Here is a 115,343-nt window from a genome sequence, read left to right as displayed (position 1 = left end):
TGCGTCGCGGCCAGTTTTTCAACTCGCCCGGTCGCGGTCACCTTGAGTCCCTGTGCAATATACAGTGCATCACTGGTTCGAAGCGGTGAAACATTGACACCGACCGCAGGGATCGAGTTTTCGGAATCTCCACCCACAAGTCCTGCACGGGTTCGTCCGTATCCAATCGCCACGCTGACGGTTCCCGTCGCCTGACCTGGCAGGATGTAAACGGGAAGCTCGATCTGACGGCCCTGGATTTCCAGCGTGACAACGTCGTGATCTTTGACATTAAGGGTACTGGCCGTCTGAGGACTCATGACGGCAGCGTTACCCCAGGTCAACTTCGTCAACGGATGAGGCAGTTCCTGCAACCAGGCGTTATTAGCGAATCGTCCGTCGAAGATACTGGAAGAACTCGAGAAGTTGAGTTCAAGCTCCCCATTCTTGACTTCCGCGATTGCTTTCCACGAGTCGCCTGCCGCAGGTGCGTCAAACGACTTCAGTTCTGGGGTGATCCGAGCAAAAGCCGTTTCGGCGACATAGCCGTCATGGACTGCGCGGTTCCACTCTTTATCAACTTTCAGGCGAGATGCGGTTCCAACGGCCGTCTGACGTACGACTGCCAGGCTGTCCTTGTTCCCACCCAGTACGCGGCTGAGGAACTCGACTTCGCTGCAGCTTTCAAACAGAGGAGCGATCTGTGGCTGACCAATTCCGTATGTTCCGTCTGTCAGTCGGCAATCCGACCAGCTTTCCAACTGGTGCGAACGAGGCAGGACCCAATTGCAATGAGCTGAGGTCTCATTCGGCGACAGCGTTAAATGGAAGCGGTCAGCAATTCCAGACAAACTCTTGGCGACGTCAAGGTCGGCAGGAGCTGCGTAGACCGGGTTTCCACCGAGAATGAGCAGTGCCTTTGTCTTTCCTGCAGCTGTGTGAGCCACAAAGTCTGCCAGCGATCCTGCTTTTTCAGGAGCAGCGATGCGAGTGAACGAAACCGTCTTACCGACGTTCTTCAACTGTTCGTTGATGCGGTGTGCCAGCGCGTGGACTGCTGGGGGTTGTGACGGTCCCACTGCGATCAGCGATTCGCCTTCGTGATGACGGAGATCATCAATCAGAGCGGCCACGAAACTTTCGGCGTAGCCAGTCGTCTCGCCTGGCGCTGAGGCCGCTTCACCTTTGAGGCCTGCTTCCACCGAGGCGAGGATTTCACCGATCAGACTCGATTTGATTGCCAGACGATGATCGGCAGCGGTTCCGGTCTGGGTGAATTCGGATTCGATGGCGTAGAGTCGCACCATCTTGCCGTCTTGAGGAGACCGTCCGTTGGCGTACTCTCGCGTCAACCGCAACGCGTCGGCATGGGCGCCGAGAAGGTCACAGTCGAGTGCGACGATCACCCGGGCCGACGTGAGGTTGTAATGGGGACGCAAGGCTTCGGCGTATGCAAGCTTGGCGCCTTCGAGGACGTTGGCGTCTGATACGGCCCCATACTCGAACCACCTGGCCTCAGGGAATCGAGCGAGCAGGTCAGTGCGGAGTCGCTCGACAGTTGGACTACTGGTTGGTTCAGCCAGGATGGTCAGTTCAGCACCGCGGGAGGTCTCCCAGCCCTTGGCCAGATCAGCCAGATAAGTGTCGACTTCAAGCCAGGTGCGCGCTTTGGAATCGCGATCCTGCTTTTGTACTGGTGTTCTCGCGCGGTCGGGATCGTAGAGCTCCAGGGCCGTCGCTTGAGCGAATGACGTGCTGGCTCCGCCGGACGACACGTGGTCAGGATTACCATCCAGCTTGATGGGGCGACCGTCGAAGCTGGTGACCCGCAAGGCCTGCGGTACACCAGCGATTTCGAATGTCGTATTGAAATACTTCGGCTTTCCGGGAATACGGTTCGCGGGCCGGGTTGCGAACGGAGCCAGTGTCTCCTGTTCGAAACGGCAACCAACGGAACCGCCGAAAACCAGTGACGCACCCATCAGTTGCAACCAGCGGCGGCGAGAGAATCCGGTGGGGAATTCACTGGCCGCCTTGGGGAACTCACGATGCATCAACTCGAGGAATTCCGGAGTACTCTCCAGTTCAGCGAGACTACGATACCAAGTCTTAGTAGGCATTTGTCGGGGTTACATTCCAGCGGCCATCTTGAGGGCAAAGGCGCTCAATGACGGTCTAGCGGTGGCAAGTCGAACAGCTTGTTCGCGGGTTAATTCCAAGATCGGATTTGACCTGGTGGCCAACCTCTTTAGCAGAGGTCTCTGGTACCCAGGCAAGGTCCGTCACCTTGTCCACAGGACGAAGGTGCTCTTCGGGATTCCGATGACATTCGAGACAGAAGGTCATCGAAAGCGTCTTCTCTTGCGTCACGACATCCATCTGATCGACGCGACCGTGACAGGAGACACAGCTGACACCACGATTCACATGGGCACTGTGATCGAAGTAAACGTAGTCAGGAAGATCGTGAACCCGTTTCCAGGGAATCGATTCCTGAGTCGCAACACTTTGCCGCAGCAGTGCAAGTGCAGGGCTTTCGCTACGAACGGAACTGAATTTGACGGATCCGTTCTCGCTGGCCCCGGAGTGGCAATTGGCACAAGTTGCCGAAGGAGGAATTGCCGCATGAGCTGCCTTGTCTACTGTGTTGTGACAGTAGCGACAGTCCATCTTCAATTGTCCAGCGTGAATGCGATGGCTGAAAGGGATCGGCTGCTTCGGCGCATGTCCTACGCTCAGTGTCTCTGGCGCTGTCGCGGCATAGACAACTGCACACAAATACAAGGCGGATGCACCCAACCCTGCAATCGCGAGGAAAGCGAAGCGGTTGGTCCAGCGAGGAAATGAGAAATACATATGTTCTTTATCAGCGTCGTGCGGTCACCGCCTCAATGAGGCGTAACGAAGTTCGAGACAGACACCATGACAGGCTGGGGGCGTCGAGCGCACCAATCTGGTCGTTATTGTCGACGAAGTATAGGCTCGAAGACGATCCCAATCACTGCGACAAATCGTCGCGGAATTTGCATCAGAAGTGGTCGATGCAAGAGGCTTTACGGATCAACAACCGTTGAAGGATCGTCGTTATAACTGATTTTTTTTCAGTTTCCGCTGCAGGGTTCTGCGAGGAATTTCGAGTAGCTTCGCGGCCTGAGAAATGTTCCCGCTGCACTCGGAAAGAACCCGTTGAATATGATTCCATTCGGCTTCGGCAAGTGAAGGGGCACGAAGCTCAGTTTCTTCGTGAACAATTCCCATTTCGTTGGCGGGCTCGAAGGCAGCGAGAATCTCTGTTGCATCGGCCGGCTTTGTTACGTAGTTCACAGCTCCGGCACGGATTGCGGTGATCGCGTTGGCAATACTGCCCCAACCGGTCAAAATCACGACTCGCGTTTTTGCACATTTTTCGCGCATTCGAGTCAGCAATTCGAGCCCATTCATTCCCGGCATCTTGATGTCGATCACGGCGATGTCAGGGCAGGATGCGACGACATGTGCGAGGGCCTCTTCGGCATTTCCCGCAGAAAGAACGTCATAACCGCGTGAACTGATTGCGGTGGCCAATCGCGTTCGCAGGATATCGTCATCATCAGCGATCAGGCAGGACTTGGCTTTCATCGTCGTCATCAGTCAATTATCCATTGCCGCGTTGACAACTCGCTGGAGAGGAACGTGATCTCCATCAGCTCATGTGCACCTGGATGCAAGTTCTGTGCGAGGTGTGCGGTGAAAATCAAAAATCGTCAATTCAAGCCACATGGATGAATTAAAATAAGCCTGTTGCGTTTCCAAGAGGGTCGATCGAAAAACTTCGGTCTTGCGAAACTTCGCGCGGAATTGAGATGGATACAACGGTTCCGCGGCCCGGTTTAGATGAATATTCAAGCGTTCCACCGAGTCGTTCGACCACGTTGCGTGCGAGGTAAACTCCCAGACCCATCCCCTTCCCAGGTTCTTTCGTCGTAAAAAATGGCTCACCAATCCGGCGAAGTGTCTCGGGAGCGATCCCCGCTCCCTGATCCTCAATCTTCATTGTAACATTGAAACCGGCCGTCGCTGCGTAAAGTGTGACCTTTTGCGGGTGTCCCGCAGCATCGATGGCATTCTTGACGAGTGCCCGAACGGCCTGAGCCAACCCTTCGATCGGAGCACGAAGGATCAATGATTCAATCGCAGGGTCGTACGCAAGTTTGACGGCAGCGCGTGTATCAACCCCCTCAGTACACTCACGAATCAGCTCGCCCAATGTGATTGTAGAGATCGACTCCCCGATCACCAACCCCGCATCGCTGGACATCCGATCGAGAATGTCTCGACATCGATCCAGTTCTGTACGAATCAATGCGATGTCGGCCACAGTCTGATCCGACACGGTGCGGTTCATCAACTCGAGTTCGACTTCTTTCATAATCACAGCGATGGTGGAAAGGGGCGTCGCCAGCTCGTGTGCGGCGCCGGCGGCCAGAGTTCCCAGGGAATCGAGTCGCTCGTTCCGCGCATTTTCCTGGGCCAGTTCCCGAATATGATCTTCCAACCGCTGGATCTGACCACGAATTCGCGTGATGAAGAGCACGATGATGCTGCTGCACGCGGCGTACGCGACAAACGAACCAAGGCGGGAAATCGTCATTCCCAGAGGCAACGCTCCGCGCATTGCTTGCGCCGGATCGAGTTCAGCCAGCGGTCGATACCACGAGTTCAGAAGTGCGACGCAGCCGATTCCGAGCAGCGTCAGGAACCAGACCCATCCCTGTGGCAGCAGAATGGCTGCCAGGACGATGTTCACAAAGAAAAAAGACGTGAAGGGGTTAGAGATTCCCCCCGTCAGATAGAGAAGTGCTGTCAGGGCCGCCAGGTCGAACGCCATCGTCAACCCCAACACCTGCTGCCAGTAAGTGCTGGAGAATCCGGGAAACCGTGCCGGAATGATCCGATGAGCAATCATCAGGCCTACGTTCAGTACGGAGGTCAGCCCCAGAACCATCAACAGGGGACGGAGAGGAAGACTCACCCCCAGCAGTCCCTGCACCGCAAGAATCGTCAGCAGCTGTCCCGACACGGCGACCCACCGCAGCGCAATCACTCCGCGGACATTGATCTCTGTCCGGGCGTCAATATCATAGGACAGGTTGAGCTTCCGCGGTTCCTCTGATGAAGAGGCGAGGCTTTGCACTTGATCTATCGGCATAATTTTATCTGCCCGATCGCGTTCAAAAGGTGACGACAACGTTGATCGCCCAGACGAGTCAATCGAGCATTATGGGAAGGCGTTCAATGTCCACACCCGCAGACCTCACTGTCGACTCAATGCAGGATTCTCGGCGTCCGGGCCTGAAACTGAATAGCCGAAGTTTAACCCTGTTGTTCGGCGGAGTGCTATTCTGCCCGATCGCGATTATCGCGTTTCTGTACCTCATCCTGCCCGCCGCGCATGATCGACCGCTACCCGTTCAGGTGACGATGATCGACGAGGCGGGCAAATCGCGATCGATGCGCCTCGTCAACGCCGGTGATGTTGCGCTGCAGAGCGTGCGCATCGAAGTGAACGGAGCATTCGCCTACTTCCCTCAGGCCCCCTTGCAGCCCAAGGATGGGGTGGAAGTGTCGCTCGATTGGTTCATGAAGAAAACGGGTCAACATCTGGACCCGGACCGCACGGAAATTCGTACGGTCCATGTGTCGGCACGCCTTCCCGGTAACCAGCGCGCAGTCACGATGATCGAATTTTAAGGTCGTGGGACGGCGATGCGATGGGAAACGTGTCTTCCATTGATCGTGCGGAAGCGGAAGAGATCGTGCATCGCTTTACTCGGACTTGTAAGCGAGCCGATTGTTAACCGAGCTGGGTGATGGTATCGCTTGTAGAAAGAACCGCGTTCGCGAGAAATCCGTAGTTGATGAGGGCCGCCTTGTAGCCGTCGCCGATGGTGGGATGGCGGGGAGCGGCCGTCGCGTCTTTGACGACCGCAACCTCGAAGCCTTGTTCCAGCAACTCGCGCAGATGACTTTCAACACACAAGTTGGCGAGCATCCCGGCCAGGATGACCCTATTGATTCTGCGCTTGCGCAACTGCAGAACCAGATCATTCGTCTGGGGCCCCCACATCTTGTGCGGGCTGACAACGACCGTACTTTCATCCTCAATGTAGGGTCTGAAACGGTCCAGCCAGTCAGCTCCTGATCCCAACAGCCCCTCGCGACCCAGCGGGTCTGGACGGAAAAACTCTCTGCTCTTCAACATCAATTCTTCGACAATTCCACCGTACTTCCACCCCTGATCGTGAGGATAAAGGTAGTGGGGTGAAATAAAGGTCTGATAGTTCTGCTTCTTTGATTCCGCGAACAACGCAGCCAGATTTTCGACGGTGTTGTTTTCCTGGATGCTGTCACCCACGAGAGCCCATGAGAGTCCCTTTTCACTCAGCACATCGTTCTGCGGATCAATGACAACAAGCGCTGTATCAGCGGGGTTGAACTGCATGATCGGATTCCTGTTTTGAGTAGCGGTCCAGCGGCGGTGAATTGCATTTCCTACTTTGATTCTTGATGACCGGTGCGGGCATTCGCGTGAGCGACGGTCAATGATCGGTGACAATGATTCCAAGGGTGTCTGAGTGGTTCGGTGGGAACTGCCAGGCGAACTCCCGTTCGCCTGTATCGAGTAGAAGTGAGATCGCCTGCTCGACAGTGCCATGAAAAGTCTGTACGAGCGGGTGATTCTGATGTTGCGCTCAGTAAACCCACTTCGTGCCGAACAACGTAAGCTGTTCGGGTGAACTTCGTCATTTACCGGTCAACTGCGCGGGAAACTCATGCAGCTTAACGGTTATCGAATTCAACGGACGTCGGGAATGCCGGGGTGATCGGCCGGTCGTGCCCCGGGGGCAGGCCAGTCAAACTTTCGATCGGACTGTTCAATCATCACGTCGTTGATGCTTGCTTCACGACGGCGCATCAGTCCTGAATCATCGAAGTGCCAGAGTTCATTGCCGTAGCTTCGATACCACTGGCCTGCCGCATCGTGCCATTCATACTGGAACCGAACGGCAATACGATCTTCGGTGAAGGCCCATAATTCTTTGACCAGTCGATAGTCCAGCTCTTTCTGCCATTTGGAAGTGAGAAACTGGCGAATCTCGGTTCTGCCGACGATGAACTGGTCTCGATTCCGCCACACCGAGTCTTCGCTGTAGGCCAGCGCGACCCGCTTCGGATCGCGAGAGTTCCAACCATCCTCTGCCGCGCGGACTTTCTTTAGCGCGGTGACAAGAGTGAATGGTGGGACAATCACACCAGACGCTTCAGAGTTGGCCTTCGAATTCATTTCTGACTTCCATTCGCATCAGGGGCCTGAACAACGCAGCAGCACTCGCCATTCGCGAATCAGGTGGCCGCGTTCGATCGCAGGTCAGGTGAGGAGACAGTTTTCATACGTCGGAGAGTCGCCTTTGCTGAGTCAGCCATGGTGACGAGGGCCGCTCCACACATGATGGCGTCTTTGATGACCAGCCGACCTGCGCCCGACAGCAGTGGAAAACCATGTTCGGACGTTCCCAGCGAAGGGACCCAGCATTCGGGCGTTGTAATCAGGAATGACAATGTGACGAACGACATGCCGAAGACCAGGAAGCTTCCGATTGTGGCGGCTTGCGGCAGCCAGGGGTGAAGGGCAATTAGAACACCGAAGGCGACAATGACGGCTCCCAGCCCCAGGGCAAACTCATAGGTGCCGTTTCGCACGTGCCATTCCCGGTTGGCGGGTACCAGTTCCCCTTCCCGGTTTTTATGCTGTCGATATTCGCCGGCAGGCTGGTGGTAGAAAAAACTCATGAATGGGCTATTTGCCACGAAGGGAACAATTCCGTCCGCTTCGTATTTGTAGATCTTCAGCCCGCCGATCCAGACGAGTACCACGATCAGCCCGATGCGCGTCACGGCGATGCCTGCCTGATCGCACTTCGCAGCAAACTCAAACATTGACTTGTACCAGCTCATCAGATTCCTCCTGAATTCAGTTCATTACGGCGATAAAGCCATCAATAAACGTCGATAAATCAAACGGCGTGCCGTAGCGATGAAACTCGATAAGTTATGTTTGGGTAATAGGTTATGATTCTTGTCGGTGGCGTGCCCTGTTACGTAATCTCGTAGAATTACGAAAAATCGTGAACCAAGTTCGAAAACTCGTAATACTGATTTCATGAGCGATCCCAGCGAACCACTGTTGATTGACCCCAAGGGGCTGTTACTTGACCTCGCCCTGCAGCGATCAGTTCCCGAACTGCTGGAACTGATCGTGACCCGGCTGAGTGAGACTCCCCGCATTGGACTTGTAAGGATCTGGCTGACTCAGCCCACCGATGCCTGCACAGGTTGCCGTAGTGCTGACGTTTGCGCCACGCAGTCTCAGTGTCTTCTGCTGGTGGCGAGTGCGGGGCGCTCGATCGCGTCTGCAGGCCTGGAGTGGCGAAACGTCGAGGGCGAATTTCGACATCTTCCGCTGGGGGTGAGAAAGGTCGGACAGATTGCTCTTAAGGGCGAAGCGATTGAAGAGCCGGAATTCTTCGAGCCTTTCCCCGACTGGGTGGCCCGACCCGACTGGATGAGGGCTGAAGGCATTTGTGGTTTTGCTGGCCAGCCATTGATCCACCAAGGGCAAATCCTGGGGGTCCTGGCTCTGTTTTCACGACGACTCATTTGCGAAGAGAATATGGGCTGGCTGCGGATGATCGCGGATCATGCCGCCGCCGCGATCGCGATCGCGCGCGCTTTTACCGAGATTGAGACGCTGAGAAAGCGACTGGAGCTCGAGAATGAATACCTGCGGGAGGAAGCCACCGAATCAGCGGCGTTCGGCGAGTTGATCGGGCATAGCGCCGCTCTCGAAGCAGTCACGCGTCAGATCGACCTGGTCGCTCCGACGGATTCAGCCGTTCTGATCTATGGTGAGAGTGGCACAGGAAAGGAACTCGTTGCACGCGAAATTCATCGACGCAGCAAACGCTCAGACAGACCGTTGATTAAGGTCAATTGCGCCGCTGTACCCCGCGAGCTTTATGAGAGCGAATTCTTCGGACATGTGAAAGGAGCGTTCACGGGGGCGCTGCGCGATCGGGTGGGCCGGTTCGAACTGGCCGAAGGAGGAACACTGTTTCTGGACGAAGTCGGTGAAATACCGCTTGAACTTCAATCCAAGTTGCTCCGAGTGCTTCAGGAGGGGGAACTGGAGCGGGTTGGCGAAGAACGAACTCGTCGTGTGAATGTCCGAATCATTGCGGCCAGCAATCGGGAGCTGCGCAGTGAAGCCGATGCGGGCCGATTTCGGCAAGACCTGTACTACCGACTGAGTGTCTTCCCGATCGAAATTCCACCTCTCAGGAAAAGGTTGGAGGACATTCCGGTCCTTGCAGAGCATTTTCTTGAGCTTTCCTCACGCAGGCTGGGACGACCCAAGCCCCCCCTGACGCTGGCCGCCGTTCAGATGCTCCAGCAATATGACTGGCCGGGCAATATTCGCGAACTGCAGCACGTCATCGAACGCGCCACCATCACCTCCACAAAAGGTCGCCTGAATATCGAGCTGCCTCACCGGGCCAGCAATCATTCACTTCCCGTTTCGGTACCTGAATCCCAAAGCATCCTGACAGCGCCGCAAATCCGCCAATTGGAAGAAGACAATATCCGAGCCGCGCTCAAGCTGACGAATGGCAAAGTCTTCGGGGCCAGTGGTGCGGCCCAACTACTGGAAATGAAACCAACGACATTAGCCTCACGTATCAAGGCACTCGGAATTTCTTGAGTCGTCACGTCTAGCGAGTCAGTGTCCACGGCGACAGGGCAGATGGGGGACCCACGCGTGAGTCGCGGGGAATCGATGGCATTAAAAGCGAACGGGTGCAACCCCGTTTTGCGTTCGGTGAAACTCTTGATTACAGGGTGTTTTGTGGACTCGCGGTTTGGGGTTCAACTTTGCAGGACATCAGTTGGGGTGTCCATTGCCAGGTGGCGAGGTGATGTTTCTTGGTCCAAGCTCGCATTCGTTTGACCTGTTCATCCCAACGGCGACTGATCACCAAGGCGCGCAGTTGCAACATTTCTTCCGCGTGATGTTCTCGCCAGAAGACGCCGTTTCCTTTCAGCCGCAGGTTGATGACTCGGCGGATACTGCTTTCAATGGCACCGCTTCCCAGGGGGAGACCGCAGCGACGAAATTCGGCATAGTTCAATCGTCCCGCATCCCCGTGTCGCTGGAGGTAGTTCAATTCGGTTTGAAGTTCCGCGTTGGTGGGTTCGTCTTCAGCAAACACTCGTAGTTCCTGGACGACGTATTCCCATTCTCCGTTACGTAGTCGCGTGCGAAGATCCCGATACAGGGGCATCCGCTGTTCCGTGGTCACGCCGAGCGTGGCTAACGCTCGTGAGATATGATGCACGGCATGGCAGGTATCCAGAACCTGATGAATCACGACCTCCTTCGGAATCCGCGCTTGAGCCACGATTTGATCGACGCGGTCCCAGATCCAGACCGCTCCATCACTGACAAAGGTCAGGCTCAGTGCCTTGGCTGCTCCCAGGCGATGCAAGTGCATGGCAACCAGTTCCGCCATAGCGTCAGGTCCCGCAAACGTCCCATCCATTGTCATGCGTGACTTCTTCTCCAGGCGCCCCTGCTCATCATGAATGAAGATCGTCATCAACTTGGGTTCGCGCCATTCGCCATCGAACGTCCGTTTTGCGAGGCGCTTAGAGCGTCCCGGCGCATCACTGATAATCAAACCGTCTTCGTTGAGTTGTTCTGCATGAGGCGTTGCCGCTCGCAGTTTTCCACGGAGTTTCGTCCGGCCGCCGTCGATCTGGATCGACACACGCTTCCCCGACAGTTCGTTTGTCGATGCCAAAGTTCCAGCACGCCAGGAGGCCAATTCTGCCGTTCGTAGCTTCAGCAGTTTCTCACCGCACTGCTGAGAAATCCGCCGCACCGTTTTGAGATTGAGCGACAGTCCCTGACGCTCCAGTTCCTCACAAGCCAGTTCAAACGAGGGACACAGAGCCGACTGCCGAGAGACCGTACTCTCCAGCCCGGGAGAGACTTTCTTTCCCAGCCCGAATTGCACCTGTTCAATCTGTAGGCCCGAGACTGATTCTTCCTTCTGCAGACCATTCCCGCGACGACGACTCGCTTCACAGTAAAGCGACGTGATCCACATGACCACGCCCCCCAGAAGCCGAACCGACATCTTTCGATCACGCCCCTTGGATAGCGGAATCGAATAGTCTTGTCGCGTCTGCTCGGCGGCAGCGGCAAATTCCGGTGTCTGCATCACGACTGATGCCAAGCCCGCCACGACCATCCCCGCACCCCGCGCGAACTCCCGCTGGACTTCCAACTCAAGGGCTTCCAGACTCAGCGGGTCTCCTTTCAGACGACGTTCCCACTCCCCCAGCTTCGGAAACACCTCGCCACTGAATCGGAAGAGCATCTCCGAAACGGATTTAATAAACTCACCATCCCGACCGTCCAAGGAAATCCCTCCCATTCGACCGCCCTCCATTGCGATCTCGGTGCCGAATCCATCCAATCCTCGATTGGACAACAGCAGGGAAGAATAACACAGACTCAGAGATCACTCAGCAAATAATCACTTCTCCGTACTCGACCGCAAAACGGGATTGCACCCAAGCGAACGGTGTGGAGAGGACTCTATATGCGGTCCTCACCACACCGTCATTTTATCGCGTTACTGACTTGAGCGGATTATTTATTCAGGTCACGCTTCCAGTAGCGGAGCTTTCGGCAGTGTGAGACGAAGTTGCTGGAGTCTTCGGGTGATTTCAGCGCGATGATTCCATCATCAGGTTTCTCAGGACCCCCGGCCTTCTTTAATAGCTGGCTGCCCCCTTCTGTCACGCCGATGAACTTATGATGGGCGAGTGCATCCGCAATAAAGTCCCGTGCTGGTGGTTTGCGGCTGAGCTTATCGACGGCATCCTCAGGGACGGCCAGGACGACCGCATCGAACAGGACTGAGGGGGCTCCATCCAGCTTCTGATCGACGGTGAGTGCTTCACCTTTTTTCGTTTTGACCTTTCCAACATGCGGAGCGATCAATGTCATCCCCGCCCCTTCTTTCTTGAGTGCCGCTTTCAGCCCTTCGAGTAATCCATCGTCGACGCCATCGGCGACCAGGACACCCACGTTCCTCCCGGCGAATGACTTGGGGCCGTTCTTCAAGATGCTCAGGGCGTTCGAGGCATTCAGTTGCTTCGTCGGTTTGGCAGCCTTGATCGGTTCGGGTAACTGAGTAATCCCCAGCTCCGTCGCGACAGTCGTGGCGAGTGTTGCGTCGATATTGCGGAGATGAGCCACCATTCGTTCGCGGATCTTTGGGGTTTCGACTTTGCTCAGTTCAAAGACGAGGGCGTCTGCAATGTGCTGCTGTTCGGTCTCAGTCTGGCTGAGATAGAACTGGCGCGCCTGGCTGTAGTGGTCAGCGAATGTCTCGGATCGAGCGCGGACCTTCTTCCCCTGAATTTCTTCGGGATACGATCGGAAGCCTTTCTTGGGGGACTCGCGGGGGCCTCGTTCATCATCACCCCATGAGTTCGGCTCATAGTTTACTCGGCCTTTGGGGTTAACGAAGTTCATGTGACCGTCCTGCTGGAAGTTGCGGACCAGGGCCTTGGCCGCATTGATCGGCAATTGAGTGAAATTCACACTTCCCAGACGTTTCAGTTGCGTATCCAGGTACGAAAAGTTCCTTCCCTGCAGCAGCGGGTCATTCGTGAAGTCCAGCCCGGGAACAATGTTCTGGGTACAGAATGCAACCTGTTCGGTTTCGTGGAAGAAGTTGTCAACGCAACGATCAAGAACCAGTCGGCCGACAATCCGGACAGGGACTTCCTCTTCAGGGATGATCTTGGTGGGGTCCAGGATATCGAAGCCGAACTGGTCCGCGAATTTTTCGTCGAATAATTGCAGTCCGAGTTCCCATTCAGGGAAGTCTCCATTCTGAATCGCGTTCCAGAGGTCTCGACGATGGAAGTCAGGGTCGGCTCCGTTAATCTTTACTGCTTCATTCCAGACGACCGATTGCAGACCCAGCTTCGGTTTCCAGTGGAACTTAACGAAGGTCGATTTTCCCTCGGCATTCACCAGACGGAACGTGTGTACGCCGAAACCTTCCATGAATCGGTAGGACCGTGGAATCGCCCGGTCTGACATGACCCACATCACCATGTGCATACTTTCGGGGGTGAGGGAAATGAAGTCCCAAGCGTTATCGTGAGCGGTCTGAGCTTGCGGGAAACCTCGGTCAGGCTCGGGACGAAAAGCGTGAACCATATCCGGGAACTTGATCGGGTCCTGAATAAAGAAGACCGGGATGTTGTTTCCGACAAGGTCCCAGTTCCCCTCTTTCGTATAGAACTTGACCGCAAAACCCCTTGCGTCACGAGCCAGATCGGGCGACCCTCGGCTGCCCACAACCGTCGAAAATCGGACGAAGACCGGGGTTTTCTCGTTGGCTCGCTGGAAAAGGTCTGCCTGAGTGACATCCGTCAGCGGCTTATAGTTTTCAAAGTAACCGTGAACACCGAATCCCCGCGCGTGCACAACTCGCTCTGGAATGCGTTCGTGGTCGAAATGAAAGATCTTCTCACGGAAATGGAAGTCCTCCAGCAGGGCAGGACCTCGCGGTCCTGCTCGGAGAGTATTTTGATCGTCTGAGACAGGGACTCCTTGACCCGTTGTCAAAATATCCTTGTCGGACTTCGCGGTCTGGTGAGTTTCTCCGGCTGACTTATCCGAAGAGTCTTTTCCTTCTTCACCGCTGCTCGCTGCGGCGGTGATTCCGACCACCAGACCGAATACGAGCGCTCGCACAGCGCACTTCCAGGGTGAAAGTCTTTGCATACTTCGATCCTTTACAAAATGAGGTTTCAAGGAACGATCGCAAACGATGTACCGACCTTTCCTGATTGAGGGGCATCTCGCTCATCCCGCGGAATTCCTCGCGAGTGGAAGGGCGGCGGGAGAGCAGCCATCGAAGAGGGGGCGAAGTTCCGAAATCGCTCGGGGTTGAACTCATCGGTGGAAGTCGGAAGCAAATAGGTCCATGTCTTCGGTATGAGTTGAAACGCCGAAAACTCACCCGCGGCGATCGGGCAGATCTTGATGGGGCATGAGAAATCGCTCTGCCTGGCTTTTCCAGTGACATGGCCCAGCCGAACAGTCGCTCCAGGTATTTTCAGGTGGTGATGCTCTTTATGGCAAATATCTGATGTTGCATCGACCAGACTGTCGTTCAATCGTCCGATCATGTCTCTCGCGTCTTTCTAAGCTTCTCGACGCGTTATCAGACAGTGACTCGCCGGGGTGTAAAAAAAACAGGGCAAAACTCGTGGCGAGTTTTGCCCTGGAGCGACGTCAGGTTGCGACTGATATCAGGTTACCTCTCAAACCCTATTTGGGATTGGGAGTATTAGGCTTAGGTTCATTAGGAACAGGAGCCGGCTTCTTTGGTTCCGCCGGTGCATTGCCCCGGGGAGCGGGTGGCTTAGGAGTATTCGTTCGGGGTGCATCTGCTCCAGGTCGATCTGTATTCTTGGCATCTGGTGCGGGTTTTGAGCGTTCCGGGGTGGGACGGTCAGCGTCATTTGAAGTTGGTTTATCGGTTCGCCGGTCCGGGTTATTCTTGGAGGCCTCGTTGCGATTTCGGTCTGAATCGGAATTGTTCGGACGAGCATCATCCGATCGCCGTCGTTCAGACTGGGGATCACGATCATCATCGTTGTCGTCTCGCAGGGCCGGCTTGTTCACCCGGACATTCGTCCCGCGATTCAATCCGCGAACTCCGATCTGGGATTGCTGCGAGTAATACTCGTTCACGCGCGGACCCCACTGGGTGTAGGGGGCCTGGCGCCAGCGATTCCATTGAAAGTAAGGGGCTTTAACCCAGACAGTCTGAGGGATCGTCAACGTGGTAAACTGAATGACGTTTGCATCGCCGAATGAGGGTTGAAAGACAGTCCACGGCATCACGTAAACCGTGTCTTTTTCTTCCGCTTCATTCATTGCCACGACAGCGTAGAGTACTTCCGATGAGCCTCCATTGATCACCAGGTCCTTGATCTTTCCGACTTCCTGGCCGCCATCATCTTTGACGGGCAAGCCAATCACTTCAGAAGCCCGGTAAATCTCGCTTTCGCCAACCGCCCCGTCGCCACGCGTCGGCACAGCTGCTTTACCTTCAACCTGATCATCGGCCAGAACAGGAATGATCCCCTGTCCGCTGACGAACAACGCAATCGCACTGACTTTTACCAGCAGATTCTTCATGGAACTCTCCGATAGCTAATGAAAGATGAAAACCGATCGCCTCACGTTGAGTTGCGATCCGTCAAAGTTCCCGATCCATGTCAAATCGAGTTCTCAGACAGGCGGAACAACTTGATGCCATTCCGCGAACTCGAACGTGACGCTCATCCAAGGTGGGTGAGACGGTTTCCCGATGGAGCCTGAGCAGGAAGCGGTACTTCGCTCTGGCAGGGAATGTTCGGGACCATCCGCAAATCACATTCCCCAAGTGGAATTGAAAGGCGTAAGAGCACGAGCGGTAGTGCGGTTGGGAAAGCCTGCTAAAACAGGAAGACGCCGGTTGAATGGACGCTGCGTTTGATAAGATATTGTGTCGATCGAGGGGGCTCTGCAGGAGGTGCAGATCTGAGAGAAAGGTGAATGAACGCGCCTTGGGCGATGCACCGAGATCTCAAACCGAGCAGACTGGTCGATGGGCGGAAATTTGTCGTGGCGGAAACCTGTTCCCCCAGGCCGCGCGGACCTCTTGAGACATCCCTATCAGATGCACTGGTTGAACGCGTGTTATGGAGAGGGGGATAACATGACTCGGGTTGCGATGACGGTGAGTTCAGCGCCTGACCAGCACGTAGTGCACGGCTTTGGGGGATGGCGTTACTTTCTCGCATTGATAGCCAAGTGCGTTTAGATCAATGCCCTCAAAAAGATGTTCGCCCCTACCCAGCAGAATGGGCGAAACCGCCAGATGCAGTTCATTGATCAATTTGCATCGAAGGTATTGCCGGATCGTTGAGGCTCCCCCCAGCAGTCGGATGTCCTGTGCTCCCGCCGCCCCCTGCGCCTGTTCCAGAGCGGCGTGGATGCCGTCGGTCACAAAGTGGAAGAGGGTCCCCCCTTCCATTTCGAGGGATGGTCGCTTGTAGTGCGTGAGCACGTAAACGGGGGAGTGATAGGGGGGATTTTCGCCCCACCAGCCGCGCCAGGTTTCGTCAGGCCACGGGCCCCGGATCGGACTAAACATATTTCGTCCCAGAATCCACGCCCCTACCCCGGCCATGCTTTGTGCAGCGAGTTGATCATCAATCCCCGTCTCGCCCCCTTCCTTTCCCACCATGCTGTGGAAGGTTCGGGTCCCGACCAGCCATTGGTGCAAGGACTCGCCTCCGATCCCGAGCGGATTGTCCAGTGACTGGTCAGGACCGGCGCCGTAACCGTCCAGCGAAATCGTAAATCCTCGAACGAGCAGACGTGCCATGGACTGGTTCCCAATTCGTGGGGCTGAATTCTCAGAAACGTACAGACTGGTCGCTCATCCATTCCAGTTGAACGCTGGCCCGGTCAAGAGTCTGAAATCGAGGGGCGTCAAGAGCGACGAGATGAAGTGCGACGGCCGATCGGGTTGCGAGACTCACTTTCCGCCGTCGATCGCCGCCTTGATGGTGGCAACGTCGATTTTCCTCATGGGCATCATTGCATTGAACGCTCGCTGGGCGATGGCCGGATCGGGATGGGTAACCGCCTGCATCAGGATCTGCGGTGTAATTTGCCAGGACAATCCCCACTGATCCTTGCACCAGCCACACTGACTCTCTTCGCCACCGTTATTGATGATGGCATTCCAGTAGCGATCCGTCTCTGCCTGGTCCTCGGTCATTACCTGGAATGAGAATGCCATCGAGTGTGAAATACCCGGCCCACCGTTCAGACCCAGGCAGGGAATGCCGAGAACCGTGAATTCCACCGTCAGGACATCGCCGGCCTTTCCTGACGGATAGTCGGCCGGAGCACGCGTGACCTTGCCGACAGTCGATTCAGGGAATGTTTTTGCGTAAAAGCGAGCTGCCTCTTCTGCTGTACCGTTGAACCACAGGCAAACCCGATTCTTCACTGCTGCTGCTGTCACGTTGTTTCTCCATGGATTTGGACGACTGCCCCACCGAAAGACATACCTCAGAGACAGAAATTCGATCGTGGCACGGGCTGTCTGCTCGTCGACAAGTGCGGGCTCAAGATCCATTTCCGTCACGATTATTGGAGAGTCGATTTGAACCCGATCGGCTCTCCGGAATCTTGTCGAACGAAACGGACCGATTCGACAGTGGCTCCAGGAATTTGAGGGAATTTTTTAAGGTGAGACTTCGCGGTGGAATTTACCGGATCAGGAACGTTTGATCTGGTGTGCGGGGCGATTCGGAACCTTGGTATGAAGGGGACCGGCCCCCTTCAGTGAGGTCGGCCCTGGGAATGCTGGGGCTGTCCCCCTTGCTCGGGATTCGGTGGGAGTTCGCTCTGCAACTGACGCGTCCCCGTTACTGCTGCGTCCTCGTTGCTGCGAAATCGCAACAGGGCGAACGGTATTGTGAGGTAGGAGATCTCATTCGGGGATGGAGGCTATTCCCACATCTTGCCAATTCGCTTCCGGACATCCGCCGTGGTCACCCCAGTCGCCGTCTCGTATCCGCTTGACGCGGGGGGGCGCGTATTGAGTTGGACGCGATCGAAGTATTCCATGACTTCATCCGGCAGGAACCGCGTTCGCTGTGAGTACGAATGGCGATCACTTTTGAAGTGCGAATGAAAATAGTAGCGCTGCGGATGCAGTACGTAGAGGTTTGACCTCGCACGCGTCAGAGCGACATAAAACAGTCTACGTTCTTCTTCAATTTCCTCGGTGGATTTTGTCGCCATGTCCGATGGTATATTGCCATCGGCCGCATGCAGCACGAAGACCGATTCCCACTCGAGCCCCTTGGCGGAATGGATGGTACTGAGTGTGAGGTAGTCTTCGTCGAGTAGCGGATCGACCGCAAAATCCTGCGTGGAACTGGGAGGATCCAGCGTCAGATCGTTCAGAAACTGGGAACGGGACTCAAACCGTGCAGCCATCTGCTCGATCTGTTCAATGTCCCGCGCCCGCACGAAGGCGTCGTCGTACTTCTGTTCCAGCAGCGGCGCGTAGAACGTCCGGATGTGATGAATCTGCGAAGCAAGTTCCAGGGGTTTTGTTGTCCGCCCTGACAGGATCCTGAGTAAGGCGATGAACAGTGGCCAATGTGTCGATGTGGCCGCCGGTGGCTTAAAGTCGCTCCACGCTTCAAAACGTCCCTGCTGGGCAACCAGTTGCTCAATCAGTTGCGACGCTTTCTTCGAACCGATTCCGGGAAGCAGCAACAGGATTCTCAGTGTGGACACAGCATCGCGAGGATTTTCGGCGACTCTCAAAAACGCCAGGACATCTTTGATGTGAGCCGCTTCGACAAACTTCAGGCCTCCGAATTTGTGAAAAGGAATATTCCGTCGGGCCAGTTCCAGTTCCAGCCCCAGGCTGTGATGCGCCGCGCGAAACAGGACGGCCTGCTGTTTCAGTTCGACCCCCTGCTCTCGCAACGAAAGGATCTGCTCGATGACGTAGTTGGACTGCTCATCCTCATCAAGACAGGAAACGTAGTTTGGTTTGCATCCTTCCACTCGCTTCGACCAGAGCGTCTTGCGATGTCCTTCTGCCGCGAGGGCGATGATCCGGTTTGTTGCTTCGAGAATCGGTTGAGTCGATCGATAGTTCTGTTCTAAAGGCAGTACCGTCGTGTTGGGAAACTGCTGGGGAAAGTCGAGAATGTTTCTGACGGTGGCGGCGCGAAATCCATAGACCGACTGAGCGTCATCACCAACAGCGGTGAGGCCAATTCCGTCGGGACAAAGCCCACTGACAATCTCGGCCTGAAGAGTGTTTGTATCCTGATACTCATCCACAAGAACACAGTCGAACTTCTGGCGAATGACCTCACTGCACGCGGGCTCTGCAATCAGGCTGTGCCAGAACAGCAACAGGTCATCGTAGTCCAGTGTCTGCTGTTGTTCCTTGCGATCGGAATAGGCAGAAAACAGCTTTTTCAGACCCTCAAGTTGATCGGTGACCCAGGGAAACGATTCCTTCAGGATTTGTTCGAGCGGACGCTGGGTGTTGACGACACGGCTGTAGATGTCGAGGCAGGTTCCCTTCAGGGGAAACCGCTTGTCCGTCCTGGTCAGCTCAAGTTCCGTACGAAGGATGTTCAGTAGATCTTCGGCGTCACTTCGATCGATGACCGTGAATTCGGGGCTGAGTCCTATCAGCTTGCCATGCTGCCTGAGGAGTCGTGTCCCGACGGCGTGAAACGTTCCGCCCCAGACCCCACGTGCAGCGGCCTTCGTTGGTGTTCCCTGGGCTCGATCAGGTTTTTGCTGTTGCAGCAGCAGCGAATCAACGCGCCTCAGCATCTCGGCTGCGGCGCGACGCGTGAACGTCAGCAACAGGATTCGACCTGGGTCAATTCCCCGGGCAATCAGACACGCAACCCGGTGAGCCAGAGTCGTAGTTTTGCCCGTCCCCGCACCGGCGATGATCAACAGGGGGCTTTGCCCATGCGTGGCCGCTGCCCGTTGCTGTGGGTTGAGCTTGGAAAGCAGTGAATCGAGGAATCCGTCAGACTCGTCGGTCGTCCTTGTCACAATCACTCCGTTCAATGCGCTGCCGATGGCGGGACCCCTCTCGTGTCCGCGACCCGTCGGCCAATTCCTGGAATCGTGCATCATAACAGAAACGGCGACGTCGCAAGGCGTCGAGATCCGACTCTCCGGCAACTGCTGAGCTGAAGGAGGTTTAAAGTCTGCGGAGACGATAGGTCTGTGGGGCTTGGATGAATGTTCTGTGGAGATCGAGCCAGCGAGCGCGAGGAATGTGTTGAGAAATGACAGCGTGATCGGTCTGAAGCCAATCTGCCACACGTCCAGCGTTGTTCGGTCTACGGAATCGCCGTGGAGCGTTGTCACTTCATCCGAGTGGGGAACGCGGTTAGTCCTCCGGCAGTCAAGCGTCCGTCGTTGCGTGGTGGGCGAAGAGCCGCAGTCGTAGCCCGGAAAAAGAGCAAGGGGGACCCGACCTTGTGGTGCGGATCCCCTTGCTCTGTGAGTTCTGTCAGGAAATTGTTCAGTGACTGCAACCGCAGCTGGCCGCGTCTGACTTCCAGGAACTCTCTGTTTCCATCGAGTTCTTATTCAGATGGACTTCGCTGTCGACGTGATCGACCCACGAAGCGGGGATGTAGTGATGCTGCCCATCGGAGCTGTGGTTTCTGGTCAGTTTGATCCCGTTTCCCTCAACGTGATCGACGACCCCCACCTTCTTGCCGCACGAGGCGACGACGGACATGTGGTCTTTGATCTGGGAATAGCTCTCGCAACACTGGGATTGGCCCATCCCCGTCGCCGATTTCACATAACCCACGGCGTTCTCGGCCCCTTGAGCGATCTGCTCACCGGCGCGTTTGGCCACGTCTGCCACAGCCTGTCCCGCTTCAACCGCTTTTTCCTTGAGTGAGTTAGCCATTTTGCTTTCTCCTTGAATTTGGTCATCGAATGGTAGGTTGTCACGGCTGCAAACCGCGAACGTCTACCCACTCAATTTTGCAAACGACGTGCCGCCCTTCCTTACGTTCCGTGAAGAGTTCCGATCGGATCGCCGAGCTCACAGGCGAGCGATCATTTCAAGCAGACGGGCATGACGTGACGGGGACTAGTGTCAGCGCGGTTTTCGACTGAGTACAGCTTGAAGGGCTCGAGACCGCTATCCGGTTGCGGAGGCGAATAAGCTTTGCGGCAATGAGACATGAATAGAAAGCAGGAGAGCCTCTCAGTTGGTTGCTGAGAGGCTCTCCATAGATTGAGCGCTGACGATCGTCGATCGCCTTGCCCGAGCAGATTCAGAAAATCTGTCCCGTCGACAAAACTCCGTATTCTATTGCCGATCGATTGGAACTATTTCCCTCCTCCCAGAGGTGCTCCCGTGCGAACTTTCTTCGAAGTCATTTTGATTTCCACAGGATCGGCCGATTTGCTGACCGTGACTTTCACACTGTCCGCCGTCGGACTGGTCCCGATCTTCATGGGGTCGGGTAGCAGCAGGACGACGTATTCGCCGGGGACAATTCCCGGTTTGTTCGGATAGCTCTTCAGATCGACGCTTCCATCGGAAGCGACGGTTCCGGTTGCAGGGGGAATTTTTGAATCCGGGCTGGCTGCTGACAGACTCAGCGTTGCAGGACCATAGGGCTTATCATCAAGCACCAACTTGGCAGGGACCGTCACAACTGGCAATTGAGCTGGTCCGCCGCCGCAGCCGGAAAGGCTAAAACACAGGACCGCCAATCCAGCGTATTTCCAATTTTTCACCATGAACTGAATCTCTCCCGTCATACAGTGCCTGGAAATGCTCCAGGCGAGTTTATTGACTTAACAGCACCAGAGTGCCGATGGCAGGAGCAATGTCCTGCCGCAAAGCGATGGATTTATTCATCGCCAGCACCCCGATGGACGCTCAGAATGAAATCGAGCCTTCTGGCGTCCATCGTGGTGAGAGTGAAAATGACAGAATCGACCGTGATCAGCCTTTAGAACTCGCCGATGCTAACTTGAGCGTTGGCCCCGGCGATCGAATGCAAGGCTTGCCAGAGCGACAACGTCCAGTTCCCATCGTGCATCAGACTGTTGGAAGTAAACCGGACCGAACCGTCTGCCATCAGAACGTGGATTCCGCTGACATGGAAACTGCTGGGCCCAGGCCATTCCGAGTTGGCTGCATAAGCAGCAATGTAGGTCGGCGAAAATGCGTAGGGACCTGCTTTCCACCAGTCTCTGGAACCGCAGGCAGCGGTAGTACCGTCTGGAAAGAGGGTGGTGTTATTCGGAATTCCAGGACTGATCCCGCCGACTGACATACTGTCGCAGTTGGTTTGTGTCGCCAGCAGTTGGGTACGGAATACACGCTCGCCAGCGACTCGCTTTCGGCCCTGGCCACCGAATTGCGAGCCTGTGTTGCTGCTCGAATCGGTTTCTGCTGCCGCAATCGTGTTCGATGTTCCGTCAACGATGTCACGGATCGAGAAGTGCGTCTTGTGCATGAAAACGCCCGCAAGGCGGGTATCTTCGTTTCTCGACCACCAGTCCCACCCTTGAGAAACGGCATATGAGCCGTACGACAAGCCATTGTGGGGTGGACTCGGCAAATATCCGATATCGGATGGGCACAGCAGTGCCTGTAACTGAATCGTCTCGAGAGGCTTGCCACCCAGATTCTGCCCCAGTGCGGGCAGACTGAAGTTGATCATGTTGTAAAGCGGAGCCTGATCGACGTACGGCAGGACCGCGCAAACCCAACTGTAATTTCTGGGCTGCCGGTTAGACTGGTCACCGTTCAGAGTCCAGATCCCGTCGGCGGGAAACTTGTTGTAGGTGTCATGATAATTGTGAAACGCGAGTCCGAGCTGTTTGAGATTGTTACGGCACTGTGTTCGACGTGCTGCTTCGCGAGCTTGTTGGACTGCCGGTAGTAACAGTGCAATCAAGACTGCGATGATGGCGATGACCACCAGCAGCTCAATCAGGGTGAATGCTTTTCGACGATCATTCTTCATGGCCAAGTCTCCAAAGATGATGGGAAGGAAATGCGACTGGTCGATGCCAGTAGACCAGATCATTGAATTCGAGATCAGATGACCGTATCGCTATGCTGATTGATGACCTGCAAGAATGTGACACTTAAGAACTAAGCTCAGGTCGTCAGGATATAGCCGTGAGTCTCCAGAACATGCCATAACTGTCATGGCATGCCTGCTGGATTATGTAGGATGAAGTAGATAAACGAATCAGCTGTAGAACAACGACGCTATATGTAAGACGCAGGCATTAACAAGTCCCCGCAGCGGCTTGTCTGCAATGAGCAGATCCCGCAGTCGAAGAATTACCTATGATGAAGGCGCAAGTCGTCTGTCGTCATCGCAGTGACGTCCGCATCGGCTGCGCTTGACTCGCTGTCCGCTTACTCGATCTGCCCCCAAGCCGTTTTCAAATCCGTGTTAATGAGAATTCGCTGATGGAATTCCATTCGGAACGCCAGAGGCGCCCGCGTGCGCGTACTGGTTCGTAAAACGGCATCGAATTTGGTGGAGAGAAGTCGCTTGCCTTACCCTGTTCCGCAATGGAGTCGCGGAATTGGGGGTACAAGCAAACTGGAACCATTAGTACCAATGGGGCCGATGAGTTGAGCACAAGTGCTGGTCCTTCCTCCTGAAAGAAGAAGGAGATCGAATGTGCACTTGTTGCGAGTCTAACGCTCGTTTTCTACCGCCATGTTGAGAATTTGGGCGGGCGATCCAAGCGGGAAACGAATTCCAACGCGTGGACGGACTCTGACGCCGGGGCGCGATGCTTCAGCAGTGCAGGCGTGGGAAGAATGGTCTGAAACATCCAGATCCAGCGTTCTTGAAGCTCAGGGACTGCAACAGGAGAGTGCAGCGGAGCCTCTTGAGGCCCTTGTTGGCACGAGGGGCCATTACAAGGTTTTCTCTTCAATGGAGATGCGGGCAGGTTCGTTGAAGACGAATGCCATTTCGCGAGTTGGCTTTGAAACTCAGCCCCATCAAATTCGGCATGGTGACGGAGATAGTCACCGCAAGTTGCTTCTGCTTGACCAGGAGCAAGCAGAACTGCAGAGCAGAGTCCTGCCACGATCAACAAAGCGAGCCGGAGCTGTCGTTCACGACAACCTTTGAAGAATTCGCGACTCGTAACAATTGCGTGCAAAGATGACTCCAGAGATGGGCGGCTTCATAGTACTTGCGTCGAGGGGTTTCTCGCAACTGGTATTTAGAGAATTATTTTTCCTGGCTTCGTGATAGCACGATGTAAAGGGGGATTATTGGACGGCGCGAAATTCAGGAATGAATATTTAAACTAAGATTCAAGTGGCGTTACTCCATGTGCTTTCTTGCGTCTCAGTTGCCAAGTTCTGGGACTGTACGATTGCTGTTCAATCTGGTGCAAAGAATTGTTGGAATTACCTGGCTCCGGACCACCTTTTAAAAGACCATTATGTTTTCAGATGCGCTGTAGGCTAGGCAAATCTGAGAAAGGAGAGGAGAATAAATCGAGTCAGCATTCCAGTGAGGCAAGGTCGATTGAACTGTGTGTGTCGTGAGCGCAATCGTTGAAAGAAGTCCTGCTGATGCGGACCGCGTGACCCAGGGAGCTTCCAACGTTCCTCGAAACATGTCCCGATCTGGAAAGTGGAATTGAGCGAACTTTCCCGGCATGACGTCCGGGTGACCCTCAGGGACGAACAACGTGACATCGGGGATCTCGACGTGGGAGCACCATGTGGTGTATCGTTATTCCGGATGGAGGCTGATCCTTCCGGGGTTCGAATCGAATACTGCCAGAGGGTTTTGGAGCGTGGTGGATCAGGTCAGGTCTCAATTGACGACAGAGATCGCTTCGCACGAAGTGTTGAGCGATACGCTGAATCAAGACGCCGAGTCGATCCAGAAATCTCTTGATCTGAGCGGATTGGCGGGGGAGGCCCCCTCCGTCGTGCCTGGTTACCGGATTCTCAAGCCGATCGGCGAAGGAAAGTATGGCTCCGTCTGGCTGGCCCGCGAACAGAATACGGGAAAGCACGTGGCGATCAAGTTTTACACCCACCGCCGTGGTGTCGACTGGTCGCTGCTGGGACGTGAAGTCGAAAAGCTGGCGGTGCTGTACACTTCGCGAAATATCGTCGGTTTGCTGGCTGTCGGATGGGATCATGATCCCCCGTATTATGTGATGGAGTACCTCGAAAACGGTTCGCTGGCTGCTCGACTGGCTGTCGGCCCTCTCGCTGTTGCGGACGCTGTCCGAATAGCCACACGCGTCTGCCAGGCGCTGGTGCACGCTCATGGAAGCGGGATTCTGCATTGTGACCTCAAGCCGGCGAATATCCTGCTGGACCAGGACTTCGAACCTCGCCTGTGTGACTTCGGCCAATCGCGTCTGGCGGACGAACATAGCCATTCCTTGGGAACGCTCTTCTACATGGCTCCGGAGCAGGCGGATCTGAAGGCCGTTCCGGACGCTCGCTGGGACGTTTACGCGCTGGGGGCACTCATTTTTAACATGCTCACCGGCACCCCGCCCCATCGGACAGAAGAGACCGAGCGACGATTGAGTTCCGCAGGGACACTCGAAGAACGACTCTCTATTTACCGGCAAATCGTTCGTTCCGATGCCAGACCGACCAGTCACCGCAGCGTTTTCGGCATCGACCAGCAGTTGTGTGAGATTGTAGATCGCTGCCTCGCTGCCGATCCTGCAAAGCGTTTCCCGAATGCTCAGGCGGTGCTGGATAAACTGGTCAGCCGTGAGCGATTCCGTGCCCGGCGACCATTGATTCTGTTGGGGCTGATCCTGCCATTGCTGCTGCTGTTGAGTATCGCTCCACTGGCAATGGACACGATGAATGATGCCGTGCGGACAACTCAGGACAATCTGATCCGCCGGGCGCTTGAAAGTGATGTTCTATCGGCAAATCTGCTGGCTGACAGCATCAATCGTGAACTGGAAGACCGGCGGCATGAGCTCGAGACTCTGGCCGCCGACACGCGATTGCGGGAGGAGATTGCCAGCCTCGCCGTGCTTCCCATCGCGCAGCGGAAACCACTGATTGACCACCTCGATCGACTGAAGCGGGAAAACGATGAGCGGTCGAAAGAGTTAAGCCGCGTCCAGGACTCAAGCTGGTTCCTGCTGGACGCGAGCGGGATCCAGCGCTGGAGATCGCCCGCCAGTCAGATGCAGGATGAAAACATGGCTTGGCGCGATTTCTTTCACGGCAGTGGCAATGACTGGCCGCGCAACGAAGTTCCCGTGGATATCCACGCGATCCGGACGTGTCGGATCTCCATTCCGTTCAAATCTGCGTCGAACGAACTCTATGTCGTCGCGCTATCGGTGCCCGTGTTCGATCCTCAAAAGTCGGAAGACGTGATCGGGGTGCTCTGTCGTACCCTGACACTGGGGAGTCTGATTAAGGACTATCAGCGGAACTGGCAGACCCAGATTTCGGACGGGGTGAATCGCAAACTGGCCATCGTCGATGGGGGGGATCTGGACGGCGAGCGTCATTGGCAGTTACTTGCCCATAGCTGGATGGATGACTCGCAACTGGGGCAGATCAGCGAAGCCGATTTCCGGAAGCTCCGATTGAAGGGAATCGTCGATGATGAAGTTCTGGAGAATCTGGAGGAACTGATTCGACAGAACAAGAAGGGGGATCCCAGCGTCGCAAAAGGAGAATATGACCGGACGCGACACTATATCGATCCTGTTCATCAGTTTGACCCGGATACCTATGGAGGGGAATGGCTGGCCGCGTTCAGCCCGGTGGGAAACACAAAATGGGCCGCGGTCGTACAGGAACGCAAGGACGTGGCTCTGCGTCCCGTGGAGGAATTGAAGGCCCGCATGTTGAATTCGGCCATCGGCGGCGTGTTGGTGGTGCTGGGACTGGTTGCCGGATCCTGGTGGTTGATTGTTGCTCTGTTGAGTGAGCGTGCACCTCGGTGGCTCAAGTTCTGGCAGCCCCGCGCCGCGAGGAGTGGAACGACGATGATGTCTCTGACTGGCAAAACCGTTCCAAGCGACTGAGTCGCAGCCAATAAAACTTGGAAAGGTTCCCGTCTTTACGCATTTTCACCAGAGCGCGCAGCCCCGATCGTTGATGCTCGGACGTGGGAATTCTGACATTCAAGTCGCACCGACGAACCGACGATCAATGGAAAGTCACCCGAGATGTGGCAATCACCCTTGCGGGGGACTGCCGGGCAAAACTCTGAAAAACGTTAAGGAAATATGCATGTCGAACGGGAATCACGACCAGTTTCGGTTGGGCTTCCTGACAGCGGTTGAGGACGAGGAACGAGGATACGTCGGCGGACTGCTGATCACGAATCGGTTTGGTCGTCCTCTGGAATTCCAATGCACCTCGCCCGTGAAACCAAATCGGACCCAGCAGATTCTTTATGGCCCCACCCTGAGACCTTACGTTTTGGGAGAGCTGATTGGGCGCACCCTACTGGAAAAGGTCGGGGTTAAACCGCATTTGATCATGGTTGAGACTTCCGATCTGCTCGATCTGAGAAGTGTTACATCACTTCCTGTCGCCAGCCTGCCGACGACTTCTCCGGACTCAAAGTCCAGTGAAATAGCAAAGAACAGGGGGAATGGTGAGGATGGTGGAGATGCCTCCGGGTCCTTGCGGCTAGGCAAAGAATTGATCGCATTTCATGCATCCCATCCCGAGGACAGGACCGAGGTCGAGAACTATTCGAAGCTGGTTCCCGGTGATGCAGATCTTCGTGAACCCTTCGAGCGTGTCCGTGAAGCCTTGGTCGAAACCCTTCGACTCAGTCTCGCACGACCCGCCTGACGGGATGGTTGTTCTGAAGAGGGGATGGTCCGACTGATCGGGATATGAGAAGCAGCGGGGATTGCCTAAGCTGCTGAGATGGACGGTATTCTCGGAAAAGACGAGAGCCTGATTCACGCAGGTGATGGACAATCAGATCGCATCGGAGGACGCATTGATCAGGGACGATCTCAAAGCCGACAGCGAGCTGGCGTCAAAAGTACGGCGAGCAAAATCGGGGTCACTTCAGGGGCCCCACTGGACGCCGCTCAAGGCCATTGACGCGCAGGAACTGGGGGATGCCTCGCAGGATTCGCTGGACGAACTTCTCAGCGATGTTGCAGTGGAATCCGTGCCACTCAAATTGCGCGCGGATATTCATTCTTCGGGCCAGAATGTCGCAATGCGACGCTGGGCTTCGGTCGAGGTTGAGCCGCAGGGGATGCCGAAACCTCCCGCGCTGATGCCGGCCTGGAAGCCCACGCGGCAACGTGTCGCAACCTTTGGAATTCAGTTCCCTGAAGGGGCCTCACTGCTGGAAAAGCAGAAGGCCGACGCTGCGGCGCAGAATAAGGGTAAGAATCCCGAGGAACCGTTGGGGCCGCCCCCCATCGAGATCATGCCCGACTACGAACCGCCGACCCTTGCGTCACTCGTCGATGGTTTGAACGAGGTTCCCGAGAAAAAAGCCGTCACGCGGATCAAGCCACCTGACGATGCATTGTCGGTAGAAGACCGACTCTTCTATCTGCTGCAACCTCCTCTGCAGACGTGGCTGGCCGGTCAGGAACTGATTATGCCGTTCGAGCCATTCCCCTATCAGTATGAGGGAATTGGCTGGCTCTTTTCTCATTCATCTGCACTGCTGGCGGATGAAATGGGACTCGGCAAGACCATGCAGACCATCACGGCAATCCGGTTGCTGGTCCGCAGTGGACAGGCCCGACGGGTGCTGCTTGTTTGCCCCAAACCTCTGCTCCCGAACTGGCAGCGAGAGTTCCAGACCTGGGCCGAAGAACTGCCGTTTGTCGTGGTCGAAGGGGACAGTGAGCGGCGCAAATTGACCTGGACGATGCCTGGCGTCCCGGTGTTGATTGCGAATTACGAGTCACTGGTTCGCGACTTCGCGGCATTTGGCGAAGGTGAATTTCCCAAGTTTGATTTGATCGTGCTGGACGAAGCTCAGCGAATCAAGAACCGAACTTCGCGTACCGCAGTGACTGCGCGGGCACTTCCCCGCCGCCGAAGCTGGGCATTGACCGGAACGCCGATTGAAAATCGACCGGAAGAGTTGGGAGCACTCTACGAGTTTCTCGAGGTGGTTCCTCCCAATGCGACGCCTGACCTGCGGCAGCTTCAGTCTCTGGCGAAGCAGTTCATCTTGCGCCGAACCAAGAATCTGGTGATGAAGGATATGCCGCCGCGGTTGGACCGCGATGCCTACCTCGAACTCCTTCCTGCCCAGAAACATGCGTATGAAATGGCAGAAAAAGAGGGAGTCATTCACCTGAATGAACTGGGTGATTCGATCACGGTACAACACGTCTTTGAACTGGTGCTGCGGCTGAAGCAGATTACGAACTTTGACCCGCTGACTGGCGAGAGCTCAAAGCTGGAGCGGCTTGAAGCGGATATGGAAGAAATCGCTGCCAGTGGTGGCAAGGCGATTCTCTTCAGTCAGTGGACGAAGGTGATCGATTGGCTCGCCAAGCCGATGGAAAAGTATGGTGCACTCGTCTATCACGGCGGAATTCCCCACAAACAGCGGGAACCGATTCTGGCCAGGTTCAAAGAGGATCCGGATGCCCATCTGTTGATGATGAGTTACGGGACGGGGGCTGTGGGACTGAATCTGCAGTTTGCCGGGTATGTCTTCCTGTTTGACCGGTGGTGGAACCCGGCAATTGAAGACCAGGCGATTAATCGAGCTCACCGGATCGGTTGCAAAAGCCAGGTGATCGTGACACGATTCATCTCGAAGGACACGATCGAAGAGAGAATTGACAAAGTCCTGACCGAGAAACGTGAGCTGTTCGCTGCGATTCTCGGTGAGGGGGATGATACGAACGTCTCGCTGAGCATGAATGCATCCGAGATCTTCGGACTCTTCGATCTGAAGGCCCGCCACGGCAAGGGAACGCGGGCCATTGGACCTAAACCGGTAACGCAGTAGCGAGATCCACCGCGGAGTCACGCTATTGCAGTCGGGTCAGTCCGATGCGTCGTCCGAAGAGAGACCTCCGCTTTCCGATTCTGTCTCGACGAGACAGACGCCGAAGTAATCAATCATTTCGGCACTGTTGACGGAAGTGTGAGGACTTGCCATTATTCCTCTCTTCGATTTAGGTTTCAGTAATTATGGGTAGACGCAGGTCGACTGCACGGGAGTGATTTGCATGGGTCGGTATTCGGGTCCCAAGGGACGAGTTAATCGCCGGTTGGGGGCGATGGTGTTTGAGAACGCCGGAGCTGCAAAGGCTTTGGAAAAGCGTCCGAATCCTCCTGGGATGGCCGAGCGTCGCCGTAAATTGTCCACCTACGGTCTGGCTCTCGCTGATAAGCAGAAGATCAAGTACCACTACGGGATGCGCGAAGCTCAGCTGCGTCGCTATTTCGCCAAGGCACGTGCCCAGAAGGGTAACACCGGCGATATTCTGCTGGTGATGTGCGAACGCCGTCTCGATAACGTTGTCCGCCGGGCTGGTTTTACGACCACTCGTCTGCAGGCACGTCAGGGGATCGTTCACCGACACTTCCAGCTCAACGGAAAGACGATCGACAAGCCCTCGATCTTCGTTTCCCCAGGCGATGTGATCACTCTCCGCAACCGACCAAACGTTAAGAAGTTGTACCGCGAAATCGTCGACAACTCCTCTCGTCAGTCAGTTGACTGGGTCTCGTTCGATTCCAAGGACTTGGAAGCCCGCGTTCAGGCTCTGCCTACCGCCGGCGATGCGACTGTACCTCCGATTGAAATCGGTCGCGTGATCGCTTTCATGTCTCGCTAATTCTCGCAGATGCAGGTCTGCATGGTTGCTGCCGCGTACAGGCTGCGCAGCGATTGCAGGCGGATCACATGAGAATGTGCCAGTGACCGGCACGCTGAATTCAGAAAGGTGCTTGCGAACTTTCGCAAGCACCTTTCTGCTTTATGGTGACGCGGATTCGGCTCGCAGGCACCTTCGATCAAGTCTGTGCTGGGCGGGGGCCGGCGCGTAGGTCAACCAATGAAAGCCGCGCGAGGTTGAATGGCTCCGACTGTCCCCGGCGACTCCAGTGACGTTCTCGAGGGGGCAGCAGTTGTGTCTCCGCAGTCTTCTACTGCGGAAGGTGCTCGGCGGAAGACTGAAAGATCTTGCGCGTGCGGCGTTCGCTTTCAGGGGAGTGGGCGTGATGACTCAGGTCAGCCAGATTGGCGGCACACGAGCGGCAGCCGATGACTTCAACATGGAACTTGAGGTATTGGGTAAGTCCGTCCCCAAGTCTTCCCGTGACAAACGCTCCCCAAACCGATCTCGAGGGGCAACTTAAACTCCCGTGTCGCCAGATTTCCCCGACGCTGGTCTGCCCTTGGTCTCGCTCGGAAAGGAGCGTGACGAATCGGTCCTGAATCAGTCGCTCATTGCGCAAGGCGCGTTCGATCTCGGCAGATCGCTCGGAGGAGAGGCGTTCGTCAGCGTAGGCAAGCAGTTCCTCATCGGTGAAGTCAGGCATTGATCATCCTTTGCTTCAACTCATGGGGCCTGATCAGTCTGACAAGTCGTCCGCTCTGGTATCAGCGGGCGATGGCCTTGCGTAACGCTACGAGAACTTTGGCGTGAATGCTTCCACATACGGCCTGCGTGCCAGCACTCCTGCGAGGGGCGTATTCGCGGTGATGGTCGCCTTTGCAGCAAGGTGAGGCCGGGGTTTCCATCGAGCCTCACCTTGCCTGTTCGTGTGTGTCAGCCGATGAACTCAAGCTGAACGGGTTCGGGAACGATCTTCGCCTGATACGCTCGTTCAAGCAGAAGCGAAACAGCTTTGCGACCTCGCTCGCCGAAGTCGATCGTCCAGTCATTGACGTACATCCCGACAAATTTGTCGGCCTGACTTCGATCCAGGTCGCGACCGAATTGAAGTGCGTATGCCAGCGCGTCTGCACGGTGGTCGAGGGCATACTGGATGCTTTGCTTCAGCAGCGCAGTTACTTCAACCATCGCCTTCGGACCAAGGTCACGTCGGATGGCGTTGCCACCCAGGGGCAGAGGAAGCTGTGTTTCGTTCATCCACCACTTGCCGAGGTCAACGATCAGGTGCAGGCCATCGTTCTGGTACGTCAGCTGGCCTTCGTGAATGATCAGTCCGGCGTCAACCTTGCCTTCGCTGGTTACTTTGAGAATCTCGTCGAAGGGGTAAACGACCGCCTTGAAGTCGTCTCCCAGAGCGAGGCGAAGTGCCAGATAGGCAGTCGTCAGCTTGCCGGGGATCGCGATGGTTTTGCCACGGAAGTCGTTCAGGCTTCCTGGCTGCTTCGCGACGATCATGGGGCCGTAGTTGTCACCCATGCTGCAGCCACACGCACAAAGTGCGTAGGTCTGGGTCATGTAGGCGTAGCCATGCAGACTGACGGCAGTCAGCTCCAGCTCACCTCGAAGAGCTCGCTCATTCAGCGTCTGGATATCCTGAAGCTCGTGAGTGAACCTGTAGTTGCCTGTGTCGATCTTGTCATTGGCGAGCGCATAAAACATGAACGCGTCGTCAGGGTCAGGACTGTGTCCAACACGAATGAGGGTCTTTTCGGACATCGGAAAACTTTTGGCTGAAGGTCAGAAATTCGCAGAGCAGTCTCCGCGTTTGCTCACTAGCGAATCCTAGTGATCTTCCCCCAGCCTGACCACTCTCCCGCGTGCCGAAAGCCCCCTTTCACCGCCATATCCGATGCGACTGGTCCTTCGCGAGAGATCAGTCGCTGACGCATGATCTCTCGCGGTACCCTGATGGATCCGTTGAGGGCTGGGGGGCTACGGCACTGATGTGACGAATGTCAGTTGGCCACGCGGGCGGCTGCGTGCTGAACAGGGAGCTGTGGGCCGACCGACGCCAGTAAGTCAGAAATTTTTGACCGATCTGATGCGGTGACAGTGCTGAATGGGGGAGCAAGTTGCTCGGAACAGATTCCCGCGACTGACAGGGCGCACTTCAGGCCCGACAGATATCCGGATGGGCCTTCGCCAGCGATGCCGTAAAGGTTTCCCAGTTCCATGACCAGCTTTTGCAGGCGATTGATTTCCGCGTGGTTTTTTCCGTCTGCCGCCTGGAAGAGTTCGACGAACAATCTTGGATACAGATTGGCACCCCCATTGACCCCTCCATCTCCCCCCATAAGGACGGATTCGGCGGTCAGGTGTTCAGGGCCCATCAGGAATGTCCAGTCGGGGCGGACGGACCGCAGTTCCAGCAGTTTGCGGAAGGCCTCGATGTCGCCTGAGCTGTCCTTCACACCACAAATGTTCTTGTGGTCGGCCAGTTGTCGGACGGTCTCGAACGTCAGGGACAGCTTCACGCAGGAAGGCATGTTGTAGACGAACAGTGGAAGCGGAGAATCGTCGGCCAGTTCCGAGATAAAGCGGCTGACGTGCGATTGCTCGACTGAAAAATAGTAAGGTGGTGCCGCGACAACCGCAGCGGCGCCGACGCCATGAGAATACGTCGCCAGTTCAAGGGCTTCGACGAGAGATGTGTCGGTGATTCCGACGAGCACCGGCACACGCCCGGCGACAATTTCGCATGTGCGTTCGACCAGTTCATAGCGGAGCCGGTACGAAAGACTGGGACCTTCGCCTGTCGTGCCCAGGATGAATAACCCCGCGACCCCGGCGTCGATTTGATGGTTGAGCAGACGTTCCAGTCCAGCGTGATCCAGATCGTCGCGTCCAATGAGCGGAGTCACTACGGGAGGCACGATGCCGCGAATTGGTTTCGGGAAAGCAGGAGTGGAAGGAACGGAAGGCATTACGAGCGACTCCAAAATGAACGGAACTCAAGTCTGTGGACGGGACGAGGCAGAAGCTTAACGCTGACTTTGCAAAGTTCATTTTATCGACAGAGGAGCAGGTTCACGTGGAGAGTTCCTGGTCAATGACACTTTCTGGAAGTGGATCGATCCGAACTTCACGAGTTTGCCGTTCGGCCAGCCGGCTTGCAGTCAGTCCAATCAGCAAAATCGTTAGTGCTCCCACGACAATGATCAGGTTGTCGTTGAAAGGGCTGACAAACCAGCCTAATCCCTGTGAGCTGAGATAGCCGCTGGCCATGGGGGTTACCGTCATCCAGACGATGACGATGACTCCTGCTGTTACGGCGATCGCAGCATGACGCGAGTTCGCTCGTCGTGAGAGCAACCCGAGCAGGAAGAGGCCCAGTAGTCCGCCGCTGAATATTCCCGATAGTTTCCACCAGACGTCCAGCGCGTTCCGCTGGCGTCCGACCATGGCCAGGGCTGCGCAGATGCTGAGCATTCCCATAATCAGCGTTGAATAATGGAGAACGCGCATCGACTCTTTCTCGCCAGCATCCGGGTGAATGTAGCGACGGTGAATATCGCAGAGATACAGCGTCGCACAGCAGTTCAGATTCGAGTCCATTGCGGCTGAGAAGATTGCCGCCAGGACGAGCCCCATCACGCCGGGGGGGAGTTGCGAGCCGATGAAGTGCGGGAAGACAGCGTCGGGCTTGATGTTCGGCGGCAAGTCGGATGGGCGTTGCTGGTAAAGTACGAAGAGTGCCGTCCCGATAAAGAAGAATGCCGCGCTGAGGGGAATAAAGCAAAGGCCCCCCATCCAGACGCTCCGTGCTGCGTCTTCATCGGATTTCGCTGTCGCATACCGCTGGATGTAACCCTGATCAATGCCGAAGTTCTGTAAGTGTGTGACGAGTCCGAATAGCACCATCACCCAGAATGTGGACTGGGTCACTCCCAGGTCCATGTCTCCCAGGCTGAACTTATGATTGGCCACCGCGACTTGGAACAGTTCAGGCAGTCCTCCGCTGATTTGCATGACGACAGCCAGTCCGCATAGGGCGACTCCGGCGACCAGCACGCATGACTGAACGACGCCGGTCCAGATGACCCCTTCTGTGCCACCGAACAACGGGTAAATGGTGATTGCGATGCCGCTGATGATAATGATCGTCGATACTTCCAGCCCGATCAGTGGCGCCAGTGCCAGTGCCAGCAGGTAGAGGATCATTCCCAGCCGCGCGAACTGAGTCAGCAGGAAACAAACGACACCGTATGTTCGTGCCCACGGGCCGAATCGTGCTTCGAAATGTTCGTAGGCCGACAACTGGCCGCTTCGCCGGTAGAACGGGACGAAGTATTTGACTGAGATCCATGCGGCAAGAGGCATTGTCACTGCGAGGACGAATGCATTCCAGTTCCCCTGGTATGCCTTGCCTGGGTTGGCGATAAAGCTGATGCTGCTGATGTAGGAGCCGACAATCGACATGCCGACGGCCCAACCGGGGATGGAGCGACCAGCCGACATGAATTGTTCAGATGACCCGCTTCTTCTGGCGAACCAGCACCCGAACCCCACCACTCCCACCAGGTAAGTTGCAAGCACAATGAGGTCAATGGTGCGGTCTGCTGGCATCGTCTGTCTTTTCAGTTTTATGGGCCGCTAAGTGTTCATCAGCAGGCTGACAAAATCGATGCGGTCACGCAACCGAGACCCTTTAATTACCCCTCGGTTCCCGACCGCTCTCTGCTGGCACACATGTCAGTCGAACAGTGAGCGTAACCGACGCTGTCAAAATTCGGGCAATTGGAAAATTCAGATAAATCGGCGCTTGCAACCGCTCTGGCAAGCTGCGTAATCTTTTCGGATGCCGACCTTGATGCCTGTTCAGCGTCTCGCGGACATTTGCGAATTGCATTCAACCCATCTGTACGTCGAGCGTGTAAACGAGGTCACTGAACATTCACTTCTTCTGTCACGAACGCTTTCGCTTTCGACCAAGCTCGAACTTCGGTTCAAGTCGCGGGCCATCTGTACGCATCTAACAGTATCGCATTGCGCTTAGAAGGTTTTCATATGATTCTGCAATCCTGGTTAAACTCGGTACTCGCCCGGTTGAATGCGTCTTCAGGTCATACCCGACGCCGAAGGTCGAATAGGATTCAGTCGACAACACCCACAGTCGTAGAACATCTGGAACAGCGTCGGATGTTGACCGATCCGGTTGTGGCTGCGGTCACGGTTTACATCAACGAGACGCCGCAAGTCTTTCCTTATGCTGCTACTTTCGGCGCTGGGACCGAAGTTGTCTCCATTTCAGTGACAGACCCTGATGCAGCCCCCGACGACTACACTCCCGGCAACATGGAAATCACCGCAGGGAATGTCGATTACAACGGGAATGGGATTCCCGCGTTCCGAATTGACGTCGTCAACGGCGTCGACACCATCGTGGTCAATGATCCTGCTGATCTTAACTACGAAGCCCAGAACTCGTACGCGTTAACGGTCACCGCGACGGACAACAGCGGCGCGACCGGCAGCAACACGATCACGATCAATCTGTGGAACGTGAATGATCGGCCGGTCATTCCGCAGTACCCCTACGATAACGCATCGACTCCAACTCCGACGATCCCCGATGGAATCGTGAACGTTTTCGAAGTCAGGGAAAACAGCTTTAATGGCACCGTCGTCGGGACGGTCACGGCCATCGATCAAGACATTGATTCCAACCCGGTTCAACAGGCGACATTGACGTATGTCCTGGTCGGTACGGTTCCAGGATTCAACGCGGATACACCGGCTTTTGCCATTGATCCGTTCACGGGCAGAATTCGCGTCACCGATCAGTCATTCCTCGACTACGAAGCGCGCCGCGTTGCAAATCTGGGTCAGGGAAACCTGGGTCAAGGGGGGCTTCTCGGCTTCCCTGACGTTGTCTTCGATCTGCAGGTACGCGCAACGGACATCCGGGGTCTTTCCTCCCAGACCTATCAAGGGGGTAACCTCACCGCGAATGGCGGCAACTTTACCAGCGATAGCCACGTCTATATCCGGCTTCGCGATGTGGGAGAAGTTCCTCCTAACGTCGCCAATTCGACAAAGACGCTGGCCGTCAATGAAAACAGCACAGTTGGGCTGAGCGTTGGATTCTTCCAACTCATCTCCGGAACCGACAATTTTGTCATTCCGCAAGGGACCTTCACGCGAATCGCGCGTCCCGGACTGGATCCACTGGAGCCACAGCAGCGTCACAGTTTTGAAATCGTAGGGGGCAATCCCAATAACACCTTCGCCATTGATCCTGATACGGGTGAGATCACCGTTGCCAACCCTCTCGTTAACTACGAGACGCTGAACGCCTACGATCTGCAGATCAAAGTCACTGATCGTAATCTGCACGCAGTCCAGATCGGCGCCGTTGACAACGTTGCACCGCTTTCGACCGTGGCAACCCTGCGGATTACCGTGAATGACGTGAATGAAGTCACGACCATTCCGAACAATCAATCGTTTAATATTCCTGAGAATACGGTTAATGGGACAATCGTCGGTAGCGTTCTTGCCAACGATCCTGATACCCAGCAGCCGAATGGGAATGCCAACCTCGTTTACAGCATCATCAGCGGTAACGTGGTTAAGGTGAATGGAGTCGAGTACGCCGGAGTCTTCTCCATTGATCCTGCCACCGGGGTAATTTCTGTTAATAATACGACGGGGCTGCCCAACAACATTGCGTTGAATTTTGAAAATCAGTCGACGTTTGCACTGACGATTAAAGTGGTGGACCGTGGGGATCAGGGAACGTCAGCAAATAACTCGGTCCTGATTAATCTGCAGAACGTGAATGAGACGACACCGGCGGTCCAGGACGCGACGTTCTCGATTGCGGAAAATCGCCCTGCCGGTGACCTTGTGGGACAAGTCATTGCCTCCGTAGGTGAACTCGGAAACACGATCACCAGTTTCCAGATCATGGCGGGAAATAAGGACGGCGCGTTCGCGATCGATTCCGTCGGCCGAATCACTGTCGCCAACCCCTCTGCAATCGACTTTGAAAAGAATCCGGTATTTAACCTGACCGTGCGGGCGACCGACAACGGTTCACCGGCCCTGTTTGCGACGGGGACGATTACCATTCTGCTGAGCAACTTGAACGAGCAGATCGTGATGCTCGATCAGGGGCCAATCACAGTCAACGAGAATACGCCGAACGGGACCATTGTGGGCCAGATCGTGACGTCGGATCCCGACAACGCGAATGCGCCGATCCAGGGACAGTCGTTCGTCATTAATGGGGGCAACACAGGGGGGGCGTTCTCAATTGATCCTCAGGGACGCATCATTGTGGCCAACTCGGCTGCTCTGAACTTTGAGTCGACACCGACCTTCACAATTGTCGCCACAGTGACCGATACGGGTATCCCGTCCACGTCCATGGCAGCGACAATCACCATTGCATTGGCGGACATCAACGATGCTCCGATCATCGGTACGCAGTCCTTTAACCTCAAGGAGCACTCGTTGCCGGGAACGGTCGTAGGGACGGTTCAAGCAACGGACCAGGATTCACCAGCCCAGACCCTGACCTTCGCGATCATCGGCGGGAATGATTCGGGGGCCTTCGCGATCGATCCGGCGACGGGAGCGATCAGGGTTGTTGATCCAGGACTGATCGACTACTCCTCAAACCCGACGTTTGCCTTGACGATTCAGGTCACGGATAACGGAGCTCCTGCTCGATCCTCCACAGCCACGGTCAACATTCTGCTGCTGGACGGGCAAGAACCACAGATTGCAAATCAGTTGAAGACGATTCCGGAAAACTCCGCCGTCGGTACCGTGATCGCGACTGTTGCCGCATCTAATGGACTCGCTCCTTACACGTACTCCATCTTCAGCGGGAATACGAATAACGCGTTCACGATCAATCCGACGACCGGGGTGATCACCGTCTCGAACCCCGCCGCACTGAACTACGAAGCGATCAAGTCGTTCTCTCTGAAGGTGATGGTCGTCGACAGTCAGGCCACGAAACTGGCGGACACCGCGACCATTACGATCAACCTGACGAACGTCAATGAGGCACCGTCACTGATCTCGCTGGAAACGGCTCCGATTGCCTATACCGAGAACGACGTCGCGCCATTGACTGCAAATATTGTGGCCATCGATCCGGACAGCAATAACGCATCATCTGCGGTGATCAAGATCACCGGAAACTATCAGAACGGTCAGGACCGGTTGAACTTCACCAATACGGCGAAAATCACGGGTGTCTGGGACGCAGCCACAGGAACTCTAACCCTGACCGGAGTCGATTCATTCTCGAACTACCGCACGGCGATTCGGTCGGTGACCTACACCAACCTGTCAGAGAACCCGAACACGTCAACTAGGACGGTCAGTTTCTCCATTACGGATGATGGTGGCCTGACCAGTCTCATCGTGAGTCGGAACATTGCCCTGACCAGCGTGAACGACGCACCCGTGCTTACCGGATCCAGTACGATCTCTTATTCCGAAGCCGATCCTGCGACAGTGATCAATCCAGTGATCAGTGTCAGCGACAGTGACAATGCAACGCTGACGACTGCGACGATCCGGATGCCAAACTATATTGCTGGCCAGGATATCCTGAGCTTTGCCAATAACGGCGTCGATATGGGCAACATCGCCGTGCAGTCAAACGCGAATGGGGTGTTGACTCTGGTCTCTGCCGGAGGTTCAGCAACGCTGGCACAATGGACCAACGCTTTGCGTGCTGTGAAATACGCCAACTCCAGCGGAAATCCCAACCAGACACCACGGAGTGTGCAGTTCCAGGTGACTGATGGGTCCGCTCTGAGCAATGTGATTACCAGCACCATCGAAGTCACGGCCGTCGATTTCCCTCCTGCTCTCTCGCAGGTCGAGCCAGGGTCACTGCTCTACACCGAGCTTTCGACAGTAAAGGTTTCGTCGACGATTACAGCCTTCGATTTCGATAGTGCCAATCTGTCGGGTGCAACGATCCAGATCACCGGCAACTATCAGAACGGTGAAGACTTCCTGCAGTTCACCAACACTGCCAAGATCACCGGGGTGTTCAATGCCGCGACAGGGATGCTGACCCTGACCGGGGTCGACACGGTCGCAAATTACCAGACCGCGCTTCGTTCGGTTTCCTACTTTAATTCCAGTTCCAACCCCTCCGGGTTGCTGCGAACGGTTGCATTCACGGTGACCGACACCACGAACGTGGTGAGTAACTCGGTGGTTCGTACGATTGCACTGGATGCGGTCAACGACGCTCCTGTTCTCTCGGGTATTGAAGAGACGGCGCTGGACTACCTGGAAAATACGGCTCCGAACTACGGCACTAATAACACGACGCCGATTTCGTCCACGATTCAGGTCAACGACCCTGACAGCCTGATTACGCAGGCCACGATTCGCATCACCGGAAATTATGTGCCGAACCAGGACTTCCTGCGGTTCACCAATACGGCAACGATTATTGGAACCTGGAATGCCGCAAACGGGACCCTGACACTGACCGGTCCCGATACCGCCGCCAATTACGCTGCTGCGTTGCAGTCCGTAGCTTTCTACAACCTGCATAACGCTCCAAATACCTCCACTCGGACCGTCAGCTACACAGTGACGGATGACGGCGGTGCAGCAAGTGGACCAAAGCTGACGAGTAACACGGTCAGCCGTGAGATTAATGTGATTGCCGTGAATGATCCCCCCTTGCTGACCAGCTCGGACACAACTGTCCTGGCCTACACAGAGGATGCAGCGGCCATCAAGATCCTGCCGAATGTGCTGGCAACGGATCCTGACAGTGATAACCTGATGGGGGCCCGGATCTGGATCTCGTCTAACTACAACGCTAACGGCAGCAAGGACATGCTCGTCTTCGTCGACACGGCGAAGATCAAGGGATCATGGGATCCTGCAACCGGTATACTCACCCTGTCTGGAGTCGATAGCGTCAGTAATTACCGGACTGCTCTTCGATCCATCGGTTTCGCCAACTCGCAAAGTGGTTTGACGGCTCCGAACCGGACTGTCAGCTTCAGTGTGATTGATGATCAGGGACTGAGCGGCAATACGGTGACGCGTAACATCAGCATTGCAACGCATCCGAATGGTGCGGTCCTGTCGGGAATCGAGACCGTGCCCGCTGTCTATAAGGCGAATGATCCTTACACCCCGCCTGCTCCTGTGACATCAACGCTGGTGATCTCGGATAACGACAGTACGCTGCTGCGAAGTGCCGTGATCAAGATTTCTGGCAACTATGTCCGAGGACAGGATCAGTTGCTGATCTCCGGAGCAGTGGCGAATGCAAACCAGATCTCCGCGGCCTGGAACTCTGCAACGGGTGAACTGACGTTGTCTGGACTGGTTCCTGTGGCCAATTACATCAACGCGTTGCGGGATGTGAAGTACTACAACAACGGCAGCTCGGCACTGAGTACCCTGACCCGGACGATTACATTCACTGTGATCGACGACACGCAACTGGCCAGCAACATTGCAACGCGCAATGTGACAATCCAGACGACCAATACGGCTCCGTTCCTGAACGTCGGGGGCAGCAGCCCATTGCAGTACCAGGAGAAAGACGCGGCGACGAATGTCGTTCCGGCGTTGACGGTTCAGGACGTGGACAGTCCGAATATCGTGAGCGCGGCGGTCAAGATCACAGGAAACTATCAACAGGGACAGGACCAGCTCGTGTTCTCCAACACGGCCAAGATCAAGGGAAGCTGGGACGTCCTGACAGGAACCCTGAATCTGACCGGGGTCGATACTCGGGAAAACTACGAGGCAGCTTTGCGGACAGTGAAGTACCTCAATACGAGTAATAACCCCAGCACATTAACGAGAACTGTCGGTGTCACTGTCAATGACGGGCTGGCCACCAGCAACGTCGCCAGTCGCAATGTCACCATATTGGCACTGAACGATCCTCCTCAGATTGCCACGAACGAGGCTGCCGCACTCAACTACAAACCGTCGCAGGGTGCCGTCAGTATCGCTCCGTCGCTCTCGGTTACCGATCCGGATAGTGCGAACATCACGGGGGCCACTGTGAGGATCGCGTTCAATTATCAGCAGGGGAACGACCAGCTCTCGTTCGTCAATACGGCGAAGATTACCGGAACGTTCGATATCCTGACGGGGATTCTGACGCTGTCCGGGTCCGACACCGTGGCGAACTACCGCACGGCACTGCAGTCGGTGAAGTATCAGTTCAATGGAGTACCGCTCGCATCGATCAAGACGATCTCATTCGTGGCCAATGACGGCCTCGCTCTGGGGAATCTGGCGACGCGGGACATCTCGGTCACACCGAACGCGTAACTGTTAAAAGTCATTGAACGAGTCCGGCTTTCGGACTCGTTTGCTGAGTGAAACTTGAGAGCCCGGCGACACAATTTTGTGCCGCCGGGCCTTTCTGTTCCGTGCCTCTTTCGACCATCGCCTGCACGAATTCGCGGGCGACAGTTTCGAACCTCGACCGTGGAAGGTCGGGTACCGTGGTAAAGCGTGAGAGTTGATCGTTGAACCGAGCTTCAATTCGGCAGCAGCAGTTCGGGTCCCAGTTTGCTATCATAATCCGACTTTCAAAGACATCAGCGGCCCGTCTGTAGACCGTTGATCACTTCTCAATTCCCTGAAACGGCGGCTCGTCCTCCGCGCCCTGGTTATTCGAAATGAAGCAAATTCTGATGCGTAAGTTATTACTTCTGCTGGTAGCTGGCTTTCTGGCCTTTGGCATCTCTTACTTCGCGACCCGCAACGCGATGAAACCTTCGGCTTCCTCACAGACTCCCCCAGAGAAGGCAGAAACATCCTTATCGTCCACTCCCAGCACTGGCTCCAAAACAGGAGCTGACTCTGGCAGTGGCAATGCGGTACCTCCTGGTATGGTTTGGATCCCCGGTGGCGAGTTCTGGATGGGAACCGATTCTCCCGATGCCTGGGATGATGAACGACCGGCCCATCGTGTCAAATTGGATGGATTCTGGATTGATGCGACGGAAGTGACCAATGCGGAATTTCAGCGGTTCGTCGATGCCACGGGATTCCTCACGACGGCTGAGCGAGCTCCGACACTGGAAGAAATCATGGCGCAATCGCCTCCTGGTACCCCACCTCCTCCGGAAGAGTCGCTCGTCCCGGGATCACTCGTGTTTACTCCACCCGAGCATCCGGTTCCCCTGGATGATTTTTCCCAGTGGTGGCAATGGACGCCGGGCGCCAACTGGAAGCATCCGGAAGGACCGGGTTCGCATCTGGCAGGGCGTGAGAACCATCCTGTCGTTCATATTTCCTGGGACGATGCGGTTGCGTACGCGAACTGGGCGGGCAAACGGCTTCCGACGGAAGCGGAATGGGAGTACGCCGCTCGCGGAGGACTTGATCGCAAGAATTACGTATGGGGTGACGAACAGCCGAGTCTGAAACAGCCTCAGGCCAACTTATGGAATGGGACATTTCCACACAGGAACACGAAGGAAGACGGCTTTGAACGGACGGCCCCAGTCCGGTCTTTTCCCCCGAACGGGTTCGGGCTGTTCGACATGTCAGGAAATGTCTGGGAGTGGTGTGCCGACTGGTACGACCGTGATGCCTACAAGCGATTCGGTCGGGGTAAAGTGCAGGTCAATCCGACGGGACCGTCGGTCAGCAATGATCCGCTTCGTCCGTATGCGACCCAGCGCAGCCAGCGGGGCGGGTCGTTCCTTTGCAACGATAGCTACTGCACTCGCTATCGACCGAGTGCCCGGCATGGAGGCACTCCTGACACCGGGATCTCGCATGTGGGGTTCCGCTGTGCCCGATCCGCACAGTAATTTCGGCCCGTAATTGAATTCGTGAACCTGAGTTCCAACACTTTCGCCTGCACCTTTGTCGTCACATTCAGGAGAAGTCAATGCGCTTAAATTCATCCCTGATTACTGCATTTGCGGTGGCTCTCGGAGCTGCGGCAGGTTTTGGTGTCGCCACGGCAGAGTCACAAAAGACACAGGTTCACTCGGCTACTTCCGCTTCTGCCGTCGCGGTGCGGCAGGAGAAGGCGGGCGAAACTTCGGACGCACATCCACGTCGAACCGATTCAGCAACGGTGGTCGCGGGATTGTCTCCGGCAGACCAGCTCGCTGTGGCCAGCCACAATCAGCTTGTCGCAGCGTCTTTGGCCCAGTCGGGAAAGAAGCCCAATATCTGTATCATCTGGGGCGACGATATCGGGCAATCCAACATCAGTGCCTACACGATGGGTATGATGGGATACCGCACCCCGAACATCGACCGAATCGCGAAAGAAGGGATGCTCTTCACGGACTACTATGGCGAGCAAAGCTGTACCGCCGGGCGTGCGTCGTTTATCACGGGGCAGCATGGCCTGCGAACCGGATTAACCAAGGTGGGAATGCCTTCTGCCACCATCGGCCTGCAGAAAGAGGACCCCACGATCGCCGAGATGCTGAAGCCTCTCGGGTATGTGACGGGACAGTTCGGCAAGAACCACTTGGGAGATCGAAACGAGTTCCTTCCCACCGTTCATGGTTTTGATGAGTTCTATGGCAATCTGTATCACTTGAACGCCGAGGAGGAGCCAGAGCACGTCGATTATCCGAAAGATCCCTCTTTCGCTGCGAAGTACGGACCCCGCGGAGTTCTGGACTGTAGAGCGAGCGATAAGGACGATCAGACTGTCGATCCCCGCTTCGGCAAAGTCGGTAAGCAGATCATTAAGGATACGGGGGCTCTCACACGTAAGCGGATGGAAACTATCGACGACGACATTGCTGAGCGTGCTGTGGAATTTATCCACCGCCAATCGAAAGCGAATCAGCCATTCTTCGTCTGGGTCAACTTCACCCATATGCATTTCCGCACTCACGTGAAACCCGAAATCAAGGGACAGTCCGGCCGCTGGATGAGTGAGTATTGCGATGCCATGATCGACCATGACAAGAACGTCGGTACCGTGCTGAAGGCGCTTGATGACGCGGGAATCGCTGACAATACCTTCGTGATGTACAGCACCGACAACGGACCCCATATGAATTCCTGGCCGGATGGGGCCATGACTCCCTTTCGGAACGAAAAGAATTCGAACTGGGAAGGGGCCTATCGGGTCCCTTGTATGGTTCGCTGGCCGGGAGTCATCAAACCGGGAAGTGTTTCCAATGGAATTGTCAGCCATCTTGACTGGCTGCCCACTTTGGCCGCAATCGCGGGTGACAGCGAAGTCACACAGAAATTGCTGGCGGGCTATAAAGTCGGGAATACGACTTACAAGGTTCACCTCGACGGGTTCAATCTACTTCCTCTGCTGGCCGGCGAAACTGACAAAAGCCCACGAGAGTCGTTTCTCTACTGCAATGATGATCAGCAATTGACCGGATTGCGTTTTGACAACTGGAAGCTGGTTTTCATGGAACAGCGCACAACAGGCACATTGCGGGTTTGGGCCGAGCCTTTTGTGACGCTGCGATTTCCTAAACTGTTTAATCTGCGGCTGGACCCTTACGAACGCGCCGATGTCACTTCGAACACCTACTACGACTGGGTGCTCGACCGCGTTTATTTGTTCCTGCCTGCCAATGACTATGTCGCGAAATTCCTGATGACATTCAAGGACTACCCGCAACGGCAGAAGGCCGCAAGCTTTAATCTGAGCGAAGTGCTGGAACTGCTGTCAGGAGCCCCCAGCGAATAATTCATGACAACGATGACGTAGAAAAAGCCAACACGATGCAACTCAGGCCGTGTTGCCTTCGATCTTGTCAGTCTATCCAAACACGAGACGAGCGATTTTGGTAACTTCGCTCGTCTCGTGGTCGTATGATATTAGTGAAATTCCGACATCAGGTGGGTTCGGCCGTTCAAGGCTGCTCCGTTGTTTGAATCACGAGGTCTCATCGGTTCTGCTGATTTCCAGGAGCAATGACGGCAATGAAATTCTGCTTCTCAGTTTACTTGTGCCTGGCAACAGCCCTCTTGCTGGGAGTCGTTCCTGGTGAAACAAGGGCGGTCGATGAATTGCCATCCTGGAATGAAGGCCGCGCCAAGTCGGCCATCATCAATTTCGTGACCAGAGTGACGGACGAACAAGGGACGGGCTTCGTACCTCTTCGAGATCGGATTGCCGTTTTTGACAATGACGGAACCTTGTGGTCAGAGCAACCGATGTACTTTCAGGCGTACTTTGTGCTCGATCGACTGAAACGTGCTCCGCAGCAAAATCAAGACAGGAAATGGGACCTGTCGGTCTTCGCCGCACTAAAGGGAGACTTTGCCAAAGCACTTGCTGGCGGTGAAAAAGGACTCGTCAACATGGTGACAGCCGCTCATGCGGGGATGACAACGGAGGAGTTTGAAGCCGCCGTAAAAGAGTGGATTGCCACCGCTCGGCATCCTCAGACGGGGCGCCTGTTTACGCAGATGGTCTACCAGCCGATGCTCGAATTGCTCCAGTATCTGCGAGCGAACGGCTTCAAAACTTACATCGTTTCTGGCGGAGGAATCGAGTTTCTCCGTCCGTGGGCGGAGCAAGTGTACGGGGTCCCCCCTGAGCAGGTCATCGGGAGCAGCGTTAAGACAAAGTTTGAACTCCGGGATGAGAAGCCCGTGCTGGTTCGACTCGCGGAGTTAAACGTCATCAATGACAAGGCCGAAAAGCCAGTTTCCATCAACAGCTTTATTGGGCGGCGACCGATCGCCGCGTTTGGTAACTCGGACGGTGATTTTGAAATGCTGCAATGGACGACGACGGGGCCCGGTCCACGATTCGGCCTGATCGTTCATCACACTGATGGCGCGCGCGAATTTGCCTATGACCGTAACAGCCCATTCGGGCGATTGGACAAAGGCCTCGACGAGGCCGAGACACGGGGCTGGACCGTCGTGGACATGAAGAGCGAGTGGAAGACGATCTATCCTGACATTGAATAGCTTGCCGCCGGGTTGCTACGACGCTTGTATCCGCCGTTCCCTGATTAAAGCTCTCGTTGCGGTCGTCCTCTGGCTGACCACGCACCGTGCAAAAAACGTCACTTCCAATTCTCTGATCGCTCTTCCAGAGGGAACCGCCGCGTCGAAGACGTGGGCCTTAGGCCCAGCGGACTCAGCCGTCAGTGAACTGAAAGGAGTAGAACTTCGCCCGCTTCATCACGACTTTCATCCGGATGGGCTTCGTTGCCAGGGATGAGACGTCTGGGCTACCTCTCCAGTAAACGCGTTGGTCGATGAAGTTGCCGCCGATTTCTTCGCATTCAGCCAGGGTGAACCCGGGGATGGGAACTCCCTGCTCATCCTGAAGTTCGACGAAGGCCGTACCCATCGCCCCTGTGTCGATGTTCAGACGTAGCGTGTTTCCGCGGAAGACCAACACGGGAGTGCGGAGTGATCCCCCTTTGTGATCGCAGTCAGCAGAGACGAAGCCATCCAGTCTCTGACGCACGATTCCCACTCCGCCCTTTTGCTTTGCTGTCTCCTCATATTCAGGGCGTAACGCGACAGAGTCATGCAGCTGGCCGCTGGAGTAGTAGTACTGGTAAAGATAGTTTCCTCTTCGGATGATTCCTGGAGCCATAACGGAGTACCAGCGATCCCATTCATCGGGAAGTCCGGTAGGAAAATAGGCATCGCGAGTGGGGCGACTCCATGTCCGGCCATCGCGACTCACGGCCAGTTGCACTTCCAGCATGCCGAAATCTTCCCACTGCCCGGGGACTCGAGGACGAATGAACGGATTCCTCTGCGGCGAAAAGTGACGGAACTGGGATGTGAACATCAAGTGGGTGTCGGCCGCCCATGGGTAGATCATCGCTGCATTGTAGTAGATGTCAGAGTGCGGATCGTCTTCTTCATCAGCGGACAGTACGACGTCGACATTGTCGATTCCCAGAAACATTCGATCATTGGCCGACTTCTTGTAGGGCCACGGTTGCAATGGGTCGTCAAGTTCGATTCGGCCGATTCTTCGTTGATTTTCGGAACTGTAATCGAACGCGCGCGTGTAGATTACGTACCGGCCGATTTGCGGGTCCCATTGCACGATCGTCGGGTTGTCTGTGAAAAAGGGGAGCACGCGCCCCGCTTTTGTAAAGTGAATTCCGTCATCGGAGTAGCTGGCGAAGACCCCGTGTCTCTGCGGATCAAAGGGGGGCGAAAACTCGAGGTGAAACAGTTTGTATCGCTGCGTCGCATCCGGCGTATGCTCATCCAGAAAAATCGTAGTGAAGTGGCCTCCCGACAGGCGACTGCCCGCCGCTTTGAAGTGAAGCCCATCCGCGCTTTCGTAGATGTCGACGCTGTCGGCCCCGAGGTACAGCTTCACTGTTCCCTGGTCATCGATCACGCGGCTGATATGCCCCTGAATCGGTTTCCCCTCTCCATCCAGAATCATCCCCACCTTCTGGGCCGGGTTTGTCTGGAGTGTGACTCGTTCACTTTCGGCGATGAAACGTCTGTCGAGAAATAACTGCTTAGCTCCCGCCACATCGATCGGGGACGAGGCCAATAACAGCGCGCACAGCATGAGCATTTGGGATCCTCTCAGAGTAGTGATGCTCTGTCGCAATCGTCCTGTCAGCGAGACCGTGACCACTCATTCTTTTAACGAGACCGCTGTGCAAATGAGATCATCGCGCCGCGATTCCGTCTGCAATCCAGTCCCGTTCCTGTTCCACAATCCATCAGTCTGTCGAAATGAACTGGTGCTCTGCGAGGTTTTTGGTGGTAAAGCAATCCGATTGAAAATCTGAAATCGACATGACAGAATCCCACTCAGTGTAGTCTTGTTCAAGTGTACATTGTGCCTTTTAAGAAGAACATTCCATGTGGTTCAAGACTTGGGTAGGGTTGCTCGGTTGTGTCGGAATCATTACGAACTTCTCGGCGGCTGCAGATCCTCTCGACTGGTTGCCGCCGGACGTGAATGCCGTGGCGAAAATCAACGTGGGGGACGTCTACAAATCGTCGCTCGCCAAAAAAGAGGGTTGGCTGAAACAGGCGACAGAATCGTTTATCCAGCAGGAATCACTGGTTCCGCCCGGTACCAAGCAGATTATTGTGGGTTCGGAACTGGACCTGTCTGACACACTTACAGCAATCAAGAAGTATTCGATTATCGTCCCAGAGGAGACGCTGACGCTCGACAAGTTGTCGATGTGGCTGCCGGGTGAGATCGAAGATGTCGCCGGAAAGAAGATGGCCCAATTTGGGGCCGATGGCTACGTTGTCGACACCGGCGATGGTCTCTGGCTGGCGACCACATCTGCAAGTCGCCAATTCATTACCCGCTGGTTGAAGCAGGGACCCAGTGGCAAACAGAAACTGTCCCCTTATCTGACGTCCGCGTTACAAGGGTCAGGAGAATCTCAGTTCGTCCTGGCGATTGATCTCCAGGAAAACTTTTCCGAGTCGGAAGTTGCTGAGACCCTCAAGTCTTACAGTTGGATCGGCTCCGAGTCCGCGGCAAAGAATGTGGCTCAGGTGCTGGCGTCGGCAAAGGGAATTACAATCCGGCTCACAGTGGACACAGGTCGAACCGGTACCGCAACTGTCGATTTCGACCGGGATGCAGCACCTTTAAAGCCATTCCTGGACGACCTGATTGCCGAAATCTTGAGTCGCGTCGGAGCGTCGTCGGATGACGTAGAAGGCTGGAAGTGGACCGTTGCGGGTAAGCAGGTGAAAGGGACAGGTACGTTCTCTCCGGGAAGTGCAAGACAGGTCATCTCGTTGCTGGAACCTCCTTCGATTACTCATGCAATTTCCGCGAGTACTCAGGTGACCAGCACCACACCAGAAGATCTTCAACCCAAATCGTCTCTCAAATACTGCAACTCAATTCGCGTTCTCCTTGATGATCTGCGAGCGACTTTGAATAAAGAGAAACACAATCACGCGGTGTACTTTGAACGATATGGTCGCAAAATCGATGACCTGCCAAAACTGAACGTCGATCCTGCGCTGCTCGACTTCGGGGCGCGAGTCAGCAGTTCACTTCGCTATCAGGGGCAGTCAGACCGGATGCAGAAGATCAACACGGGGACCCGTAAAGAACAGACTTATTCAGCTTACGCCTCGCGCGCCTACTACGGAAATGTCGGGCCATACAATTCGGGCTGGAACTCGTATTACAGCGGCGCCACGTCCCCGGGAGTAATCGATGCCGAAGCGAATCAGGCCGCAAAAGGTGTCCGGTTCTCAGAGTGGAAGCAGATTGAAGATGGACTGGTTGCGGTCAGGCGTGCGATGACAGAAAAGTACCATCTCGAATTCTAATTGCCATGGCACGTCGACCGATCGTTCCACGGTACGCGGTTCGCATCGGAATTCCCGTCAGCTTCAGGAGGCAGGCCAGCAGCGAAGTTAAGCTGGCTTGCCTTCTTGAACTTGCGTAGGAGCGAATTCGTGCTCGGCGATGCTGTAGTTATTGAACTGCATCGTGTAACTGGAATTGAACCACTCTCGAATTGACGGAATGACACCCTCGTCGTAGTCAGGTGCCGTCTGGAGTGTGATCCCTTCGAGGGTTTCTCGGATTTCCCCCTGCTCGATCAGCATTCTCCCGGATTTGATCACATAACGTGGCAGTTCAAACATCCGTTCGATGTCTGGATCGGGAGTGTAAACGGTGATGTCTGCATCCGCTCCCGGACCCAGATGCCCTTTCCGGGTAAGTCCGAGCATGCGCGCCGGGCCAGCACGGGTGATAATGGCAATCTCTTCGAGCGTGTACTCGCGGTGAAGATCTGCCAGCACCGTTTTCTCTCGCAACCGGGCAGGCAATCGAGAAATTGCCTCTTCGCGACGGTTCCGGTCCATCAGCAAGGCGATAATTTGAGGATAGGCGAGGAACGATGCTCCGTTCGGGTGGTCTGTACTCATGGCGACCCGCCAGGGGTCCTCCACCAGAAGGTACCATTCAAGACCGACGGCCCATTGGAGGGCGTGGACGAAACTTTTTTCTTTGTAGACGATCGGAACGATGCCGCAGCCTGCTTCCTGCTCGATATCACCGCTGAACCATTTGCCACCGATGACGCGATGGAGGTAGTGGCCGAGTGGACCATCGCCCGTCATCGAGACCGTATGGCCAAACATGACTTGTCCGACATCGATCGTCAAATTCGGATGCTGGTTGATATACTCAGCAAGTTGCGGGACTTCAGACCGAAACGTTGACTGATCATCCGGGTCACCGCCATAGCTGTGAAATTGAATATGCGTGAGGTGACCGCGATGACCCTCCAACGCCTTCATCGTGTCGAGTGTCGTCGTCCAGTTTCCGGGAAGTCCCAGATTGTTCCCATGAATGTGGACCGAGTGCGGCAGCCTGAGACCGTCAACAGCCGAGGCGACACCGCGTAGAATATCTCGCGGGCTGATCCCGAAACCTTCGACAGGGTCGTCAAGTGTCTTCACGTTTCCGTTGGCCCGGTTCTTCCAGTTCTCGACCCCGCCCGGGTTCACAACCTTGATTCCGTAGCCTTTGGTCGCATGCAGCAACCAACCCAGATACGCCTGAACCAGTTGAGGTTCGGCACGCTGGAGTTGTCGCATGACAAAGTGGTTGTTTCCTGCGAGAACAAGAAACCCTTTGTCGATCATCGGAGTGTCGACAAATTCTTCATGCGCGTGACGCGCTGTCAGCGGGGGGATTGCTGCGTCGAACGCTGTCGTGTATCCCAGTCCCGCGTAAAGGTACCCTGTCGCGAACGTACTGGGGACACTTCCAATGGTTCCCGAACGTGTGAGGTTCGACCGCACCATGTGATCCGCCTTGCGACGGTCTTCGGGCAGCATCTTCCGTGCTGCGTTGACTTTGGGACCCGCAATGTGACAGTGCATGTCAACACCACCAGGCATGACAACAAGCCCGGTGGCATCGATCACACGGTCTGCTCGAAACGCCGGATCGGCAGGTGCCGACGCGATACGTCCGTCGACAATCCAAAGGTCCTTTTGGGCACCATTGATGCCGTTGGCCGGGTCGTAGACTCTTCCGTTACGGAGCAGAAGGATGGACATATCCAGCCGATTCTCATCGTCCCCGAGTTGCCACCTGGGCTACCACGTCACCATCACGAACAAGTGCAACACCCTCTGAAGGGATGGCATGCTTGAAGGCGCGACTATGTCGAGGAGGAGATTCTCTGTAAGCGTAAAGCTGATCGCCGTCCCGAATCTTCGAGACCAGTCTGACCCATTCCGAGTTCTTCACGCCAAATGGAACGACGTTATCGCCGCCTTCGCCAGAATTGTCCGCTTCCGCCTGCTCTACGGTCAATCGCTTTAACCATTGCTTTGCCATAGGTTTCCTTTCGCAAATCGTTTTCGGTCCAATCCGTTGCGGCTCTTGCGAGCGCAGTCGTGAAACTCATTATACCATCGAAACAGCCAAATTGGCATTCAGTATCCGTGATTCAGCGGGATTCCTGCCAATAAATCATCCCGCTGATCATCTCATCGCCCTGTCAACATCTGAGAAACATGCAAAATTCATGGTTCTCAGGGCGTCTGTGGCGTCTATCATATTTTGCGACCTCAAGATCCCGAGGCTTTATTTTTCGGAAAAGGTCGTCATGCTTCGCGGAAGTCGCAGCGAACTGTGGCGGGCCACGAATTACGGGCCCGAACGAACCACAGCCATGTGTGATTCGCTGTATCTCTAATGGAAGAAGAATGCCAAAGCCCACCGAACCGATCTCTGATGAACCTTTGTCTCTTTCGATTCGCTCTTCTCGTGAAGCTGCACTGAGGGTTCTGGAAGAGCATCGCGCTACCGGAATGTGGGTCAGTGATCTGCTCGACCGTGTCTTCCGGGAATCCGGACTTCCCGCGAAAGAACGTGGACTTGCGACGGAACTCGCCTGCGGTGTGGTTCGTCGACAGGCAACGCTGGACGCGATTCTCAAGACTCTGATCGCCCGACCGGCTGACCAGGTCGAGATATCGCTTTGGACCATTCTGCGGCTGGGTGTTTATCAGATTCTGTTTCTCGACGGTATTCCGCCTCATGCCGCCGTTCACGAGACCGTCGAACTCTGTAAGCGTGCCGGGAGAATGCGCTGGAGCGGCTTTGTTAACGGAGTACTACGAGGGGCCACGCGTCTCACGACGACTCAATATACGACAGAACCCTCCGATGCGGCCGTTCCACTGAGTGATGGCCGGCATCGCAAACTGACGAAGCCCGTCTTCTTCGATCCGAAGTCCGATTTTCCCGCCTACCTCGCCAGCGCCTACAGCATGCCTCTGTGGCTTACAGAGCGTTGGGTAAAACGGTTTACCTCCGAACAATTGCTGCGCCTGTGTCAGTGGTTCAACACGTCTCCTCCGCTGACGATTCGGGCGAATACGCTGCGATCCACTCCCGCCGATGTCTTGAGGATCTTCCGAGAGGCGGGAATCGCCATCGAACCCCAAAGTGACTCAGATACCATGGTTGTGGATGGGGTGTCCCGCGTCGATCAACTTCCCGGCTATGCGGAGGGGCTATTCTTCGTTCAAGACTTTTCTGCCGGCCATTCTGCAGCGCGACTGGCTCCACAACCGGGGCAGCGTGTGTGGGATGTCTGCGCGGCTCCTGGCGGTAAAACCTGCCACCTGGCTGCCATCATGCAGAATCAGGGCGAGATTCTGGCGACGGATATCCGTTCGGACCGGCTGGAAATCGTCAACGATAACGCGCGGCGACTGGGAGCCGAGATCATTCGGACGCAACTGGTCGATGAAGAAGGGTACCGTCTGCCTCAAGGTCCCTTCCACGCCATTCTGGTTGACGTCCCCTGTTCGAATACGGGAGTGCTCGGAAAACGGCCGGAGGCCCGTTGGCGAATTACCCCTGACGGGATCGAGTCGCTGAAAGGAATTCAGGAAAATCTGCTGGGAAAATCGCTTGAGCGACTCGCTCCGCAGGGTCGGCTGGTCTACTCCACGTGCAGCATCGAGCCAAATGAGAATCAGGAAATCGTGCGCAAGATCCTGACGTATTTTCCGAACGTCAGGCTCGCGGAAGAACAGCAGTTTCTTCCCGGCGAACCTGGCGACGGAGCTTATCAGGCGCTGCTGATCAAGGACTGAACTGGCTTCACTTTGCCAACGCTTCGACTGCCACCGTCTGCAGTTCTGCACGCATTTCAGACGCGTCGGCGTTTGGCAGTCCCGAGCGTTGTATCAGCAGGATGACAAAGACATCCTTTACCGGATCGATCCATGCTTGTGTTCCAAAGGCCCCTCCGTGCCCGTAGGTTCCGGCAGACATCATCTCGTGCACCCCTTCCGGTCGACGGATCACCTGCCATCCGAAACCCATCCCGACTCCGGACGTGAAGCCGGCGGGCAAATCTCCGACTTGATTGCTGGTCATCGCTGCGACGCTCTGTTCCGAGAGCAGTCGAAGCTCGCCAATCGCGCCACGCGTCAACATCATGCGGTAGAGTTTTCCGAGATCTTGAGCTGTCGAAAACAGCCCCCCTGCAGGAATCGGGTGGCGAGCATTCCTGGACGGCCCGACCAATTGATATCCGGCGTGCGACAGTTCTCCGTTCTTCATGTCGTAGAGAGCTGCCAGTCGCTGAAGCTGTTCGTCACTGGGATAGAACGTCGTGTCCCGCATCCCCAGCGGCTGAAACAAACGGTTCTCGAGGAATGTTTCAAACGAGACACCGGACACAACCTCCACGATACGGCCGAGAACGTCGATGCCCGCATTGCAGTAGGCCCACTTCGTTCCGGGTTCAAAGTCCAAGGGGCGTTGGGAACTGATCGCGGTCGCTTCGCCCAGCGTCAACTGTCGGCGGAAATACAGGTCCGAAATCCCCGACGGGAAACCCCCAGGCAGCCCGGAGGTATGTGTGAGCAGATCGCGGATGACGATTGGACGGGAAGGCTTCTTGAGAGCAAGCTGATCTTTACCAGCAGTCTCGATAAGCAGTTGGCCCCGGAACTCCGGAAGATGTTTTTCGACGGGGTCGTCGACTGAGAGTTTGCCGTCATCCACCAGCATCATGATCCCGATGGCGGTGATCGGTTTTGTCATCGACGCGATCCGAAAGAGTGCGTCGACGGGCATCTTGAGTTTCTGCTCACGGTTTAAATAGCCGAGCGCGGAGGTGGCAACGATCCCTTCTCGTGAACCGATTGCCGCAGTAAGCCCCGCGACCGTTTTGTCTTCGACGTACTTCTGCATCACTGCATCCAGACGCTTCAACTTCTCAAGATCGAATTCAGCGGCCGAGGCGGTCAACTGGTTTCCGCACACAACGGCCAGTAGAAAAGCAGGAGCGAATCTGCAATGCAGTCGTTGGATCCACATGGGCATTCCTCGTCAGTCTGTACTGATGGGTTAAACTAATGATGACCGGAACCGAGAATGATCCGTTCATCAGCAGGAGTGTACCGGCATTTCTGCGTCGACCGAAGTCTGTCGCGCGAGGGGATGTCATCGCAGACAACCGCCTCGCGTGTCGTGATTTCTGGAGACTGCGATCGGTTCATCTTGCTCCGTAACGACTCGTTGATCCCTCTGGATGATTGAGGCCGTGACTCGGTGTGAAAACACGGTCGTCAACAGAGCATCGCTGTTCGATCAGACGCGGATGTACCAACCAAGTCGCTCGAGGAGGCGGCAGCAGAGGTAGACGATCAGGGTGAAGCAGGCGAACCCTAAGAGCGCGCGCCACTCAGAAGAGTCCTTTGGAAAATAGGGAACCACGATCCACCCCGCGACACTGTGCAGGATGTAGGCCGCAAGGGAATTGGTGCCGAGCGTTCGGAAGAATCCGAGATTCCACCCACGCCCGTCGCAGGCCCACAGAAACAACGCATAGATGACCAGGGAAAATCCGGCGGCAAATGTCGGATAGGAGGGGTTGCCGCTGCGTTGACTCATCATCCAGTAATTCCAATGGCGGTACATCTTACTGGTTCCCTCCTGCCCCTTCGGTTCAAATTCTTTGCCCGCAACCGGAGGTGGAACGAATGGTGGTTCGGCCAGAGTCCCGTCCCATGACTTCAGTCGATCCATCGTCGTGATCACCGGATCGAGCGCAAGTTTCTTGTTGCGGGGCTTCGCCGTCGTCGCTTGTGCTGTGTCAACCGGTGCGGCGGCCGTGGGAGCAGCGGCAGAGGTCGACGAAGTGAGCTGGGCGTCATCCTGCGGAGTTGCAGGATAGTTATACAGGACGGTTCCATTAGAAATGATCCAACCGATCAACATCACTCCGACACCGCCGAGTGCGATGCGGGTCGCCGCACCGGTGCCAAATGCTCGTACGGCGTCGCAGGCCAAGGTTCCGCAGATGGCAGGAACGGCCCACGTCAAAAATCCAAGGGGTCCCCCATCAATCCCGTTGGGGTCTGTATTCACCCACTCAAAATTGAACCACCACGAGAGGCAGAAGTGCAGAATGACTGAGAAGAACATGTATCCGACGCGAATCTTCCAGTGCGAAGTCACGACCGGCAAAATCCAAAGCGACGTGACGGCAATGTGCATTAGCGTCTGAAACCACCGACGTTTGAAGAGCTGAAACAGCACATCGCCGAGCGGCTTCGATTGGTAATCTTTAATGATTCCGTCTAAGTCGCAGTAGGAGTACCAGAGGATGGCCACCAGTCCCAGGCCGACGATTCGTCGGATTGCGCGTCCCCAGGGCATCTTGCCCCCGGATTCCATTCGCTTCCCCAGGCTCAGCCTCATGGCAAAGCCTGCCGCGAACAGGAACTGGGGCATGATCGTATCGGCGTAGCTGCAGTAGTCGTGCGTATGCTTCAGGATCCGGGGGCACATCGCGTATCCACCCAGAAAGTTGACCAGCAGCATTCCGAACATCGTGTAACCACGAAACTGGTCCAGGGACGTAAGGCGAACCTTAGGCGATGCGACTGAAGACATAGTCAGATCCAACCCTTTCCGGGTATCGAAAAATCCCTCAGACAGACCAGAGTACAACTCAAATCAAGTTGCCAAAACAACGAAGCAACATGCCGAATCGGCACGTCGCTTCAAACTTTCAGACCTACAGCCGAATAAAAATGCGCTGTTTTTCCAGGAACCGGACAAAGGCGTAGGTAGTCATGTAGAAAATGCCGAGTCCGCACAGGCACCACCACAATGGAGAGTCCTTGGGGACAATTCCCCGCACCGCAACCTCGATGGAATGATGCAGGAAGTAGGCGGCCAGGGCATTGGTCCCAAAGGTGCGGAACAGCCCGATCGAAATGCCTCCCAGATCCGTCAGAAAGACGAACAGTGCAAGAGTCGCCATTGAGAAGCCCGATGCGAAGAGGACGAAAGGGGCCGAGACGATTCGCTTGCTCATCATCCAATAGTTATAGCGTCGCAGAACGGGTTCGGGTGTGGCACCGGTGCTCTTCAGTTGTTCATACTGACCGGGGTCTTTAGGTGGTGGTGCGAAGAACGGCGGTTCTGCCAGTCGTATTTTGGCGCGTTGTTCGGTCGTGGGAATGACGGGAGATTCGGCCAGATCTCGTGGAGTGGGTGGCGAGTCCACGGGAATGTCGTACGCGGTCGAAATACACGAAAGGCCGTAAGCGATGGCCATCACTACCGCACCGAGTCCTAACAGCAATCCTCCCGCCTGGGCCGGTTGCCGGTTGTTGATCAGCTCATACGAGAGGGCACCGGCGAGCATGATGACGCCCCAATTCATGGTGCCGAAGACACCCCCATCCCAGCATCCGCTCTTCGCCGCACCCCAATAGGCGTTCAACCAGTTTGGTTGCCCAAAAATGAACGCGAAATTGAAGGAATATGAGAACAGCAGGTGTCCGGTGAGCAGTGCCAGCATCCCCAGGATCAGCACCGGCGTTCGGGCGGCGATGAAAGGGAGGACGACAATCTGAGTCACTCCGATGATCGCGAGTGTTTCCCAGAGATTCGCCTTGATCATCCCGGCAATAAAGTCCCACACTTGATTCGGATTAACGTCGTTCCAGGATTTCACGAACGAATCGTTGAAGCCGTACATGGCGAGCGAAACGAGCACCAGACTGAGGCCCCGAATCACGGCGTGTCGATAGCTGGCAAGTGCACCGTCACGTGCCAACCGACGAAGCATTGTCAGTCGGTAGGAAAAGCCGGCAGCAAAGATAAACCCCGGCATGATGGAATCGGCGTAGCTGAAGTAAGTGTCGTGATGTTTGATCCAGTCTGGAATGGCCTTCAGGTCACCGCAGAAATTCACAATGAACATGACAGCAACGGCATACCCGCGGAACTGGTCTAGAGAAATGCGTCGCCCGGTGGACGGCATCGTGGCCGGTCCTTCCGATTTTGTTTCTGCCGATGTGCTTTTCACGTCGTTAGTAGCCACTGGATGAAGTCCCTGATTCAGTATGAGATGAGAACTGGATCAACTGCGAGATGCGACGGGATGCGATAAGGCGCATGAGCATAGCCAATTCAATTCACAATTTGAGTCTTCCGCGACGATCCTTGACGAATTTCTCACGAAAGACTGTGAGTCCTGTCTTCAGTTGATTTGACTGAATCGTGATCAAACAGTTTGTCGCTATCGGCTGCAAAGTGCTTTGGGCGGGTTAGTCAGGGCATCAGTGCTAATTGATTCAGTAGATCAGTAAAAGGCGTTCCGGGTCTCAGGCGTCCACTTGAGATGAGCGGTTCAGGCAGTGGTCACGAAATCTGTGTTTCGGTCGTTCTACCGACGGGGAGATATCGGACGGCGAGTGAAAAGCTTGCGACCCGCTGCTGCGGACATGTTTAATTTGTCGGTGTGAACAGAATCTCTGTGCATGAGCCTGCAATCGACGTTCTCTGCCATTTCGGCCGAGCGGCCTGAGTTCATGAAATCTTCTGATTTCATGCGGTTGCATCGGGTACTTCCCATCGATAGGATCAACCGCTCAATTCGCTTCTCTTCAATGCATTCTGCGTTCGACTGACCACACGAAATTGCTTTGTTTCAAAAGCTCGGGAAAGCTGCGCGAGGTGATTGTCATTCGGTTTCTCGCACATTCAATTCGATTACTGACCGCGCTCCTTATTGTGGTCGCGGCTCAGCAAGCTCATGCTGTCGACGGAATTAGCTCAGCCGAGGATGGTCAGATTCCGGCAGAGTCGTCTGTTCGGTTTTCCATTGAGACGAACTCCCGACTGGGTAACTTCGCGTTTGTTCCCGATCGTTGGGGTGAGTTTCAGTTTCGGGTTGAGAATCGAAGTGGGGCCGTGCGAAAACTTCTTTGTACGACCTACTTCGCTGATTATCCAACTCTCCAGTATGGTCGGCAACTTACGGTTCCTGCGCGCTCCCGATTGCAGTTATCTCACCCTGTTCGTTTGCCGCTCTTCGAAACGTCGACGGGGACAACGGCGAACATTCATACGCTTGTGATAGACGAGTCCGAAGGGAAAGAAGTCCTGATTAAGAATGACTCAGGGCAGCTTCGCCATGACCGTTCTCTGGTGCTGACAAGTACCGACCGAAACACGGGAATCATCGCGGGGTGGCGGCACACTAGCCACATTCCACAGGATGTTGTCGATCTCGTTGTGGCCAATCGAGTGAATCAGGGGCTGAATAATCGCATCACCGTCATTGGCGATCAGTTCCTGCCTGCTAATGAAACGAGTTACGACTATCTCGATCATATCGTTATTGCTGACGATCGGGTCGCTGACGACGTTGCAGCCCTGGCAACGCTTCGACGCTGGGTCCATTCCGGGGGGAACTTGTGGATCATGCTCGATCGTGTCGACGCAGAAGTCCTGGAACGACTCCTGGGGGATCAGTTCGCCGGGCGTGTGGTGGGGCGTGTCCGCAAGACGTCCGTTCGAATCGACAAAGGCCCGAACCTGGCATCTCCCAAAGGTGAGCCCGGTAACACAGTCGAATATGACGAACCGGTCGAGATGGTTCAGCTGCTCATTTCTGGAATGAGAATCGTCAACACGGTCGACGGATGGCCGGCGGCGCTGACTGGTTCGTTCGGTGAGGGCCGGGTGCTTCTCACCACACTGGGAGCGCGAGCCTGGGTTAACCCGACTCCCGAAGCAAAACGTCTGGAGATGGAGAAAACTCCAGGATCAGAATCAGCGTTCCTGCCAAATTCGCGGATGGAAGATCTGGCTGCCTATGTTCTGGCACGCCGTGAACCCGAAATCGCGAAGACAGTGTCTCTTGAGTCACAGGCCGTAAAGCACGTCTCTTATAAAGTCCCGACCTGGGGGCTGATTGTGGCAACGATGAGCACATTCCTGGTCCTTTTGCTGGTGGCCGCAGTGGGACTGCAACGGCTCGATCGACTCGAGCATTTCGGGTGGTGTGGTTCGCTGCTGGCTGTTGTGTTTGGGTTTATCCTCACAGGAATCGGTGTCTCTAATCGCTATGGAGTGCCGGGAACTGTCGCGGGATCTCACCTCCTGCGTGCAATCGGGGGAACGGACGATTTGCGAGCAGAAGGGGTGACGGCAGTTTATCGAACAGACGAGGGAGTCTCGCTCGCTCAGATGCCTCAAGGGGGAAAGCTGTGGCCTGAAAAGACCGATTCCACTGCATCGACCCGGCGTCTCATCGCCAGCGACCTCGGATCCTCACGCTGGGATGGGCTGCCGCAGGAAGCAGGGCTGTCACTCTATACGGACGCGCTTTCCCAGACACACGTGGAACGGGTCGAAGCGATCGCCACACTGGATTCGGCCGGACTTGTTGGCACCTACAGGGGGCCGGAGGCGAGCCGTCAGGATGCACTGCTGGCGACGAGAAACGGCCGAATCGGGGTCAAGTTTTCTTCCGACGGCGAATTCGTTGCCAAGAGTGAAGACACATTCGGTGAAGGTCAGTTTCTCGACGCGACTTACGTCGGTGATCAGCAGGATCGTCGGTTGAAGATCTTTCAGGAACTGTTTGCGAATGCGCGATGGAAGAACTATCTGGACCACCCGCATTTGCTGGTGTGGCTTGATAAGTGGGATTCGGGCTTCAATTTCGGCGACGGACTGATTCGACAAGGCGATGCGCTGCTGGCGATTCGCCTCAATCTGACTCGTCCACCGCAAGGAACTGAAGTGCTGATCCCCTCCATGCTGGTCAACTTCTCAACCCGCCGTCCCCCCGACGGTACGCTGCCCGCGGGTTTCTGGGATGATCTCAGAAAGGAATGGCAGGAACGTTCCAGCCCCAGTACGACCTGGCTCCGTTTCCAGCTTCCGCGTGAACTGCTTCCTTTGTCTGCGAAAAAAGCACGGCTGGAGGTGAGGGTGACCGGACCGATTGGTCGCCTCGAAATTCTGGGGATACGGGATAACGCTTCGGTCAGCCTCGCAAGTGTTGTTGATCCTGCCAACACTGTTGGTTTTGATCTGGATGACAGCGATGTGCTGGCCATCTCGCAGGATGGCGATCTCTCTCTGGGGATCAGCGGTGGAGACACGTCTCGATCACAGACCCCGAATCCAACCGGTGCAATCTCTGCTGCGAACACCTGGCGAATCGAGTCACTGGACTTGCATGTCTGGGCTACCGCCACTGATTCGACGAAAGAGGACTGAGCATGAACACAAAAGCCTCATGGGACGGGGCCGGTTCCGTTCCAGCACTCTGTATCAAAGGTCTGACGAAGTGCTATGGCTCGTTCACGGCACTTGACGGTTTGACCCTGACGGTTGCGCCGGGACAGATTCTCGGGCTGATTGGTCCCAACGGGGCTGGGAAGACGACAACGATCAAGATTCTGGTCGGTCTGATCAAGCCGACTTCCGGCAGTGCTTCGATCGCTGGTGTCGATTGCCTGCGGGACGCCCGCGAGATCAAACGCCTGGTAGGTTACATGCCAGATAAATTCGGGGCGTATGACAACATGCGCGTACGGGAATATCTGGACTTCTTTGCTGCGGCCTGTGCAATCCCTGCTCGACTGCGGGCGAAGCGAGTCGCGGACGTCATGGAACTGACTCAAACTGCGTACATGAAAGAGAGCTACGTCGAACGCATCAGCCATGGAATGCAGCAGCGTGTGGGGCTCGCTCGCACGTTGTTACACGATCCCAAGATCGTGATTCTCGACGAGCCAAGTAACGGGCTGGATCCACAGGCCCGAATTGAAATGCGAGACTTGTTGATCGAGTTGACCAGGCAGGGGAAGACCGTGGTGGTGACCAGTCACATCCTTCCCGAATTGGCACGTATCTGTCAGCAGGTCGCCATTATCACGCACGGAAGGTTGCGAGCGTTCGGGACCGTCGAGGAAATTGGCCGCCAGATCAGCCGCCAGCAATCGATGGAAGTGCAGTTGATCTCTCTGGATCAGTTGAAACCGGCGACGCAACTCATCCAGCAGAATCTGGAAGAAGGAGCCGAAGTGGTCGCGTCCCCCAGGGAGCTTGCCATTCGGTTCCGCACGGCCAGGTCAGAAAGCGATCTGCAAGCCCTGTTGAAACTCCTTATTGAATCAGGAATACGTATCACCCAGTTCCGTGAGCTTCAGACAGATCTCGAAGAGGTCTTCATTTCGTTTACACGCCCCAGGGAAACGAAGGAAGTGAAAGAACCTGCGGTTGCCGGAGCCGGTGTCCATGTTTAGTGCAATCTTGCGGCGAGAACTGCTGACTCCCCTTCGACGTCGACGGATGGTCGTGTTTCAGATCGGGCTGGCAAGTCTGTTCGGGTTGCTAGTGATTCTTCGCTGGCCGACCGACGGTGAGGTTGCCCTCTTCGGAGCGCGCTCGCGCGAGATCTTCCGGCTGTTCGCCTATGGTCTGTTGATGACGCTCCTGTTCCTTTTGCCCGTGTTTCCTGCGACGAGCATCGTCAGTGAAAAGCGGCGAGGGACTTTGGCCTTGCTCCTCAATACTCAGCTCGGTCCCGTCCATATTTTCGCTGGCAAACTCGCAGCTGTCATGGCGATGGCGGGGATGATTCTGGCAATGAGTCTGCCTGCAGCGGGAACTTGCTATTCCATGGGTGGGCTATCTCTCTACGGCGACATCGGTAAGGTCTATAAGCTGCTGATCCTCGTGGCGATTGAGTATGCCGCGATTGGAATGCTGGTCAGCAGCTTTTCGCAATCGGTTGACTCGGCTGTTCGTACGACATACGGGATCGTTCTGGGTACCAGCGTTCTTACGCTGATTCCTCACTATTTTCTGCAGGGGTCCCAGGGGTTACTGGCTGATATCGGAGAATGGTTCTGGTGTATGTCTCCTGTGGCTGCGCTGATGTCGATTACAGGAACGGAAGAGCCCGGCAGTCAGGGGCTGGTCACCAAAATCGATGTGCTCGGACGCTACACCATTTTTTCGCTCACCACTGCGGTCGCTGCCTCTATCTGGACAATTGCACGTCTGAATCATCGCCTGTTTGACGTTTCTCGCGCTGCAGGAACGATGAGCGATGACCTGTCATGGTCCGCCAAACTCTTTCGGCGATTCTTCTTTCTGGTGGACCCGCAGAAGCGAAGCGCAGGGATCCCGTCCTTTGTGAACCCGGTCATGTTCAAGGAGTTTCGTTGCCGTCGGTTCGGTCGACTCCATTGGCTGGTTCGACTGGTCGCGGCATGTGCGACGCTTTCGCTGGGGCTGACCTATGCCACTACGGCGGGAACTTTCGACTGGGGCGTTGAAACGATCGGTGGGATCATGGTCGTGATGCAAGTTGCATTGATTATCCTGGTCGCGCCGAGTTTGTCTGCGGGCCTGATCAGCGTGGAGCGTGAACACGGAGGATGGTTGCTGCTGCAGACGACTCCGATGGCGACTGCACGAATCATCTGGGGTAAGTTGCTGAGTGCCCTGCTCCCATTGCTGCTGGTGTTGTGCGCGACGGCTCCGGGGTATCTGGTGATGGCCTACATCGAGCCCGGAATGGGACAACAGGTAAAGCGAGTCATTGTGTGTCTGCTTCTGACGGCCATCTTTGCCATGCTGGTCAGTGCGGCCGTCGGCAGCTTCTTCGTCCGAACCGCGGCTGCGACGGCCACCGCGTATGCTGCGCTGCTGCTTATCTGTGGACTGCCCATGTTGATCTGGATGGGGCGTGACGCGCCGTTCGGGCACCGAACTGTTGAGGCTGCTTTGTCATTCAGTTCGATTGCAGCGGCACTGTCAGTCATACGGATGCCCGGATTTCAGAACTACGATCTTGTGCCGATGAATTGGTGGATTCTGGGGATTGGTTCAATTGCCTCGATTCTTATCTTGCTCATCCAGACACACCGCATTTCCCGGCCTCAATGAGTTGTCCAGCGAGAATCTGAGAATGGTCCGTCCTCTTCCAATCCGATCCGCTGCCCGTGTCATGACACTCGCTTTTGTCGTGGCGTGTCTGGCGGCGTCCTGCCTTGTGACGTTCGCCGAATCGTCGGCGCTCGATGCTCTTCGCGAGAGCGATCCCGCACTTTCCTATCCGGTTGCCCAGTATGCGATTGATCCAGCGCAGAAGCAGTTGTGGTTGTCGGCGCTGGACAGTCCTGAAGTTGACATGCAGCGAATGGCTGCCGAGACAATCGCCCGATCGCAGGAAGTGAACGGCTCGAATCTGGTCGAGGCTGTCCCTTCTCTTGAGCGGATTCTCGAAGCGAAAGCCTCGCACCCTGCTGCGCGCTTTGCCGCAGCGCGGGCACTCGTTGTATTGAACTCGCGCGATTCCAGCGGCAAGTTGCTTGAGGCCTCCAAATCTTATGGAAGTGATTTGCGTCTGCTGATTGAGCCCACGCTGGCTGAATGGGACTACGAGCCCGCTCGATCCGTCTGGTTGGGGCGGCTGTCGGAGCAGGCTTCGCGGCGGCGTGAACTGATCTTGGCAGTTCGCGGCCTGGGCGTCGTCCGAGAGCAGAAGGCGCTCAATCCCTTATTGGAAATCATTAATGACTCTCGTCGCCATCCTGACGTGCGATTCGAAGCGGCGACGGCTGTTGGTCAAATCTCTGCAACCGGACTGGAAACGCAGGCAGACAAACTTGCACGATCACCTGGTACGCCGACGTCGCTCAATCGATTGTGCGCGATCCAGATGCTCTTAACGCACGAAACTGCGGCTGCAGCTCAATTGCTGTCGGCATGGGCAACTGATGACGAGCCATTGATCGCCGCGACGGCCATGCGTCGACTCAACGCACTTGATTCGGCACTCATGCTTTCGCTGGCAGAAATGGCGCTGAGACACCCTGATGCCCGAATCCGGAGCGAAGGGATCGAATCCTGTATTACGCATCCGACCACGGATAAGACAGGTGCACTGGGGCGGTTACTCGCAGATCCAGACCCAGCGCTCAGGGAGAAGACGCGCGAAGGGCTGCTGCGACTCTCTTCAGTGGCGGAATTGAAGCCCGTCGTTAACGACGTGGTAAAGGGGCACCTCCAAAGTGACGACTGGAAGGGGCAGGAGCAGGCGGCGATCCTGGCGGGCGGGATCGATCTCGAAGAGGTTGCGAATCGTCTCGTCGAGTTATTGGAGTCTCCACGAGTAGAAGTGAAATCGGCATCGGCCTGGGCTCTGCGAAAAGTCGCCGTAAAAGAAACAATCCCGGCAATTCTGCAAATTGCGAAAAATCAAACCGAATTGCGAAAAGCGGGAACGGGAACTGTTGTCGATGAACAAGTTGCACATCTGCTTGAAACCCTCGGAGTCTTGAAGGCGACCGAGGCGATTCCGTTGCTGAAGGAATATATTCCCAAGCACTATCCGATGGGGGTTCAATCGCGCAGTGCAGCAATCTGGGCACTCGGAGTGATGCCGCGGGAGGAAGCAGACGCGGAACTGGAAGACGCGCTCATGGATCGAATCCTGGATTTCGCAGATCGTCCCCCGGAAATGCCGGAAGTGAAGCAGATGAGTGCGATCAGTCTGGCTCGGATGAAATCGACAAGCCAGGCGGAACGACTTCGCGGACTCGCGGTAAATGTCCCTCTCTCCGTTGAATTAGGAGTCGCCTTGCGGTGGGCCGTAAAGGAACTGACGGGCGAGGAACTTCCTCCTCCCACTCCAGTACCGGTTCCGGCCGAAGATTGGTTTCTTGTACCCCTGCAATGATATCTTTGATCAGTTGCACAAGTTGTTCTCACAGGTGATAACATAGGTCATGAGCACACGGGAACGTGTCGAACTTGAAACCTGAAGATCAGGTGAAAGGTAGGCAGGGTGATTCGTCATCCGAGTGCTTCATAAATCACATCGACTGACATATCTGAATTCTGACTGCAGTATCAAATCAAATGTTTTGCGTTCGCAATTCCATGAATAAGGGCGCGCTCGTCTTCCATTACGATTTCTAAAGGTAGCCTGTTCTACTCGTGAATTCCGTGAAGGGAATGTGCGACTTTTCATCGAAAATTGCGAAAATCTTGGTGATCTCTTCGTTAGTTTCCTGTAATTTTCGATGTATATTGATGTCTACCTTCATCTCGTACACCTGTTTCTGGTCGCCACTCATTGAATTCCGTTAGGGGACGCACGCGCTTTTTCGTCGTGCAAACTCGCATTGATTGCCTTGCCGTGCGAGCGTTTTTTTCTTTTTTGAAGAGGAGTTTTCTAGATGTTATTGTCCACTGAAAGAAGCCGTAGACGGCAGCGGGGATTCACGCTGATTGAATTGCTCGTGGTGATCGCGATCATTGCTGTCTTGATTGCCTTGCTGTTGCCCGCCGTCCAGCAGGCACGTGAAGCGGCACGCCGGACACAATGCCGAAACAACTTGAAGCAGCTGGGTCTGGCATTCCACAACTACGAAAGCACATTCGGTAACTTCCCCGGTGCGCTGTATCTGGTCAGCGAAGCCAGTGGTCCGAGTATCGGCGAAGGCGTCGATGAACAACCTGCCGGCCGTGCCGACTTCAACGTGCACGCCTGGCCTGAATTAGTCCTGCCTTACATTGATCAGACAAACCTCTACAACACGATTAACTTCAGTGTTGCCATGGGATTTGGTTCCGCAACGGGTGGCCCTCCACCAAACTACGCCAAAGGGGGAACCTACTCCGGATCGCAGAACTTTGCTGCGATCGCTGGATCCGTCATTCCATCCTTCATCTGTCCTTCGACTCCACGTTCGGGCAATTTGCGCCCTGCCTATGTTGATGACTGGCTGTCGGATACGTTTGGCACGCAGATGTACCATGCCGGCGGTGCACTCGATTACGTCGGGATGGCTCCTGGGGGAAACATGAACGACAACCAGGGTGCCTTGGGCAACTTCTACACCGGCGCAGTTCTCGACATCGAAACTGGCGACGGTGGTCCATACAGTTGTGGTGTCAGGATCTCGCAAATTACGGACGGTACCTCCAACACAATGATCTGCGGTGAATCTTCGCGACCAGACGCCAAAGAGTACGCCATGGGTAAAGTCGTTGGTAACCTGACCGATGAAGGTGTGGGACTCATGGGTGATTCGTGGAACGATTGGCAGCACTCAACAGGTCACTTCATGCGAGGAATCGCTCCCGGCAGCAGCAGCGTCGCCGGCCGACCCGGGGGTGACTGCACAATCAACTGTAACAACAAATGGAACTTCTACAGCTTCCATGTTGGTGGGGCACAGTTCCTGATGGCAGACGGCGCCGTCCGCTTCATCAGCCAGAACATTGATCGCCTGACCATGAACCGGGTTTACATCATTGCCGATGGAACCCCTGTAGGAGAGTTCTAAGCCTGATAACCAGGCCGAACGCTCTCGCCGCCTTTTTTTCGATATGATGCCTGGGTTTCAAGCTTTGAAGCCCAGGCTGTCTCTACCTCTACAGATATTTTTCCTGACAAGGGTTTGGCTGGCAATGGCATTCATTCGTCATACTGCGTTCACGTTGCTGTTCGTCTCTCTTCTGACAGGGTGTGGATCGAACAAGGGGGATATGTCGCCGGAGCGATTGAAGAAGCTTTCTGGCAAAGATGCACTTGAGGCGGTCGTACCTGTCAGTGGAACTGTGATGATTGATGGAGAGCCGCAAGCGGGGGTGAATCTTTACTTGTATGGTTCGCCGCCAGCGACTCCGCTCAAGGAGTGCAGGACGGACGATGAGGGGAATTTCTGCTGGTCCACTTACACTGCATGCGATGGACTCGCGCCAGGAAATTATACACTCGGATTCGAGTATGTCCCGAAGATGAAGAAGAACGACAGTGGCGTCGACTTGTTCAAGGGAAAATACAAGAACCCCGCCAAAAATGAGTACAAGTTGACAGTCGAGGAAGGCTCCCCTCAAACTGACGTGACTTATGAATTGAAGTTGAAGTAGCCTGGCCTGCCGGTGATTTCCGTACCAGTTGTGATAAGAGTCAGGTCTGTAGGGGGCTGAACGTGTGGGCCTGGAGCGGAGGCGCAGGCGTCTTCGCCGGAGCCGTAGCGGAAGGACCGCACGTTCGCGCGAACTCCGCCGGGGTCTGATACCCAAGCGAACTGTGAGGTCGCACTTCGTTGTACTGACGTCGCCACGACAGGCCCAGGCTCGTCGCTGAACGCAGTGATTCAAACACTTCGCAGGCCAGAAACTCATCCCGCACCTTCGAATGAAAACTTTCCGCGTAGCCATTCTCCCACGGTGAACCAGGCTCGATGCACAGCGGCCCCACCGATGACCGCTCCAGCCAATTCCGCAACGCTTTGGCAATAAACTCCGGTCCGTTGTCACTCCGGATATGTGCCGGTACACCGTGAGCCACAAACAGGCCGCGCAACACCTCGATGATGTCCTCGCTTGTCATCCGGCGAGCCACCTTCAAACACAAACATTCGCGAGTGAATTCATCGACCACGCTCAACCACTTCAGGCTGGTCCCGTTCGACGTTCGATCGAAGATGAAATCCCACGCCCAGACATGGTTCTTCCGCTCCACACGAACGCGATTGCAGCGATTGACACTGGCACCGAGACGTCGCTTCTTTCGTCGCTTTTTTCTGCACCTTGAGACCTTCGCGACGCCACAGCCGATACACACGATCAAACCCGGCTTCAAACCCTACCCGCTGCAACAGAACCGTGATCCGGCGATACCCGAAACGCGGGTGCTGAAGAACCAACTCGTGAATCCGGGATAACAGCCGCCCTTCGTCACAAGAGGGTTGCCGTTCATAACGGTGACTACTGCGCGGCTGGCTCAACACACGGCACGCGCGACGTTCACTGACCGAAAACGAGCTCTCCAGATGGTCCACAGCTTCACGCTTGCGGGAAGGGCTCACCAGTTTCCCGAGGCGATCTCTTTCAGCATCGCTTTGTCCAGCTCCGCTTCAGCCAGAAGCTTCTTCAACCGCGCGTTCTCTGTTTCCAGCTCCTTCAGACGCTTCGCTTCGTCTGAACTCATCCCGCCGTACTTGCTCCGCCAACGGTAGTAAGTCTGCTCGCTGATCCCGAGGTGCTGAACCACTTCCGATACCGACTTACCTGACTTCAACATCGCATCACAATCACGCAGCTTCTCCACGATCTGAGCCGCGCTGTGACGTTTCCCAACACCTTTCGGCATCTCCAATCTCCTTGCCTTAATTCGGCAAAAAGACTCTCATTACTGGTGGTACATTTCAACCATGGCAGACCAAGCCCATAAAACGAAGGGCTCTCCTCGTTTTTACTAACGAAACCGCGTCTCATGCATGGAGTCTCTCTTGGTTTCTGGCTCTCCGTATTCGTGAGTCGACTTACATCGTACCCACACCGGCGCGCCGTTAGGGACTTTCTGCCGTGGTACACGCTGCATCTCTCTTTTAAAGATTGATGCAGCGTCAGTTCGTTTGTACAAGACTTTAATATGGTCGATCCGCCTCATCACCGGGGCTTCGGCCAAATACATGAATGGCTTTCTGGCCAACTGGTCAATTCACCTCTTGCTCACGGCGCTCATTTCCTTCCGGTTGATCAGGACAATACGGCGACTTTGTTCGGATGGACTTTAGGAGACCTGGGTCGGCACGTTTGATCATTGAGTTGTCGCGGTCATGCGAAGCACTTTTCTGCATCGGCAAAGCGCGAGCGAGCAGATCGACCGGACTCCTGATCCCGGAACCGTTTCACGGCAGCTACGTACCGATGTGATCTCTCGTTCTCATTCAGGTCTGTACTTCATTTCGTCGCCGTTCTTTGGATGCGAATAGAAAGTGCATTCGGGATGACCCGACATTAAGTCATCGCCCAGGATTTTCGGTAGGAGGATCCTGCCATTGTGCTGTGCTGCGAAGTATCATGTATGATTGTTTCTGTATTCAATTTCTCTGCATCATCCCTGGTCTCTTTTCTGTGCTGGTCTATGCGTAGAGTATTTCTTTATCTCCTAGTGGCCTTTTGTCAGCTCTGGTCAACTGCACGAGCCGTGGACGGAGCGGAAGAAACAAAGGAAAACAAAGCTAATTCGGAATACTACGTATTCGAGCGAGATATCCTGCCCATCCTGCAGCACAAATGCTTTACCTGTCACGGCGAGAAGGTTCAGAAAGCAGAATTGAATCTGAGCTCGCAGTCCGGTATCGCCCGTGGAAGTTCGAGCGGTCCGGTTATTGTGGCAGGTAAACCGGAGGAGAGTCTGCTTTTCGAGGTGATACATGACGAATTGATGCCACCGGCGGATTCGACCGAGCCTCTAACTCCAGAAGAGACCGGACGCCTGCAGGAATGGATCGTAGGCGGAGCCCGTTTTTCGCAACCTGACGTCGTTGCTGAACCCGTAATCACAGAGCGGCAAGTCTCTCAGATTATGCTGTTGCGCTGTGCCGTCTGTCACAACGGCCGTGTTAAGGAAGGGGGGCTCGATCTGCGATCGCGCCAGTCGATGCTGTCAGGTGGCAAATCGGGACCCGCGATTAACCTCAAACGACCTTCCGAAAGCCTGATTCTGAAGAAGATTCATGCGGGAGAAATGCCTCCACTGCGTCGGCTGGCCAGTGCATCCGTAAAAGTGATCGAAACGGCCGAGGTTGAAACGGTGGCGAAATGGATTGCGGCGGGGGCACCATTGGCGGCAAATCGCACCGAACGGGATCCGGCGGAGATTGAGTCGGAAGTCACTGATGAAGACAAACAGTTCTGGTCGTTCAAGTCTCCGGTCGCGCACGATGTTCCGAGATTCGAATCGGAGCACCGTATCCGCAACCCGATCGACGCGTTCGTGCTCGAAAAACTCAAAGGAGTTGGATTAACACTGTCTCCCGATTCAGACCGGAGAACGCTTATCAGGCGAGCGACGTTCGATCTGATCGGGCTTCCTCCCACACCTGAGGACGTCGAGCGTTTTATCAAGGACCCGGACCCTGCGGCCTACGAGAAGTTGATCGATCGGCTGCTGGAGTCCCGTCACTACGGCGAGCGGTGGGGAAGATACTGGCTCGATCTGGCTGGATACTCGGACTCCGATGGTGTGAATGCGGAAGATCCCATCCGCCACTTTGCTTACCGGTATCGTGACTACGTCATCCGTTCGTTCAACAACGACAAACCCTATGACCGTTTCCTGCTCGAGCAAATCGCCGGGGATGAACTGGTCGACTATGAGAACGCTCCCGACGTCACCGAAGAGATCTATGACAATCTTGTTGCAACCGGTTTTCTGCGAATGGCGCCAGACGGAACCTACAACGGGCTGACAAACTTTGTGCCGGATCGTCTGGACGTCATCGCGTCCGAAATTGACGTTCTCACTTCATCGGTCATGGGGTTAACCGTGAAGTGTGCCCGTTGCCATTCGCATAAATTCGATCCCATTCCGCATCGCGATTACTACAGTCTGGCCGCGATTCTCAAGGGGGCCCTTGATGAAAACGACTGGCTGCGACCCTCCAAAGCGAATCAGGATTTCCCGCTGCGCGGTCTGACCTACGTCCCCTCGGAAGAGAAAGCCGCATGGGAAGCCGAACAGAAGCGTCTGAAGGGGATGATCGAAGCGATTCAAACGCCTCTGGAAGCCAGGCAGCGGGAATTGGTCACCGCTCAACTCGAAAAACATTTGCCTCAACTCCCCGAAATCTTGCATGAAGACCTCCGCGCTGCAGCGCTGGCGCCACGTGACAAGCGGAACGAGGTACAGAAGTATCTCGTCACCAAGTTCGAGAAGCTGCTCAAGATCGACATGGACAGTCTTGAGGAACTGGATCCCGCATTCAAAGATCTGGCACGAGATTCCTTCAAGCAGATCAAGAGACTTAAGTCGGAACTGAACCCGAATGAACCGTTCATTCACGCCTTATGGGACCGAGGCCAACCAACTCCAACGTACATTCTGCGGCGTGGAAACTACCTTTCGCCAGGAAAGGAAGTTGATCCAGGCGTTCCCGCAGTGCTCGCCGATGCGGTCGCGCCGTACTCCGTCATCCCTCCCTGGGAGGATTCCCGGAAGACCGGCCGACGTCTGGCGTTCGCGCGGTGGCTGGTTGATCCGCGACATCCGTTGACGGCCCGCGTGATGACAAACCGGATCTGGAAACATCATTTTCAACATGGAATCGTGAAGAGTCTCGATAACTTCGGGCGGGCTGGGCAGGTTCCAACGCATCCCGAACTATTGGATTGGCTTTCGATTCAATTCGTCGAACGAGGCTGGAGTATCAAAGCGATTCACCGGCTGATCATGACCTCAAGCACTTACCGGCAATCGTCCGAGATCACCGAAGAGCATGCAAACAGGGACCTTGATAACCGTCTGCTATCGCGGTACCCGCTCAGGAGGTTAGAAGCCGAGGTTCTGCGTGATTCGCTGCTGTTCGTTTCAGGCAAGCTGGATCCTACACAGTTCGGACCGGCAGAACGGGTAGAACGACGCGATGACGGACTCGTCACGTCTGTCGGGTCTGAGAAAGGATGGCGACGGAGTATCTACGTCCTGCAGCGTCGATCGCAGTCGTCAACGATTCTGGAAGATTTCGACTTGCCTCAGATGGCCCCCAATTGCGTCGAGCGGACTGTTGCCACCGTCGCACCACAGGCCTTGCACTTGCTCAACAATAAGATGGTGCATGACTGGTCACGAGCCATGGCGGAACGAATTATCCAGGATGTCGGCACCGATCGAACTTCTCAGATTCAGCGCGCCTTCGCTCTCGCGGTCGGACGCCAACCCGATGCTGCGGAACTGGAACTGGTCACGCAGTCCTTTGACGAACTTTTCGCAAAGTGGCACGCGACCCTGCCGGAACCACCCGCTTCTTCGGCTGGGAACAGCGTTTCGCTCGAGCAGGCCGCTCATGAGTCAACGGCAGAACTGAGCGTACAGACCCTGACGAATCTGTGTCATGCACTGATGAATTCCGCAGAATTCATGTATGTCGACTGAGGAATTCCCATGTTTGATTCCAGACAATGTCAATCCATCCTTCATCAACTGATGGGTCGCCGACGATTCTTTGAGAACGTCGGTTCGGGCATCTATGGCGCTGCCCTGGCGTCGATGTTGTGTCGCGATGCCTACGGTGAAATCGAGGCGGATTCCACAACGTCCCAGGGTTCCAGGCAAACGTTTGACCTTGCGCCGCGGCGGCCGAATTTTGAGCCTAAGGCCAAAGCCGTCATTCATCTCTTCATGAATGGTGGTCCCAGTCAGATGGACCTGTTCGATCCCAAGCCAGAGCTGGATCGCCGACATGGCCAATCCTACTTCGAGAAGATTGCCGGTGAGGTCGAATCGCCCGGCTCGGGTGGTGCGCTGATGCGGACCCCGTTCAAGTTTGCTCAGCATGGCCAAAGTGGAATGTGGGTATCGAATGCGATGCCGCACTTTGCGAAGTGCGTGGACGATGTCGCCATGATCCGCTCCATGCACACAGTCAATCTCACTCACGAACCGGCTCTGTATCACATTCACAGTGGCAGGACGATTCCCGGGCAGCCGTCGCTTGGTTCGTGGGTCACCTATGGACTCGGTTCCGAGTCCGCTAACTTGCCTGCCTATGTCGTGCTCGATGATCCCCTGGGACTTCCGGTCAACGGCACGCAGAGCTGGGCATCGGGTTATCTGCCCCCGATTTATCAGGGAACTCGCTTTAAAGCGACGGGAACACCCGTTCTGAATCTCGACAGGGAATTTGATGAGCCCGACGAAGTCACGAATGCAGAGAGAAGCCTCATCGGACGACTCGATCGCCTGCACCGCAGTCGACGCCCTGGACAAGCACAACTTGACGCTCGAATCGCCAGTTACGAGCTCGCGGCCCGGATGCAGTTGATGGCTCCGGAAGCTCTGGATCTTTCTCAGGAGACCCAGCAAACGCTTGAGGCATACGGCATCGGAGACAAGATCACTGATTCTTATGGTCGGCGATGTCTGATTGCACGCCGACTGGTGGAACGTGGCGTTCGATTTGTCCAGCTCTATATCGACTCACAGATCTGGGACACACACGATCATCTGCAAACCGAACTTCAGAAGGCCTGTGACCGTACTGATAAACCTGTCGCAGCACTCCTGAATGATCTGAAAGCGCGAGGGCTGTTTGACAGCGTCCTTGTCTTGTGGGGAGGCGAATTTGGGCGATTGCCGATCGCACAGCTACGCGGAGGAGACGAGTCAGTGACATCGGGGCGCGATCACAACAAGAACGCGTTCACCAGCTGGATGGCGGGGGCCGGAATCAAAGCCGGAACCGTTCATGGCTCCACCGACGAAATCGGTCTGATGGCCGTTGAAGATCGTGTCAGCGTTTCGGACTGGCATGCGACAATCCTGCATCTTCTGGGCCTGCACTACAGTGACCTTTACTACGAACGTAATGGTCTCAAAGAGAAGCTGACAGGGGTCGACCAGGCACGGGTTGTCAAAGAAATTCTTGCCTGACATGCTCTTCTACGTCCGTTGCTTTCCCAGTATCCGATCTGAGACGCAATCGAATACACGAGCGGGGTGTCCTCTCGATTAGCGATGACGACTCGTCATCTGGTTCACCCCCCGTGGAACTCTGATCAAGGAAGCTGGGGATCCGCCTCTCCGGTTCAATCCGATCGAGGACCGAGGTCAATTTCAACGGGCTGTCCATCAACGAAAAAACCGCCGCAATCCAGCCCGGTCGGATTGCGGCGGCCGAGGACTTGCGACAGAGCCTCGGAAGTTTTCGTTGATCAGACTTACAGGCGAAGGGATGCTTACGGCTGTCGCTGATCTTTATCGAGTGCCCGATCGATGCGGTTAAGGCATCGATCGGGCGAGTGCACCGCGACTAGTTGCGTGGGATTCCCAGCAGCTCTTCTTCTTCTTCCTGGATGATGATTCGTGGAGTCACCATCAGCATCAGGCTTTCGGTTTCGCGGCCCACACCACTGTTCTTGAACAGACGGTTCACATAAGGAATTTTGTTCAAGATTGGAACACCGGCCATTTTGCGGCCTTCCTTCAGTCGTTTGACGCCACCCAACAGGACGCTTCCGCCGTCCGGTACGCTGACCGTTGTCTGCACCGTGATGGTTTCGATGACGGGCTGTTGAACTGTGATCGCTCCGGCACCACCACCCTGCTGGCCCTGTTGTCCCTGCTGACCTTGCTGGCCTCCTTGCTGACCCTGTTGGCCACCGCCGAAACCACCCTGGCCACCACCACCGAATCCACCCTGCTGGGTGAACAGTGTCTGCATGATCTGCATGCTTCCCAATCCACCACCGATACCGAACTGGCCACCGCCGAATCCGCCTTGACCACCTTGCTGGCCGCCACCGCCGAATCCACCCTGGCCACCCTGCTGACCACCCTGACCCTGTTGGCCACCGCCACCACCACCACCGACAGCGGTGAAGGTGAAGACGTCAGTGATACTGCGGAAGATCGGGAGCAGAGTCAGTCGGACAAATCGTCGGTCGGCCGAGACCACTGGCGTTGCTGTCAGGGTGATCCCTTCAGGAACGTTGGTGATGATTGGAGTGTAACCGACTGCGGCAAAACCGACGGTTGGAACCAGACTTGTCACGAACGGGCGAGTCCGGTTGTCACTGACAGTTGCGGGAATCCCGTTAAAGGTCGTCACTTTCGGAGCAAACAACAGGTTCGATCGTTCATCACCCTGAGCGGCCGAGATGAAGAAGAATGCTTCCAGGTCACTCAGAATCGCGATACCTGTCTGCACACCCGCGGTTGGGTTGTATCCACCGAACGAGGGGATCCCTACGTCGAATGAACCCTGCTGGAACGGAATGGTCAAGTCGTTGGTGAACTGCGTCGGCGACTGGAGACCGACAATCGTGTTACTCGCTGGGTTGTTGATCAAGCTACGCATTGGGCTTGGATCGAACAATCCTTGGGAGACCACTCCACCCTGTTGTCCTTGTTGTCCCTGCTGACCCTGTTGCCCCTGCAATCCACCCTGGCCCTGCTGACCTCCTTGCTGACCACCTTGACCCTGCTGTCCACCCTGGCCTTGAATTCCGAACAGGTTCTGGCCTGCCTGCGGAGTCATAATGCTACCGAAGGGCAGGATTGGCAGCAGCGAGTTGTCGGTCTTGGCATAACCCACGGTTGGTTTGATGTTGAAGTCGAAGTCGACCCCGATACGTTCGAAGAATCGATCGGACACGGTGACGAACCGGACTTCAATCGTCACTTGCAGGTCTTGCAGGCGACGCAACTGGCTGAGCAAGTCAGCAATCTCTTCATGGACCTTCTGAGTCTGTCGGATGACGAGGCTCAACGTGGTTTCGAATGGTTGGACGCGTGCCTGACCACCGGACTGCTCCCAGGTATCTGGCGAGATCGTCGAGGTAATCAGATTGGTCAGTTCGGTGAAGTCCGTATTACGTCGCGATGCGTTCAGACGCGAATCGGCTTCGTTGGGGATGTTGAATCCACCCAGGCCACCGCCGTTAGGTCCGACCTGTGCGAACGCCTGGCCAGTCATCCCGGGAGTCAGATAAGCCTGGCTGCCGAATCCCTGACCGGGACCTGGCACACCACCAATTCGGGGTGCTGCCCCTGACGAATCCGTGCCGAAGCTGGGGATTGCGACCACGAGGTCCGCCACGTTGTATGTGGCGTTGATCAGTTCACCCCGTTGACGAACGTGGTTGGTGATCTTCAAAACTTCGTTGTCGACCATGTAGCCCAACTGATATCGCTGCAGAATCAGGTTAAGAGCACTCTTGACCGTGATCCCTTCGACATCGATCGACACCGCTGTGTTTGAGCTGACTCCTTCTTCTTCCAGACCAGCTTCGTCAAAAACGATGTTGATGTCAGCCACTGCCTTGATCTTGCGAATGACTTCGACGAGCGGAGTGTTTTCTTCGTGCAGCGAGATTCGCTTCTGAAGGCTCTTCTCAATGTGAATTTCTTCTTCAGACTTGATGCGATTATCCGTGCCGAACTTTCGCTTCTTGGCGTTGTCCCAGATCTTCTTATCGAAAGACATCGGGTTGTCGTCGGACAGGCTGTGGATCAGACCCCGTTCGACGTCGTTCCCCATCAGCAAGCGGGTGTCGGCCTTATCGCTCTTGATATCGTCGTTGATCTTGTTCTGCATCGCGAGCTGACCCTTGATGACCATCGTGACGACAGCCGGATCTTTCGGGTTCAGTTCTTTGGCTTTCTTGGCAACGACAACGGCTTCTGCAAACCGCTGCTGCTTGTAGAGCTCGTTATACTCTTCAACGAGTTGAACCAGCTCCTGATCGATACGGACAGCATTGCTGATTTCCTTTTCGATCTGTTCCTTCACTCGCTTGTTCTCGGCACGCAGTTCGATATTCGGTGCCTGCTGTTCGATCTCGGTGCGAAGGCTGGATCGAGTCCGGTTGAGTTGCTTCAGCAATGGTGCTGCCGCTTCGGTCGACAGTTCTGCACTTTCCACTTTGGCCAGGGTCTGATCGACCAGTTCCAGAGCCTTCTCTGGCTCGCTGGACTTCAGGCGTTCGGCCTTGAAGACCGTGTTCAGGACTTCTGCCCGGACGCGTTCGAACTTGACGAGTTGCTCTTGCTGAGCAGCGTCCATTGGCGTGGACTCTGCGAACGATTCCGATTCATCGCTGGCGGCCTGGATCTCGCTCTGGTTACCGCGTGGAGCGAGGTCGCGGAGATAGTCGTTCATCCGTTGCGTGCGGATGGGATCAAGACGTTCGCCCGAGTCATAGGCGGCTTTGAAGGCCTGGTAAGCCAGGTTCCGCTTGCCTTTTTTCAATTCTGCCATGCCGCGGTTGTACATTTCGCTGGCGGAAAGACCAGTGGTCTTCACATCAGCAACTACTTCTTCCTCGGCGAATTCAGTGTTGCTGGCACTGACCAACTGGCCTCGCTTACCGGTCTGCGCGAATGGGTTGTCGTCATCGGTTGCACCTTCGACTGCGTTGGCGGTGGTGACACGACGAGCGGACTTGCCACCTTTGGCGTTCATCGCCTTGTTGAGGTCAGCGAGCAACAGTTCAGGACTGTCTGCATTGACTGGAAGTGCGACCTGAAGCGACTGGACTTCGACGGCCTTCTTGTGTGCTTCTTCGAAACGTCCTTCTTTCATCAGCTTGCGAGCATCTCGCAACAACTTGACGGCGTTTGACTGCTTTGCGAGGTCTTCTTCCTTGGCACCTTCACCCGCTTGAGCGGTCTCTTCAGCGTCCATGGCAGAGAATTTGTCGCGACCCTTACGGGAGATGTTCTCGGCGGCACGACGAGCGGCAATATCGTTCATCACGATATCTGGCATGTCATCGAACAGCTTGTAGACAACGTTCAGCTTTTCAGCCTGCTCGGCCTTGGCCTGAGCCGCGTCTAGGTTTCCTGTCTGCAGTTCTTTACGAGCTTCTTCGATCAGCTTCATGGCCTGCTGCTTCTTGGCAGCCGACGGAGCATCGGTTGCACCGGCGAATTCATCCTCACTGCTGGCCGCTGCCGATTTTGCTCCGGCGTTGCGGGTCATGGTGACGGTGTTCATGCGGCGATCGAGTTCGGCAAGTAGCACTGCGGGACGATCTTCGGTGATATCGAACGAGACGTTCAGATCATTCGCTTCAATGGCCTTTCGGCGAGCGGCTTCCAGGCGGCCGGCTTTCAGTTCGGCACGAGCCTGAGCGACCAGCTTGGCCGCGCGATCCTTGAGAGAGTCGGAGTGACCGGCGTTTTGAACCTTAGAGGAAGCCCCGCCGAAGTCATCGCTGTCACCTTCGGAGGAGAGCTGCATGATGTCCGAGGGAACGGCACTACGGGCAGCAGTGCGAACTGCACCACCGACTTCGTTCGATGCCCAGTCAGCAGCGGCATCAGCGAGTCCGCCCGCTTTCGCGGCAACTTCTTTCTTGGTTGAGCCAAGTTTGGCCAGGAAATCGCTTGGGGATACCTGGTCTTTGGCGAACTTCAGCTTGGCTGATTTAGCGAGTTTGTTCGCGAGCGTTGCCAGCTTGGTTGCTTCGGCGACTTCACCCAGCTTATGTGCGGCTTTCGCCTGAATCATAAGTTGTTCGACGCGGTCCCGCGCTTCGTTGTCGGCTCCGTTCGAGGCTTGGGCCGGTTCGGAATCCCATGGGTCGGACTGCCCTCGGATGACCGCTCCGTTCTCGTTCTGACCGGAGGGGTTTGTCCGGTCGGCAACGCCCTGCACTTTGAGACGTGCCCGGTTCAGACAGTCTTCCGTCTGGCGTCGTTCGTTGGCCGACAGACCAGTCGTCGACTGCGAAGCTTCTTCCAGATGAGGAAGGGCTTCCAGGTAGCGACCGCGAAGATACAGTTCCCTGCCACGCTTGTAGTGAGCTCGCGGCGTCAGCTTCGACTGAGCTGCTCCGCGATCCTCGCCACCTTTCAATTTGGTGGTCTCAACGTGCTGAAGGTTGGTCAAGCGCATGGCAGCGATGACCAACATAGTGCATCCGATCAGTCCGATGATCCTACCCAAGATAACTTCCTCCTCCGGGTCTGGCATTGACGAAGCGCGTCAAACTTTTACCGACAACTGGTTGAGCCGCGGGCGAAAAGCGACCCGGCCGTTTCACTTGACAAAAATGGATTGGCGGACGCCGATCGACACGATGCGACGTCACGATTGAAGGACCGAAAATTTGAGGTCCAGGATTTGGACCTTTGAAAGGCGGCGATTAATAGTCCATCTTGGCGAAATGGGTCAATACGATTCCGTTGTGCACTGCCGTAGATTCAAACCGATTTCCCTGCTATTCATTCGATACCGGCAGAGTTCGCCGGGGGATTGTGACGACCTATTAACGTGTGCCGTCGCGTTGAATCGTTGACTGTCATTTCCCCTTTTGCGCCAAGAGGAGTTTTCATCGAATTTCAGGGAGGTGAAATCTCCCGGATTATGGTTCTGATGTCCGTTCAAGACCGTCCGCCAGCCACTGCCGGTACCAGCCGGTGTTGGGCGATGCGTTCGCTTGGCAGGCTGCTCCGCCTCTCATCATTATGAGCCCCAGTCCCGCTGCTGCAGACAGCACTGTAACTACGTAGTGATTTCGAGATCGTTGACTGAGTTCCCAAAGCGTGTCATTCGACAGGAATGGATTCGGGATCCTCATCGGTCTCGGCGAGTTCATCTGCTTCCGCCAGAATTTTGTTGAACTCACCCACGGGATCACGGAAGAACTCAGGCGTCCAGCAGCGCCGCAACTGCCACCCCTGCCCTTCCAGAATCTGGGTACGGAACAATTCCCACTCCACGGGATCGTCCGCCTGTGTAAACCGGGTCACATCGAAAATGATCCCGAGTGTTCGGTCTTCGCGGCGTGAAGGATGATGGAATGCGACATCGATACAGAATCCATCATTCCCCCGATACAGGTCGCTGCCGATCCTGTTTCGCCTGGCGGCCAGGCCGGCAAACGCGCGTGCAAACCGTGATGGCGTCTGTGTCGGGCTTTCGACAATGAGCCCCGTCGGCGAGTCATTGTCTGAGGGCGATTCGCGCCAGCGGTTGTAGTCTTCACTCAAACGCTCTGCAAAGGCCAGATACGCGAACAATAACCATCCCCCGCCCGGTTGCTGACCAGCGGGAACGGGGGGCAAACTGCGATAAAGCTCCACGGGAATCGACGTAACGAGATGGACTTCTTCTCGGGCTCGCGTAATCAGCACATTCAAACGCCGGCCTCCTCCTGCCTGGCCTAATGGACCAAAGCGGCGGTAGAAGCGGCCTTGAGAATCGACGCCGTACGTCGTGCTGATAATCATGTGGTCACGTTCGTCACCTTGGACGTTCTCGAGGTTCTTGACGAACAGCCCTTCAAACGTCCCCTGCCCTGAACGACAGCGGGCCGCGGCAAGACGATGAGCAAAGTCCGCGTCTTTCACCGCGAGTTCATCCAACCGTTCCAGAATCAGGTCCCGTTGCGTCAGGTTGAAGCAGGCGATACCGATTGAGGGAGGTTCAGACCGCCGCAACAAGTCCTCCACAATCTGACAGACTCGATCCGCCTCGGCCGAGTTGGCCCGGTCCTCAAAAACTCCATTCACCTGGTAAAGAGTGATAGGTGCGAACCGGACTCTGTTTCGAGGATGCCCCGGAATGACCTGGAGTCGTGAACTATAGAACTGGTCATTGCTGAACTGCACCAGATCCGCATTGCGCGAACGGTAATGCACGTCGAGATAGCACTCCTGCAGATTAAGAGAGAGTGCTGCGGAGAGCAGGTCCTCTACTTCACTTTGATGCGATTCGAATAGTTCCTGTTCGGTCTCGCCGAGGCTTTGATCACTTGAGGTGACGGTCGATTCGAAGAAGCGGGAGGGAGGCAACTGTTTAGGATCGCCTGCAATCACGACGCGTCGGGCACGTGTTAAGACAGGGAGTGCTTCTTCCAGACGACACTGGGAGGCCTCGTCGAAGATCACCACATCGAACAGTGGTTCTCGGGGAAAGATCTGCGCGACCGTTTCGGGACTCACCATCCATACCGGACAGAGGTCAAACAGCGGGTCTCCACCGGGAAGCTGTTGTCCGGTGGTAATGACCTGGCGCAGTCGCATGGCTCGTTCACCACGCGTGGTGAGGCGTCGACGCAGGTCCGCCCCGGCACTATTCAGCCGTGTGCCGGTCATCGCGAGCAATTTCTGACGCTGCCGCTGAGTCCAGTAGTCAAGAATGACGTCCCGTACGATCGCCTGCTTCTTCTGCTGCAGGGCAATCACGTCGGTGCTGAGTTTGTCGAAGCCTGGCCCGTCCATCTGCAGGAGCGCAGGGTTGGCCGCAAGCCACGCGGAAATCTCCGCAGCGAGAACCTTCTGCCGAATCGACGACAGGATTCTTTCGCACGGACCCGTGTGCTCAATGGCCTCCTCTGTGATCCGTCTTAGCCCTGCAGGCAGTTGCTGAAGTGACTCGAGAATTCGCAGCACATCTGCCAGCTGATCGACCGAGGTCTCGAGTTGTCGCAGTTCGTCGACGACTGAATCGGGACTACATACTCGCTCAAAAAATCCATTCAGCCAGTCAGTGGAGAACAGCCTGGATCCGACAAGCTCATCTCGAAGTTCTTCGAGTGAATCGGCCACTTCGGATGATGTGACCAGCGACTCAATCCAGTCTTCATTGCCGTCGTTCAGCGATTGTCTGGCACCTTGCTTGAGCTCGTCTGACAGCGGTGCATTCTCCAGTTCCAGCAGTATCTGAAGCAACTGGCAAAGCTGATCCCAGTCCTCAGTCAACGAGTCTGCTTCCACTTTCCGTGGCGGCTTTGCGGGTGAGACCTCATTTAAACAGGTTGCCACCGTATTCCGGGCAGTCATTTGCGTCAGAAAGCTGTGGACGCGGGTTGCATTCGGGGGACTGAGGGGCAATCCGAACTCCCGCAAGATCGTGCTGGCTCGGCTGCGGCTTCGAAATGCGAACCAACCGTACCACCGTGTGCATGTTGCAAGGTAGCGGCCCAGATCGACGGTCCAATGCAACTGTTGTGAAATGGGGATTGAAGTCGAGCGAATCAGATTGAGGAACTGTGCATCAAGCAGCCCCAAGCGTGTCACTTCAATCTCGGGCTCGATCTGAAGTAGTCGATCAAGGGACCGTTGGAGAATCGACTTGGAACTTTTCGCCCAGCGTCCTCGAAGACCGCCGTCAGTGGAGTCGACGCAGCGACGCATCCGCGCAGCCAGTTCTCGTCGGAGATGCGCCTGTTCATGAAAGCTACGGCCGGGCTTGGATCTTATTTTTCCCCCGGAAATCGTCCCGCTCGATGTCTTGCCCTCAACCCTCATCTCGCCCTCGTGATCTGCTTCGCTGCTTGAGGGGGCGATCCAGCCGAGTGGATCGAGCGACGGGATTCCACCAGTCTTCGCATCGTCAACGGTCAACGCACAATCGAGAATGACTTTAAGATCCTCACGAATCTGATCCTGGGGAGTTTGCAGAAGCTCCGTCAGTGTGATTCCAGCGGGGCGCCGCCAGGGATGGTTCGAAAAGTCGATACTGCTCGCACGACTGACCAGATCACGAATGACCGTTTCGTGCGACTCATACAGGCTCAATGTGACCGTTTCTGCCGACGCCTCGGAGCCGCGTCTTCGTGGGCGAGTTCGCCCACGGTCCGATCTTGATGTGTCGGGGGAAGGTCGATTGGCTGAGGGGGCGGATTGGGGTTCAGTTGCTGACCAGGTGAAGTTGGCCGTTTCGAGTGTCGGAACGATCGCTTCGAGCCAGTCTCCCATGCGTTCGTGGAAGGACGTTGCACGTTGGGGATCCCTGTCCATTGTCAGACGCCACGCCTCCCACAACTGATCAAGGCCCTTCTGGACTTGGGCATCGAGCGAATCCAGACGTGCTTGTGCCATTCCGTCACGGCTGTTTTCTGTGAGGGACTCCAGTCGTTTGCGGATGCTGTTAAACAGAATCCGCTGATCATGCTGGGGATCGTGAATCAACGAGCAAAGAGAGCCCAGTCCCAGGTGCTCCAGTCGGCTGGCGACGACGTCGAGAGCCGTTCGCTTGTCGCACACCAGAAGAACGCGTTCCCCGCGGACAAGGTGGTCACCGATGATATTAGTGATTGTCTGACTTTTTCCGGTGCCTGGCGGACCATGAATGATCAACTCGGAACAGTCTCGCGCAAGACGCACGGCTTTCGACTGGAACGGATCCGCTGCGGAAATCAGCCGATTGGCGGCAGCGGGAACTGCGGTCCGGGAGCGCCGTAATAAGTCCGGCGAAACATCGTCATCCAGACTGGGGAGGTCCGGATCGAGCGTCAGAAAGCTTTGCAGGGGACCGGCGAAGGTACTCTGTTCGACCATGGCCTGCATATCGCGCAGCAGTCCCTGCTTATTCATTGGGAACAAGCCGAGTACCGCAGCGAGGACGATCTCGGCGCGAGGATTTTCGTCGTCAGACCGTGGTGCCTTGCGCAGGTTCTCCAACGAGGCTGCGCTGAGTGGTGATTCGGGAAGTTGCAGCAATCGGGTGACACGGCTGACCAGAGAGTTTAGTTCCTCCCAAAGTTCCTGTGATGTTGTGGTGCGGCCGGAACCGAGATCCTGTTGCTGAGATGAAGTTGTCGCGGAGTCAATTTCCCCTGGTTCTGATGCAGACGATGGGGGGGACGCGAGAACCTCTGTCGGCGATGTGTTCTCGTCGTCATTGGCGAGGAGCGACTGTCCGGACTGGCGCTCCAGCCATGCGAAGAGAGCCTCGTTGGGGACCAGAGCGTCAGCGCCGTCGTTACGTCCTTCGATGGAGATGACGGGTTGAAAGCCCGCCCGGACTTCCAGTGAAACGGAGATAAAGGCGATGGGCGCCAGCAGTCTTTTTCCCCCGCTGCTGAACGATTTGACATTGCCCGCTGCGGAGGGGGGGACACTCAGCAAAGGGAACCCCACGTGCAGCACATGGACTCCCGTGTCCTGCTCGTAGGCACGGGCGTCTTCCGCAAGCCCCCTCAGCTTAGTTAGCAGACTCTGCTGGTTGGACCACTCGTCCAGAGAATTCAGTGAGTCAGTTGGAACGGGGGGAAGCTGTCCCATCTCTTCCGGGCTGGAGTCCTGTTCGAGCTTCCGCTTTGCATCCGACCGGGATCGCGATTTGCCCCGTCCGTCACTGGACTTCCCCGGTTTCGCTGGAGGTTCGATCTGCGGGCGAAGTTGAATTGAGGGCTTGGCGGTGAACAATTTCCCGAGCGCCTCTGCGGGCGAGAGATCCTTGAGGCGTGCGAACTGCGTCCAGTCGACTCGTTGCCGGCTGGAATGGGGGCGGCAGTTGAGGTTGGGACCACTCGTCAATCCGGCGAACAGCCGATCGAGCATTTTCAGCAGAATTGCATTTTTGACCCCAGCCATGTCCAGGCATCCATTCCAAAAGTTCTCGTTGAAACCGTCGCACTGGTGAGCAGAACGCAGAACTCCACTGACCAGGCAAGAATTGAACGGTCCACTCACCAAATTCGCAAGTGCGCGTCCTGACTTCTCAATCGCAATGAGTTACTGAGAGCAACCAAGCCCGAGCCTGAGCCCGAATCGATCGTCGACGGCAAGTTCCGCGATCTGGCGTGGAGGAAAGAGGCGAACAGTTCTGATTGAGGCCCATCACGATCACTTATCTTGGATGGGCATCTTGGTTGAGCATCTTGGTTGGGCATCTTGGTTGAGCATCTTGGTTGAGCATCTTGGATGGGCATCTTGGATGGGCATCTTGGATGGGCATCTTGGATGGGCATCTTGGATGGGCATCTTGGTTGAGCATCTTGGTTGAGCATCTTGGTTGAGCATCTTGGTTGAGCATCTTGGTTGAGCATCTTGGTTGAGCATCTTGGTTGAGCATCTTGGTTGAGCATCTTGGTTGGGCATCTTGGTTGGGCATCTTGGTTGGGCATCTTGGTTGGGCATCTTGGTTGGGCATCTTGGTTGGGCATCTTGGTTGGGCATCTTGGTTGAGCATCTTGGTTGAGCATCTTGGATGGGCGTTTCCATGAAGCCCTACATCAAAATGCTCCCTTCAAGATGCGTTCACGCCAACCAGCGAGCCTCGCGGGAAGGAAAAGTCGGCGGCGTTGCGATCTGCTGGCCAGCCTGGCCAGTCTACTGAAAACACATAAACCGTTTCTGCTATAGAACATGGGCCTGGCCACCGGCTGGCCAGGAGTTGGCCAGTTGGCCAACCAAATCAGCTGACCCGCGTCCATTGAAGGACTGTGATGACGATGAGTTTATATTTAAGACCACCATCAAATCCCGATGCTCCACCAGTTAAACCATCCCTTTCAGCTCCATCATCCTTCGATCGATGTCGCCGATGAATTTCGGAAGCAAGTAGTGTCAGCAACCCCCCGCAATCCGGCGAGCCCAAACACCCAATCGTTTGGAAAGCGGCCCAAACAGAGGGCAACAGCCACCATTCCCGATCCGTCAAGGCGTGAAGAAACCAATTGATCTGTAAAATGGATAAGAAACGCGGTCGAACAGGGAGACCATCGCGCTGCGACCCTGTTCATTCCGGTCGCCAGTGCAAAGCGCTGCCAGTTGGAACCGTCACACTGCCTCAAGAGAAACGCGTCAGAACTCCCCGCAGCGGCTTCGCCACGGACCCGATCCTCACGCCGTCAGTACGGTGGCCATGCCCTGATCGAGTTCCGAAGCGTATCGGCAGTGTCCTTCTGAACTGTTCATGCAAACTAGACGACAGCGAATGGCCCGAGCACATTGGTTATTTCGGAAGAAGGGGCGGCAAGATTGCCAAACCGCCCTAAGACAACTGTATTGATAGCTTCGAGCAACGTCCGTCCGAATACCGTTGAACTGCAACACATCAGTGTCCCTATGCCCTGTTCTTTTTGGGAACCCAGACAGCGATCGCCAAACAGATCATTGAGGCGAAGGCCGACTATGTTCTCGCTCTGAAAGGGAATCAAGGATCCCTGTACCAGGCAGCGACGGATTATCTCGAAGAACAGATGCAAACGGATTTCGCCGATATGGACGCTCGTCGGCACACAACAACGGAGACCGGACATGGTCGCACCGAGACACGCACCTATGTGCAACTCCCCATTCCAGATGTCCTTGCGGGTGCTGATCGCTGGGCGTCACTGAAGACGTTAGGCGCGGTCATCTCGATGGTCGATCGCGGAGGCAAGGAAACCGTCGACATCCGGTATTTTATCAGTAGCCTCCCCTTAGGAGTGAAGTGCTTTGCAAAGGCCGTTCGCAGTCATTGGTCGATTGAAAACAGTTGCCATTGGACCTTGGATGTCACGTATCGAGAAGACGAGTCCCGCATCCGAGAAAAGCAACTTCGGGAGAACATGGCGTGGCTCAACCGACATACTCTTTCGCTGCTCAAACAACAGCAAAACAAGAAAAGCGTCGCCATGAACCGCAGAAGATGTGGCTGGGATGATAACGTGATGCTCAAAACACTAATGGGAATCAAGAGTTAGTACGCGCTGGCCCTGGCAATGTCCCGGCTGCGGCACCGGAATCGGTATGCCACACAAGACCTACTGGGACATCGAGCGACGCACAGCGAGTGGAGGCCAGAGAATCACTTGTGATTGTAAAGACCATGATCCGATCAAAGCGAAATGGATCGGTGAATGGCCGACCGGAGTAGAGACCTTCGATGAAGGCAAAGAGCGATGGGATGGAATCATTGGATGGGAAAGCACTGTTGAGGGGGATTATCTCATCTATCGCTCGCCATCCGGGTTTCCACTTGCGTTGGCAGACCTGAGCCGGGTCAAGGGGAAATTTCGTGCGTATTTCGGTCATCCAATTGGACTTCAAAACGATTGGCTAAACGAACGTGGGGAGTCGAACTGAACGGACACCGAAATCGAAGATGAACGATGTCGGTCATTTCTGGGCGATTTGCCAATAAACGCACAACTTCTGGAGCAGAAGGATTGAACGAGGAAGAGCTTAAAAAAATGAAGGACTGCATGGAATCGGCTGGCGAAATCGACCTCAAGGCCACGGTGCTACATCTCGACGGGAGATTTAAGCGTGTCTGCCGCACGGCGGCACTCGCTCATTTGCCGAAGATCTGTGCAAAACGTCTCAGGTTTGCAGCCCACTGGGAGGACCTCGTAATTCCGGTTCAGACTTGCCGGAACAATTGCAGGTCTGTATTTAAAAACCCAAATGGTGAGCACCTCCGACTCCAACAAGAAAGGTTGTCTGATGCCGCAGAGCGACTTTTACGTGAAGCAGTATTTGACCGCTGTCGACGTAGGCAACGGCAAATTTAGGCTTATTGAGGGTAAACACACTGGTTTGTTGACTTGGATTTTTCATCCCAAAAAATCAACGCCGGTATTAGGCGTGCAACTGAAATCCTTTTTTAAGTCCATCAAAAAACCAGCAGATTCGCTTTTAACGAGTGAAGATGTTGATGCCTTTTTTGAGCGACTCGAAAAGGCTGGTTATCGTCGCACATATGCGGCACCGGACAAGTTGTATCACGTTACGCACCCTGATTCTGTTCCGGCAATACTAAAAGACGGATTAATTGGTGGGAGGGAGATTCGTAATAGAGGCCACGTTCAGACGCCCTCGATATATACTGTGGTCAAAGATGATGAAAGTTTGTTGCAAAATTTGGTCATTAACCAAATATGGACGATGCAAGACGTAGTGGCATATTCGGTTCTTGAAATCGACGGGAACGGAATTACAGGTGATGTCATTGATGACGCTGTAGCGGAAGAATCATCCTTTCTTCATCGCGTGATTGAACAAGCATTGATTGAGCCTCAATACTTAAAGCTGTTGCGAACCTGCACCATCAACTTTCCGGGGAAAAAAGTGTGGGAGTTGAACACACCGGAAAAGCTGGAATCCAAAGAACCTTGGACCGACGAGGATTGGGCGATTGCCAGAAAATGGTTGGGGCCGGAGAACCATATTCTGGAAATGCGGCGACAAATCGAAGACCGACACTTCTCAAGTAAATCAAAGGCTACAAAATAAGTCCGACACCGCAGGAAGTCGTCGGCAATAGAACGCTCGTCATGGGTAGTAAAATGCAGCAATTCTGGCAGCATGAAGTCCCGAAGACAACGGAACCTGTCGGAGAACGAATCAATTTGACGTTCAGGAAGATTGTGCGGGTGCAAACACGTCCATGATGTTGGCTACGATGTTGTGCAAACCTTCCAACCCTCGGTTGGTTTTACTGTTGCACAACTTGGCCCGCCGTCTTTAGCCGTCCCCGGTAAACGGGCTTCAAGAACGAGCTTCGGATCTTTAGCCGCCTTCTCGATCATATCCCATGTGATACCTTTCAAGGGAACTTTGATTCTGCGATCCCAAGGGGAGTCGGTCTGCCCTGCAAGTTTTCCGATGTCGATGTAGTCAAAACGCTCCGTCGCGGGCCCTTGCATCAACCTGCCCAGAAAGTTCGGCAAACCGTCCTCACGATTGTCCTTGATTGTCGCAGTGATCTGGAACGTGAGGTCATCACCCTTCGACCGCTGTATCTGGATCGTCGTGTAATCGTTCCCCTTTCCGTCCTGAACGCCAAACTCCACTCCAGCAGGTGGAGCTATTAGGATGATGCGGAGTCGGACTTCGGAGTCTTTCTTTGGCATTCGTTGTTCCCTGTTCATCAGCTAATGTTAAGCCAATTGGTCATTGCCCATTACAAATTTTGGAATGAGCAGGATGACCGCAATTGTCGCAAGACTGGTTCGCATCGAATTGGACTCTCTAAGCTCTGAAACACAGTGGCTGGAACGTTATTCTGCTTCTGCACGGGAATTGAATCAATCGCTTTCTTGAAGAAAGCGACTGATGTCCAAGATTCACTATTTTCAAGGGTATTCGTCAATCGAGAACACGGTTCCGAACAACAGAGTGTCGGGTTGACGGGAACCAAGTGGGTGATTCGTTTTTTCAAAGCGACGAGGGATGGTTCCGATGCCCCGTGTCAGTGCAGGATTGTTGATGTATCGCGTTCATGACGGCCAGTTGCAGGTCTTTCTGGCCCATTACGGTGGTCCATATTTCGTGAAAAAGGATGACGGGTTTTGGTCGATCCCCAAGGGCGAGCTTGAGCCGGGTGAAGACCTGCTGGAAGCCGCACAACGGGAATTCAAGGAAGAGGTCGGGATCGCTCCAACGGGACCATTCATTGCTTTGTCGTCTATCATGCAGACCAATAACAAAATTGTTCACGCATGGGCATTCGAGGGCGACTGTGATCCGAGTAAATGCGTTAGCAACCTGTTTACGATGGAGTGGCCGCCAAAATCGGGGCGACAGATGGAATTCCCTGAGATGGATCGGTTTGATTTCTTTGACGTTGCGGCTGCAAAACGGAAAATTACCGCTCGGCAAGTGCCGTTTATCGAAGAGCTTGAGGCGATGGTGGGCAGCAAAACGGCAACTTGACGAACTTCGAGATGGATGACCTGAATCATATCCGCAGGCCGTGTGACTCGTCAGCCGAAAAAGATGTCGACAGCAAGAATTCAAGGACAATTGATGAGCGGATTTATTCCAGCGACGGACCTGAAATGCAAATACGACGTATTCGGCCATTTTTACTCGGTAGTGGTTTCTCAACGAAGGATCGTCGAATGCAGGAGTGTTCTTGAACTCGTGGAGAAACCTCATTCCCCGAAGGAAGCGTCAGTGCTTTCAAAACGAAAGCCTGATGCGGTTTTCGTCATGATGAACCCCGGCTCCTCGCGACCGCTGGTCGAAGTCAACAATCGAATTGCTGCCGATGAGATCCATGAGTTGCCAATCACTTTGGTCCCGACAAAACCGGATACGACGCAATATCAAGTGATGCGGTTAATGCAGCATTGCGAATGGCGGCACGTCAGAGTGCTGAATTTATCGGATCTGCGATGTTCAAAAAGTGGCGAGTTTTTCAAGCAGTTCAGAGCACTGGAAGATGCTTCGTTCGATTCGCACTCCATTTTTTCCGACCGAAGAAAGAGCGAATTGGCATTGAAGTTGACAACCGACAAATCAATTCCTGTCATTGTCGCATGGGGCGTAAGTGACAAGTTGGACCCTCTGATTGAACGATGCAAAGCGAGAATCATCAGGAACCGGACGATCAGGAGGCTGCTGAAAGACGGGACGACGAACAAATATCTTCACCCGTTGCCGTCATTGCAGAAGCAAAAAGTTCTGTGGGTAAAACGAATGGTCGCGAGGGACATAGGAGGGACACTGCATGTTTGCTGTAATCAGGAGACATTATTGAACGGCTGTAGGACTTTCTACTGCGATTTCCGGTCTCCCCGGACGCAATGGATTCCCTTCGAGTCATAACGAGGTTGGTTATTACATTGCGGGGACTGGCTGGTGGGGCTTCTGCGCAGAGACCCCTCCGGCTCATCCACAAGCGACGAGCGCCGCCATCACACCACCTCTTCCTTGAGCGTGTCCTGCGAAAACTGCGTCTACGTCAGGAGAAGACCTCGCGGGTTTCTCTGCGGACGTAGTGTCGATGCTGGCCGATGCGACTGCGCGTCAGCTCGATCGTCTGCGGGCGACCTGCGACGTTGTAGAACAGCTTGCTGAACTTCCGGACCAGTGACAGCCAGGCGTTGGCGTTCAGATCCAGCTTGCTAAAGACCTCTTTCAGCTCAGGCGATGTCCGGGACAGCTTCTCACGCGGAAGCTGCTTCGCCGTCCAGCGGAGCAATCGAAGATAGTTTTCCTGGGTCATCGGCAGAAAGCCTTTATCGCTGCAGCGGGCTCCCGTACGGTTTGCAACCGGCCCCGTCTTCCCATTTCGTTCGTCCAGCGGTAATGGTGCCAGAAATCGATCGGCGGTTGACGCTTGCTTCGTTTTAGGGTCATTCGTCTTCTTGACCGAACGGCGGGATGGTTTGCTCTCTGTCGGTGAACCATCGCTGGGAGTGACGGTGATACGGGGGCTTGAGTGGTTCTGCTGAGCCTGAATCCGCCGCTGGACCGAAGTGTAGTCACTGGTCTCCAGTCGATCCGCCATCGCCGCGCGAATCGGGTTTAAATCGACATAGGCAGCACAAGCGACGAGGGCCGCTTCGTCAAGAAGACGGACCGCCCGAAATCGGCTTTGCCAGAAGCGGCCGATCTCCTTGTCCTCGTGGTTGGCGCGCATCGCCACAGTCTGACACAACAGGCGCATCCACCAGCCGATATCGGACAACCGCAAGCGGATAATTTCCAGCTTACGAGGATCGTTCTGGATGAAATCCAACTCGGCCTGATTCGGCTCCAAGGGGTTTCCGTGATCATCCTTCCGGATGGGACAAAGGAGCAACCACCGTCGAGCGACTTCATCATCATCCCAGGCTGCCACGACGTCCGGCCGAGACCGCAAGATCAGATGAAAATGGTTCGAGAGAATCGCGAAGCCGAGCAGATCGATCCCGAAACAGGCGGCATAGCGTTTCAGTAGATCTTCAATCCACCCCTTCCGGTGGTCATAGTTCTTGCCGGTCAGGGAATCAGTCCCCAGCAGAAAGCACCGCCGAACAACCCGGTTCATCACATGCACAATCGCCACCTCATCCGGCGAAAAGACCTCTGCACGCGCCAACCGAGCCATACTTACCCCCTTCGTTCCAAAGCCAACCACCGCGATTCGACTTCACATCCTCCAAGCGTACCCACCTTGAGAACATGCTGTCAACAGAAGATGCTGTGTCCCCGGGGGTGGCTGTCTTACCGGGTGAAAATGGCCACTGCTGCCTTCAATGCGGCAGTCCTTGCAGCAGCCACTCTCTCACCTGCCATCGTTCCGAAGCCCGATGATCCAGTGCCGACGACCGCTGCCTGACGATTTGTATCTCATTGATCAGTGTTAAAGAAACCGCTTGCGCGAGTGGAAGCATGGTGTTATGAGTGGTGAATGACGGCGTTCACCAGATCTCATTCACAGCCTTTCCGCGTAGCAGTTGCCAGAGCGTCGGCAAAACCTCGTTGCGTCTGCTACGTCGAGGGGCTGGCAGAGAGGTGATGTGAAATACAAACCAATTCACTTTAGCCTCCTGATGGTTCGCGCACTGCTCGACGGCAGCAATATGCAAACGCGGCACGTGGTGAAAGGAGAGGCGCTGGACTGGCTGGATGGCGCCTTGTTCTCTCCTTCATTCGTGGCAGACCCCGAGAACCAGCTTTGCCCATACTGCCAGTCCGGCGACCTGCTCTGGGTGCGGAAAACATGGGGCACTGGCAACCGGCGTTGCCCATTTAACGGCTGGATGGACGGAGCATACCCGGGGACATCGCATATCTTCTTGATACGGAAGAAACTCCACCCGAGCCCGCAGCGTGACAACCAACCTTGGTGTAACTCGACAGGGATTCCATCGCGTTCGGTGTGACCGGCAATCGCAACCGAAGCTCTTCGGCCGTTCAAGAATGTCTGCCGCTTACCGCAAACATGCAGTGTCCCCGTGGTCCTCATTCGTTTTATTTATGCAGTACCCGTCCAGTCGCAAAAACGTCGGTAATGGGACACGCCCATAGGGACACTGCTTTTTCCGGGGTAAGAGCCGAACACCCGATACTATCCGTCTGATATGGTCAGGATTACGACCGTTGGCACGTCAACGGATGCCAGGCGCACTCCAGAAACTGGTGGCTGCCTACGTGTTGTTACGGTTCCAGTTCACGCTCGCCTGCCCCGAGTCATTTGCAGCGCAAGCACTCCAGCGACCGCTAAAAACGATCGCTTCAAATCGAGAACGTCGTGGCGCACTACTCCTGCGTCAGGAGAAAACTTCGCGTGTTTCGCGGCGGACGTAGTGACGGTGCAGGCCGATGCGACTGCGCGTCAGCTCGACCGTCTGCGGTCGACCCGCCACGTTGTAGAACAGTTTGCCGCAACGAAATATGCTGTGTTCCTGTTGGTTTCCTGCTTCTCATTCGGAATTCCAAGCAATGAAGATATTCATCGTCCTTCATCACGAAATCATGGGGGTGCCCGGCAACTACCGTGCTGATGAAATGGTCTTCTATACAGCAAGAAGCTTGACCAAAGCGTTGGAACTTATCAAGAAGACCCACGTCTCACGATGGTCGTGGTGGGAAATTCAAGTTTGCGAACTGGACGACAGCGAATGGCCCGAGCACATTGGTTATTTCGGAAGAAGGGGCGGCAAGATTGCCAAACCGCCCTATGACAAATGTGTTGATATCTTCGAGCAACGTCCGTCCGAATACCGTTGAACTGCAACACATCATGGTGTCAACACAAAATGCTGTGTCCCTATGTCCTTTTCTTGCACCCCGAACGGCCAACCAGCCACCAGATTAGGAAGATGACTCCCTTGCGTAGTATCGTTGATCATCTTTTCGGCAGATTAGATGCAATCGCGATTTACCATCAATGCTCAGGAATGGGCCGTTGTGTTCGTGGTACTCAGTGTCGGCAGATGTGTCTCGATCAGCCAACGTAGCAAAATAGGAGGCAAGTTCGCGATAGTCTTCAGCAGATCCATTGATGCTGATCTGTAGTCCGCCGGAGTACGGACCCTCGCCGATTGGGTTCCAAAGACCATCGGCGTCCTGAAATTCACGATAGACGTCAAATTGGATCATAGTGCACGTCACCTGGAGATACGGTTGGAAGTCCTGTTTAGGAGAAGAAAGGAAAAAGGCGGCGTATCCTGCTGTTTAGGTGAAACTCAGCAACCCCACAGCGGTGTCAACTGGATATGCTGTGTCCCAATACTGTTCGGCACGCCATTTGCGCATGGCCAAGATACTGATTGCAAGATGCCAGAGGGGCATTTTTGCCCGTCATTTGGTCAGTTTATCTGCCATGTCAGCGTGCCCGGATGCCAAAAGAGCAAGCTCCCGACTCGGATGACGAACCAGCGCCGAAGATCTCGGCCAAGAATATTCATGGTCTGAAGTACTTTCGGGTGCTGAGGCCCTTCCTGAAGCGTTTACATGCGGTTGGAACCGCACGGGATACAGCGGGAAATCGACAGCTGCACATGGACCAGTATTGCACGCTGGTGCTGCTCTGGTTCTATTCTCCCATCGTCGACTCGCTGCGTGGCCTGCAGCAGGTGTCGCAGCTGAAGAAGATCCAGCAGAGACTCAAGATCCCTCGAACGTCATTGGGCTCCCTCTCCGAATCGGTGAAGCTCTTTGATCCTGAACCGCTCAAAAAGATTGCTCGCGAGTTGGCTGACCAGTTGCCCGACGCACCAGCCCCGGAGCGCTTCCGAGGGCTGGGTAAGACTCTGGTCGCTGTGGATGGTTCAGTGATTCCCACCTTGGCACGGATCGCCCGACTCGCCTGGATCACCAACTGTTCCGAGAAACCAACGTGCGGCTATCGCCTGCATACACATTTTGAAATCCTGCGTGGTCTTCCGAAGCGGATTGAAGCCACCTCAGCCAACCCGAAGGGAGATGCGGACGAACGAAAAGTTTTGGAGCGGACAATCGAACCAGACCACTGCTATGTTATCGATCGTGGTTACATGACGTTCCGACTCTGGAATAAGATCCATAACGCTGGAAGCAGTTATGTCTGTCGAGTCCGTGACAGGCTGGCGTATGAGACAATTGAAGAACGACCGCTCACGCCCGAAGCGACGGCTGCTGGAGTTCAGGCTGACCAAATCATCGAATTGCGACACAAGAAGACACGAACCAACCATACCTTGAGGCTGATCTCCGTCCGCTGCTCCGCTCACACCAGCCGCGGTCGACGCCGGGGACGCAAGTTCTCCAGTACAGCCCCCAGCAGCGATGGAACCCTGAGAATCGCCACGGATCTGCTGGACGTCCCCGCAGAACTGATCGCAGAGATGTATCAGCTTCGCTGGACGATCGAGCTCTTCTTCCGCATGTTCAAGCACCTGCTGGGCTGCCGCCACCTGCTGAGTACCCGACAGCAAGGTGTCGAGATTCAGATTTACTCCGCGCTCATCGCCTGCCTCTTGATTCTGCTTTACACCGGACGCATGCCGACCAAGCGGACGTTTGAGCTGTTGTGCTTTTACCTGATCGGCTGGGTCGACTTCGATGAGATCCAAGGACACATCGATAAGCTTAAGACCGCGTCTTCCTGACGTGAGTCTTTGATAAGAGATCCGTTCCGCGTGAACTACATTCCGCGATGAGAACGGGTGCGCGCCTATATAAACATCCTAATCGACAACCACTAAATACTAGTCTCACGTCGCGCCGAACTCCTTGCTTCGCGGGATTGACCGGGCGTGAACAGCTACAGAAAGAACGAATCCAGGATACAGACGAGCCACATCAATTCTCGTGCCGAACAGTATTGGCTGTGTCCCCTTTGTGTTGCAACGTAAACAACCCCGAAGATCTCGTGTTCAACATGCTACAACCGACTTGCTTCGCCGCAATCGGCAGAGCGAGAAGCACACTCCGCCGACGCTCAGCAGCCCGATCGACGTCGGCTCAGGCACGGCAGTCGCCAACAGATTTGGCGACGTAAGCCCTGATTCAAACGTCAACGTGTAACCCGCCTCCTCCGGCGTCCGTCCATCAGGCAATGTCACCCGTGCCAGCACGGCCGTGTGCGAGTAATCAGCGATCGACGTACCATTGAGCACACCAACGAGTGTCGTCGCCTCAACCGTATACGATCCGACGCCGAGCAATTCGTTCTGTGGCGAGAGAACAGGATAGAAATACATTTTGAACGTTAGCCAATTTTCCCCCGGATTGTCATCCCATCCATGGCTGGTGCTCTCGGTATAGATCCCGCCACCTTCTACTCGACCTGAGTATCGCCATTCGTTTGCCTGAACCGTCGTGTGGGTGGTCGCCTTCAACACGAAACTCGCATGGGCATTGTCTCCCGTCGCTGAGATATTGCCGGTCACGCGATAGCTAAGATTGACGTACTGCGGCGTATTTCCTCCCGCGATCGTCACAATGTCGCTCCAGGAAGCTCGCGAAAGGATGTTCTGTTCGGGAGCAGTTGAAGACGAAACAGTTGCCGAAGACAAAGCACCCAGCTTCTGCCATCCATGCTCATCGATATATGAATAGGCGAGGCCGGACCCTCCATACTCGGCCTCCGAGACGACTGCGGAATCGCCTTCTTGAGAGCTGTCCCACTGATATGAGACGGTTCGGGCCTTGGCGTGTACAAGCGAGGCGTCGAGACTCTTGGCGGATCCAGACCAGAAACCGACTTCCACCAGCATCATAATGACCAATATCGTTCTTCGAATCATCAGTAATACTCTCGATCGCATTGGAGAGGAAGGAAGAAAAGCAGCGGAAGAGCGATTGCCCCACGGCAGCCACCGAGTCCAGTCGACCATACTGAACATCCTCGCTAACTGCAACTCCGTCTAGCAAACGTCACATTGAGCGCACCACATTGAGCGTACTATGAGGTGGGCTCTGATGACGTGATCCGGGGGGAGGCATGTTAGCTTTCTTTTTTAGGCTTCTTGTTTGCTGTTTGCATGTGGGACGCAAAAAGGGGAACAGCATGTTTGAAGCCAACGACCGACACTAACCGATCGCCCGAATCGAAAGTGCTCATGTGCAACCCCTTCGGCGCAAAACCCTTTGCAGCACGCGTCATTGTAAACCCGCCAGCGCGACCTATTGCAAAGGTGAGTGCCCCGCACAGGTTATCTCGTATGCGACGTCTCCACGGCCGCTTCCCCTGCGCGACACGATGTTAAGATTCATCTCTCGATGTGACCGTGGCGAGCCAACCGTAAATTGAAGGCGCCTTCTGAAAGCTCGGCCGTTCAATCCTTCGAGAGGTTGTATACCCAGAGATCACACTGGTTTGTCCATTGGAGTTGTTTCCGTGATCGCATTTCTAACGCAAGCAGGCCTTGACCGGGTGATGATACATTCGCCTAGTACAAACAGCGGGAGCAACCAGAATGACCGTCGAACTTGGTGGCCATGGCGAGTTCGATATGTACTTCGACGACGTTTCGGTCCATTTCGAATAGCAACAACTCCGAATCGACGCCTTGGAACATGACTAACGCGCCGAATGAGAACGCCAGTACGACTGGTTCTCCCAACTCCGTGACCGTACCTGCGAAATCGCGGGATCTTCCATCTGAATGGGTAACTCAGTACCTGGTTAGACTCCTGCCTGACTCGACATATAGTTCACCGTAGGTTCAACTGGCAGATTCCTTCGCCCGGATATCACCAGTCGAGGCCGAATTCGGCGAGTCGCTGTTTGAGCAAATCGACTCGAAGGATACGGACGGCGGTTTCGTCTTCGATCAGCACGGCGACTGCTCTTCCGTCTGCCGTTGCCGCGAGTGACTTAACCTGGTCGGAAAGGGGGCTCAGCGTGAGCAAGCCTCTGAGCGATCCCCCGTTCTGAAGTTGCCACAGCTTCAGATCGGCATCGCGTGAACCCGACACGATCAAGTTCCCTCCAGCGAAAGTCACGGCTGACACACTGTCCCTGTGTGCGGGAACTCTTTTCTCGAGACGACCGGTTTGGGAATTGATGACCAGCAGATTGCCATCACGGGTTCCCGCGACAATTGTCCGTTCGTCCGGTGACAGCGAGATCGAATCTGCGATCCCGCTCAGGTCAATCTTGTGACGGACGGCGCCGGTAAAGGGATCGAGGATACGGATACTTCCATCGAGCGAGGTGCACGTCAGAATCGTCGAACCGACGGCGAACGATTCGATGCTGCTGACTCGCAGCTTCTCTTGAGAGACGCTGTTGATCCAAAGCGTTCTGATTTCTGAAGTGGCCCTGTCCAAAACTTTGATCGAATCCGCATCTCGATCCGCGTGTGAAGGATTGCTCGTCACACTTTCCGATACGAAATAGAGTCTCTTGCCGTCCGGTGAGAATCGGATGATCTCTGCCTCGATAATCTCGGGCGATTCAATCACCCTGTGTTTGGCGGACTCGTCGAGGGGAAAGAACCGCAGACTGGTCGTTTCCTGGTGATTGAAGCAGATGGAATGCTCACCCGGCACGCACTGAATTTCGGTCGCCTGTCCTGTCTCGATCGTGGTGAGCAGAGAAATTTCGGCATGTTCCAGACAGCCAGTGAGGACTTGATTGAGTTCGTCAAAATCACCTGAGTCTTTCCGAAAGAAGCGGCTGGATCGCGTCGCGGCGATGGTCTCGCCACTTTGACTGATCGCAACCCGATGCAATTTGTGGGGTTGCTGCAGGCGCGCTGTCCAGACGTCATGCGTCGACAGTTCGTAGATTTTCAGTCGCGAATCTCCGCACAGAGCCAGGAGATTTCTTGACGGATGAAACCGGCCGACGATACGGCCGCGACCACCGGTCGAAATCAACGCCACCCGTTCACCGGCGATCAGGTCCCACAATTTCGTTGCATCGGCGTTGGAGGTGACCAGCCATTGGCCGTCGGACGACATTCCGATGCCGTGCATCAGGCTGGCGTCTCGGAACTTCGCCCGGCGATCGATGATTCGCCTCAGCGATGAATGCCGGTGCGAATCCGCGATTTCGTACGTTTCGATCGAGTCTCGCACCCAGCCCCCGCCGTCGGGATAGGCGACCGCCACCTCGTAGTTTTGCACGATCCAGTCCAGTTGATCTCTATCTGGTTCAAAGGTCTGAAAATCCGACTCGCGCAGCCATAAGGGTGACATACCGGCGACTGCGATCATGGGGGTTTGAGCATAAAAACGGTCACTCACAACGACCAGATCCGTAAACTCGGACTCTTTCTCGATGCTGGCAAGCAGCTGACCGTCGAGTGACCATTTCTTGACGCTTTTGTCTTTCGAGCAGGTAATCAGTGCATGGCCATCGGACGAAAAACGGATACGGTGCAGATAGTTCGAATGGGCTTTCCATCGTCGGACAGGCTGCCGTGTTGCCATGTCGAAAACACAGATCTCTCCGCTTCGACTTCCGACAAACAGTTCCGTTCCCGCAGGGCTGAACAACAATGAGCGAACCCCATCAGGCCGCAGACGCATCCATTGCTCATCGGCCGGAAATTCCAGGGTATGAGTCAGCTCCCAGGTGCTTGTGTCGACCAGTGCGATTCTGACATTGCCGTTGAGATCCGTGTTATCGCCTGCGGCCAGTAGTGACCCGTCGGGAGTGAACTCGATCGTGTAGGAATCATATCCATGCAGAAGTTCTCGTTTTTTTCTGGCATCAAACGCGGCGAGCGCCCGGGTCGCTTCGCTGCGCAAGCGGTAGATCGCTGCCTGATCATCGGGGGGAGCGATTCGGGCCGCCAGTTTCAGTTGATCCAGATTGGTCCAGCTCCATTCCCGCGGGGTCTGGAGACTGCGATCGCTGATTTCGGCGAGGGCCAGATAGAACTCTTTTGTTCGGGTCTGTTTCAAGGCGGCATCGAGTTCCTTCTCACTTCTTTGCTTTTCCAGTGCAGCATCGTGGATGCGAGTGATTTCCCAGGCACCCACCCCCACTGCCAGCAGGAAACTCAGTGCGATTGCGGCGATCAGTCCGGCTCGGTCGGGATTGCGTTTCGACCAGCGCCAAGCCTGACCGAAAGGCCCCAGGGGTCTTGCGCTAATGGGCCGTCCCGCGAGGAAGTTTTCCAGATCCGCTGCCAGGGCAGCGGCGCTGGGGTATCGGTTGCGAGGGTCTTTTGCCAGACACTTGAGGCAGATGGTGTCGAGATCGCGCGGGATCTCGGGGACCAGCAACCGGGGGGGGACCGGATCGTTGTTACGGACCTGCTCCAGGGTCGCCAGGTGTGTCGCCCCTAGAAAGGGGGGGCGGCCTGTGATCAGATCGTAAAGTGTCGCACCGATGCCATACACGTCGGTCCAGACGCCGATTTCACAAGACGCTCCGACGGCCTGTTCGGGGGCCATGTAGCTGGGCGAGCCGATTGCTTCGGTTGTCAGTGAGGCCTGCGTATCGCCCGCAAGGTGTTTTGCCAGGCCGAAATCACTGATCTTGATCAGCCCCTTCTTACTCATCAGGATGTTTGCGGGCTTGAGGTCGCGATGGAGAATCCCGTGATCGTGGACACTCGACATCGTTCGGGCAACGGTCAGTGCGATCTCAGCAGCGGACTTGGGATCGATCGAAGATTTGGTATCCCGCTGAGCAAGGTTCTTTCCGTCGATATATTCCAGCACCAGGCAGGGCATTCCATCCAGATCGATGACGTCGATGACTCGAATGACGTTTTCGAGGTTCAATCTTGCAAGTGCGTCCGCCTCATTGCGCAGACGGGCAATCAGCACCTGGGGACGTTGGCTCAAATTGTTGATCAGCTTGAGAGCCACGTCCCGTTCTAAATTGAGCTGGGTCGCTTTGTAGACGATCCCCATTCCTCCACGTCCGATTTCATCCAGCACTCGGAAACCGGGGACTGAGGGCAAGTCAGGGGGGAGAATTCGGGCGAACTCGTCTTCACTCATGGAACGGGTTTCGGCCAATCGAGCACCCAGCATCCTGTCCATGAACCCCAGCATCTCGATGCGTCGTGTCAATTCGTCGACGAGGTCAGTGCGCGGTCCGCACAACTGCTCAGGGGACTTTGGAGTTTGAGAATGGCATGCGTCTTCCCAATCCAGCAGCAGATCGGCCAACAGCTCTTCGTCGGACAGTGGTTGATCCATGTTCACGAAGAGTGTTCCCGATGAGGTACGAAGCGGCACGGGATCAGGCGTACTGACTGGAATCCCACGAACGATCAATCAGTTTTTTCAGGTTCAGCCTGGCGGATTGCCAGTAACGACGAAGCTGGCGTTCGCTGACGTTCAGCACTTTTGCTGCCTCGGCCTGCGTCAGATCGTGGTACCACAGCAGATCAAACACACGCCGCTCGAATTCAGGAAGAAGTTCGATTGAAGAATGGAATTCCGACCAGACAGACAGTGAATACGGGCCGGACTGTTTGTCGTAAGAAACCATCGGGAGTTGGGCGCCTTCCGACATCAGTGAGCCGGGTATCGGCGTTTCATGATGGGCTCCCATCCCTTCCGGACCAAGGTAGTGCCGGGCCATATCGGTCAGCTCGCGCCGCATCAGGGCCGCTGCGAAGCTGAGAAAATCCTCAACAGTTTGCGGCACAATGCTGGCGAGTGCGGAATGCAGACGCATCACGGCGCCTTGCATCAGGTCTTCCGGCTGTTCCCAACGTCCCACACGGGGACTGTCCCGCATCATTCGTCGCGCCAAGGCCAGCAAACGGTGCGATATGCGCGACATCAACTCATCGCGCGCATCCAGTTCTCCCCGCTTCAGGCGGTCCAGGCAATTCTCGATGACGACGGTCGTATCACTCACACGATTCCTCGCGAGTCGCTTCTGAAGTGCCAATGAAATGTCGGGAAGTGTGATCTCAGAATCACCAGGAGACCTGTGAGAAAATACTGCTGGAAAGCAGGGATGTATTCAAGTGTGTCGACTGTTTCACGGAATGAAGATTACTCAATTAACATGTTGTGTCTGATGCGACGATTCTGCCGGTTCGAGCAGTTTTTTGTCCAGATTTCACGGAGAAGCTTTTCGTCCGTTTCACTTCAGGGGATAGGACTGGCACCGCGCTGAGGCTTGAATCAGGCACTAATCGACGCGGGTAAGTAACTCTCGTGAAGTGAAGTCTTGCAGGTGCACATGCGCAGTCCCTTGTTCGAGCCCCATGTGCGGGCCCTTCCCTGCGGCGCAATGACAGGGGGCTGGTCTGTGACGGGGGGCCACTGTCGGGTAAGCTCACGTCGCATCGTTTGTCGGGCTTGTATCGGGATCTTCGGTTGAGGTTTTTGACGTGGAACGTAATTCCAGACTGGTCCCTCTCGGGCGGCTACTGGTGGGAGCCGGGGTGAGCTTGATCCTGCTTCGGGGGATTGAACTGTTCGCACGGATGCCGGGGCTCCCTGCGTTCTGGTATAGCAATCAGGCAATATGGATCCTGGTCGCAATTGGACTGGCCGCTTTGGGCTGGAATATCTTGTGGGGACGTCGAATGTTCGTCGAAGAGACTTGGCAGCCTGCAATTCCCGGACGTCGCTTCCAGTCGGCGACCATCTACACCAGCGCGGGCTGTCATCTTTGTGAGGATGCGGCGGCACTCATTGCCGAGCATCATCGCTGGCTGCCAATCCCGGATTACGTCGACATCAAAAGTGATCCGACTCTTTCCGAAAAATACGGGACCTGCGTCCCTGTCGTCATCTTCGACGGCAAGGTGCGGTTTCGGGGTCGTGTCGACCCCGTGTTGCTGCGACGACTGATCGAAGGAACTCCGCCGCTGCCCGTCCACTGATACGACTGTCAGACAGAGTGTTGCGAATGCCCGCCAACCGGCGAGCCACAAATGACAGCACGTTTGCGAATCTGGTACTTCAGGGAGTACCCGGCGTGTTACGGTAATCGAGCGGTGGAGCCTGTCCGGGGAGAATCAGCGGCTGGTACTTTCGGCCTGCCAGTCGTTCTGCGTGTTCCGCTTTCGCCTGCTGAATGATTTCAGGTTGTGACATCAGGTCCCAGACGCTGGCGGCCATGGTTCGGGCAGCCAGTTGCATCCCCTGTTTTCCGATCGAAGTCCCTCCTGCCGCAACCGCCTGCCACGAATGCGAGGGAGTTCCCGGGACAAAGCAGGCGGTCGTGAATCCTGCCGTGGGCACAACCCACGAGACATCGCCCACGTCGGTTGATCCCTTGCCGACTTCGCCGCTGGTGTCGGCAACTTGATTGATCGATTCCAGTGGCTGCGGTTTCATCAGGGTTTCACGAATTTTCAGTGCGAAGGTCGCCTGTTCTTCATCATATTTGAGGTCATTCAGCTCCCGCAGATTCGCCAGGGCGATTTGAGCGAGCCGGTCGTTCGGCAGCAGTTCCATTGTGCCGCCGAGGTACTGTTCGTCGAGTTTCGTTTCGGTCGCGAGTGCTCCCGCCTGAGCACACTTCACGAGTCGCGGGTAAAGTTCACGCACCACTTCAGCCTTGGGATGGCGGATGTAGAAGAAGACCTCTGCAAAGTCGGGGACGACGTTGGGGGCCGAACCGCCGCTGGTGATGACATGATGAATGCGTGTAAAATCCGGTGTGTGCTCACGAAGCAATTCCGAGGCATGACAGGCGAGTTCGACAGCATCCAGTGAGGAACGTCCCTGCTCGGGAGCACCTGCCGCATGGGCGCTACGGCCGTCAAAGCGAAACTTGACCGCAGCACGCGCGAGGCAGGATGAGTCGCCTGCTGTGTTGCGACCCGCAGGGTGCCAGTGAAACGCTGCATCACAGTCTTGAAATAGCCCCGCGCGTACCATGAAGGCCTTACCACTTCCCCCCTCCTCGGCCGGACATCCATAAAAACGAACGGTGCCGCGCAGATTGCCTACCTTGATTTGCTCAGCGACCGCGATGGCCGCGGATGCGGAGGCGGCGCCAAACAGGTGATGGCCGCAGGCCTGTCCATAACTGGCCTGAGGACGGGGAAGCTGCTCTGGAATTGCTTGCTGAGACAAGCCGGGGAGTGCGTCGTACTCGCCGAGAATCGCGATGACCGGCGACCCCTCACCGTAAGTTGCTGTGAAAGCGGTGGGGATATCAGCGACTTTGCGTTCGACACGGAAGCCGGCATTCTCAAGTAAATCCGCCAGCAAACGAGCTGATTCAAATTCCTGATAGCCCGGTTCCGCAAGCTCCCAGATCCTGAGAGCGATATTCCATGTCGCTGCTTCCCGCTCGCGAATGCTGTGAGACAGAGCCTCTTTTTGTGCAAACGCAGGTGAGACCGCTAGTGTCAGCATCAGCAGTCCCGCGGCAATTCGGATCATCGGTCGTCCTCGGCTTGGATAGGGAACATCCTCACGAACAGGGGCTCTGTCGTTCGGAGTGGCGACTGTGGCCGTTTCCGAGTGTAACCGTCGCGCGCGGTTGGTTTCTAGCGGACAGCGGTCGCGGCCCAGAGGGCCAGCTTCTCGCGGAAGATCTTGGAATTGTGACGAATGTCGACGGGGAAGTGAGGATGAAAGAGCATTGTGCGAATCGGCGTGGTGAGCTCAAAATTTGCCCCGAGGTCCCGGAGCTCCGATAGCAGTTGGGTGTTCGTCCGCTTCTGGTCGTCACGTGACTGGAAGCGGGGATAACGTTCGATGCACAGGATTGGCTCGACGGTCCCCTGTTTTCGTACGCCTACCAGAGCCGTGCGGAACACGGCCGGGTGCTGGTTAAAAATTCCTTCGACCGGTTCTGTGAAGTAGGTCCGCGCGGGGGTGACCACCCGGTGCGACTTGCGGCCGCAGAACCAGAGCCGCCCCTGGGCATCGAAGTAACCAACGTCCCCCATGCGGTGCCGCATTCGTCCTGATTCCGGATCGCGGATTTTGGCCAGCGCAGTGAGATCGGGACGATTGTAGTATTCCTGTGTGACCATCGGTCCGTGGACGACGATCTCACCGATCTCGCCGGGCCGGACGCGGAGTTCGTCAGACCAGACGGGGATCGGTTCATCTGTAATTCTGATGATTTCGACGTGGATCGAAGGGGCCGGTTTTCCGACACAGGTTCCCGCTCCTTGCGCGGTCAACTTCTGCGTCTCACCCAGGATTTCGTGGCTGCCGATCACGGCCACGGGCAGAGACTCTGTCGCACCATACGGCGTGAAAATTTGCGACTGAGGGAGTAAATACTTCGAGAAGCGTTCGAGGATCATGGGAGAGACAGGGGCTCCCGCCGATAGAACGCGGCGCAGCGACGGCCATTTCTCGATGACATCCGTCGTTTGCGCGTTCGAGGGGGTGTGGCCCTGTACCGCTGGCCTCCAGTCCCGTCCCACCCGATTCAGTAAAGCTGGCGAGCCGAAGAGGTTATTAATCTGGAACCTCTGAATCGGGCCGACAATTTCGGCGGGATTGACACGGGCCGGTTTCGTGAAATCCATCCGTGGGACGACGGCCGTCATACCAAGAGCCGGAGCGAAAAGTGCGAACAGAGGAAATGTGCAGAGATCGACCTCTCCCGGTTCGATCTGCAGTGCTGCTTTCAACGCCGCGACCTGGGCCGCAAAGTTTCCGTGCGAGTAGACTGCCCCTTTAGGAACTCCCGTACTGCCGCTGGTAAACAGGATCGCGGCAGTCTCTTCTGCTTCCGTCGCTGCGGGGTGCCAGTCTATTGTCCCGTTTTGCTCTGAGGACCGACGGGTACGTCCTTCGGCAGCGACCTCCTGCCACGTCCGCCCTGCCCATGCCAGTCGTCGTCCCACCGTCACCAGATGCTTAATCGACCGCTTTGCCCAACCGAACAGGAGTCGTGCCAGATGGGCCTTCGTCACTCCGATGAAGGCCTCTGGTTCGGCTTCGGCCAGACACTTGCCGAGGTTTTTGATGCCGATCCCCGGATCAATCAGGACCGGAACGGCACCCGCCTTAAACAGGGCGAAGGTGAGCGTGAAAAACTCCAGCGAAGGGGGGACCATCAGCGCCGCTTTCACGCCACGTCCGATACCGATCCGCTCCAGTCCCATCGCCAGATCGTCGCTCTTCTGATCAAGTTGCTGATAGGTGTAGCTGGTGTACTGCGTCTCACCATTCGCGTCGCGGGAGGCAGGAAACCTTACCGCAATCTGATCGGGGCGCTGCTGAGCCATTTGTTTCAGGTGCGACGCAATGTTGACGATCGGCATTGACCAACCCCTGAAGCAGACACTGTTTTGTGAGGACCTGACTGCACAGACCGAGGATCCCGTGATTCTGTCAGCACGCATGGAACAAGATGAGCAGCCTGTCGTGAATTTACAGGGGCTGCAAGCGAAGCATTGAAGGACGCAGCACTGTCATGAATCGCCTGTTCGGTCGCCGGAAACGGCTGTTGTTCGAGACCTGTCGCTTTGCGTGAGGCCAGCAGAACGACCGATCTGCTATCAGACGACAAGCCACACTGCCATGAATGGGCGGTGTGGCTCGTCGCCTGCTGGAATCCACCGAGGTGACGGACCGAATCACAATGGAAAACCACTGAGAGGCGGGCCGCCGGGGCGGTCCGATTACTTCTGATCCGTTTATTCCTGATCAGGGGAATCCGGCTGGGCCGCGTCGTTCGGGAGTGAAGGCGGAGCGACTTCGGGTGGTTTCGTTGCGGCAGCTTCAGCCTCATTCGCGACGGCGGCGGCAGCAGCACTCAGATCCGCAGGGATGCGAGCCATGCTGACCAGTTTATCACTCTCTTCCAGCCGGATAATTCTGACGCCCTGCGTATTGCGGCCAATCTCGTTGATATCTCCCGCACGAATACGCTGGATCTTGCCCGTTGCGGTCACCATCAGAACTTCGTCCTGCTCTGCCACCGCGAGAATCTTCACCGCATTGCCGTTACGTTCCGTGGTCTTGATGTCCTTCACACCCATCCCGCCACGCTTTTGTCGGCGATACTGGTTTGAGGAGCCGACTGCTTCGTCACCGGATTCCACTTCTTCAGAATCGGTCTCGGTATCTTCTGAGACGGTTTCGTCTTCAGGGACTTCGTCCTCGGCAAGCGCCGCTTCATCGTCGAGAGGAGCATCAGAGGCAACGTCGCCGGTCGTGGACAACGTGTCGTCTAAGGCCAGGCCGCCGATACCGATGGCAGTTCGCTTGCCGTAACCATTTTCGCAGACCGTCAGAAGACTCATCGTCGGATCGGCGAGAACCATACCGATGACCAGGTCGTCCTTTTTCAGACGGATGCCACGTACGCCACTGGTATTGCGTCCCATGCTGCGAGCATCGGTTTCGGTGAAGCGGATCGCCATTCCCCTCTTCGTCGCGAGGAGCACATCTTCGTTCGGGGAGACGATCATCGCTTCGATCAACTGATCATTGTCACGCAGATTGATCGCAATGATCCCCCCCTTCATGGGGCGCTTGTAGGCGGACAACGGTGTCTTTTTCACAACCCCGTTGCGGGTGGCCATGATCAGGAATCGCTCGTCATCAAATTCGCGTACGGCAACACAGCTGCTGATGCGATCCCCTTCCGGCAGGGCGAGCAGGTTGACCAGTGCACGTCCCTTGCTGGTGCGGTTCTGCAGCGGCAGGTTGTAGACCTTTTCCCACAGAACCTTCCCCTTGTCGGTGAAGAAGAGCAGCCAGGCATGGGTGCTTGCCACGAACAGGTGCTCAATCGCGTCTTCCTCATCAGCTTTCGCGCCGATGATTCCTTTGCCACCGCGATTCTGAGCCTGATAGGTGTTGAGCTGCATGCGCTTGATGTAGCCACGTTGCGAAAGCGTCACCACCATCGGCTCTTCGGCAATCAGGTCTTCCTGGTTGATGCCGCTGAGTTCCAGGTCGTTGATTTCGGTTCGCCGTTTGGTGGCATACTTGGCCTTGAGCGCCAGCATATCGTCCCGGACGACAGCCCGAATGTTGGCTTCGTCCGACAACAGGTACAGATGGCCTTTGATATCGGCCAGCAGTTTCGTGTGTTCTTCGTTCAGTTTTTCGCGTTCGAGATTGGCGAGCGAACCGAGCTGCATCGAGACGATGGCTTCCGCCTGATTGGCAGACAGAGAATAGCTCTCTTTTTCGCCGACTTCGCTCTGGTACATCTCGAAGCCGCTGTCACCCAGCGCCCGCTTGACCAGTGGCGCGGGAACCTGGATCAATTGCAGACGGTCTTTTGCTTCGGCACGACTTGGCGAGTTGCGGATCGTCGAGATCACTTCGTCGAGGTTGATCTGGGCAATCAGCATCCCTTCGACGGTATGCTTTCGCTTGCGTGCTTCGCCCAGCAGGAATTCGGTACGACGACGCAGCACCGTGACGCGGTGTCGGATGAACTCGGCCAGCATCTCTTTCAGCGAGAGCAGCTTTGGCCGGTTGCCAACCAGGGCTAGCAGGATGATGCTGACCGTCGACTGCAGTGGCGAGTACTGGAAAAGCTGGTTGAGGACAACTTCTTTGTCTTCCCCCCGTTTGACCGCGATATGCAGACGGGTTTGCCAGGCGGGCAACGTCCGGTCAGTCAGGTCGGTGACGCGGGCGATCCCCTTGATCCGATCGTCCTTGATCAGTTGCTCGATCTTCTCACGAATCCGGTCGCGTGTCTCGAGATACGGGATCTCGGTCACTTCGATAACATCGGTGTTCTTTTCCGTGATGAACCTGGTGCGGGCACGCAGCACAATCGTGGAACGGCCGGTGAGGTAGGCCTGACGAATTCCCAGGCGACCGCAGATCACACCGCCGGTGGGGAAGTCGGGACCGGGCATGCATTCGATGATCTCGTCGAGTGTGCATTCGGGGTCATCGATCAGGCGAACAACAGCGTCGCAAACTTCACCTAGGTTGTGGGGCGGAATGCTGGTTGCCATCCCGACCGCAATTCCGTTCGACCCATTGACGATCAGGTTGGGAAAGCGGGACGGAAGGACGACCGGTTCCCGGTTTCGCTGGTCGTACGTGAGCACATAGTCGACCGTATCACGCTTCAGGTCGTCCAGCATTTCGGACGCGACGGCTGAGAGTCGAGCTTCGGTATACCGCATTGCCGCAGGAGGCATCCCTGCGAGAGAACCGAAGTTCCCCTGCTTGTCGATCAGTACGTCACGAACGTTCCAGCTTTGCGCCATTCGGACGAGGGTTGGATAGATCGATCCATCACCGTGGGGATGGTAGTTACCGCTGGTATCACCGCAGATTTTTGCACATTTGACTCGACCCGAGTTCGGACCGAGATTCAAATCGTTCATCGCGACAAGAATACGCCGCTGCGAAGGCTTCAGACCGTCGCGAACATCGGGCAAGGCGCGGCTGATGATGACCGACATGGCATACGTGACGTAGCTCGTCCGCATCTCATCCTGAATCGCGATATCCTGTACGCGATCATTCGTGCCATGGGAGGTCAGAGGATCAAGGGGCAGATCTGAGCCGTCAGGAGTTCCGTCGCCAGTAGCCAATCGTGAATTCCTCAAATGGAACGAGGTTTATCTGACCGTGACTCGATTTGATCGAGCGGAACGTCCCAGAAAACTCGTTCCGGAAAGGTCGTAGGCACCGCAGTTGCGCAATGCCATCTCATGCACTTTGTAAGAGGAAAATGATACTCTTTTTGAGCGATGATCTCAACTCAGCCGATCTGTTCTCAACTGCATTTTACGCAATAAAAAATGAGGTTTTTCAGCGACGGGGGCAGCCTTGGAAAGGTGCTTTCGGCAAGCCAGAACTGGTCCCTCAAAACGGATGGCGTCGACCTGTGAAGGGACAGCGAAGTGACCTTCCAGAAAGGCGGCTGTGGCATTCATGCGGGCCCCTGCCCCGTCATGAGCCAGCCTCTACCAGCCCGCGGGAGTTCCCCAGACGCCGGGAGTGATCAATTCGACGGAATTCCCTGCGGGGTCTCGCAGGTAGAGCGAAATTCCTCCCTTCGGCCAATGATGCTCTTTCTCGATCTCAATCTCGTGCGCCTGGAGTTTCGCCCGCCACGCATCCAGAGTTTCGTGTCGCACTCCAAACGCGACGTGGCCCGGCCCGGTCGCTCCGTGCGGGGGAAAGACATGCCCCTGCAATGTCGTCTGGGGATTAAAAACCAGAAGTACGCTTGATGGCCCTGCAGAAAAGAAGACATGGCGTCCCGTTTCCTTCGCCATCACCGGCAGGTTCATTACGTCGGTATAGAATCGCTCCAGCTCATCGAGGCAATCGCCGTAGATCGCGGTTTCGACAATTGTTTCGATGGACAGTTTGCACGGAGGATTGTCCGTCCCGCTGTTTTCGTCGGGGCGGCTGGATTGCTCGCTCGATGGACTCATCACATCAACCCATTCTTCAATTCAGGCGTGACGGCTCGGTTTTATCACAGCAGGGATCCGTGCACCGGACGGGTAACCATTTCCCATTGCGACGCGGATCCGTCAGTCCCATTCTACAGCGTGGAACAAACGAAGAAGCACAGGCCAACGAAAAAAGGCGGAAGAACAACTTGTGTCCTTCCGCCTTTCACGCTCCCTGTGCAGGGAAACCTGGGGCTTGCAGGCCCCCAGACGTCACTCGTGCAGGTGACGCTTAACTTCCAGGGAAGCGTTCGGCCACCACAGCCTGCATTTCATCATCTGTCACAGCGATCAGTTTTCCGTCTTCAAGACGACGAACCGTGAGTTCTTTCCGTCCGAAACCAGCAGCAACATCGATTTGGCATCTTTTTCATTGCTCAAGATTTCGTTGAACTCTTCAGCCGACTGAACCTTCTTCCGGTTGATCTGCTGAATCAGCATGCCTGGTTCCAGGCCCGCGTCACTCGCCGCAGAACCGGGCGTCACTTCGGTGATCACAACGCCCGAGTCTTCGGAGTAGCCAAACTTCTTCGCCAGGTCAGACGTCAGTGGCTGAACCGAGAAGCCCCAAGGGTTGGCCGACTTCTGCGTTTCTTTCACCGATGCGATCGTTGCGGACTCAGGAAGCTTGTCGAGCGTGACTGGCACAGTAATTCGCTGGCCATCCCGGAGCACAGTCAGATTGACCTGCGATCCAGGAGCCCGCATTGCGATGGAGTTTCGGAATGAAGCTGCCTCCTGAACCACTTTACCGTCGAGTTCGACGATCACGTCCGCTTGTTTCAGGCCAGCCTTTTCACCCGGAGCACCCTTCTGGACATCTCCAATCAACACACCGTGTGGGTCATCCAGCCCGAACTGTTCGGCAAGATCCTGATTCAAGGCCTGAATCCGGACCCCCATGTAGCCACGAACAACGGTCCCGTGATCCCGAATCTGTTCGTAGACCTGCTTGGCCATGTCGATGGGGATGGCGAATCCCAGTCCCACCGAACCGCCGGACCGACTGAAGATCGCGGTGTTGATTCCAATCGCTTCGCCTCGCAGATTGACCAGCGGTCCGCCCGAGTTACCGGGGTTGATCGCGGCATCCGTCTGGATGAAGTTTTCGTAGTTGTTGATCCCCACGCTGTTTCGACCCACGGCACTGACAATCCCTGCGGTCAGAGTGTGCGTCAGTCCGAAAGGAGCTCCTGAAGCGAGGACCCACTCACCTACTTCGGTCGTCGACGAATCTCCCAGTGGAAGTGTTGGCAGGTTCTTGCCATCGACTTTGATGACCGCGACGTCGCTTTGAGGATCGCTACCAATGACCTTGGCGAGCATTTCCCGGCCGTCATGGAATCGGACAGTCACCTTGCTGGCGTCACCCACCACGTGGTGGTTCGTCAGGATGAAGCCTTCGGGAGACACAACGAATCCCGAACCCTGGCCGACAACCGGATTCTTCGGACCTGGCAACTGTCGCTGCCGCAGTCCTTCGGGAATCCGGTCGCCGAAGAACCGCTTCATCAACTCATCGTTGAGGGGGTTGGATGAGTCATCTGGAGCGGAACCCAGGACGTCGGGGCCAGATTTCTTTTCGACCTTGAGTGAGACCACTGCCGGAGTAAGGCGCTTGGCGATTGCTGAAAAAGCCTGCCCAGACTGTTCTAGGTTCTGGATCGCTTTCTCGGAACTGGAGGCGGAAACGGCCCCCTTCTCGGGGTTGGCTGCGACATGAGGAGGTGTCGCCAATGCCATATATCCAAGGCCTCCGAACAAAAGTGTGCCGGCGATCGTCAGGCGACTCGCGAGATTCGCGTTTTTCGTAGTCAAACATCGTTCTTCCATAATTGCACCTCCCGTTGAATTGTTGAGACAAGCCTCCCAACAGTTCGTTTCACACGACGAACTTGATGGCGAATGGGGTATTCGCAAGTGGAATGCCAGAAGATTTTTTTTCAACTTCTTCGAACGTCAGCTAAAATGATTGGCTTGTAAGTCATTGCTGCACAAGGAGTTCAAGAGATGCCGAAAAAGAGGATGCCGCGATCGACTGGGCGAAAGGGCGTCGCGGGCCCGTGTTGCCACGGGGCATTGTGCCCCAGCGGGGAATTCTGCCCCGGGGGCGCGCCTGGAACATGGGAGCGTTTGCTGACTGAACTCGGGTGACGACAGGAATGCGGCTCGCTGTCGTGTGTTGACTGTCAGGAGAACCGTGCGGGTTACCGACAAGATCGGCCAGAGGGATTGTCAGACCGTGGCGTCTTCCGGAGAGTCGTCCCCCATCTGCTTGAGCTTTCGGTAAAGCGTCTTTCGGTCGAACCCCAGGACCTGGGCAGCCGTGGTCCGGTTCCCTCGCGTCGCTTTCAGGACGTGACGAATGTAGCGTCGTTCGACCTCTTCCATCGTCAGCAGTTCACTTGGATTATCTCCCCCCAGCTCCAGTTGAGAACCCTGATAGTTACGGATCTTGTCAGGCAGGTCATCGACGGCAATCCGATCGAACCGCGCCAGGGCAACCGCTCGCTCGATCGCGTTTCTCAGTTCCCGAACATTCCCCGGCCAGGAGTAGTCCATCAATTTCTTTGCGGTGGCGTCAGAGAGCCCCACCACCTGCTTGCCGTTCGCGCTGGCGAACTGCTGAAGGTAGTGCTGCGAGAGTAACAGGATGTCGGTGCCGCGAGCCCGCAGCGGCGGGAGTTTGATCTGGATGACGTTCACCCGAAAGTACAGATCTTCCCGGAAACGCTTCTCTTCGACGGCCGTTTCCAGGTCACGGTTGGTGGCCGCGATCAGGCGAACATCGAAAGGGATCTCCTTTTCGCTGCCAATGGGTCTGACGGTTCGCTCTTCCAGAGCCCGTAACAGCTTCGGCTGAAGAGTGAGGGGAAATTCTCCCAGTTCATCCAGGAACAGTGTTCCGCCATCGGCCTGAACGAACAGGCCACGCTGGTCTGAGACGGCATCGGTGAAAGCACCTCGCTTGTGACCGAACAGTTCGCTTTCCAGCAGAGATTCGGGCAAGGCTGCACAGTTGATCGCCACGAACGGTTTGGACTGGCGTCGGCTTTGCTCATGCAGGGCCCGCGCCACCAGCTCTTTTCCCGTGCCGCTTTCACCGGTGATGAGTACCGACGCATCCGTGCCGGAGACGCGCCTCAGGTCCTCAAACAACCGCTGCATCGCGGGGCTTTCCCCCAGCAGTTTCGAGAATCGGCCGGATTGCTGCACACGATCGCTCAGCACGCGCACCTGCTCTGACAGTGAGCGATGCTGGATGGCGCGATCAATCCGCAGAGCAAGGATGTCCAGTTCTACGGGCTTACTGACAAAGTCATAAGCCCCCACGCGCATGGCTGCGACGGCGGTTTCCAGACTTCCGAAAGCGGTCATGACGATCACGGGGATGTCAGGACGGTTGGCCACGATCCGTTCGCACAACGAGAGCCCGTTCATTCCCGGCATCTGCAGGTCGGTCAGGACCACATCGAACGGTCCGGTTTCGATCTCGCGCAGTGCGTTGCTGGCGGACGTTGTCCACTTCGCAGAAAATCCGCGCGAACTCAGATCCGCTTCGATCAATTCACACATGCTCTGGTCGTCGTCGACGATCATCACTCGGCCGGGCATTTCACATGATCCTTCGGCAGATAGACTCGAAATTGACTTCCTCGACTGACTTCGGACTGAACGTCAATCCAGCCCCCATGCTCGCGCACGATTCCATAAGCAATCGAGAGTCCCAGGCCAGTCCCCTCGCCCACATCTTTGGTGGTGACAAACGGTTCAAAGACACGGCCCCGGATCTCCGGGGGAATGCCATGTCCATTGTCGTCAACACATATGCAAAAGTAATCAGCAGGTACCGCATCACTTGCAGGGGGCGACCGGCGATCTTCGGTCACAGAAATGGCGACCCGCCCCCCGGGATCTGACGCCTGAATGGCATTGACGACCAGATTCGTCAACACCTGCTGAATTTGGCCGGGATCGACACACGCGATCATCGGCTCCGGTGAAGTTCGGACCACCAGATCGACTTCATGCTTGTGGCTGAGCTGGTTGAGGATCTGGGACGTCTCGCGCATGATCATTTGCAGATCGACCTGCGTGCGGTGTGACTTTCCGCTGCGAGAGAAATCGAGCAGATGTCGAATGATCGTTGCCATTCGTTCCGCTTGAGCTTTAATGATCTGAGCACTTTCGACGATTGCGTCCGGAGCGAGTCGTCCCGACGTGATGAGACTCGCTCGGCCCGTCACGACGTTCAGGGGTGTACCGAGTTCATGAGCCACACCTGAGGCAAGCTGGCCGACTGTCCGCAGGCGATCTGCATGTCTCAGTTGTTCGATGGTGGCGATGCGGGCATCCGCTTCCTGCCGAATGCGCTGCTCGGATTCCAGCAGACTTTCACACATCTGATTCAGTGTGTCAGCCAGTTCGGAAAGTTCGTCGCGACTTCGCAGCTCGATCGGCTCGGTCAGATCCCCAGCTCCGACCCGGCGCGCCTTATCGATCAACCGCTTCAGTGGCCAACCAACCAGCCAGATCCCCAGCAGCAGCGTGACTCCGATGCTGCCTGCGACAACGATCGCCGTCAGGGCGATCTTTCTGTAGAGAGAAGTGCGGACGAAGTGGTCTGTCATGCTCAGCGGTTCGGTCAACTCCAGGGCTCCGGGCCGCTGGTCGACATTCACCGAAACGTATGTCACAAGATACTCGTTTCCATCCGCCGTTCGATACTGTAGCGTGACCGGCTCACGCAACGAAACTTTGCCAAGACGCTCGGTCGATGCGTGGGGGCGAAATCGTTCTCCGCTGCGGCCGTCGAGCCACACCCAGCGGATCAGCAGCAATCGCTCCCTCTCATTGGCGGCCTGGATCAGGGCCAGTGCGACTTCAGGCCCTTCCCGGCGCCATGCGTCCGCCACCAGTTCTTTCATAGCACTACCGATGCGATAGGCTTTCCGTTCCAGCTCGGCACGCAGAAACTTGGACTCACGCTGGACGGAGAGATAGGCATCGATCCCCAGAATCACCACGATGAAGGCGATCAGTGCAAAGACGAGTTTGAATGTCAGTTTCATGGCAGTGACGTTCTTCGTCTGGATCGCACGACGGGTTTGTTCGGTCTCTATCTTATCGAGGCAAAGTCAGCAGAGGCCATTCATTTCATGGGTCGGTCAGCGATGGTGCATTCCATTCTATCGTTGTCCAGGCGTGACATCCCTTCGCTGGTGTATGGCGTGAAAGAACGAAAAAACCCCGACCGGAAATGATTCCGGCGGGGCCATTCTTGATCAGTCGAACCAGTTC

The 115,343-nt window shown here is 55.6% G+C and carries 68 protein-coding genes and 1 pseudogene (1 of these 69 only partly in view); 27 read left to right on the top strand and 42 right to left on the bottom strand.

Translation table 11 applies throughout. The features are described from left to right. The 4 genes from ACGY09_RS06680 to ACGY09_RS06665 all read right to left on the bottom strand — a co-directional run. Positions 1-2,099, bottom strand: partial view of a TAT-variant-translocated molybdopterin oxidoreductase gene (locus ACGY09_RS06680; RefSeq protein WP_397570962.1) — the 5' portion only. 979 nt of this gene lie to the left of the window's left edge; 2,099 of the gene's 3,078 nt are visible here — the first part of the coding sequence; the start codon lies at positions 2,097-2,099; its stop codon lies off the left edge, out of view. Positions 2,100-2,154: 55 nt separating this feature from the next. Next, positions 2,155-2,835 carry a cytochrome c3 family protein gene (locus tag ACGY09_RS06675; RefSeq protein WP_373651049.1) on the bottom strand — a complete coding sequence of 227 codons (681 nt, stop codon included), beginning with the start codon at positions 2,833-2,835 and terminating at the stop codon, positions 2,155-2,157. 228 nt (positions 2,836-3,063) lie between these two features. Continuing rightward, positions 3,064-3,606, bottom strand: a complete 543-nt coding sequence (locus ACGY09_RS06670; protein ID WP_397570961.1) for a response regulator transcription factor — start codon at positions 3,604-3,606, stop codon at positions 3,064-3,066. A 139-nt stretch (positions 3,607-3,745) separates the two neighbouring features. Next, entirely contained in the window at positions 3,746-5,167 is a 1,422-nt protein-coding gene (locus ACGY09_RS06665; protein ID WP_397570960.1) for an ATP-binding protein, read from the bottom strand. Between the two features lie 86 nt (positions 5,168-5,253). Here ACGY09_RS06665 and ACGY09_RS06660 point away from each other — a divergent pair, with 86 nt between their 5' ends. Further along, the gene (locus ACGY09_RS06660) at positions 5,254-5,709 is read left to right on the top strand and encodes a hypothetical protein (protein ID WP_397570959.1); all 456 of its coding nucleotides are present in this window, start codon (positions 5,254-5,256) and stop codon (positions 5,707-5,709) included. 103 nt (positions 5,710-5,812) lie between these two features. Here ACGY09_RS06660 and ACGY09_RS06655 read toward each other — a convergent pair whose 3' ends face one another. The 3 genes from ACGY09_RS06655 to ACGY09_RS06645 all read right to left on the bottom strand — a co-directional run bounded on the left by ACGY09_RS06655 (position 5,813) and on the right by ACGY09_RS06645 (position 7,974). After that, complete coding sequence (locus tag ACGY09_RS06655; RefSeq protein ID WP_397570958.1) at positions 5,813-6,460, bottom strand: cysteine hydrolase; 648 nt, start codon at positions 6,458-6,460, stop codon at positions 5,813-5,815. A 354-nt stretch (positions 6,461-6,814) separates the two neighbouring features. After that, positions 6,815-7,303, bottom strand: coding sequence for a DUF1348 family protein (locus ACGY09_RS06650; protein WP_397570957.1), 489 nt, complete (start codon positions 7,301-7,303; stop codon positions 6,815-6,817). A 59-nt stretch (positions 7,304-7,362) separates the two neighbouring features. Further along, on the bottom strand, positions 7,363-7,974 hold the full coding sequence (locus tag ACGY09_RS06645; RefSeq protein WP_397570956.1) for a DUF417 family protein: 612 nt from the start codon (positions 7,972-7,974) through the stop codon (positions 7,363-7,365). Positions 7,975-8,179: 205 nt separating this feature from the next. On the opposite strand from ACGY09_RS06645, the gene ACGY09_RS06640 reads away from it, so the two are divergent. After that, positions 8,180-9,778 carry a sigma 54-interacting transcriptional regulator gene (locus ACGY09_RS06640; protein ID WP_397570955.1) on the top strand — a complete coding sequence of 533 codons (1,599 nt, stop codon included), beginning with the start codon at positions 8,180-8,182 and terminating at the stop codon, positions 9,776-9,778. 130 nt (positions 9,779-9,908) lie between these two features. On the opposite strand, the gene ACGY09_RS06635 is transcribed toward ACGY09_RS06640, so the two are convergent. The 10 genes from ACGY09_RS06635 to ACGY09_RS06590 form a co-directional block, all read right to left on the bottom strand. Further along, positions 9,909-11,531: a hypothetical protein gene (locus ACGY09_RS06635; RefSeq protein ID WP_397569182.1), complete on the bottom strand. Its 1,623-nt coding sequence runs from the start codon at positions 11,529-11,531 to the stop codon at positions 9,909-9,911. A 203-nt stretch (positions 11,532-11,734) separates the two neighbouring features. Beyond that, entirely contained in the window at positions 11,735-13,891 is a 2,157-nt protein-coding gene (locus tag ACGY09_RS06630; RefSeq protein ID WP_397570954.1) for a catalase, read from the bottom strand. A gap of 26 nt (positions 13,892-13,917) precedes the next feature. Further along, positions 13,918-14,298, bottom strand: a complete 381-nt coding sequence (locus ACGY09_RS06625; protein WP_397570953.1) for a hypothetical protein — start codon at positions 14,296-14,298, stop codon at positions 13,918-13,920. A 142-nt stretch (positions 14,299-14,440) separates the two neighbouring features. Then, the gene (locus ACGY09_RS06620; protein ID WP_397570952.1) at positions 14,441-15,316 is read right to left on the bottom strand and encodes a PRC-barrel domain-containing protein; all 876 of its coding nucleotides are present in this window, start codon (positions 15,314-15,316) and stop codon (positions 14,441-14,443) included. 589 nt (positions 15,317-15,905) lie between these two features. Beyond that, entirely contained in the window at positions 15,906-16,550 is a 645-nt protein-coding gene (locus tag ACGY09_RS06615; RefSeq protein WP_397570951.1) for a dihydrofolate reductase family protein, read from the bottom strand. Between the two features lie 153 nt (positions 16,551-16,703). Continuing rightward, the gene (locus ACGY09_RS06610) at positions 16,704-17,198 is read right to left on the bottom strand and encodes a VOC family protein (RefSeq protein WP_397570950.1); all 495 of its coding nucleotides are present in this window, start codon (positions 17,196-17,198) and stop codon (positions 16,704-16,706) included. Between the two features lie 488 nt (positions 17,199-17,686). Beyond that, the gene (locus tag ACGY09_RS06605) at positions 17,687-19,783 is read right to left on the bottom strand and encodes an ATP-dependent helicase (protein WP_397570949.1); all 2,097 of its coding nucleotides are present in this window, start codon (positions 19,781-19,783) and stop codon (positions 17,687-17,689) included. A 478-nt stretch (positions 19,784-20,261) separates the two neighbouring features. Further along, complete coding sequence (locus tag ACGY09_RS06600; RefSeq protein ID WP_373651062.1) at positions 20,262-20,660, bottom strand: DUF2171 domain-containing protein; 399 nt, start codon at positions 20,658-20,660, stop codon at positions 20,262-20,264. 428 nt (positions 20,661-21,088) lie between these two features. After that, entirely contained in the window at positions 21,089-21,505 is a 417-nt protein-coding gene (locus tag ACGY09_RS06595; RefSeq protein WP_397570948.1) for a hypothetical protein, read from the bottom strand. 215 nt (positions 21,506-21,720) lie between these two features. Further along, positions 21,721-22,743, bottom strand: a complete 1,023-nt coding sequence (locus ACGY09_RS06590) for a DUF1559 domain-containing protein (RefSeq protein ID WP_373651064.1) — start codon at positions 22,741-22,743, stop codon at positions 21,721-21,723. A 1,816-nt stretch (positions 22,744-24,559) separates the two neighbouring features. Here ACGY09_RS06590 and ACGY09_RS06585 point away from each other — a divergent pair. The 4 genes from ACGY09_RS06585 to rpsD all read left to right on the top strand — a co-directional run bounded on the left by ACGY09_RS06585 (position 24,560) and on the right by rpsD (position 30,559). After that, positions 24,560-26,791 (top strand): serine/threonine protein kinase, encoded by a 2,232-nt coding sequence (locus ACGY09_RS06585; RefSeq protein ID WP_397570947.1) that lies wholly within the window; start codon positions 24,560-24,562, stop codon positions 26,789-26,791. A 208-nt stretch (positions 26,792-26,999) separates the two neighbouring features. Continuing rightward, a complete protein-coding gene (locus ACGY09_RS06580) occupies positions 27,000-27,572 on the top strand; it encodes a hypothetical protein (RefSeq protein WP_397570946.1) in 573 nt (190 codons plus the stop codon). A gap of 124 nt (positions 27,573-27,696) precedes the next feature. Further along, the gene (locus ACGY09_RS06575; protein ID WP_397570945.1) at positions 27,697-29,724 is read left to right on the top strand and encodes a DEAD/DEAH box helicase; all 2,028 of its coding nucleotides are present in this window, start codon (positions 27,697-27,699) and stop codon (positions 29,722-29,724) included. Between the two features lie 223 nt (positions 29,725-29,947). Continuing rightward, on the top strand, positions 29,948-30,559 hold the full coding sequence (gene rpsD, locus ACGY09_RS06570; protein ID WP_373651068.1) for a 30S ribosomal protein S4: 612 nt from the start codon (positions 29,948-29,950) through the stop codon (positions 30,557-30,559). 310 nt (positions 30,560-30,869) lie between these two features. Here the strand turns inward: rpsD and ACGY09_RS06565 are convergent, their stop codons facing one another. The 4 genes from ACGY09_RS06565 to ACGY09_RS06550 all read right to left on the bottom strand — a co-directional run bounded on the left by ACGY09_RS06565 (position 30,870) and on the right by ACGY09_RS06550 (position 35,188). Further along, positions 30,870-31,265 carry a hypothetical protein gene (locus tag ACGY09_RS06565; RefSeq protein WP_397570944.1) on the bottom strand — a complete coding sequence of 132 codons (396 nt, stop codon included), beginning with the start codon at positions 31,263-31,265 and terminating at the stop codon, positions 30,870-30,872. A 230-nt stretch (positions 31,266-31,495) separates the two neighbouring features. Then, positions 31,496-32,338: a menaquinone biosynthesis family protein gene (locus ACGY09_RS06560; RefSeq protein ID WP_397570943.1), complete on the bottom strand. Its 843-nt coding sequence runs from the start codon at positions 32,336-32,338 to the stop codon at positions 31,496-31,498. Between the two features lie 239 nt (positions 32,339-32,577). Then, positions 32,578-33,546, bottom strand: a complete 969-nt coding sequence (locus ACGY09_RS06555) for a dihydrodipicolinate synthase family protein (RefSeq protein WP_397570942.1) — start codon at positions 33,544-33,546, stop codon at positions 32,578-32,580. A gap of 103 nt (positions 33,547-33,649) precedes the next feature. Then, positions 33,650-35,188, bottom strand: coding sequence for a sodium:solute symporter (locus tag ACGY09_RS06550; RefSeq protein ID WP_397570941.1), 1,539 nt, complete (start codon positions 35,186-35,188; stop codon positions 33,650-33,652). A gap of 573 nt (positions 35,189-35,761) precedes the next feature. Between ACGY09_RS06550 and ACGY09_RS06545 the strand changes: the two genes are divergently transcribed. The 4 genes from ACGY09_RS06545 (at position 35,762) to ACGY09_RS06530 (ending at position 46,519) form a co-directional block, all read left to right on the top strand. Continuing rightward, entirely contained in the window at positions 35,762-41,914 is a 6,153-nt protein-coding gene (locus ACGY09_RS06545) for a cadherin domain-containing protein (RefSeq protein WP_397570940.1), read from the top strand. Between the two features lie 368 nt (positions 41,915-42,282). Continuing rightward, positions 42,283-43,410, top strand: coding sequence for a formylglycine-generating enzyme family protein (locus tag ACGY09_RS06540; protein ID WP_397570939.1), 1,128 nt, complete (start codon positions 42,283-42,285; stop codon positions 43,408-43,410). 80 nt (positions 43,411-43,490) lie between these two features. Further along, entirely contained in the window at positions 43,491-45,284 is a 1,794-nt protein-coding gene (locus tag ACGY09_RS06535) for an arylsulfatase (protein WP_397570938.1), read from the top strand. Between the two features lie 227 nt (positions 45,285-45,511). Next, entirely contained in the window at positions 45,512-46,519 is a 1,008-nt protein-coding gene (locus ACGY09_RS06530) for an HAD family hydrolase (protein WP_397570937.1), read from the top strand. A gap of 172 nt (positions 46,520-46,691) precedes the next feature. Here ACGY09_RS06530 and ACGY09_RS06525 read toward each other — a convergent pair whose 3' ends face one another. Next, positions 46,692-48,113, bottom strand: a complete 1,422-nt coding sequence (locus ACGY09_RS06525; RefSeq protein WP_397570936.1) for a hypothetical protein — start codon at positions 48,111-48,113, stop codon at positions 46,692-46,694. A 293-nt stretch (positions 48,114-48,406) separates the two neighbouring features. Here ACGY09_RS06525 and ACGY09_RS06520 point away from each other — a divergent pair, with 293 nt between their 5' ends. Then, positions 48,407-49,858 (top strand): hypothetical protein, encoded by a 1,452-nt coding sequence (locus tag ACGY09_RS06520; protein WP_397570935.1) that lies wholly within the window; start codon positions 48,407-48,409, stop codon positions 49,856-49,858. Positions 49,859-49,945: 87 nt separating this feature from the next. Here ACGY09_RS06520 and ACGY09_RS06515 read toward each other — a convergent pair whose 3' ends face one another. Next, positions 49,946-51,607, bottom strand: coding sequence for a formylmethanofuran dehydrogenase subunit A (locus ACGY09_RS06515; protein WP_397570934.1), 1,662 nt, complete (start codon positions 51,605-51,607; stop codon positions 49,946-49,948). A 13-nt stretch (positions 51,608-51,620) separates the two neighbouring features. Next, on the bottom strand, positions 51,621-51,890 hold the full coding sequence (locus ACGY09_RS06510; protein ID WP_373651079.1) for a hypothetical protein: 270 nt from the start codon (positions 51,888-51,890) through the stop codon (positions 51,621-51,623). Positions 51,891-52,261: 371 nt separating this feature from the next. On the opposite strand from ACGY09_RS06510, the gene rsmB reads away from it, so the two are divergent. Then, a complete protein-coding gene (gene rsmB / locus ACGY09_RS06505; protein ID WP_373651080.1) occupies positions 52,262-53,662 on the top strand; it encodes a 16S rRNA (cytosine(967)-C(5))-methyltransferase RsmB in 1,401 nt (466 codons plus the stop codon). 7 nt (positions 53,663-53,669) lie between these two features. Here rsmB and ACGY09_RS06500 read toward each other — a convergent pair whose 3' ends face one another. From ACGY09_RS06500 to ACGY09_RS06490, 3 genes are all read right to left on the bottom strand, one after another. Next, positions 53,670-54,896 (bottom strand): serine hydrolase domain-containing protein, encoded by a 1,227-nt coding sequence (locus tag ACGY09_RS06500; RefSeq protein WP_397570933.1) that lies wholly within the window; start codon positions 54,894-54,896, stop codon positions 53,670-53,672. A 273-nt stretch (positions 54,897-55,169) separates the two neighbouring features. Then, complete coding sequence (locus tag ACGY09_RS06495) at positions 55,170-56,477, bottom strand: hypothetical protein (protein WP_397570932.1); 1,308 nt, start codon at positions 56,475-56,477, stop codon at positions 55,170-55,172. A gap of 124 nt (positions 56,478-56,601) precedes the next feature. Next, positions 56,602-57,918, bottom strand: coding sequence for a heparan-alpha-glucosaminide N-acetyltransferase domain-containing protein (locus ACGY09_RS06490; protein ID WP_397570931.1), 1,317 nt, complete (start codon positions 57,916-57,918; stop codon positions 56,602-56,604). Between the two features lie 635 nt (positions 57,919-58,553). Between ACGY09_RS06490 and ACGY09_RS06485 the strand changes: the two genes are divergently transcribed. The 6 genes from ACGY09_RS06485 to ACGY09_RS06460 all read left to right on the top strand — a co-directional run bounded on the left by ACGY09_RS06485 (position 58,554) and on the right by ACGY09_RS06460 (position 67,790). Continuing rightward, the gene (locus tag ACGY09_RS06485; protein ID WP_397570930.1) at positions 58,554-61,112 is read left to right on the top strand and encodes a hypothetical protein; all 2,559 of its coding nucleotides are present in this window, start codon (positions 58,554-58,556) and stop codon (positions 61,110-61,112) included. A gap of 2 nt (positions 61,113-61,114) precedes the next feature. After that, complete coding sequence (locus ACGY09_RS06480; protein ID WP_397570929.1) at positions 61,115-62,143, top strand: ABC transporter ATP-binding protein; 1,029 nt, start codon at positions 61,115-61,117, stop codon at positions 62,141-62,143. Further along, positions 62,136-63,794 carry an ABC transporter permease gene (locus tag ACGY09_RS06475; RefSeq protein ID WP_397570928.1) on the top strand — a complete coding sequence of 553 codons (1,659 nt, stop codon included), beginning with the start codon at positions 62,136-62,138 and terminating at the stop codon, positions 63,792-63,794. The genes ACGY09_RS06480 and ACGY09_RS06475 overlap by 8 nt, the downstream gene beginning before the upstream one ends. Before the next feature lie 22 nt (positions 63,795-63,816). After that, positions 63,817-65,589: a HEAT repeat domain-containing protein gene (locus ACGY09_RS06470; RefSeq protein ID WP_397570927.1), complete on the top strand. Its 1,773-nt coding sequence runs from the start codon at positions 63,817-63,819 to the stop codon at positions 65,587-65,589. 502 nt (positions 65,590-66,091) lie between these two features. Next, complete coding sequence (locus ACGY09_RS06465; protein ID WP_373651088.1) at positions 66,092-67,204, top strand: DUF1559 domain-containing protein; 1,113 nt, start codon at positions 66,092-66,094, stop codon at positions 67,202-67,204. 124 nt (positions 67,205-67,328) lie between these two features. Next, positions 67,329-67,790: a hypothetical protein gene (locus ACGY09_RS06460; RefSeq protein ID WP_373651089.1), complete on the top strand. Its 462-nt coding sequence runs from the start codon at positions 67,329-67,331 to the stop codon at positions 67,788-67,790. Positions 67,791-67,830: 40 nt separating this feature from the next. Here ACGY09_RS06460 and ACGY09_RS06455 read toward each other — a convergent pair. Continuing rightward, positions 67,831-69,018, bottom strand: a pseudogene (locus tag ACGY09_RS06455) (IS3 family transposase). Between the two features lie 777 nt (positions 69,019-69,795). On the opposite strand from ACGY09_RS06455, the gene ACGY09_RS06450 reads away from it, so the two are divergent. Next, the gene (locus tag ACGY09_RS06450; RefSeq protein WP_397570926.1) at positions 69,796-72,807 is read left to right on the top strand and encodes a PSD1 and planctomycete cytochrome C domain-containing protein; all 3,012 of its coding nucleotides are present in this window, start codon (positions 69,796-69,798) and stop codon (positions 72,805-72,807) included. A gap of 9 nt (positions 72,808-72,816) precedes the next feature. Continuing rightward, on the top strand, positions 72,817-74,304 hold the full coding sequence (locus tag ACGY09_RS06445; protein WP_397570925.1) for a DUF1501 domain-containing protein: 1,488 nt from the start codon (positions 72,817-72,819) through the stop codon (positions 74,302-74,304). Between the two features lie 379 nt (positions 74,305-74,683). Here ACGY09_RS06445 and ACGY09_RS06440 read toward each other — a convergent pair whose 3' ends face one another. Together ACGY09_RS06440 and ACGY09_RS06435 are read right to left on the bottom strand one after the other, a co-directional pair. Continuing rightward, complete coding sequence (locus tag ACGY09_RS06440) at positions 74,684-79,291, bottom strand: hypothetical protein (RefSeq protein ID WP_397570924.1); 4,608 nt, start codon at positions 79,289-79,291, stop codon at positions 74,684-74,686. A gap of 635 nt (positions 79,292-79,926) precedes the next feature. Further along, a complete protein-coding gene (locus ACGY09_RS06435; RefSeq protein ID WP_397570923.1) occupies positions 79,927-84,702 on the bottom strand; it encodes an AAA domain-containing protein in 4,776 nt (1,591 codons plus the stop codon). Positions 84,703-86,192: 1,490 nt separating this feature from the next. Here ACGY09_RS06435 and ACGY09_RS06430 point away from each other — a divergent pair. From ACGY09_RS06430 to ACGY09_RS06420, 3 genes are all read left to right on the top strand, one after another. Beyond that, positions 86,193-86,798, top strand: a complete 606-nt coding sequence (locus tag ACGY09_RS06430) for an ISAs1 family transposase (RefSeq protein ID WP_397570922.1) — start codon at positions 86,193-86,195, stop codon at positions 86,796-86,798. Positions 86,799-86,844: 46 nt separating this feature from the next. Next, a complete protein-coding gene (locus tag ACGY09_RS06425; RefSeq protein ID WP_373651095.1) occupies positions 86,845-87,180 on the top strand; it encodes a hypothetical protein in 336 nt (111 codons plus the stop codon). Positions 87,181-87,540: 360 nt separating this feature from the next. Then, positions 87,541-88,329 carry a hypothetical protein gene (locus ACGY09_RS06420; RefSeq protein ID WP_373651096.1) on the top strand — a complete coding sequence of 263 codons (789 nt, stop codon included), beginning with the start codon at positions 87,541-87,543 and terminating at the stop codon, positions 88,327-88,329. Positions 88,330-88,493: 164 nt separating this feature from the next. Here the strand turns inward: ACGY09_RS06420 and ACGY09_RS06415 are convergent, their stop codons facing one another. Beyond that, complete coding sequence (locus ACGY09_RS06415; RefSeq protein ID WP_397570921.1) at positions 88,494-88,949, bottom strand: DUF5990 family protein; 456 nt, start codon at positions 88,947-88,949, stop codon at positions 88,494-88,496. 319 nt (positions 88,950-89,268) lie between these two features. On the opposite strand from ACGY09_RS06415, the gene ACGY09_RS06410 reads away from it, so the two are divergent. Beyond that, complete coding sequence (locus ACGY09_RS06410) at positions 89,269-89,751, top strand: NUDIX domain-containing protein (RefSeq protein WP_397570920.1); 483 nt, start codon at positions 89,269-89,271, stop codon at positions 89,749-89,751. Between the two features lie 1,033 nt (positions 89,752-90,784). On the opposite strand, the gene ACGY09_RS06405 is transcribed toward ACGY09_RS06410, so the two are convergent. Next, the gene (locus ACGY09_RS06405; protein ID WP_373651098.1) at positions 90,785-91,915 is read right to left on the bottom strand and encodes a transposase; all 1,131 of its coding nucleotides are present in this window, start codon (positions 91,913-91,915) and stop codon (positions 90,785-90,787) included. Positions 91,916-93,252: 1,337 nt separating this feature from the next. Between ACGY09_RS06405 and ACGY09_RS06400 the strand changes: the two genes are divergently transcribed. Continuing rightward, complete coding sequence (locus ACGY09_RS06400) at positions 93,253-93,540, top strand: hypothetical protein (protein ID WP_373651099.1); 288 nt, start codon at positions 93,253-93,255, stop codon at positions 93,538-93,540. Positions 93,541-94,151: 611 nt separating this feature from the next. Beyond that, a complete protein-coding gene (locus tag ACGY09_RS06395; protein WP_397569312.1) occupies positions 94,152-95,402 on the top strand; it encodes an IS4 family transposase in 1,251 nt (416 codons plus the stop codon). Positions 95,403-95,669: 267 nt separating this feature from the next. Here ACGY09_RS06395 and ACGY09_RS06390 read toward each other — a convergent pair whose 3' ends face one another. The 3 genes from ACGY09_RS06390 to ACGY09_RS06380 form a co-directional block, all read right to left on the bottom strand. Continuing rightward, on the bottom strand, positions 95,670-96,542 hold the full coding sequence (locus ACGY09_RS06390) for a PEP-CTERM sorting domain-containing protein (RefSeq protein WP_397570919.1): 873 nt from the start codon (positions 96,540-96,542) through the stop codon (positions 95,670-95,672). Between the two features lie 949 nt (positions 96,543-97,491). Next, on the bottom strand, positions 97,492-100,905 hold the full coding sequence (locus ACGY09_RS06385) for a protein kinase (RefSeq protein WP_397570918.1): 3,414 nt from the start codon (positions 100,903-100,905) through the stop codon (positions 97,492-97,494). A 43-nt stretch (positions 100,906-100,948) separates the two neighbouring features. Then, entirely contained in the window at positions 100,949-101,575 is a 627-nt protein-coding gene (locus ACGY09_RS06380) for an RNA polymerase sigma factor (RefSeq protein WP_397570917.1), read from the bottom strand. A 481-nt stretch (positions 101,576-102,056) separates the two neighbouring features. Here ACGY09_RS06380 and ACGY09_RS06375 point away from each other — a divergent pair, with 481 nt between their 5' ends. Next, positions 102,057-102,554 carry a glutaredoxin family protein gene (locus ACGY09_RS06375; protein WP_397570916.1) on the top strand — a complete coding sequence of 166 codons (498 nt, stop codon included), beginning with the start codon at positions 102,057-102,059 and terminating at the stop codon, positions 102,552-102,554. 79 nt (positions 102,555-102,633) lie between these two features. Here the strand turns inward: ACGY09_RS06375 and ACGY09_RS06370 are convergent, their stop codons facing one another. The 7 genes from ACGY09_RS06370 to ACGY09_RS06340 all read right to left on the bottom strand — a co-directional run bounded on the left by ACGY09_RS06370 (position 102,634) and on the right by ACGY09_RS06340 (position 115,114). After that, entirely contained in the window at positions 102,634-104,067 is a 1,434-nt protein-coding gene (locus ACGY09_RS06370; RefSeq protein WP_397570915.1) for an amidohydrolase, read from the bottom strand. Positions 104,068-104,174: 107 nt separating this feature from the next. After that, the gene (locus tag ACGY09_RS06365) at positions 104,175-105,914 is read right to left on the bottom strand and encodes a fatty acid CoA ligase family protein (protein ID WP_397570914.1); all 1,740 of its coding nucleotides are present in this window, start codon (positions 105,912-105,914) and stop codon (positions 104,175-104,177) included. Between the two features lie 375 nt (positions 105,915-106,289). After that, a complete protein-coding gene (gene gyrA / locus ACGY09_RS06360) occupies positions 106,290-109,169 on the bottom strand; it encodes a DNA gyrase subunit A (RefSeq protein ID WP_397570913.1) in 2,880 nt (959 codons plus the stop codon). Positions 109,170-109,544: 375 nt separating this feature from the next. Continuing rightward, positions 109,545-110,021, bottom strand: coding sequence for a VOC family protein (locus tag ACGY09_RS06355; protein ID WP_397570912.1), 477 nt, complete (start codon positions 110,019-110,021; stop codon positions 109,545-109,547). A gap of 312 nt (positions 110,022-110,333) precedes the next feature. Further along, positions 110,334-111,860, bottom strand: a complete 1,527-nt coding sequence (locus ACGY09_RS06350; RefSeq protein WP_397570911.1) for a DegQ family serine endoprotease — start codon at positions 111,858-111,860, stop codon at positions 110,334-110,336. Positions 111,861-112,277: 417 nt separating this feature from the next. Then, positions 112,278-113,657: a sigma-54-dependent transcriptional regulator gene (locus tag ACGY09_RS06345; RefSeq protein WP_397570910.1), complete on the bottom strand. Its 1,380-nt coding sequence runs from the start codon at positions 113,655-113,657 to the stop codon at positions 112,278-112,280. Then, positions 113,642-115,114 (bottom strand): ATP-binding protein, encoded by a 1,473-nt coding sequence (locus tag ACGY09_RS06340; RefSeq protein WP_397570909.1) that lies wholly within the window; start codon positions 115,112-115,114, stop codon positions 113,642-113,644. Before ACGY09_RS06340 ends, ACGY09_RS06345 begins: the two co-directional genes overlap by 16 nt. Between the last annotated feature and the right edge of the window lie 229 nt (positions 115,115-115,343).

The sequence above is a fragment of the Schlesneria sphaerica genome, assembly GCF_044336245.1.
GTDB classification, from domain to species: Bacteria; Planctomycetota; Planctomycetia; order Planctomycetales; family Planctomycetaceae; genus Schlesneria; species Schlesneria sphaerica.
The sequence above is the reverse complement of the archived record's forward strand: the minus strand, read 5'-3'. Positions and strand labels throughout refer to the sequence as shown.

Bases quoted from the DNA above. Each gene is read 5' to 3' on its own strand.
- ACGY09_RS06675 (WP_373651049.1), bottom strand. From the start codon at position 2,835: ATGTATTTCTCATTTCCTCGCTGGACCAACCGCTTCGCTTTCCTCGCG.
- ACGY09_RS06670 (WP_397570961.1), bottom strand. From the start codon at position 3,606: ATGACGACGATGAAAGCCAAGTCCTGCCTGATCGCTGATGATGACGAT.
- ACGY09_RS06665 (WP_397570960.1), bottom strand. From the start codon at position 5,167: ATGCCGATAGATCAAGTGCAAAGCCTCGCCTCTTCATCAGAGGAACCG.
- ACGY09_RS06660 (WP_397570959.1), top strand. From the start codon at position 5,254: ATGTCCACACCCGCAGACCTCACTGTCGACTCAATGCAGGATTCTCGG.
- ACGY09_RS06655 (WP_397570958.1), bottom strand. From the start codon at position 6,460: ATGCAGTTCAACCCCGCTGATACAGCGCTTGTTGTCATTGATCCGCAG.
- ACGY09_RS06650 (WP_397570957.1), bottom strand. From the start codon at position 7,303: ATGAATTCGAAGGCCAACTCTGAAGCGTCTGGTGTGATTGTCCCACCA.
- ACGY09_RS06645 (WP_397570956.1), bottom strand. From the start codon at position 7,974: ATGAGCTGGTACAAGTCAATGTTTGAGTTTGCTGCGAAGTGCGATCAG.
- ACGY09_RS06640 (WP_397570955.1), top strand. From the start codon at position 8,180: ATGAGCGATCCCAGCGAACCACTGTTGATTGACCCCAAGGGGCTGTTA.
- ACGY09_RS06635 (WP_397569182.1), bottom strand. From the start codon at position 11,531: ATGGAGGGCGGTCGAATGGGAGGGATTTCCTTGGACGGTCGGGATGGT.
- ACGY09_RS06630 (WP_397570954.1), bottom strand. From the start codon at position 13,891: ATGCAAAGACTTTCACCCTGGAAGTGCGCTGTGCGAGCGCTCGTATTC.
- ACGY09_RS06625 (WP_397570953.1), bottom strand. From the start codon at position 14,298: ATGATCGGACGATTGAACGACAGTCTGGTCGATGCAACATCAGATATT.
- ACGY09_RS06620 (WP_397570952.1), bottom strand. From the start codon at position 15,316: ATGAAGAATCTGCTGGTAAAAGTCAGTGCGATTGCGTTGTTCGTCAGC.
- ACGY09_RS06615 (WP_397570951.1), bottom strand. From the start codon at position 16,550: ATGGCACGTCTGCTCGTTCGAGGATTTACGATTTCGCTGGACGGTTAC.
- ACGY09_RS06600 (WP_373651062.1), bottom strand. From the start codon at position 20,660: ATGGCTAACTCACTCAAGGAAAAAGCGGTTGAAGCGGGACAGGCTGTG.
- ACGY09_RS06595 (WP_397570948.1), bottom strand. From the start codon at position 21,505: ATGGTGAAAAATTGGAAATACGCTGGATTGGCGGTCCTGTGTTTTAGC.
- ACGY09_RS06590 (WP_373651064.1), bottom strand. From the start codon at position 22,743: ATGAAGAATGATCGTCGAAAAGCATTCACCCTGATTGAGCTGCTGGTG.
- ACGY09_RS06580 (WP_397570946.1), top strand. From the start codon at position 27,000: ATGTCGAACGGGAATCACGACCAGTTTCGGTTGGGCTTCCTGACAGCG.
- ACGY09_RS06575 (WP_397570945.1), top strand. From the start codon at position 27,697: ATGGACAATCAGATCGCATCGGAGGACGCATTGATCAGGGACGATCTC.
- rpsD (WP_373651068.1), top strand. From the start codon at position 29,948: ATGGGTCGGTATTCGGGTCCCAAGGGACGAGTTAATCGCCGGTTGGGG.
- ACGY09_RS06565 (WP_397570944.1), bottom strand. From the start codon at position 31,265: ATGCCTGACTTCACCGATGAGGAACTGCTTGCCTACGCTGACGAACGC.
- ACGY09_RS06560 (WP_397570943.1), bottom strand. From the start codon at position 32,338: ATGTCCGAAAAGACCCTCATTCGTGTTGGACACAGTCCTGACCCTGAC.
- ACGY09_RS06555 (WP_397570942.1), bottom strand. From the start codon at position 33,546: ATGCCTTCCGTTCCTTCCACTCCTGCTTTCCCGAAACCAATTCGCGGC.
- ACGY09_RS06550 (WP_397570941.1), bottom strand. From the start codon at position 35,188: ATGCCAGCAGACCGCACCATTGACCTCATTGTGCTTGCAACTTACCTG.
- ACGY09_RS06545 (WP_397570940.1), top strand. From the start codon at position 35,762: ATGTTGACCGATCCGGTTGTGGCTGCGGTCACGGTTTACATCAACGAG.
- ACGY09_RS06540 (WP_397570939.1), top strand. From the start codon at position 42,283: ATGCGTAAGTTATTACTTCTGCTGGTAGCTGGCTTTCTGGCCTTTGGC.
- ACGY09_RS06535 (WP_397570938.1), top strand. From the start codon at position 43,491: ATGCGCTTAAATTCATCCCTGATTACTGCATTTGCGGTGGCTCTCGGA.
- ACGY09_RS06530 (WP_397570937.1), top strand. From the start codon at position 45,512: ATGACGGCAATGAAATTCTGCTTCTCAGTTTACTTGTGCCTGGCAACA.
- ACGY09_RS06525 (WP_397570936.1), bottom strand. From the start codon at position 48,113: ATGCTCATGCTGTGCGCGCTGTTATTGGCCTCGTCCCCGATCGATGTG.
- ACGY09_RS06520 (WP_397570935.1), top strand. From the start codon at position 48,407: ATGTGGTTCAAGACTTGGGTAGGGTTGCTCGGTTGTGTCGGAATCATT.
- ACGY09_RS06515 (WP_397570934.1), bottom strand. From the start codon at position 51,607: ATGTCCATCCTTCTGCTCCGTAACGGAAGAGTCTACGACCCGGCCAAC.
- ACGY09_RS06510 (WP_373651079.1), bottom strand. From the start codon at position 51,890: ATGGCAAAGCAATGGTTAAAGCGATTGACCGTAGAGCAGGCGGAAGCG.
- rsmB (WP_373651080.1), top strand. From the start codon at position 52,262: ATGCCAAAGCCCACCGAACCGATCTCTGATGAACCTTTGTCTCTTTCG.
- ACGY09_RS06500 (WP_397570933.1), bottom strand. From the start codon at position 54,896: ATGTGGATCCAACGACTGCATTGCAGATTCGCTCCTGCTTTTCTACTG.
- ACGY09_RS06495 (WP_397570932.1), bottom strand. From the start codon at position 56,477: ATGTCTTCAGTCGCATCGCCTAAGGTTCGCCTTACGTCCCTGGACCAG.
- ACGY09_RS06480 (WP_397570929.1), top strand. From the start codon at position 61,115: ATGAACACAAAAGCCTCATGGGACGGGGCCGGTTCCGTTCCAGCACTC.
- ACGY09_RS06475 (WP_397570928.1), top strand. From the start codon at position 62,136: ATGTTTAGTGCAATCTTGCGGCGAGAACTGCTGACTCCCCTTCGACGT.
- ACGY09_RS06470 (WP_397570927.1), top strand. From the start codon at position 63,817: ATGGTCCGTCCTCTTCCAATCCGATCCGCTGCCCGTGTCATGACACTC.
- ACGY09_RS06465 (WP_373651088.1), top strand. From the start codon at position 66,092: ATGTTATTGTCCACTGAAAGAAGCCGTAGACGGCAGCGGGGATTCACG.
- ACGY09_RS06460 (WP_373651089.1), top strand. From the start codon at position 67,329: ATGGCATTCATTCGTCATACTGCGTTCACGTTGCTGTTCGTCTCTCTT.
- ACGY09_RS06450 (WP_397570926.1), top strand. From the start codon at position 69,796: ATGCGTAGAGTATTTCTTTATCTCCTAGTGGCCTTTTGTCAGCTCTGG.
- ACGY09_RS06445 (WP_397570925.1), top strand. From the start codon at position 72,817: ATGTTTGATTCCAGACAATGTCAATCCATCCTTCATCAACTGATGGGT.
- ACGY09_RS06440 (WP_397570924.1), bottom strand. From the start codon at position 79,291: ATGTTGGTCATCGCTGCCATGCGCTTGACCAACCTTCAGCACGTTGAG.
- ACGY09_RS06435 (WP_397570923.1), bottom strand. From the start codon at position 84,702: ATGGCTGGGGTCAAAAATGCAATTCTGCTGAAAATGCTCGATCGGCTG.
- ACGY09_RS06425 (WP_373651095.1), top strand. From the start codon at position 86,845: ATGCCACACAAGACCTACTGGGACATCGAGCGACGCACAGCGAGTGGA.
- ACGY09_RS06420 (WP_373651096.1), top strand. From the start codon at position 87,541: ATGCCGCAGAGCGACTTTTACGTGAAGCAGTATTTGACCGCTGTCGAC.
- ACGY09_RS06415 (WP_397570921.1), bottom strand. From the start codon at position 88,949: ATGCCAAAGAAAGACTCCGAAGTCCGACTCCGCATCATCCTAATAGCT.
- ACGY09_RS06410 (WP_397570920.1), top strand. From the start codon at position 89,269: ATGGTTCCGATGCCCCGTGTCAGTGCAGGATTGTTGATGTATCGCGTT.
- ACGY09_RS06405 (WP_373651098.1), bottom strand. From the start codon at position 91,915: ATGGCTCGGTTGGCGCGTGCAGAGGTCTTTTCGCCGGATGAGGTGGCG.
- ACGY09_RS06400 (WP_373651099.1), top strand. From the start codon at position 93,253: ATGAAGATATTCATCGTCCTTCATCACGAAATCATGGGGGTGCCCGGC.
- ACGY09_RS06395 (WP_397569312.1), top strand. From the start codon at position 94,152: ATGCCAAAAGAGCAAGCTCCCGACTCGGATGACGAACCAGCGCCGAAG.
- ACGY09_RS06390 (WP_397570919.1), bottom strand. From the start codon at position 96,542: ATGATTCGAAGAACGATATTGGTCATTATGATGCTGGTGGAAGTCGGT.
- ACGY09_RS06385 (WP_397570918.1), bottom strand. From the start codon at position 100,905: ATGGATCAACCACTGTCCGACGAAGAGCTGTTGGCCGATCTGCTGCTG.
- ACGY09_RS06370 (WP_397570915.1), bottom strand. From the start codon at position 104,067: ATGATCCGAATTGCCGCGGGACTGCTGATGCTGACACTAGCGGTCTCA.
- ACGY09_RS06365 (WP_397570914.1), bottom strand. From the start codon at position 105,914: ATGCCGATCGTCAACATTGCGTCGCACCTGAAACAAATGGCTCAGCAG.
- ACGY09_RS06355 (WP_397570912.1), bottom strand. From the start codon at position 110,021: ATGAGTCCATCGAGCGAGCAATCCAGCCGCCCCGACGAAAACAGCGGG.
- ACGY09_RS06345 (WP_397570910.1), bottom strand. From the start codon at position 113,657: ATGCCCGGCCGAGTGATGATCGTCGACGACGACCAGAGCATGTGTGAA.
- ACGY09_RS06340 (WP_397570909.1), bottom strand. From the start codon at position 115,114: ATGAAACTGACATTCAAACTCGTCTTTGCACTGATCGCCTTCATCGTG.